General features: G+C 56.1%; 109 protein-coding genes and 2 pseudogenes (2 of these 111 only partly in view). 51 read left to right on the plus strand and 60 right to left on the minus strand.

Features of this window, described 5'->3' with window-relative positions:
- The 9 genes from PSH94_RS12265 to PSH94_RS12305 form a co-directional block, all read left to right on the plus strand.
- Positions 1-452 carry the 3' portion of a hypothetical protein gene (locus PSH94_RS12265; RefSeq protein ID WP_305437611.1) on the plus strand. Its footprint begins 343 nt before the window's first position, so 452 of the gene's 795 nt are visible here — the last part of the coding sequence; its start codon lies off the left edge, out of view; its stop codon occupies positions 450-452.
- Positions 453-460: 8 nt separating this feature from the next.
- Entirely contained in the window at positions 461-1,177 is a 717-nt protein-coding gene (locus PSH94_RS12270) for a hypothetical protein (RefSeq protein WP_305437612.1), read from the plus strand.
- A 582-nt stretch (positions 1,178-1,759) separates the two neighbouring features.
- Positions 1,760-3,355 (plus strand): AAA family ATPase, encoded by a 1,596-nt coding sequence (locus PSH94_RS12275; protein WP_305437613.1) that lies wholly within the window; start codon positions 1,760-1,762, stop codon positions 3,353-3,355.
- Positions 3,352-4,185, plus strand: a complete 834-nt coding sequence (locus tag PSH94_RS12280; RefSeq protein WP_050516218.1) for a hypothetical protein — start codon at positions 3,352-3,354, stop codon at positions 4,183-4,185. Before PSH94_RS12275 ends, PSH94_RS12280 begins: the two co-directional genes overlap by 4 nt.
- Before the next feature lie 202 nt (positions 4,186-4,387).
- On the plus strand, positions 4,388-8,926 hold the full coding sequence (locus PSH94_RS12285; RefSeq protein WP_305437614.1) for an ATP-binding protein: 4,539 nt from the start codon (positions 4,388-4,390) through the stop codon (positions 8,924-8,926).
- Positions 8,927-9,075: 149 nt separating this feature from the next.
- A complete protein-coding gene (locus PSH94_RS12290) occupies positions 9,076-12,357 on the plus strand; it encodes a hypothetical protein (protein ID WP_305437615.1) in 3,282 nt (1,093 codons plus the stop codon).
- Between the two features lie 265 nt (positions 12,358-12,622).
- A complete protein-coding gene (locus PSH94_RS12295) occupies positions 12,623-13,366 on the plus strand; it encodes an abortive infection family protein (protein ID WP_305437616.1) in 744 nt (247 codons plus the stop codon).
- Between the two features lie 169 nt (positions 13,367-13,535).
- Positions 13,536-15,845: an AAA family ATPase gene (locus PSH94_RS12300; protein ID WP_305437617.1), complete on the plus strand. Its 2,310-nt coding sequence runs from the start codon at positions 13,536-13,538 to the stop codon at positions 15,843-15,845.
- A complete protein-coding gene (locus PSH94_RS12305; protein ID WP_305437618.1) occupies positions 15,842-17,791 on the plus strand; it encodes a UvrD-helicase domain-containing protein in 1,950 nt (649 codons plus the stop codon). The genes PSH94_RS12300 and PSH94_RS12305 overlap by 4 nt, the downstream gene beginning before the upstream one ends.
- Positions 17,792-18,268: 477 nt before the next feature.
- On the opposite strand, the gene mobH is transcribed toward PSH94_RS12305, so the two are convergent.
- The gene (gene mobH, locus PSH94_RS12310; protein ID WP_305437730.1) at positions 18,269-19,993 is read right to left on the minus strand and encodes a MobH family relaxase; all 1,725 of its coding nucleotides are present in this window, start codon (positions 19,991-19,993) and stop codon (positions 18,269-18,271) included.
- Positions 19,994-20,224: 231 nt separating this feature from the next.
- Here mobH and PSH94_RS12315 point away from each other — a divergent pair, with 231 nt between their 5' ends.
- Positions 20,225-20,419, plus strand: coding sequence for a hypothetical protein (locus tag PSH94_RS12315; RefSeq protein ID WP_305437619.1), 195 nt, complete (start codon positions 20,225-20,227; stop codon positions 20,417-20,419).
- Between the two features lie 132 nt (positions 20,420-20,551).
- Here the strand turns inward: PSH94_RS12315 and PSH94_RS12320 are convergent, their stop codons facing one another.
- Positions 20,552-21,514 carry an ArdC family protein gene (locus tag PSH94_RS12320; protein WP_305437620.1) on the minus strand — a complete coding sequence of 321 codons (963 nt, stop codon included), beginning with the start codon at positions 21,512-21,514 and terminating at the stop codon, positions 20,552-20,554.
- A 113-nt stretch (positions 21,515-21,627) separates the two neighbouring features.
- Positions 21,628-21,957 carry a hypothetical protein gene (locus tag PSH94_RS12325; RefSeq protein WP_305437621.1) on the minus strand — a complete coding sequence of 110 codons (330 nt, stop codon included), beginning with the start codon at positions 21,955-21,957 and terminating at the stop codon, positions 21,628-21,630.
- A 450-nt stretch (positions 21,958-22,407) separates the two neighbouring features.
- On the opposite strand from PSH94_RS12325, the gene PSH94_RS12330 reads away from it, so the two are divergent.
- Complete coding sequence (locus tag PSH94_RS12330; protein ID WP_305437622.1) at positions 22,408-22,806, plus strand: DUF3742 family protein; 399 nt, start codon at positions 22,408-22,410, stop codon at positions 22,804-22,806.
- Here PSH94_RS12330 and PSH94_RS12335 read toward each other — a convergent pair.
- The 5 genes from PSH94_RS12335 to PSH94_RS12355 all read right to left on the minus strand — a co-directional run bounded on the left by PSH94_RS12335 (position 22,795) and on the right by PSH94_RS12355 (position 27,364).
- Positions 22,795-24,336, minus strand: coding sequence for a conjugal transfer protein TraG N-terminal domain-containing protein (locus PSH94_RS12335; protein ID WP_305437623.1), 1,542 nt, complete (start codon positions 24,334-24,336; stop codon positions 22,795-22,797). The genes PSH94_RS12330 and PSH94_RS12335 overlap by 12 nt on opposite strands.
- 10 nt (positions 24,337-24,346) lie before the next feature.
- Positions 24,347-24,655 (minus strand): hypothetical protein, encoded by a 309-nt coding sequence (locus PSH94_RS12340; protein WP_068934379.1) that lies wholly within the window; start codon positions 24,653-24,655, stop codon positions 24,347-24,349.
- Between the two features lie 3 nt (positions 24,656-24,658).
- Positions 24,659-26,041: an integrating conjugative element protein gene (locus PSH94_RS12345; RefSeq protein WP_305437624.1), complete on the minus strand. Its 1,383-nt coding sequence runs from the start codon at positions 26,039-26,041 to the stop codon at positions 24,659-24,661.
- Positions 26,038-26,994 (minus strand): TIGR03756 family integrating conjugative element protein, encoded by a 957-nt coding sequence (locus PSH94_RS12350; RefSeq protein WP_305437625.1) that lies wholly within the window; start codon positions 26,992-26,994, stop codon positions 26,038-26,040. The genes PSH94_RS12345 and PSH94_RS12350 overlap by 4 nt, the downstream gene beginning before the upstream one ends.
- Positions 26,995-27,109: 115 nt before the next feature.
- On the minus strand, positions 27,110-27,364 hold the full coding sequence (locus PSH94_RS12355; RefSeq protein WP_027603217.1) for a helix-turn-helix domain-containing protein: 255 nt from the start codon (positions 27,362-27,364) through the stop codon (positions 27,110-27,112).
- Positions 27,365-27,522: 158 nt separating this feature from the next.
- On the opposite strand from PSH94_RS12355, the gene PSH94_RS12360 reads away from it, so the two are divergent.
- The 3 genes from PSH94_RS12360 to PSH94_RS12370 all read left to right on the plus strand — a co-directional run bounded on the left by PSH94_RS12360 (position 27,523) and on the right by PSH94_RS12370 (position 28,956).
- Positions 27,523-27,780, plus strand: coding sequence for a LasR-specific antiactivator QslA (locus PSH94_RS12360; protein WP_305437626.1), 258 nt, complete (start codon positions 27,523-27,525; stop codon positions 27,778-27,780).
- Between the two features lie 184 nt (positions 27,781-27,964).
- The gene (locus PSH94_RS12365) at positions 27,965-28,213 is read left to right on the plus strand and encodes a hypothetical protein (protein ID WP_096480578.1); all 249 of its coding nucleotides are present in this window, start codon (positions 27,965-27,967) and stop codon (positions 28,211-28,213) included.
- The gene (locus tag PSH94_RS12370; RefSeq protein WP_305437627.1) at positions 28,210-28,956 is read left to right on the plus strand and encodes a zeta toxin family protein; all 747 of its coding nucleotides are present in this window, start codon (positions 28,210-28,212) and stop codon (positions 28,954-28,956) included. Before PSH94_RS12365 ends, PSH94_RS12370 begins: the two co-directional genes overlap by 4 nt.
- A 24-nt stretch (positions 28,957-28,980) precedes the next feature.
- On the opposite strand, the gene PSH94_RS12375 is transcribed toward PSH94_RS12370, so the two are convergent.
- From PSH94_RS12375 to PSH94_RS12415, 9 genes are read right to left on the minus strand one after another with little or no spacing between them, the layout of a single operon-like run.
- The gene (locus PSH94_RS12375) at positions 28,981-31,728 is read right to left on the minus strand and encodes a conjugative transfer ATPase (RefSeq protein ID WP_305437628.1); all 2,748 of its coding nucleotides are present in this window, start codon (positions 31,726-31,728) and stop codon (positions 28,981-28,983) included.
- The gene (locus PSH94_RS12380; RefSeq protein WP_305437629.1) at positions 31,728-32,144 is read right to left on the minus strand and encodes a TIGR03751 family conjugal transfer lipoprotein; all 417 of its coding nucleotides are present in this window, start codon (positions 32,142-32,144) and stop codon (positions 31,728-31,730) included. The genes PSH94_RS12375 and PSH94_RS12380 overlap by 1 nt, the downstream gene beginning before the upstream one ends.
- On the minus strand, positions 32,107-33,624 hold the full coding sequence (locus PSH94_RS12385; RefSeq protein WP_305437630.1) for a TIGR03752 family integrating conjugative element protein: 1,518 nt from the start codon (positions 33,622-33,624) through the stop codon (positions 32,107-32,109). Before PSH94_RS12385 ends, PSH94_RS12380 begins: the two co-directional genes overlap by 38 nt.
- The gene (locus PSH94_RS12390; protein ID WP_305437631.1) at positions 33,614-34,426 is read right to left on the minus strand and encodes a TIGR03749 family integrating conjugative element protein; all 813 of its coding nucleotides are present in this window, start codon (positions 34,424-34,426) and stop codon (positions 33,614-33,616) included. Before PSH94_RS12390 ends, PSH94_RS12385 begins: the two co-directional genes overlap by 11 nt.
- Positions 34,423-35,064 (minus strand): PFL_4703 family integrating conjugative element protein, encoded by a 642-nt coding sequence (locus PSH94_RS12395; protein WP_305437632.1) that lies wholly within the window; start codon positions 35,062-35,064, stop codon positions 34,423-34,425. The genes PSH94_RS12390 and PSH94_RS12395 overlap by 4 nt, the downstream gene beginning before the upstream one ends.
- Entirely contained in the window at positions 35,061-35,474 is a 414-nt protein-coding gene (locus PSH94_RS12400) for a TIGR03750 family conjugal transfer protein (RefSeq protein ID WP_305437633.1), read from the minus strand. The genes PSH94_RS12395 and PSH94_RS12400 overlap by 4 nt, the downstream gene beginning before the upstream one ends.
- 7 nt (positions 35,475-35,481) lie before the next feature.
- Positions 35,482-35,853: a TIGR03745 family integrating conjugative element membrane protein gene (locus PSH94_RS12405; protein ID WP_305437634.1), complete on the minus strand. Its 372-nt coding sequence runs from the start codon at positions 35,851-35,853 to the stop codon at positions 35,482-35,484.
- Positions 35,854-35,870: 17 nt separating this feature from the next.
- Entirely contained in the window at positions 35,871-36,110 is a 240-nt protein-coding gene (locus PSH94_RS12410; protein WP_305437635.1) for a TIGR03758 family integrating conjugative element protein, read from the minus strand.
- Positions 36,107-36,442, minus strand: a complete 336-nt coding sequence (locus PSH94_RS12415; protein ID WP_305437636.1) for an RAQPRD family integrative conjugative element protein — start codon at positions 36,440-36,442, stop codon at positions 36,107-36,109. The genes PSH94_RS12410 and PSH94_RS12415 overlap by 4 nt, the downstream gene beginning before the upstream one ends.
- Before the next feature lie 158 nt (positions 36,443-36,600).
- Here PSH94_RS12415 and PSH94_RS12420 point away from each other — a divergent pair, with 158 nt between their 5' ends.
- Entirely contained in the window at positions 36,601-37,251 is a 651-nt protein-coding gene (locus tag PSH94_RS12420) for a hypothetical protein (protein ID WP_305437637.1), read from the plus strand.
- A gap of 163 nt (positions 37,252-37,414) precedes the next feature.
- Positions 37,415-38,401 carry a hypothetical protein gene (locus PSH94_RS12425; protein ID WP_305437638.1) on the plus strand — a complete coding sequence of 329 codons (987 nt, stop codon included), beginning with the start codon at positions 37,415-37,417 and terminating at the stop codon, positions 38,399-38,401.
- 49 nt (positions 38,402-38,450) lie between these two features.
- On the opposite strand, the gene PSH94_RS12430 is transcribed toward PSH94_RS12425, so the two are convergent.
- The 12 genes from PSH94_RS12430 to PSH94_RS12485 form a co-directional block, all read right to left on the minus strand.
- Complete coding sequence (locus tag PSH94_RS12430; protein WP_305437639.1) at positions 38,451-39,182, minus strand: TIGR03747 family integrating conjugative element membrane protein; 732 nt, start codon at positions 39,180-39,182, stop codon at positions 38,451-38,453.
- Positions 39,183-39,270: 88 nt separating this feature from the next.
- Positions 39,271-41,376, minus strand: a complete 2,106-nt coding sequence (gene traD / locus PSH94_RS12435; protein WP_305437640.1) for a type IV conjugative transfer system coupling protein TraD — start codon at positions 41,374-41,376, stop codon at positions 39,271-39,273.
- A 9-nt stretch (positions 41,377-41,385) separates the two neighbouring features.
- Positions 41,386-41,901: an integrating conjugative element protein gene (locus tag PSH94_RS12440; RefSeq protein ID WP_212796472.1), complete on the minus strand. Its 516-nt coding sequence runs from the start codon at positions 41,899-41,901 to the stop codon at positions 41,386-41,388.
- On the minus strand, positions 41,898-42,440 hold the full coding sequence (locus tag PSH94_RS12445) for a lytic transglycosylase (RefSeq protein WP_305437641.1): 543 nt from the start codon (positions 42,438-42,440) through the stop codon (positions 41,898-41,900). The genes PSH94_RS12440 and PSH94_RS12445 overlap by 4 nt, the downstream gene beginning before the upstream one ends.
- A complete protein-coding gene (locus tag PSH94_RS12450; RefSeq protein WP_305437642.1) occupies positions 42,422-43,141 on the minus strand; it encodes a TIGR03759 family integrating conjugative element protein in 720 nt (239 codons plus the stop codon). Before PSH94_RS12450 ends, PSH94_RS12445 begins: the two co-directional genes overlap by 19 nt.
- A 9-nt stretch (positions 43,142-43,150) precedes the next feature.
- Positions 43,151-43,825 carry a chemotaxis protein gene (locus PSH94_RS12455; RefSeq protein ID WP_305437643.1) on the minus strand — a complete coding sequence of 225 codons (675 nt, stop codon included), beginning with the start codon at positions 43,823-43,825 and terminating at the stop codon, positions 43,151-43,153.
- Complete coding sequence (locus PSH94_RS12460) at positions 43,822-44,364, minus strand: PilL N-terminal domain-containing protein (protein ID WP_305437644.1); 543 nt, start codon at positions 44,362-44,364, stop codon at positions 43,822-43,824. The genes PSH94_RS12455 and PSH94_RS12460 overlap by 4 nt, the downstream gene beginning before the upstream one ends.
- A gap of 106 nt (positions 44,365-44,470) precedes the next feature.
- Positions 44,471-45,214 carry an ABC transporter substrate-binding protein gene (locus tag PSH94_RS12465; RefSeq protein ID WP_212796467.1) on the minus strand — a complete coding sequence of 248 codons (744 nt, stop codon included), beginning with the start codon at positions 45,212-45,214 and terminating at the stop codon, positions 44,471-44,473.
- 52 nt (positions 45,215-45,266) lie between these two features.
- Positions 45,267-45,761: a DNA repair protein RadC gene (radC, locus tag PSH94_RS12470; RefSeq protein WP_305437645.1), complete on the minus strand. Its 495-nt coding sequence runs from the start codon at positions 45,759-45,761 to the stop codon at positions 45,267-45,269.
- 98 nt (positions 45,762-45,859) lie between these two features.
- On the minus strand, positions 45,860-46,117 hold the full coding sequence (locus tag PSH94_RS12475) for a hypothetical protein (RefSeq protein ID WP_305437646.1): 258 nt from the start codon (positions 46,115-46,117) through the stop codon (positions 45,860-45,862).
- 70 nt (positions 46,118-46,187) lie between these two features.
- Positions 46,188-46,769, minus strand: coding sequence for an STY4534 family ICE replication protein (locus tag PSH94_RS12480; RefSeq protein ID WP_305437647.1), 582 nt, complete (start codon positions 46,767-46,769; stop codon positions 46,188-46,190).
- A gap of 903 nt (positions 46,770-47,672) precedes the next feature.
- Positions 47,673-48,014, minus strand: a complete 342-nt coding sequence (locus PSH94_RS12485) for a helix-turn-helix domain-containing protein (RefSeq protein ID WP_048392839.1) — start codon at positions 48,012-48,014, stop codon at positions 47,673-47,675.
- A 208-nt stretch (positions 48,015-48,222) separates the two neighbouring features.
- On the opposite strand from PSH94_RS12485, the gene PSH94_RS12490 reads away from it, so the two are divergent.
- Entirely contained in the window at positions 48,223-48,480 is a 258-nt protein-coding gene (locus tag PSH94_RS12490) for a hypothetical protein (RefSeq protein WP_048392840.1), read from the plus strand.
- A gap of 43 nt (positions 48,481-48,523) precedes the next feature.
- On the opposite strand, the gene PSH94_RS12495 is transcribed toward PSH94_RS12490, so the two are convergent.
- The 14 genes from PSH94_RS12495 to PSH94_RS12555 all read right to left on the minus strand — a co-directional run bounded on the left by PSH94_RS12495 (position 48,524) and on the right by PSH94_RS12555 (position 61,909).
- Positions 48,524-50,491: a DNA topoisomerase III gene (locus PSH94_RS12495; protein WP_305437648.1), complete on the minus strand. Its 1,968-nt coding sequence runs from the start codon at positions 50,489-50,491 to the stop codon at positions 48,524-48,526.
- Positions 50,492-50,643: 152 nt separating this feature from the next.
- Positions 50,644-51,654, minus strand: a complete 1,011-nt coding sequence (locus PSH94_RS12500; protein WP_305437649.1) for a hypothetical protein — start codon at positions 51,652-51,654, stop codon at positions 50,644-50,646.
- A gap of 207 nt (positions 51,655-51,861) precedes the next feature.
- On the minus strand, positions 51,862-52,329 hold the full coding sequence (locus PSH94_RS12505; RefSeq protein ID WP_305437650.1) for a single-stranded DNA-binding protein: 468 nt from the start codon (positions 52,327-52,329) through the stop codon (positions 51,862-51,864).
- Positions 52,326-52,844: a DUF3158 family protein gene (locus PSH94_RS12510; protein WP_305437651.1), complete on the minus strand. Its 519-nt coding sequence runs from the start codon at positions 52,842-52,844 to the stop codon at positions 52,326-52,328. Before PSH94_RS12510 ends, PSH94_RS12505 begins: the two co-directional genes overlap by 4 nt.
- Positions 52,841-53,596 (minus strand): PFL_4669 family integrating conjugative element protein, encoded by a 756-nt coding sequence (locus PSH94_RS12515; protein WP_305437652.1) that lies wholly within the window; start codon positions 53,594-53,596, stop codon positions 52,841-52,843. Before PSH94_RS12515 ends, PSH94_RS12510 begins: the two co-directional genes overlap by 4 nt.
- A 144-nt stretch (positions 53,597-53,740) precedes the next feature.
- Positions 53,741-54,928, minus strand: a complete 1,188-nt coding sequence (locus tag PSH94_RS12520; RefSeq protein WP_305437653.1) for an STY4528 family pathogenicity island replication protein — start codon at positions 54,926-54,928, stop codon at positions 53,741-53,743.
- The gene (locus tag PSH94_RS12525) at positions 54,925-55,473 is read right to left on the minus strand and encodes a DUF2857 domain-containing protein (protein ID WP_305437654.1); all 549 of its coding nucleotides are present in this window, start codon (positions 55,471-55,473) and stop codon (positions 54,925-54,927) included. Before PSH94_RS12525 ends, PSH94_RS12520 begins: the two co-directional genes overlap by 4 nt.
- Positions 55,470-57,053 (minus strand): ParB family protein, encoded by a 1,584-nt coding sequence (locus tag PSH94_RS12530; protein WP_305437655.1) that lies wholly within the window; start codon positions 57,051-57,053, stop codon positions 55,470-55,472. The genes PSH94_RS12525 and PSH94_RS12530 overlap by 4 nt, the downstream gene beginning before the upstream one ends.
- Before the next feature lie 14 nt (positions 57,054-57,067).
- Positions 57,068-57,277: a hypothetical protein gene (locus PSH94_RS26110; RefSeq protein ID WP_370694749.1), complete on the minus strand. Its 210-nt coding sequence runs from the start codon at positions 57,275-57,277 to the stop codon at positions 57,068-57,070.
- Between the two features lie 85 nt (positions 57,278-57,362).
- Positions 57,363-58,205, minus strand: coding sequence for a ParA family protein (locus PSH94_RS12535; protein WP_305437656.1), 843 nt, complete (start codon positions 58,203-58,205; stop codon positions 57,363-57,365).
- Positions 58,206-58,209: 4 nt separating this feature from the next.
- The gene (locus PSH94_RS12540; protein ID WP_213569617.1) at positions 58,210-58,440 is read right to left on the minus strand and encodes an AlpA family transcriptional regulator; all 231 of its coding nucleotides are present in this window, start codon (positions 58,438-58,440) and stop codon (positions 58,210-58,212) included.
- Between the two features lie 113 nt (positions 58,441-58,553).
- Positions 58,554-59,303: a hypothetical protein gene (locus PSH94_RS12545; RefSeq protein ID WP_305437657.1), complete on the minus strand. Its 750-nt coding sequence runs from the start codon at positions 59,301-59,303 to the stop codon at positions 58,554-58,556.
- Between the two features lie 289 nt (positions 59,304-59,592).
- Positions 59,593-60,228, minus strand: a complete 636-nt coding sequence (locus PSH94_RS12550) for a LysE family translocator (protein WP_305437658.1) — start codon at positions 60,226-60,228, stop codon at positions 59,593-59,595.
- A gap of 67 nt (positions 60,229-60,295) precedes the next feature.
- The gene (locus tag PSH94_RS12555; protein WP_305437659.1) at positions 60,296-61,909 is read right to left on the minus strand and encodes an IclR family transcriptional regulator C-terminal domain-containing protein; all 1,614 of its coding nucleotides are present in this window, start codon (positions 61,907-61,909) and stop codon (positions 60,296-60,298) included.
- 172 nt (positions 61,910-62,081) lie between these two features.
- On the opposite strand from PSH94_RS12555, the gene PSH94_RS12560 reads away from it, so the two are divergent.
- The 10 genes from PSH94_RS12560 (at position 62,082) to PSH94_RS12605 (ending at position 71,683) form a co-directional block, all read left to right on the plus strand.
- The gene (locus PSH94_RS12560) at positions 62,082-62,891 is read left to right on the plus strand and encodes a ribonuclease activity regulator RraA (protein ID WP_305437660.1); all 810 of its coding nucleotides are present in this window, start codon (positions 62,082-62,084) and stop codon (positions 62,889-62,891) included.
- A 2-nt stretch (positions 62,892-62,893) separates the two neighbouring features.
- Positions 62,894-63,340, plus strand: a complete 447-nt coding sequence (locus PSH94_RS12565) for a nuclear transport factor 2 family protein (RefSeq protein ID WP_049708973.1) — start codon at positions 62,894-62,896, stop codon at positions 63,338-63,340.
- A gap of 12 nt (positions 63,341-63,352) precedes the next feature.
- Positions 63,353-64,759 (plus strand): aldehyde dehydrogenase (NADP(+)), encoded by a 1,407-nt coding sequence (locus tag PSH94_RS12570; RefSeq protein WP_305437661.1) that lies wholly within the window; start codon positions 63,353-63,355, stop codon positions 64,757-64,759.
- Positions 64,760-64,773: 14 nt separating this feature from the next.
- Positions 64,774-65,067: a Dabb family protein gene (locus PSH94_RS12575; protein WP_305437662.1), complete on the plus strand. Its 294-nt coding sequence runs from the start codon at positions 64,774-64,776 to the stop codon at positions 65,065-65,067.
- A gap of 82 nt (positions 65,068-65,149) precedes the next feature.
- A complete protein-coding gene (locus PSH94_RS12580; RefSeq protein WP_305437663.1) occupies positions 65,150-66,439 on the plus strand; it encodes an MFS transporter in 1,290 nt (429 codons plus the stop codon).
- Between the two features lie 53 nt (positions 66,440-66,492).
- Complete coding sequence (locus tag PSH94_RS12585) at positions 66,493-67,302, plus strand: NAD(P)-dependent oxidoreductase (protein WP_305437664.1); 810 nt, start codon at positions 66,493-66,495, stop codon at positions 67,300-67,302.
- A complete protein-coding gene (locus PSH94_RS12590; RefSeq protein ID WP_305437665.1) occupies positions 67,299-68,390 on the plus strand; it encodes a mandelate racemase/muconate lactonizing enzyme family protein in 1,092 nt (363 codons plus the stop codon). Before PSH94_RS12585 ends, PSH94_RS12590 begins: the two co-directional genes overlap by 4 nt.
- A gap of 89 nt (positions 68,391-68,479) precedes the next feature.
- Positions 68,480-69,349, plus strand: a complete 870-nt coding sequence (locus PSH94_RS12595) for an aldose 1-epimerase (RefSeq protein ID WP_305437666.1) — start codon at positions 68,480-68,482, stop codon at positions 69,347-69,349.
- Between the two features lie 49 nt (positions 69,350-69,398).
- Complete coding sequence (locus PSH94_RS12600; RefSeq protein ID WP_305437667.1) at positions 69,399-70,679, plus strand: OprD family outer membrane porin; 1,281 nt, start codon at positions 69,399-69,401, stop codon at positions 70,677-70,679.
- A 71-nt stretch (positions 70,680-70,750) separates the two neighbouring features.
- Positions 70,751-71,683, plus strand: coding sequence for an alpha/beta hydrolase (locus tag PSH94_RS12605; protein WP_305437668.1), 933 nt, complete (start codon positions 70,751-70,753; stop codon positions 71,681-71,683).
- 115 nt (positions 71,684-71,798) lie between these two features.
- On the opposite strand, the gene PSH94_RS12610 is transcribed toward PSH94_RS12605, so the two are convergent.
- Positions 71,799-72,662: an SDR family oxidoreductase gene (locus tag PSH94_RS12610; protein ID WP_305437669.1), complete on the minus strand. Its 864-nt coding sequence runs from the start codon at positions 72,660-72,662 to the stop codon at positions 71,799-71,801.
- 89 nt (positions 72,663-72,751) lie between these two features.
- Here PSH94_RS12610 and PSH94_RS12615 point away from each other — a divergent pair, with 89 nt between their 5' ends.
- Together PSH94_RS12615 and PSH94_RS12620 are read left to right on the plus strand one after the other, a co-directional pair.
- Entirely contained in the window at positions 72,752-73,162 is a 411-nt protein-coding gene (locus tag PSH94_RS12615) for a helix-turn-helix domain-containing protein (RefSeq protein ID WP_305437670.1), read from the plus strand.
- 37 nt (positions 73,163-73,199) lie between these two features.
- Positions 73,200-73,736: pseudogene (locus PSH94_RS12620) on the plus strand (LysR substrate-binding domain-containing protein); the annotation flags it as partial.
- Positions 73,737-73,898: 162 nt separating this feature from the next.
- Here the strand turns inward: PSH94_RS12620 and PSH94_RS12625 are convergent.
- The 6 genes from PSH94_RS12625 to PSH94_RS12650 form a co-directional block, all read right to left on the minus strand.
- On the minus strand, positions 73,899-75,365 hold the full coding sequence (locus PSH94_RS12625; protein ID WP_305437671.1) for an aldehyde dehydrogenase family protein: 1,467 nt from the start codon (positions 75,363-75,365) through the stop codon (positions 73,899-73,901).
- Positions 75,366-75,428: 63 nt separating this feature from the next.
- On the minus strand, positions 75,429-76,361 hold the full coding sequence (locus PSH94_RS12630; RefSeq protein WP_305437672.1) for a transporter: 933 nt from the start codon (positions 76,359-76,361) through the stop codon (positions 75,429-75,431).
- A gap of 272 nt (positions 76,362-76,633) precedes the next feature.
- Positions 76,634-77,992: an FAD-binding protein gene (locus tag PSH94_RS12635; protein WP_305437673.1), complete on the minus strand. Its 1,359-nt coding sequence runs from the start codon at positions 77,990-77,992 to the stop codon at positions 76,634-76,636.
- A 225-nt stretch (positions 77,993-78,217) separates the two neighbouring features.
- Positions 78,218-78,988, minus strand: coding sequence for a helix-turn-helix transcriptional regulator (locus tag PSH94_RS12640; RefSeq protein WP_305437674.1), 771 nt, complete (start codon positions 78,986-78,988; stop codon positions 78,218-78,220).
- Positions 78,989-79,161: 173 nt separating this feature from the next.
- Complete coding sequence (locus PSH94_RS12645) at positions 79,162-80,652, minus strand: carotenoid oxygenase family protein (protein WP_305437675.1); 1,491 nt, start codon at positions 80,650-80,652, stop codon at positions 79,162-79,164.
- Between the two features lie 565 nt (positions 80,653-81,217).
- A complete protein-coding gene (locus tag PSH94_RS12650) occupies positions 81,218-81,820 on the minus strand; it encodes a helix-turn-helix domain-containing protein (RefSeq protein ID WP_305437676.1) in 603 nt (200 codons plus the stop codon).
- A gap of 160 nt (positions 81,821-81,980) precedes the next feature.
- Between PSH94_RS12650 and PSH94_RS12655 the strand changes: the two genes are divergently transcribed.
- Together PSH94_RS12655 and PSH94_RS12660 are read left to right on the plus strand one after the other, a co-directional pair.
- Positions 81,981-82,676, plus strand: a complete 696-nt coding sequence (locus PSH94_RS12655; protein ID WP_305437677.1) for a B3/4 domain-containing protein — start codon at positions 81,981-81,983, stop codon at positions 82,674-82,676.
- A 28-nt stretch (positions 82,677-82,704) separates the two neighbouring features.
- Complete coding sequence (locus tag PSH94_RS12660) at positions 82,705-83,601, plus strand: dihydrodipicolinate synthase family protein (RefSeq protein ID WP_305437678.1); 897 nt, start codon at positions 82,705-82,707, stop codon at positions 83,599-83,601.
- 59 nt (positions 83,602-83,660) lie between these two features.
- On the opposite strand, the gene PSH94_RS12665 is transcribed toward PSH94_RS12660, so the two are convergent.
- A complete protein-coding gene (locus tag PSH94_RS12665) occupies positions 83,661-84,146 on the minus strand; it encodes a DinB family protein (protein ID WP_305437679.1) in 486 nt (161 codons plus the stop codon).
- Between the two features lie 237 nt (positions 84,147-84,383).
- On the opposite strand from PSH94_RS12665, the gene PSH94_RS12670 reads away from it, so the two are divergent.
- The 13 genes and pseudogenes from PSH94_RS12670 (at position 84,384) to PSH94_RS26120 (ending at position 96,204) form a co-directional block, all read left to right on the plus strand.
- The gene (locus PSH94_RS12670; protein WP_305437680.1) at positions 84,384-85,745 is read left to right on the plus strand and encodes a pyridoxal-phosphate dependent enzyme; all 1,362 of its coding nucleotides are present in this window, start codon (positions 84,384-84,386) and stop codon (positions 85,743-85,745) included.
- A 14-nt stretch (positions 85,746-85,759) separates the two neighbouring features.
- A complete protein-coding gene (locus tag PSH94_RS12675; RefSeq protein WP_305437681.1) occupies positions 85,760-86,197 on the plus strand; it encodes an Lrp/AsnC family transcriptional regulator in 438 nt (145 codons plus the stop codon).
- A 128-nt stretch (positions 86,198-86,325) separates the two neighbouring features.
- Complete coding sequence (locus PSH94_RS12680) at positions 86,326-87,375, plus strand: homoserine dehydrogenase (protein ID WP_305437682.1); 1,050 nt, start codon at positions 86,326-86,328, stop codon at positions 87,373-87,375.
- 2 nt (positions 87,376-87,377) lie between these two features.
- Positions 87,378-88,796 carry an aldehyde dehydrogenase family protein gene (locus tag PSH94_RS12685; RefSeq protein WP_305437683.1) on the plus strand — a complete coding sequence of 473 codons (1,419 nt, stop codon included), beginning with the start codon at positions 87,378-87,380 and terminating at the stop codon, positions 88,794-88,796.
- Positions 88,797-88,847: 51 nt separating this feature from the next.
- Positions 88,848-90,050, plus strand: coding sequence for a PLP-dependent aspartate aminotransferase family protein (locus tag PSH94_RS12690; protein ID WP_305437684.1), 1,203 nt, complete (start codon positions 88,848-88,850; stop codon positions 90,048-90,050).
- 136 nt (positions 90,051-90,186) lie between these two features.
- Positions 90,187-90,504 carry a multidrug efflux SMR transporter gene (locus PSH94_RS12695; RefSeq protein WP_027603276.1) on the plus strand — a complete coding sequence of 106 codons (318 nt, stop codon included), beginning with the start codon at positions 90,187-90,189 and terminating at the stop codon, positions 90,502-90,504.
- A 174-nt stretch (positions 90,505-90,678) separates the two neighbouring features.
- Positions 90,679-91,461: a transporter substrate-binding domain-containing protein gene (locus PSH94_RS12700; RefSeq protein WP_305437685.1), complete on the plus strand. Its 783-nt coding sequence runs from the start codon at positions 90,679-90,681 to the stop codon at positions 91,459-91,461.
- Between the two features lie 52 nt (positions 91,462-91,513).
- Positions 91,514-92,242, plus strand: a complete 729-nt coding sequence (locus PSH94_RS12705; RefSeq protein WP_305437686.1) for an ABC transporter permease — start codon at positions 91,514-91,516, stop codon at positions 92,240-92,242.
- Positions 92,239-92,949 carry an ABC transporter permease gene (locus tag PSH94_RS12710; protein ID WP_305437687.1) on the plus strand — a complete coding sequence of 237 codons (711 nt, stop codon included), beginning with the start codon at positions 92,239-92,241 and terminating at the stop codon, positions 92,947-92,949. The genes PSH94_RS12705 and PSH94_RS12710 overlap by 4 nt, the downstream gene beginning before the upstream one ends.
- 52 nt (positions 92,950-93,001) lie before the next feature.
- Positions 93,002-93,763, plus strand: coding sequence for an ABC transporter ATP-binding protein (locus tag PSH94_RS12715; protein WP_305437688.1), 762 nt, complete (start codon positions 93,002-93,004; stop codon positions 93,761-93,763).
- Positions 93,764-93,775: 12 nt separating this feature from the next.
- Positions 93,776-94,279, plus strand: coding sequence for an Lrp/AsnC family transcriptional regulator (locus tag PSH94_RS12720; RefSeq protein WP_305437689.1), 504 nt, complete (start codon positions 93,776-93,778; stop codon positions 94,277-94,279).
- Between the two features lie 179 nt (positions 94,280-94,458).
- Positions 94,459-95,298, plus strand: a pseudogene (locus tag PSH94_RS26115) (cache domain-containing protein); the annotation flags it as partial.
- Between the two features lie 141 nt (positions 95,299-95,439).
- The gene (locus PSH94_RS26120; protein ID WP_370694775.1) at positions 95,440-96,204 is read left to right on the plus strand and encodes a methyl-accepting chemotaxis protein; all 765 of its coding nucleotides are present in this window, start codon (positions 95,440-95,442) and stop codon (positions 96,202-96,204) included.
- Positions 96,205-96,210: 6 nt separating this feature from the next.
- On the opposite strand, the gene PSH94_RS26125 is transcribed toward PSH94_RS26120, so the two are convergent.
- From PSH94_RS26125 to PSH94_RS12730, 3 genes are all read right to left on the minus strand, one after another.
- Positions 96,211-96,420, minus strand: coding sequence for a helix-turn-helix domain-containing protein (locus PSH94_RS26125; protein WP_370694750.1), 210 nt, complete (start codon positions 96,418-96,420; stop codon positions 96,211-96,213).
- Positions 96,365-96,646 carry a helix-turn-helix domain-containing protein gene (locus PSH94_RS26130; RefSeq protein ID WP_370694751.1) on the minus strand — a complete coding sequence of 94 codons (282 nt, stop codon included), beginning with the start codon at positions 96,644-96,646 and terminating at the stop codon, positions 96,365-96,367. The genes PSH94_RS26125 and PSH94_RS26130 overlap by 56 nt, the downstream gene beginning before the upstream one ends.
- Before the next feature lie 85 nt (positions 96,647-96,731).
- Positions 96,732-98,219 (minus strand): aldehyde dehydrogenase family protein, encoded by a 1,488-nt coding sequence (locus PSH94_RS12730; RefSeq protein WP_305437690.1) that lies wholly within the window; start codon positions 98,217-98,219, stop codon positions 96,732-96,734.
- Positions 98,220-98,961: 742 nt separating this feature from the next.
- Between PSH94_RS12730 and PSH94_RS12735 the strand changes: the two genes are divergently transcribed.
- A protein-coding gene (locus tag PSH94_RS12735) for an IS3 family transposase (protein ID WP_305437691.1) occupies positions 98,962-100,124 on the plus strand; the annotation gives its coding sequence in 2 pieces (ribosomal slippage) (positions 98,962-99,217 and positions 99,217-100,124; 1,164 coding nt in all).
- Between the two features lie 231 nt (positions 100,125-100,355).
- On the plus strand, positions 100,356-101,267 hold the full coding sequence (locus PSH94_RS12740) for a LysR substrate-binding domain-containing protein (protein WP_065882014.1): 912 nt from the start codon (positions 100,356-100,358) through the stop codon (positions 101,265-101,267).
- 145 nt (positions 101,268-101,412) lie between these two features.
- On the opposite strand, the gene argE is transcribed toward PSH94_RS12740, so the two are convergent.
- From argE to PSH94_RS12760, 4 genes are read right to left on the minus strand one after another with little or no spacing between them, the layout of a single operon-like run.
- The gene (gene argE, locus PSH94_RS12745) at positions 101,413-102,558 is read right to left on the minus strand and encodes an acetylornithine deacetylase (RefSeq protein ID WP_305437692.1); all 1,146 of its coding nucleotides are present in this window, start codon (positions 102,556-102,558) and stop codon (positions 101,413-101,415) included.
- Positions 102,555-103,232 carry a DUF1028 domain-containing protein gene (locus PSH94_RS12750; RefSeq protein WP_305437693.1) on the minus strand — a complete coding sequence of 226 codons (678 nt, stop codon included), beginning with the start codon at positions 103,230-103,232 and terminating at the stop codon, positions 102,555-102,557. The genes argE and PSH94_RS12750 overlap by 4 nt, the downstream gene beginning before the upstream one ends.
- 10 nt (positions 103,233-103,242) lie before the next feature.
- Positions 103,243-103,653 (minus strand): RidA family protein, encoded by a 411-nt coding sequence (locus tag PSH94_RS12755; RefSeq protein ID WP_003207327.1) that lies wholly within the window; start codon positions 103,651-103,653, stop codon positions 103,243-103,245.
- A gap of 25 nt (positions 103,654-103,678) precedes the next feature.
- Positions 103,679-105,010: an NAD(P)/FAD-dependent oxidoreductase gene (locus tag PSH94_RS12760; RefSeq protein WP_305437694.1), complete on the minus strand. Its 1,332-nt coding sequence runs from the start codon at positions 105,008-105,010 to the stop codon at positions 103,679-103,681.
- 194 nt (positions 105,011-105,204) lie between these two features.
- Between PSH94_RS12760 and PSH94_RS12765 the strand changes: the two genes are divergently transcribed.
- From PSH94_RS12765 to PSH94_RS12780, 4 genes are all read left to right on the plus strand, one after another.
- Positions 105,205-106,002, plus strand: coding sequence for a helix-turn-helix transcriptional regulator (locus tag PSH94_RS12765; protein WP_305437732.1), 798 nt, complete (start codon positions 105,205-105,207; stop codon positions 106,000-106,002).
- Positions 106,003-106,048: 46 nt separating this feature from the next.
- A complete protein-coding gene (locus PSH94_RS12770; protein ID WP_305437695.1) occupies positions 106,049-107,431 on the plus strand; it encodes an aspartate aminotransferase family protein in 1,383 nt (460 codons plus the stop codon).
- A gap of 149 nt (positions 107,432-107,580) precedes the next feature.
- Positions 107,581-108,960: an APC family permease gene (locus tag PSH94_RS12775; protein ID WP_305437696.1), complete on the plus strand. Its 1,380-nt coding sequence runs from the start codon at positions 107,581-107,583 to the stop codon at positions 108,958-108,960.
- Positions 108,961-108,987: 27 nt separating this feature from the next.
- Complete coding sequence (locus PSH94_RS12780; RefSeq protein ID WP_305437697.1) at positions 108,988-110,478, plus strand: aldehyde dehydrogenase; 1,491 nt, start codon at positions 108,988-108,990, stop codon at positions 110,476-110,478.
- Between the two features lie 437 nt (positions 110,479-110,915).
- Here PSH94_RS12780 and PSH94_RS12785 read toward each other — a convergent pair whose 3' ends face one another.
- Together PSH94_RS12785 and PSH94_RS12790 are read right to left on the minus strand one after the other, a co-directional pair.
- Positions 110,916-112,184 carry a site-specific integrase gene (locus tag PSH94_RS12785; RefSeq protein WP_305437698.1) on the minus strand — a complete coding sequence of 423 codons (1,269 nt, stop codon included), beginning with the start codon at positions 112,182-112,184 and terminating at the stop codon, positions 110,916-110,918.
- Between the two features lie 153 nt (positions 112,185-112,337).
- On the minus strand, positions 112,338-113,252 hold the full coding sequence (locus tag PSH94_RS12790; RefSeq protein WP_266249312.1) for a LysR substrate-binding domain-containing protein: 915 nt from the start codon (positions 113,250-113,252) through the stop codon (positions 112,338-112,340).
- A gap of 267 nt (positions 113,253-113,519) precedes the next feature.
- Between PSH94_RS12790 and PSH94_RS12795 the strand changes: the two genes are divergently transcribed.
- Positions 113,520-114,198: the 5' portion of a zinc-dependent alcohol dehydrogenase family protein gene (locus PSH94_RS12795; protein WP_181079495.1), read on the plus strand. The gene runs 344 nt beyond the window's last position; the window shows 679 of its 1,023 coding nt (coding positions 1-679); the start codon lies at positions 113,520-113,522; its stop codon lies beyond the right edge, outside the window.

A 114,198-nucleotide genomic window follows, 5' to 3' on the forward strand; every position in this document is an offset into this window, starting at 1 on the left:
CTGTATTGCCTTTGGCTGCGGAAATTCGGAGAGCGACCATTTCCGCAGCTCGACGCCATTGGGCCCATGAACAGAGGGAGGCGGGTAGGGCTAGCTCGATTAACGTCGACGAATCAGCAGTTTTTGGCGAAGACGCGATTGAGGAATTCTTTTGGTACGAGGAAGGCCGACTCATCCAATCTCCGAAATCCATGCTTGGTTTCAGGTTAGCTGCTCCACAGCGCGAAGCGATTGTGAAAATCGTCTCGAATGTCCTAAAGCACGTCCGGCGTGCGGCGACTGAGCAATTGAGTGTCGATGTCACTGAAGCCACTATTGGCAGGCCTGTTGTATTTAGAAGCTCCATGGGGCCAGAGGGAAGTGACGAGGCAGTGGCGCTACTGCGCGAAGCAGCACATCGTGCGGGATTCAAATCAGTGGATTTCCTGGCAGAGCCGCAGCAGCCGCAATAACCTATCACATGGATTTCCCAGAGTCCCAGTTTGCGGTAGTCGTGGATGTAGGAGGTGGTACCACTGATATCGCCGTTGGGCATGTCGGTGGTCAGGAGGGGGCGCCGAAGCTGGACGCCAGTTGGGGCTTAGCTAAGGGCGGCACCGATGTGGACCTTGGACTTTCTCTTCGCGCGGTAATGCCACTATTTGGAAAAAATGACTGTCGCCTGCTCGCACCGTTTTACGTCGACGCTGCCATGGTCAGCGACCAGAACCGGCAAGCGGCCTTTCGAAAAGTAGACGTTGATTCGATCAAAGCTCCTTACAAGAAGCGTTTGCTTGCGCTGCAGCGGTATGGGGTCACTGTCAGGATGAATCGTGACGTAGAAAGGCTCAAGGTCGCTCTCAGTTCAGAAGCTGAAGCAGACGTTTCTCTCGATTACGTGCAGAAAGGGCTTCGAGCCAAGGCGGGGACATCTGATCTGGAGTTTGGATATGAAAGGTACATGCGCTCCTTCAACGAGTTGCTCAGTCAGGTGAGGGGGGCGACCGCTGGCCGAACTCCGATTGTATTGCTTACCGGCGGCATGTCGCGAGCGCCCTATATCGCAGAGGCTGTCAAACGTCACTTTCCAGGTAGTGAGATACACCATGGAGATGCGTCGCTAGGGGTGGTAGGTGGCTTGGCGATGCATGCGGCCACGGTGCATAAGACGCCCTTTGACACTCATGCAAAACTCTGACTGCTTCGGCCACTGCCCAACTCCCGCAATGGCGAGAGCCCCAGGTTTGTGCCAGCACATTGTTCCGTATGCGTAATTGCAAGCCAAGGAGACAAGGATGACCCCCCGATCCACCGGCCAGCGTGCCCAGATTACCTCACCCCCTATCTATCTGATTTCCCGCCTGAGCACTCGGCCAGCATCATCCTGGCCAAGAGCTTAGTTACAACTCGCGCCGGTTATCCGAGCAAAATTTATAACCATCTGAGGTCGCTTCGCGATCTTCTAAGTGAAGTTTTCCAACATCGTTGCTGCTACTGCGAGATATACGCGGATCGTACTTCTGCTGGTGTTATAGAGCGATTTAGGCCTAAATCTTCCCGGTCTGCGTTTGAATCCTTCGATCAGAATTATTGGCATCTGCAGCTTGACTGGCGCAATCTCTATTGGGCTTGTTCTACGTGCAATCGCTACAAGGCTGATCGTTTTCCTCTTTACAACTCCCTCGCAAAAAGCGGCGCTCCATACATCGAAATCGTCGAGTTTGAGAGTCCAGTGCTCCTTGACCCCTGTAGGGACGATCCCGATGAACATTTGATATTCATGTCGGACGGCTCCGTAGAGGCGCACACGGCTCGCGGCTGGGATAACATCAAACTCTTTGACCTGAACCGTCGGCAGTTGGTGCTCGCACGTTCGGAACAGGCAAAACTATTCGAGAGCGCTAGTAATGAGGAGCGGGTCGCACGAGCCGAGGGCCACTCTGCTCACTGTGCTGTTTGGCGACAGTTGCTACGCGCCGGGGATAGACCGCTTACCAGGGATCCGGTCGATGCTGGACCCAGCCGTTTTATGCCTGGTACGGCACAGATTTCCATCGATACTGAATTGGGTATCGGAGTCGAAAGCTATAAAGCCATCTCTCAATACATCACTCGAATCCAGATCAAAAATTATGGCCCCATCCACCACTTGGATCTCGACCTCAGCCAGTCGCTGTCGGAGCAAGCGCCTTGTTTTGCTCTGCTTGGTGAAAACGGGGTGGGTAAGAGCACTGTGTTACGGGCCTTGGCCTTGGCGTTGTCGGGGAAGGCCTACGCGAAACGTCTAAAAATGACCAGCGCCAAGCTACTATCTGCTGACGCCTACGAGGGCGAGGTTAGGGTGTCGGTGGTTGGTGCGGACGAAGACACGGTCGTAACGTTTCGACGATCCAAGCCTCTGAGCTTCAACACTGAGCATTCTAGGTCACTTGTATTGGCTTACGGCGCAACGAGATTACTTCCACGAGGGCGCCATAAGCCAAAGGCGGGGTTAAACCACGCAAAAATCGATAACCTTTTTGACCCGTTTTTGCCACTGACTGCCCCGGAGGAGTGGTTGGCGGAGCTTGCTCACGAGCAGTTGGATGAAGTCAACCGAGTGCTCGCCAGTCTGATGCCTGATGACCATCTTGTGAAGGTAATCCAAGGGGCTGGAGTGGGCGACCTTTCACTGGAGGTAGGTGGTGCACTAGGGCGTCGAATCAGTCATCTGAGCGATGGCTACCAGTCGATGCTAGGCATGGCGGTGGATATCATGCAAGTACTGTATCGGTTTGGCTCAGACATAGAATCAACAGAAGGAGTCGTCCTGATTGATGAGCTGGGCAATCACTTCCACCCGGCCTGGCGCTTGCAATGCTTGTCCGCTCTGCGAAGTGCATTTCCACGCACTCAGTTCATTTATAGCACCCACGATCCGTTGTGCCTGCGGGGCCTTTACGAGGGGGAAGTGGCGGTACTGAAGCGAGACAGGCTCGGTCATATCTATGCCCTGGAAGACCTCCCCCCGGTTTCAAAGCTTCGGGTAGAGCAGTTGCTGTCCTCGGAGCACTTTGGGCTACGCAGTACTGCAGATCCGCAAATGGAAGCGGACATCAAAGAATACGAAACACTGCTGGGAACACCGAATCGTACCGAAGAGGATGAGTCGAGACTCAAGGAGCTCGTCCAGGAATTGACCGATGAACGATATCTGGGGACTACCAAGCGCGAACGGCTGGCTCTCCAGCTACTTGATTCCTCAGGCACCGAAGAACCACCCGCGCTGCAGAATGTGAGCGCCGAGAAGCTCTCGAAGGCAACTGTTGCTCGACTGAGGTTTGTCATGCAGGAGATGTCGCCCAAGACATCGCCAGATGAGGTAACTCCACTATGATCAAGGTCGATCGGCCCAAGGATAGTGCGCCAAAGGGTTTTGCTGCTGCGGGGGGCAAAGAACGGCGAAGGAATCGAATCGCCAAAATCGCGAACGAGAAGCTGAAGTTTGCCGCATATTCCACCAAGAGCGTCCGAGACAAGTTGGATAAGCTTTTTGGTCGCAAGTGCGCATTTTGCGAGTCAATCCTTGCCGGCACTCAGTCGGGTGACATCGAGCATTTCCGTCCCAAAGGAGCCGTGATTGTGGAGTCGGCTGTCCCAGGGGGCGATCCGATAAAAAAGGACGGCTACTACTGGTTGGCTGCAAAATGGCCCAATTTGCTGATCTCTTGCGCCGATTGTAATCGGCCGAGAACCCAACCTGACTATGACAACCGCAAGCGAGTAATCGGCAAGGCCAACTACTTCCCGCTAGTCGACGAGTCTCAGCGGGCGACGGGACCCCGGGGGTTAAGGAATGAGGAACCGTTGCTTTTAAATCCTTGCGTCGATGATCCAGCGGAGCACTTGGTGTTCCTTGATGACGGTAGGATAGAACCCGCCATCATCGCCGGTCAGCTCAGCCCGAAAGGGGTCGCGAGCATCCGATATCTTGGCTTGGCCAGGGCTGAATTACTTCAAATGCGCGCTCGTCATCGTCGAGTAGTCATGTCAGCTATTCGTCATACATTCGCCGCCATGAAGGAAGGGCGCGATCCGGGGACTGATCTTGAAGATCTGGTGAAGTTGCTATCGCCTGATGAAGCCTATGTCGCTTACACCCGGGCGCTAGTGAGGGAACATATGAGCCCTTATCTTGAGGAACTACGGTTTGCCATTGAAGGGTAGGTTGGCGAACCGCTCATACAATTACAAAAGTTGCAAGCGTGATTCGAGCTCGGATAGACACGCCCTCCGTATTACGATCCCAACTGAAAATGTGTTGATGATGTCGGTATCGAGTGCGCTTTCGGAGATCATTGCTACGGCCTCTGAATATGCGTAACTATCGCGGCTTAGTAGAGATCCGTAACTGACTTGAGGACCGCCGATGGCAACACCAATGATTGATTTTCGAGCCATCCGCGCACATCACGGCAGCCAGCACGCCGGTTTCGAGGAGCTCGTCTGCCAATTTGCCGCGCTCGAGTCTCAGGGGGGCGTACCGTTCCACCGCAAGGGGGCGGGTGCCGACGCAGGGCTTGAATGTTATCGAGTCGAGCCCAACGGATCTGAAACTGGATGGCAGGCCAAGTATTTCTTCGAGCTCGGTAGCGGCGAAGCGGGGCAGCTCAAAGACTCCTTTGAAAACGCCGTAGCCAAACACCCCGCACTCGCCACCTTCATCGTATGCATACCTTTCGACTTGTCTGATGGCCGTGTTGAAGGCCGTAAGTCTGAGTGCGATCGCTGGGATGACTGGGTGATTGCGCGTCAAGCTTCCATCGCGCCTCGTATAGTTGAAATCCAACTCTGGGGCGGTTTCCAGCTCACAGAACGACTCTCACGGAATGATCCACTGTATGTGGGGCGTCGTACCTATTGGTTCGATCTCCCTCATTTTGGGTGCGAATGGTTTAAAGACCGGTTTGCGATCAGCCGTGCCGCTCTCGGTCGCCGCTACACGCCAGAACTTAATATCGAACTGCCTATTCGTCAGGCGTTAGTCGCATTCGCACGAGATCCCGATTTCGCGTGCAAGATCATTGGTTGGGCTGATGATCTCGACGAGGCGAGACATCGTTCGCTACGCAGCATCGGCACCGCACTGGGGGGAACATGTGATATAGATTTCACTGCGCTCGGCGACCAAATGGCTGCGATATCTTCAGCAATTCGCGGCGTACCACTTGGCCCAGCGAATCTCATTCCATTCGGGGAATGGAGCGCTTTATTGGCGATTGCAACTGCGGCGCTCAACCGCTGTCGGAGCGGAATCTGGGAGCTACGTCGGCAACCCGGCGCGGGTCAGTACAGTGGTCGCGACGGTCTTCATTTTGCCGAACATTTGCGCGAAGTGATCGATCGCGTTGTCGAGGAAATCAATGCCCCCTCGACCAACTTCGCTAATTCACACCGCCTGCTGCTGAGCGGAGAGGCCGGTGTTGGTAAGTCACACTTGCTGGCCGACGTCGCCGAGCATCATGTTGCGCACGGCTTCCCCGCCGTCCTAACGCTTGGTGGTGCATTCAGTGACGCGGAACCTTGGCGACAGATCGCCGAGCAATTGGGGCTGACAAATGTTCCTCCGGACGCAATTCTCGGTGCACTTGACTCCGCTGCCGAAGCAGCTGGCACCCGTGCGTTAGTGATGGTTGATGCAATAAACGAGCGTAACGGTGTAGCGGTTTGGTCCGAGCGTCTTGCCGCGTTCCTCGCTGTTGCCGACCGTTTTGAACATGTAGCGGTTCTTGTCTCCTGCCGCTCCACCTTCATTCCTTATATTGTGCGCGACCTCGATATGACCGCGTTACCTCGCTTGGAACACCCAGGTTTCGCAGGAAGGGCGGCTGAAGCCGCGCGTCGCTACCTCGACCAGCGTGGCATCGTTCGAATGGCAGCCCCGCATTTCGCGCCAGAGTTTGAGAACCCGCTGTTCCTGCGTACCTGCTGTGACATGCTTGAACGTCGTAATGAAAGCGAACTTCCGCGTGGACTGGCTGGCGTGTCGAAGGTTTTCGATTTTTATTTCAACGCGGTGGTCGAGACGCTCAATTTGCGGATGGGCTTGGCGCCAAGGCTAAAGCGTGTAGAGGCGGTCCTCACGGCGCTCACGGAAGAGATGGTAGTTGCCGGTACCGGCTATCTCTCAATTGACGCCGCGAATTCAATCATCGAATGTCTGCACAACTCAAACGGTCTCGCTGAACAAAGCCTTTTCTTCCAGCTCGAAAGCGAAGGTGTGATCGCAGTTGAGCCAGTCGGTGACGGAGAAGAGATCAACGAGATGGTTCGCTTTACCTTCGAGCGGTTAAGTGACCATCGTATAGCCCAGAGGCTACTCAATACTCATGTAGGCGACGGCGATCCTGAGCCAGCTTTCATCACTGGGGGGGCACTCGCATCTTATGTGGCGGGTCGAGGCTCCTCCAGGTTCGCGGGCATCGCCGAGGCATTGGCTGTACAGCTGCCAGAGCGTTACGGCGTTGAACTCATTGACGTTGTCGACGGCAAGTTTTCCCGCTGGGAACTTGCTCATGCCTTTCAGCTCAGTCTGCTGTGGCGTCGACAGGACGCCTTCACCAAACGGACCCTGGAGCTGGTTGAGGAATGCGCTGACGTAATCGGAGGTGACGCAGTTCTTGAGACGCTGCTTGCGATCGCCACTGAACCTGACAATCTCTTTAATGCCGACCATCTTGACCGTTGGCTGCAACCGTTACCGATGTACGAGCGCGACATTGAATGGTCGATTCGCGCGACGCACATCGCCGTGGATGGCGACGGCGACGGCGCGATAGAAACATTGATCGAGTGGGTGCTAGCCAACGGACTTGAGCCAATCGAGCTGCCGCGCGCTCGACTAGTCGCCATCACGCTCGCATGGCTTACTAGCCTCAGCCATCGTTGGGTCCGTGATATGGCGACCAAAGCGCTTGCGACACTATTAGTAAATCGCCGTGAACTCGCCGCCCAGATGATCGAGAAATTCGCCAATGTTGACGACGCTCATGTTGTCGACCGCGTTCTTGCTGCTGCATATGGTGCAGCAACGCGAAATTCCAGCGATGACGGACTGGCCGAACTCGCGCGAGTTGCCTTTGCGGCTGTGTTTACAAACGACCGGCCACCAACCCACGCGCTCGTTCGCGATCATGCGCGCGGGATCGTCGAGCTTGCCGCCAGCCGCGGCGTTTTGCCGGCGGACATATCGCTAGATTGCGCTCGGCCTCCTTATCCAGGAGGGAGGGTGCTCGAGACGGTGACCGAAGAAACTCTCGGCACGTATGTTCAGAACTATGGCAGCAGTTTATTGCGTGATGAAATTTGCAGTTCCGCGGTCGAGGATGGTGATTTTGCACGCTACAAAATCGATAATCTTGCCGGCGACTTCCTGTTACTTCCACGCTCGGAGCATGGTCGTTCCATGCGTGAGATCTACGACGCTTGGTACTTGGAAGCGATCAAACCCCATCCGGCGCGTACCACGGCGTTTGAGCGGGTACTTGAAATTGCAGCTCGCACCAATTCGATGCCTACGGGGCTCTCGCTTTTTCTTCGTAAAGATCACGGCGAAGCCAAAAAGCTGATGGAGGCGCGGCGTGCGTCCGAAAAAAAGCGTGACGCGACTATCAGCGAGTTCGAGCGTCTTTTGGACGAGGGGGAGATAGAGGAGTTTCATATTCGTGCTGCCGGCTTTGTGCGCGGCCGTATGTGGGACGAGCGAGCCGTAGCTGGGCATCCAACATATGCTGGTGATAGGTCGCGCCATTGGGTCGCTTGGCGCGCGCATGAGCTTGGGTGGACTCCAGAACGCTTCGCCGAATTCGACCGCGAGATGGCGGGCCATGACCGTAATGAGCACCGAATCGAGCGCATTGGTAAAAAATATCAATGGATCGCCTACCATGAAATGACCGGACGTCTTTCTGACACCTCGCTCGTAGGCGGTAACTATCAGGACGATCCCGAGCTCTTTCGCGGTCCTTGGCAAGTCGGGTCACGAGAGATGGATCCGACTATCCTTGTGACTCGTACGAAACAACGCGACTCGGATCGTCAAGGTCCGACCTGGTGGTGCCCTCACTTTTCTCGTTGGCGCGACGATCCGCCCGAATCGCGAGTAGCGTGGATGGAGGATCAATCGCGAGACGTGCCTGATCCAGTGCAGCAGATTGATGTAATCGACCCTGCTGGCCGACGCTGGCTCGTACTCGACACAAATGTTGGCCGTAATCATCTAGCTATGGTAGATGGCGAACGCGTGATTCATCGGATGACCTGGCACAAAGTTAAATCGATATTGGTAGCACGCGATGATGTTGAGCGTTTAACGGAGTTTCTAACCCAATCAGCAGATAATCGGGATCATTTTCCAGCATTCGATATGCCTCGGAATGGCTACCTTGGCGAGTACCCTTGGCATCCGGCATTCGACACCATCGATGGAAGTTTCGAGATGGGTTCGGACGAAGCAATTTACACGCAAGCGGCGGTAGCTGACTGGCGTGTCGAGCGCTCAGGCCATGACTATTCGATTGAGGAAAGCTTCAATCTTACGGTTCCCGCTCCAGCGCTTATGCGCGGCCTTCATTTACGTCTGGCGGAAGGACGCTCCCTTGCATACGCAACAGCAGATGGCAGAATTCTTTTTAAAGATCCGTCCGTTGACGAGCCCGGGTTCAGTGCGGCTGTTGTAGATCGCGGTGTGATGCGGGCGTTTTTGGACGCAGAAGGGTTAGAAATCGTGTGGGTTGTTACTGGTGAAAAAAGTGCCCATGGCGGATCGCGTCATGGCAGGGGGTGGGGTGGAATGCTTAATTATAGGGGGGTCTACCGGTTTAATGGCGATTCTATCCAAGGCCGACTCGAGTTCGAGAAACAGGCTCCTCGGCCTGAGCAGCTAGCGGAGCTTCTGGCCCATCCGTGAAAATGTGCTATCGGCTTCCGAATTAGGTGCGACATCACCGAGGTGATAAGCATTAATAACGGGCTTCGCTTTTAGTCTTCCCATCAACCACAAAGCTGATTCAACCGCATTCGTTTGCACGACCTCACCGCCACGTAAAAGGAATGACAATGAGTGATCAAAGTGGGTATCGGGCATTTCGTACCCATGCCTTAGAGCAAGGGCGAGACGTGGTCAAACGACTGGCCATTTCCGATTACGATGAAAGTGCCGACGTTCACTCCAGATTTACTCAGCGGATTGCCTTAAGAGCTGCGCGGCGTTGGGTTCAGAACAATGTCAGCGAGCTGCTTGCCGAAGACTCTGACCAGGCACTTCATATCCGCCGAATGCTTGGCATACCCGCTTCGCAGTCACTGATTAAACCAGAGGCGTGGCCCTGGTATGGCAAGTTGGGGATATTCTTCGTCCCGCATTGGCTGACATGGCAATACACGCGTAGGCAGTTAGCAAAAACACGCACCTACGAAGGACGCGCCTTTCTTTACGAGACCTTTTACGACCGAGTCGTGACGTGTCGCTTGAACCGCTACACCCCGGCCGTTGATCAGGCCATACAAGGCATGCCGCTGCTCTCCTATGTACGCGCAAGACAGCTCGACAGACTGGATGCTGGCTGGTTCATGGCCGTGCGTAAAGTCGGCGTGGAGTGCTTTGCGAGGATCGAACATTATGCTCGCTATGGCAGCTTCAGATTGAAGGGCCCACTCGCCAATCTGCTGGTGCTGACCAATGTGGTGCAGACAGAATCGGAGCTGGCCTGGCTAGACTATCAAATGAAAGAGCGCTATCACGCGCCCGAGATCACCCCTGAAGCCCTTCGCACCTTCAAACAGGCCATTGATCTATTGCTGGCCAATGGTGTTAAGCGCAAGCAGGTAGCGGGTATCTTTCGTCATGACCTGGATGCTATAGACCCAGATCGGCTGCAGGTAAACTTGCAACTGATTGTTGCTTCTGGCACAGCAGGCGCAGATGCCGTCTACGAGGTCATTGGAGAGTCGCTTTGGCGAGCTGCCAGCGCAAATTGGGCCTTTGTATTGGATGTGGTTAAGGCCCATTCAGCTGATCAGATTCAACACTGCAAGCGTATGCTGGACCATTACTGCGAGCCTTCTTCATTGTTGGTCGAGCACTTGATTGCTCTGGGCGCGAGCGTCGAAGACCTAGCGCATTGCCAGACGCTCATATTGGAGCTCAACAAAAAAGAGGGAGAGGGCGAACCGCTCGCCGAGATCGCGCTGTTGGCCGGTGCTCCATATTGCTTGAGCTTCGAGCAGATAGGGCAGTGTCGCACTTACCTGGCGCGCCCCGGAGCATTGCAGGAATACTTGGCAGTGCTTGAGCGACATGGGTATGGCTACCCTGAGGCAGTTCTGGGTTTTCAGCGTGCGTATACCGTCATCGGTGTCCAGAGCCTTGAGACTTGGCTTGTAATCAAAGGGCACCGTAAACCGCGTAAAGAGCGCGAGTTGGTTGACTGGATCATTCGCTGTGCTGGCACTCTGGCCGCCCAACCGTATCACTATCTGCTCACCGCCGTGCCCATGCCAGAGTTCAGTCATCTGTGCCAAGCGGAGCGCGTGGCACGGTTTGGACTAGGCACTTTGCAGTACTTAGTCGAGAACAAGGGATTGAACTCATTCAAAGCGATCATGGATTGGTACTACAAGGCACGTGGCGTACATACGCTTTGTTGCTGGGACCTGAATTCAATATCTCGTGTACTGCTGGACGATGCCTTCCGTCGTAACCACTTTGCTGCTTTCACTGAGAACCTGAGCTGTGTCATTAGAGCCATTGATGATCGGGTGGTAACGGACATCGGTTATCGCCACCAGCAACCGGACGACGCGGCACGCGAGCGCTACGACGAACGAAGGGAAGTTCTAGCTCAGGCCGAGAGCCTAAAACTTTTGTCTCGTTTACCAGCCATCCTGAACCAAACGGGCGGCGTCCTGCTGCCGAGCATGATTCGCCATGCGTGGTCGTCAGATGAGCAGCTACAAGAACAGATGGACGCATTGGTGCCGTTGGTAGAGAACCTGCTAATGGGGCGCGGACCATCAGGCGCTGAGCTGCAGCCTCAGGAGGTTGAGGCTATATCCATGATCTACAAGGCTGATAGCCACAGCGTCAGGTCACAGTGGAAGAATGTCCTGGGTTTCGAATCGCAAATGGCTGGATTGACATTGTGGGATGGTTACCCGATGCGCTGGGCGCGCTCGATTCGTCGCATGGAAAAGCGCCTTGAGCGCAGTAGTCTGCAAGCGCTGGTTCAGGCAAAGACGATCAGCGCGAAGATCTGTTCAAAAAGGGACTTTACCGACGCGTGTCAGGCCATCCGTTCCAAGCGGCTATACGACAAGTCGCGTGATCCTCAGTCTGTAGCGGCCCATCTAGGTGTACTGTTCGCGGCGAGTCGTGAGGACTCATTGATCGGATCGTGGCTCGAAACCGACCTCGGACAGATAGCTGCCTTGGAGGATTTCAGTGTTGATATCTCGGAGGGGTTGGAGCAGCTCGACACGCTTTTCACCAGCACTTTACCGGACGCTCTTGAGGCGCATATGCCGGCGTTTGTAATGAACTTCAACGATGAGCAGGCTGATAGCCTGGCCAAGCGAATGGTGGGTGAGGCTCATCTGGCTGGGGCGCAAACTGGCCGTGGAAGATTGCAGGCCGCAGTCAGACACACCCAAACAATTGTGCTCGCGACATGTGCATGCTGGTTGAAGCGCGAGCAGGGCAAGTTCACCGCTATGCCTGCTAACGACGAAGTCACTGAATTGCAGGCGTTCGTGTCAAAATATCCGGCAGCGTTTTTCGCTAGGCAAGCCGCGAACCTGTGCACGCGCGATGACACGGACATGTGGAAGGAGGAGCGGCACGCGCATATGGTGGTATTTGACCCTGTGCAACGTCGGCTTGCGGGGATGGCCATGATCTATTTCGAAACAATCCCGGCGCTCCATCCAACCAAGCGTTGCCTGATCGTTCGCGCGATCAACCCGATGGATGAGATGTTGGCTACTCATACGGTACATAGCATCGTCAACGCGTTTTTCGATGTCGCCGTCAGCATCGCTCAAGAAAATGAGCTGGCAGCGGTGCTTTTCCCGAATCCTGGCGGCATGCATCTCCTTTCCAATCAGAGCACTGTTGAGAAGTACTTCAAAAAACGCCTCATTGAGCGCGCCGAGCCTTACCGGCAGATAGAGCCAGGAGCAAGCGCTGCGAACTGGCGTACCAGACCTAGGCGTCTGAACGCACGATTTTATGCTTATGCGCAGGGACAGCAGCAGGTTTCAGAGTTATACGCCGTTTGGGCAAATGGCCAAATCACTCTGACGGCCGAGCACTCCCGATCGGTCGAGTACATGGATATCTGATTGAGGGCTGACGCTTTATTCCCTAGAAAGGGTGAGAACTCACTGGTCGTAGCGAGCAGTTCTCTGCGGGAGGTGAATGTGAGCGGGTGTACCTGACCAGCGTGTTATCCAACGTCCAACGAGATTACCTACCGATTGCGCTGACAGGCTCCGTCATATCCGGCAGCCGGTTGAATCCACAGCAGAGATAAGTGCTTGGGTCACAGACGACCATGGGAGTGCTATAAAGGTTCGGGAGTTACATGCGGAGAGGGTGTGGAAGGCTATGTCTCTCATTAATGACGTTGACAGCTTGCAATCGATCTATATCAATTGTGCCACCGGGAACGGGAACAACGATGATGAGCGGGACTACCCTCTTTACCGGCAGAGCGTGCTTGATGATCCTCGCGTAGCATCATTGGTTCCTGGGTGGGTGCGTCGTCACCGGAACTTGGACCAGTTTTGGGGGTTTATCCAGCCAAAATTTCCAACCTACGCCGAACGTAGGAAATTCATCTGGGATGAGTTCCGGACGCTTGTTGACTTCGCTGAGTCAGAGGGAGGACATCCTTCTGATATCGTTGTTTCAGAGGCGCTGGATCGCGTTGACGCTGAGCACGTTCGGATCGCATGGACCAAAGCTCTAGAAAGGCGTTCTATTGATCCTGAGGGCGCCATCACAATGGCTCGAACCCTCCTGGAGTCAGTATGTAAACACATACTTGACGAAGCTGGGACATGCGACCATGAGGCGACTCCCGACCTGAACAAGCTCTACAAGCAAACAGCTGCGCTTCTAAATCTCACGAAAGCGCAGCATGAAGAGGTTGTGTTTAAGCAAATCCTTGGAGGCTGCACAGCAGTTATAGAGGGTTTAGGTGCGCTTCGTAATCGTCTAAGCGATGCCCATGGAAAGGGAAAGGGCGGAGTGAAGGCTGCCCCACGTCATGCAGAGCTGGCAGTGAATCTAGCGGGGTCAACTGCGCTTTTTCTGCTTGCAACATGGGAAGCGAAGAACACGAATTGAGAGGGGCATCGCCCTACTTATGACGCACTTGGTGAGGGTTGTGTTTTCAGATAATGCCTTCTTCTGACCGATTACTGCCGTTCACGAGCGGCGGCTTTCAGCCAAAAGTGGACGATTAGATATATTGTTTTGAATTGGCGCGCCACCCATGGACTGGAGAGGAATCACAATGTCAGAAGCGATCGTCGCCACGCCGGTAGCCGGAAATATCGCACTTCGATTCCTAGAGCTTTGTCAGTTCCGTCGACTTGGTAAGGTCCAACTCGATGTCGATAAGAAGACTACTATTCTTGTCGGAGCCAACAACAGCGGCAAAACATCGGTTCTTGCAGCGCTACGTCACTTCCTTTCGGATGGCTCTCCCTTTGGCGCTTTCGATATAAGTCTTTCGCAGTGGCCAACGTTACGAGCGCTGGGCAAAGCTTGGGAGGTGCTAAAGGAAGACCCGTCGACAGTGACCGGGTCCGAAAAACAATGGGTGGAGCAGCTCGGAATCATCCACTCGGCTATGCCGACGTTGGACCTCTGGTTCGACGCGGAGGCTGGCATGTTCCACTATGTCGCCCCGTTTCTCTCCAAATTCAGCTGGAAAGGCGGAGCCGTTGGGGTACGGTTGCGTCTCGAGCCCGCTGCAAGCGTTGATGAGTTGAAGCAGTTGGCTTGGGCATATCACACGGCGCGACTGCCGGTGAAGGATATGGGGGCGGACTCGCTTGCCTGGCCCATTGACCTCCTCGACTTTTGGTTGCGCGAGCCGCACAAGTTGGGTCAAGTCCGTGCATACAAACTGGATGCCGATAACAACCCTCTGGAAGGGTTACAGACCTATACGACTCAGACTCTGACAGCAGACTCCAGTCCAATTGAGCGCAAACATCTACAGAAGCTGATATGCGTTGATTTCGTTGCAGCGCAGCGGGGTCTTGGCAGTGAGGAAGCTGACTCACGGTCTGCTTCTGGTCCCCATCGTGTCGGCATGTTCTCCAATCAACTTCTCAAGTTTGCTCGACAGCACCTAAATGTTGCTACAACAGGTCATGGACATCGCGCGGATCTTATTAAAGCTGTCGCTGAGGCGCAGCAGGAGCTGGATAAGAAAATTCACGAGGCGATCGCTCCGTCTGTGGAAGAGGTCAAAGAACTCGGGTATCCAGGGTTGCACGATCCCCAAGAGATTCGCTTCCGCACGCGGATACAGACAGCTGATTTGCTCGACCATGGGACCGCTGTTCAATACAGCATGCAGAAGGACTCACTGGACGAGCTTCTTCCCGAATACTCCATTGGGCTCGGATACCAAAATCTCCAATCGCTCAGCTATCAATTGGTTTCTTTTAAAGCCGCACGACTCAAGCCTGAAAAGGGCTCCCCGGTACCCGTTCATCTGGTATTAATTGAGGAGCCTGAGGCACATCTCCATGTCCAAGTGCAGCGCGTCTTCCCTGAAAAGGCCCACAAGCTGATCAGCCCGAACGACAAAGACGCATCGGGGCTTAAAAGCCAGTTAATTATCAGTACTCATTCCAGCCATCTCGCGCATGCGGAGAGTTTTGACCGATTACGGTACGTCCGCCGGATAGCGAAGAGTGCAGAAAATCTCATGCCAACCACCGAGGTGGTCAATCTTGGGCAGGTTTTCGGTGATGACAAGAAGACCCGTCAATTCGCAGAACGGTATTTCCGCGTTCAGCATACTGACCTTTTGTTTGCCAACGCTGCAATTTTCGTTGAAGGCGTTGCTGAGCGCATGCTGGTGCCGCTTTTCATCGAACGAGATTTCAAAATGCTCAACAGCCGCTATCTGTCCTTCCTGGATATTGGCGGTAGTCACGCCCATCGGCTTAAGCCGCTCGTGGAAAAACTTCGTATTCCCACGGTCATCATCACCGACGTCGACCCCGTTGAAGAGAGAGCTGGCAAGCCAACTAAGGATGGTGAGCCGACCACCACTCTAGTTGCAGTGGCTAATACTGGCCAAGCCGGCCTCCAATGCGGGAATCCGACTCTGCGCGGATGGCACCCGAAACTGCAACAGCTCGAAGATTTCAAGAGCCCGGCAGAGGTACAACTTGTTTGGAAAGAAGTCTCTGAATGCCTAGTGCGTTTCGCTTGGCAACTGCCCGTGGCTGAAGCGGGTGAACATTGGCCTAGCACCTTTGAGGACTCTCTTATTCTCAAGAATATTCCTTGGTTCAAAGGCCTTATGGATGAGAAGGTCGACGGTGATGGCAACAAAATTAAGCCGCCAAAAGGCGCGCTTGGCTCCGTAGCTAGACGGGTTGTCGACCATGAAAATATTTCGGACTTGCTCGCAGCTCTGCACAAACTCATGCACGGCTCCTTCAATAAAGGAGACTTCGCTGCAAGCATCTTTGAGATGGTCGCGACGGACGAACCGATTGCCTGCCCTAAGTACATTTCGGATGCCTTGGAATGGCTTCAAACGCAGCTGGATCCTAACCCGGAATTGATGTCATGACCGCGGTGCCGATCAGTGGCGACAACGACCGCGATGCCGGCGTAGTTGAGGAAATCTGCGGCTATCTCACCGAAGAACCGCCGCGTAGCTATTTCCTTTTTGCGGGTGCCGGTTCCGGTAAAACGCGTACTCTGGTTGAAGTTCTCCGGCGGCTTACCGGTGTCATCGAGCACGATAAAGGCGAACATCTAGCACGACGTCTGCGAATGTACGGGCGTTCGATTAGGGTGGTCACATACACAAAGAATGCTGTCTCGGTCATCAGCGGACGCCTCGGCGACAACGACTTAGTCTGTGTATCGACGATCCATTCGTTTTGCTGGGAACTCATCAACGGGTTCAACAATGACATTCGAGAGGCCCTTATTGCCATAAAAGAAGCTCAACTTGCGAAAGATACCGCCGAGGCACAAGCGAAGCCGAAAGGCATCACGCCAGCTAAACAGCGAGACCTTGACGAAATCAACGATGATATCGAGGCGTTCAGAGCGACCGATGTGTTCATCTACCATCCCGATCGCAACACGTACGGCTCCGGCGCGCTTGCTCACAACTACGTCCTCGACGTGACAGCGTGGCTACTCCGAAATAAACCTACGCTCCAAACCATTCTCAAAGATCGTCACCCCATAGTTCTCATTGACGAGTCGCAGGACACAATGAAAGGCATGCTGGATGCCTTGATGGGGCTTGCAGCACAAGAGGGGAGTTACTTAACTCTTGGGCTGCTCGGTGACCACCGCCAACGCATTTATGCGCACGGGCACGCTGATCTTCCAAGTCTTGTCCCGAAGAACTGGCCAACGCCAGAGCTGCAGATGAACCATCGCAGTCAGCGCCGAATCGTCACGCTCATTAACAAAGTCTGGGAAGCTGAGCTTGAAGGACGGACGCAGCCTACAAACGGTGCGGAGCAGCATCCTAGAACTGAAAAGACCGGAGGCGTGGTCAGGCTCTTTGTGGGTGACACCTCGCGTTCTTCGGAGGAAAAAGTGCTCGGCGAACGTTGGTGCGCAGATAGGATGCACGAAGCCACCGGGGCAGCCGCCTGGGGTCAAAGTCAATACCAATTGCTCGCGCTGGAGCACAAGCTCGTCGCCACCCGCGGTTCGTTTCTCCATGTATATGAGGCTATGGTCCTACTAGATCCTGACGCCGCAGCGCCGTCTGGTAGTGGTGATAACAAGGGGCCTTCTGCAGTACAGGTTCTCCTCAACGAGCTTACTCAATTAGAGGCGTGCGTAGATATCAACGGTGCGGTGGGCGAGTTCAAGGCTACAGAAGTATTTCGTCGGTATGGAAGCCTCGACAACATGCCGGAGGAATGTTCCGCGCGAGCGAGTCGCGTCGAAGAGATGCAGAAGGCTATAACAGCATTTGCCACTGCCTGTGTTGATCCGAAGTCAACTGTTGAGGAAGTGCTCGAACCTATCTTGAGCGCACAATTATTTGAAATCGATCATCGCCTTGCGGAAGCTTATGCCGATAAGTCGCCACGTCTTCCGGCGCCGGGTCGAGGAGAGGAGGAATCCAAGCAAGCCAGAATGCGTCGTGGGTGGTGTGCGCTGTTCGCCGCCCCCTGGAATCAACTCAGGCTGTACCGAACTTACCTCGCAGGGGGGACCGCTCTCGCAACGCATCAGGTGGTCAAAGGTTCCGAGTTCGCACACGTAATGGTTGTGATGGATGACGCGCTTGCCGGCGGGTTTCTTATCTCCTACGACAAGATTTTTGGTGGTGTGGAGCTTAGCAAGCGGGACCAAGAGAACGTTGGGCTGGGCAAAGAGACGACTATCGACCGCACCTTGCGGTTGCTTTACGTAACCTGTAGCCGCGCCCAGGAATCGCTGGCCCTTGTGCTTTGGTCGTCCGACCCTGCAGCGGCATTGGCTAAAATCAAGGTCAGCAACTGGTTTGCCAATGGTGAGTTTCAGGCAATCCCATAGGTGAAAAAAGGTACGATGGACAACGCTGTTCCAGTGAGCCGGTACTGGTTGAACGCGCCCCGTATCGGTGGATAACCGGGCTGGATCCGGATCATCCGTGCTCCCTACAGACGTTTGCAAATGGACGATAGTTGTCATGAGGATTTTCTCGGCAACCCCAACGGTTTCACTACTCAATCGGCCCGAAATGCCCACAATAGCCAACCTGGGTGAGGATCGGGCGATTAGTGCATTCGATGCTGACCTAGCCGCTCTCTACCGGCCTACCAAAAAACGCGAGATTTCGAATGGTATTTGCTTCCACATATTGGTCCCGCTCTGGATGGAGTCGACGAAGCGACAGGCCGTAGGCCGTCTCGAAAGGATGGCGCCGGTGCGAATCAGGCTGAAAAAGAACGGATAGATCACTCGGTCAAAACCAGCCACCTTTGCGGCAAGAGCAACGTCGCGGGCGATGTTTAACGGGGCTATTGAAATTTAATCTTTTTCGATTTTGAGGAAAGGATTATCGAGTGGCATCAATTCAAAAAATAGCTTCGGATCCTCAATCAAGTAGCCCTTCAAGGTTGTTTTCTTCCTAGGGCCATGCACTTGGCATGTCCAGATATTTAGACCGTTGTCTCGCTTCTTGTGAGCCTTCAGTTTTTCGAACTGCTTTTGCACCCAACGCCATTCCTCAACCTCCTGATCTGATCCCTGCGAAACGTCTGGAAATTCCTGCACGTAGCGTTGAAAGAGACCAGGCGTGACCAGAAATACGCTGCCACCCACCGTGTGGATTTTGGCCTTGCTGTCGTTGATGATCAGTTTGTGGCTCAGAATGCCTTCCTTGACCCAAGTTAGGAATGCTTGGCCTGGGGTATCCGATTGAAGCGTTGAAGTTTCGCCAGCACTTTCTGACAGTGCGTCTCTGGCCCCAGGCTCTTCCAATTCGAACATGTCCAGCAGCGTACCGAGGTAATCGGCATCCTCTAGCGACATGTGATCCGGCTGCGGTTGGCTTTGAGCTGGTCCTGCAAGGACTGTCTCGGGTGCTGGTGTTGGCACCTGGGTGTCAGTTGAGTGGTCATGGGCTGCAATGTTCACTGTTCCGCTGAAAGCCTCAGGCCGGTCTTCGTTCCCCCAAATCAACGTGGGTTGAAGGCGCAGAAAAGTGAAACTCTGCTGCCAGTTGCCTTGCGCGACAAGCGCGGTCCAGATGGCTTTGCCTTCCGGCGTGGACTCAACCAATCCATGTGATTGCAGCTCGTCGAACACCGCGAGGTTGGACGAGGGGATGCCTTCAATCGATTGCGACAGCAGATAGGCTCGCAGCTTGTCCGTGACCGTCTTACTGACTAGCCACAGTGCATCCTGAGTCAACCAACCCGCGGCACCCGGCTGGTTGAGTTTCAGTTCGTGTTGAACCAGATGACGCAGTCCACTGATCAAATGATGTTGCAGCGAATGAGTCGGCGCTTGCAGCGCCTTGCTCGGGTTACCCCCGATGTTCTGTGCGGTGGAAACACGATCGGCCTGCATCACCAACTCACCGAGCACGCCGGCACGTTCGTACTGGCCCGCCAGGACATACAGCAGACTGGCCCACAGCGACGGAAATCCACTGAGCCAATCGAGGATTGGGCGGTCGAGAATTTGGATGTAGAGCAAGCCTGCGGCGGCGCCGTGCAGGTGGTAGTCACGACCCTTGATGTAACGAAAACGGTAGGGCTGATCCAGGGAGCCCTGCCAAGGATGCCAAACACGGCCATCCTGACGTTCAATCAGTAGGTCCACAGCGATTTTGCCGATGTCATGCAGCAGGGCACCATAGGCGATGCCGGCCGACCAAGCGTCGGTCTGGGCGGCTTGGTCTTCGGGCGCGGCGCCGGTGGGGAGCAGATACGACTGACGCAGTTTCAAACTACAAGCGACCAGCTCCAACCCATGGTCAAGCATGCCGCCAAGATACGCATGATGGTGCGTCTCGCTGGCCGGGAGTTGTTGGACCAGTTCGGCGTAGCGATGGATCGGATTTAAATAGAGCTGGCTGAACTGCTGATGGGAGAGGGCGGTGTACTGCCAGATGCGATCGAGCAGCTGGCGGCGATGCTCGGCTGCTAACAGGCTCTGGGACGACTCGATGGGCAGGTAACCTTCGGCAACGTTTACGGTTGGTGGCGGAGGGGGCTTCTGCCTTTTGTGGCGAAACAGACTGAGCATCATGGCTTCCCAGAAAATGGCAGGGTCAGTGGCCTTTTAGCCTTTTCGGATAGGGCTCTTACCCTTGAGTCCCCATTCCCCTTCCAACCCTTACCCGTCCTTTTGCCGTGTGTCCCTTTGTGCGGCAATCAGAATATCGATTTGTCCTAGTGCCGTTTTGTTGGATGCGTGTGCTGGTGCGAAAAAGGGAAGTGTCGGTACACTGCGGTGCGAATTTTATCGGGTCTTGCCATGAACCTCACTGACGCCACGCTCGTGCTGCTGCTCGCAGCACGTATCCATGGAACAGACGAAACCGTCAGGGCCTCGGCGAAAAGCGTGGTCAAGAAGCTTCCGCGCAGCAAACGCGATCTGATCTACAAGGTGATCGACAGCCGAAGTCCACTCGAGCTGGTGGATTACCTGGCGGAGAATCTGGATACGTAACGGCGTACTGCGGTTACGGGATTACCTCATGTTCTTTGCGTCAGAGCTCCGCAGTGTGGGGATTTTTCTGGGCATAGAAAAGGGTCCAACTCGTGTTGGACCCTATGAAGGTTTGCATCAGTGAGGCAACAATCAAGCACTATTGTTCTTGAATTGCGTGCGATCCATTCCCGACTGCTTCCGTTGCTGCTCCAGGTTGAGCACATACTCCGAAGCGCATCGGGCCTGGCCACTGGCGCGGAAGATCGCGCGGTTGTCAGACTTCAGCAGGCCGAGCCAGGAGTCGATGTAGCCTTCGTGCCGAAGCTCTCCCTGTATACCGGCGTAGGCACATAAAAAAGCGGCACCCATTTCGGCGATCAACTCTTCAAATGCATAGTCTGGCGAGCCGAATGGGCAAGGTGTGGTCACACCTTCACGCTGCAACCGAGTGTGGTGTCCGGTCCAGTGCGTCAGCTCGTGAAGTGCGGTGGCGTAGTACCCACCTTGATCGTGGAATTGCGCTTTTGTCGGCAGTTGGATGAGATCCCTGATCGGGTGGTAAAAGGCTTCGTCGGCAAATCGATGAATGATATTCGCGCCCGAACTTAGCAACAGGCTTTCGGCAGCACTGTTGGGGAAGAAGGGATCGCTCGATTCCGTGTCGAGCACCGTTTCGTTGAGCGTTTCGAGCCCCTCCGTTTGCTCGATGTTGAACAGAAAATGCGTCCTGAGAATCCCGAAATGAGCAACCTTGGGCTGACCGTTTTCATCGAGTACGGGTTGGCCTGATTCGGTCTGTTCCTCGCGTTCCATCGGTTTGTAGAGCACCGCCAGGGTGCTGTGCTCACCCTTCCGGATGTGCCCGCCGGCTTTTTTGGCTTGATTGAAGGTCAACCAGCGATCTTGAGTGAACCCCTGCAACCTGGCCTCGGCCCAGAGCAGCGGTAAATTGATGCCCGAATAGGGACGCTGGGTGATGGCGTTGATGGGGTAGGGTTGGTGATGACCGACGTCAGCTGAGCCACTTGAGGACCAGGGTTTGATCCAGGGCGCTACGCCTTGGTCTAACGCGTTAACGATCTTGTCTGTCACGTCTTGGTAGATATTGCGCATGGCATTTTCCTCGAGAAAAAACGGAGGAACGCCTTGCCCGTCGGGGAGGGGTTCCCCGGTGGGTGTTGGGTTGGATTGATGCAGGACTGCGCGCAGTCTGAGTGTGTATGCGTTCAGCGTTGATGCTCTTCTGCAAGCGCTATCAATAAGGCGTCAGGCTGGTCCGGTGCCTGAAGCAGGCTGAGGCTCAGTTGCAGCAACGGTTCATGATTCTCATCACGTGCTGAGGCAACTTTGCCTACCTCGAACACCACGTAGGGTGTGTTTGGATCGGCCAGGTGAGCTTTGAAGGCTGCGCGTACCACGTTGCTCAGCCTATCGAGCTGCAGCTTTTCAGGATGACTTGAACCATCGAGCAATACTGCGTGTTGCCACGCGTCTGGAGTGAACACAATGGGTAAGCGCAGAGTGTTCAGTGCTTCGCTTGTGAGTGAGTCGGACATGGTGTGCCTCCGTTGATAGCGCGAAGAAACCTGTCCCATAGGGGAAAGAATTTCCCGCGGTGGGTTGAAGAAAAGCAAGAGGGGTTAGGACGAGCCGAGCTCGAAAGACGCTCGGGAGAGCAGTAGGCGTTCATCACCGTGAAGCGTGACCGTGCGAGCCACCGAACGCTAATCGCACTTGGGGGGAACCATCACCGGAGTGACGTAGCTTTGAAGGCTCTGGCTACCTGGGAAGGTGCTGTCGATAACAGCGATCCGTACCCTCTATGTAGCTGGATGATATGGATGGGTCAACGGCGTTAGAGGCGCTGGTGCACGAGCTGCGTCTTCTGTCTTCCAGTGAAGAGTTTTTCGACCGAGCAAGCTGATAAACGGTTAAGCATGGGCGGTTTTCAGTAGTAGTCTGTAATCTCGATTTCCACAGGAACACGCTCAGAAGAGGGCGCAACCATGTCTGCTCAGCAGCCACTTCAGATCTCCCGCGCACACCGCTGGGCATATGCATGCGGTATGTCCGTAAAACGTGGTTATCGCAGGTTGAAAGGATTTGAATCTCGTGTGGCTAAACGTGCGGTGGCGACAGGTATGCCTGCGGGTGGGCTATTGGTTCGTGGGAGCTTTCTGGTTACGAAGCTGGCACTCATCCTTGGGTTGCTCTTTATCGGTTTCTGGTTGGTAGCTTCTGTGGTGACGATGATCGCTGTGATTGGACTTCTGGTGTCCAAGACTGCCTTTGATGCGGATATTAATGAGGCGGCACCTGGGGCAGACTACCTTGGTGCCGACCTCTACATCGGTGACTTCGACGACAACGGGCATTACATCGGCGACAGCAAATCATCTAATTGAGCGGCTAGCCGCCCCCACTATTTGATCCGTACCTTTGCTTGCTGAATCACTTGCTGCTTTGCTGCCATTCGCCAACATGCCTTGAATCCCGTTTCCTACTGCATATCCTGTCCAGCTCATAGCTCCAAGGAACAGCATAGGCAGTACGATGAACATCGCCCCCATCACATACTCAATCACCTGCGCCGTGACGGTTCCGTCCATAAAGCCGGATGTGGGTAGGGACAACAGCACCTGATTGGACGCCGACACCTGGTTGTACAAGGTATCGAGCATGCTGGAGTCGACCCACCGGGCTAGCTCCCACCAGAAGGTCAGCATGTGCAGCGTGAACAGCGCGAACGTCACCGTCATGACGGTCTTTAGCTGGTAGGTACTGACCAGCAGGATCAGCGGCAAGCTGATGATGACGCCCATGATCAGGAAAGCCTGCACCATCGGCAGAGCGGCGCGTAGCGCGTTCATCGCCGGGAAATTGCTGAAGGAGCCGAGAGCCAGCCCAGTGTTGGTGGCCAGGTTATTAAGTCCCTGATTGATCGACCCGCCGCGAGCACTGGAGCCATAGTCTTGGTACACCTGTCCGGGCGACATGGACATCGATTGTTGGCGCGGGCTGACCAGTTCGCGCAGGGTGGCATCCTCGATCTCGTTGCTTGAGCGGCCAGTCAACCAGCCTTTCAACTGATTCAGCAGCGAAGGATCGACTTGCTCGATCAAGCGCTCTCGCAACCCGACACTGCTGTCATTCCACCACTGTTTGCAAGTGGGGTAGCCCGCCCCACTCTCTAGTCGTGGCAAGGAAACATCGCGGGTTTCATCATAGGGCCAACTGACTCGCGGTGTCCGTGAGCGATCAGTGTCGTAGTAGCCCGGAGTGTCGAGAAAATAGCTTGAGCCGATCCAGGACGCATCACGACTTTGTGCCTTGTCCAGCTGCGGACGATTGGTGAACAGCCGAGAGCGGGAATAGCCGTAGCAGTCGCGAGTGAAGTCGGCGACTTCCTGCAGCAATACCTGGCTATCGATGCGCGAACTGTCGATCTCCATGCGCATCTGTCGGATATCCGGTGCACAGGGGATGGAGGCGGTTGCTGCTGCGGTCACGCCTTTGCTCACGGCGTGTACCAGAAACCACCAGATCGGCACATTGGCAGAGCGTTCGCCGATGGTGTTGAAAGTGATACCCCAGGCGGTTTCCGCTGGCATGGCCACACTGACACCGCAGCGTTGGCTCGCTGCATCATCGAACGCCATTGAAGCGAGGTTTAGCGGAAAGACCGGCGCACAGCCGAACAATACGACGATGTAGGCCAACCAAAGCCGGTTCTCGATTCGAGGTACCGAGAGCAATCCTTTGTTGCCTTCATCCGCGCCTTGCTGACGGGCCGACAACCATTCTTGCAAGATGATTGCACCAAAGGGCGCGGCGAACAGCCCAGTATCGGACAGGACGTTCCAGATACCGTTGTTGATGATCCATGCCAGCAGGGAGAGGTAAAACTCCAGGTAGCTGTTGGTGCTCATGAGCATGGTGGTGACCTCACAATCGAGTGAGCTCGACGCAGGTAAAGAGCAAGAGCCCTAATGTCCCGGCGCGCTTCACGCGCAGTCGGTCCTGTGGTCGATGTCGGTAGCGCCTCAGCAGGTCCCACCAGAGTGCAAAGAGGACGCCGTAGAGCAGGACACGCCACCACCGCAAATAAGGCCGTATCGATTCCAAGGCTTGCTGCCAGCCCCCGAAACTACCCAGCGCAGTGCAGCCTATCCAGGCGATCAGTGCGGCGGTGAGGATCATCCCTGCGGCGATCCCTAGACTTGAAAGCAAAGTGAATAGCAGTGAGCGTTTCATGGCTCACTTGCGCCTGGCATCAGCGTCGTTGAGTCGGCCAGGTTCGGGGTCGCCTTGCTCGACGGTGCGCGACGCATCGGCACCTCCGGCATGTCGATCGAGCACGAGGCTGGCGGTATTGGTTGTGAGCATCTGCCGGACCTGCAACTCGGTTTGTAGCAGGCGTATCTCGCGCTCCAGTGTGTCGATGTTTTTCGTCAAGGCCGTTTGGGCCGGTTCGGCGGAAGCGATGTTCGGTTCGTGGCTGCCTGCCAGCAGCGTGCGCAATAGCAGGAGCGCTTTGTCGAGCACGCTGGACAGGGCCGTCTCACTGGCCAGGCGCCGCGCCAGGAGTTCCTGATCAGGATCGTCGCGCAGGGCTTCGATCACACCACGGGTCACTGGCAGCATCGGGCTGGAGGCTTTGCTCAGATTGTCAGGGTTCGGCGGCAGAGATCCGGACAGTAAGCCTTGCAGGGTCTTGAGATGTTCACCGTAGGCCTCCTGGATCAGCGGCGTCAGTCCGCTGCCAGCGGTAGCCCGCAGAGTCTCGCAGGTGTCGCAGGTTGCGACTTCGGTCTCGCCCAACACTCGAACAGCCCATTCGGATTCCTCTTGGGGTGAGGTCCATGCCTGGCAAATAGCGCCGCCCAGGCAATCACTGCGACTGATCGAGGCGCTGTCATCCACGGATCGGTTATGCAGCAGGTTGTAGCCCGCGCGCACCACATCGGAGGTTGCCCGGATGGGTGTTTGTCCGCTACCTCCAGCCTTCTGCCCGCCGACCCATGACACCCCATTATTGCCGTTACGGGCCTCGGTGTTTTTCACCGCGGCCACCGCATCACCGCCGGTTTTTTCGAGGTTGCCCTGCATCTCCTGGTTCTTGGCCAATGCGCCCCAGCCGGCTTGGCCGACCTTGTCAGCCATCTTCTCGGCCATGGCCTGGCAGGTCAGTTTGGAACGGTCGAAGTCGATGCGCCCTTGCATCACCCCGTTACTCAACAACTCATAAAGCCCGGGGTTGGCGCGCTGGATGATCAACGCAGGCAGCGACATCACCGCTTGGGTCGCGTTCTGCACAATGCTGCCCATGATCTGCTGGAACCCTTCGGTGACGCCGTTCAACTGGTTTTGCAAGGTGTTGGTGAGGCTCATGTTTCCGCACATCATGTTTGCCTGCCAGGATCCGCCAACACCGAGACCGTTGGGGCGATAGAGCGAACTCGGCGAGCCCGCTGCCGAGCCGCCACCAATGGTGTACATCACCCGGTCGTCCAGTACTTCGCCTTGAGTGCCTAGGCGGTAATCGTCCTCGGCGCTGTGGGCATGGTTGGCCACGGCGAGCAGTCCGCAGAGCAACAGACTCATCGTGCCCAACCATGGTCTTGCAATATGCCTACTCATAAAGCACCACCTTCAAAGTCGATGCTGAACAGGAAGGTCTGTCCCTCACGCTTGCAGCAGCTGTAGGGACGCCACAGCGACCAGGCGTAGCCGCCATCCGCGCTCTGCACCGAATCGCTGGGGAAGATGGCACATGTGGGTTGAACCACGGGGGAGAGCAATTGCCATTTGTGGGTTGAAGCGTCGTTTTCAACGATTGGGCCTGGCGGCCAATAACCCTCGCGTGGTACGGGTATGAGCGGGACATACACGTGCGGTTGCCAGTTGCGGGTAATGACGTCACCCGCCCGCTGCGCCATCACCGCAGCGGCTTTGAAATCGTCGGGTTGCACCAAAAATCCTTGCCGGGGATAGACGTTGCCCCACATGTTTCCCGCGAGCTGACGACCGATTTCACGGATCCCGGGCACAAGCGACTCGGGGTAAAGGCTTTCCGGGATGCCATGACGCCAGGCCAGTGAGTCCCAAGTGCTCAGGTAGTAGGGCATGAACCCCGTGGCGCCGCTGGCGCAGGCGTAGCCGGATTGCGAGGCCAGTTGCGTTGCGGCCCAGCCACCTGGATGACCGATGGCATCAACGTTTTTGAACCGAGGCAGATTATCGCGCTGGGTGTTCGGCATGATCAGGTTACCGCCTCCTTCCGCACCACTGATAGGAGAGGAGAGGGCGGCCATCTCGGTCCAAGGATTGGCACCGGTGGTGGCATAGCTCGAGACCACCAGCTCAGGAATGAAGTGACGAACCTTGGTTGAGGTTTTAACCGTGCAGCCGAAGGGGGTGCAGAGCAACCAAAAGCAGATGCCGACGACTCTGTACTCGAGGCAGTCTGGAGAAAGTACGGAGGCGGTAATGTTGCCGGTATCCAGCGCTACGCTTGACCCGGATGCCAGCAGAATGCTCAGCACCAACGGATGTAATTTCTGGGGCGAAATGTGCGGGCAGGCAGCAGACATGATCCAGGCTCTGGGTGTATGGCCTGGACAGGTTCAATAATCGAGAGAGGGGTGTCAGTGAGAAAGCCGAACGCAGGATTGTCGGTTTATAACGATCTTCTAGATCAGCAGAGGGTCATTCAGCGCTCAGCGTACGAGCAAGCGCGTCAGACTCGATGAGCAACTGATCCGTTTTGATCTCGAAAATGTTGGCGAGTTTGCAGAGGACCAATAACGACGGGTTGCCTACCCCTCGTTCGATTTGACTCACGTAGGTACGATCCACCTCGGCCATGAGCGCCAATTGCTCCTGGGTAAGGTTCTTCACGCGTCGCATCGAGCGGATATTTTCCGCGAGTTGCAGACGGAGCTGTTCGAAGTCTTGAGTCATGCGCGCAAACTGCGCCTTGAGGGACTCTCAATCCACGGGATATAGTCTACATTGGCTCTGATTCAGGCTTTTTTGATGCTTAAGCCGAGTGTCAATTTTGTTTCTATGCTGCTTAGAACAGACCGAGCATTAATAAATAATCGAAAGCTAAGGTGTCTATGGACGAAAATTACGTTTCAATTCCGGCGGCGGACGGCTGCCCGAGCCTTTTGACACCGTGGGGCAGCGAATTTGCGCCTGTGATCGAACGTGGCGTGCAATGCGCCCAGGCCTGGCTTAATACACCCGGTGACGTACCACTGTGGTGGGAATTGGCGCAGGCACGGAAGACTTGTCCGGCAGGAGAATCTCAGGATGCTTTCGAAGCAGGATTTTTATTGAGAGTTCAGCAACGGCTTCAAGGCGTTTCACCGTAGCCGTGCGGCTCCAACCCTGACGATATGGCCTACACGGGAAAATTTACTGGAAGGTATGGTTCCAGGCTCCATTCCTCTAGAATGGAGATCGACAGAAGTGGCGTTGGTCTGTGACAAACAGATTTACGTGGCTAGGACTCTGATAAGTGCAGATTCTGCACGCTCTGAGAACGTGGAGCGCGATATGAAAGCCGACCAAGTGTTGAGTGATGATCTGGTGAGTCGACTGGAGGGTAAAATCCCATCCATGGCTGAAGGCGCGATCAATACGGCCTATATCAACGCCCTGGCGGCCGGACGCAGCGTGATGGAAGTCATGGACGGTATGCTCGTTGAGACGACTGCTGATGGTAAGCACAAGGTTATTCGAGCGGCCAAGCCCAAGCATAAAGTGACCTTGGGCGGCATTATCAAGGTGCATCGCTGCTCATGACCGTCCCTCGGCTGAGGGTGTTTGCCGGTCCTAATGGTTCCGGTAAAAGCACAATGAAAAGTGCCGTCCCTTCCCACCTGATCGGTATCTACATCAACCCGGATGAAATCGAAAAGGCTGCCAAAGAGCGCGGACGCCTGGAATTCAGTGATTTTCAACTGGAAGCCGAAGGCGATGAGGTTCTCGGTTTTATCAAGGCGCACCGACTGATTCGGTCGACTCAGCTCGGTGAGGAGGCCGCCAAAATAGGCTTCAGCAATAACGGCCTGAATTTCCAGGCCGTCGCGATGAATTCCTATTTTGCCTCCGTGCTCTCTGATTTCATCCGGCACAAGCTCCTCGAAGCCCAATTGTCTTTCACCTTCGAAACGGTGATGTCTAGCGAAGACAAAGTCGCTTTTATGCTCAAGGCAAGAGCGTCGGGATATCGAACCTACCTCTACTTTGTCGCCACTGAAGACCCGGATATCAACATTAACAGGGTTAAGAACCGTGTCGCGGCGGGTGGGCACCCAGTTCCCACCGAAAAAATTGTCCAGCGCTACGGTCGTTGTCTGAACCTATTACCAACGGCCATCGCGGCCTCGAACCGGGCCTATATCTTTGATAACTCCGGCGCTGATCTGATGCTGCTCGCTGAAATAACAGACGGGACTGACCTTGAATTCAGGGCTGATGAGGTCCCTGACTGGTTTATGCAAGCCTACGTGGAGAAGGTGTTCAAGGATTTGCTACCGGGTTGATCGAAACCTAGGATCAGCTCCATTTCACTCAATTCCTCGCATCCTATCGATCCGTTCAGCTGCCCGGTAAGCTGCCTCCAATTCCGAGCAACCGGTGCTCTGCATCAGTGTCCAGCGCTCGGCCTTTTCCTCGGGCTCCGTCATGGCCAGGGCGAGGTAAAGACTAGGGGGCACGGCCCGAAACAGTGTTTCGAGCTTCTTGGATAGTACGACCCCTTCGGTGTACTTACCCGGCTCCTTGCTGGCGGACAGCAGCAAGGCTTTCTGTGCTGGCGTGAGTTTCTTGAATCGTGCAATCTCTTCGATTTCCGCGGGCGGCATGTTCAAACAAATCCACCATTCGATCATGTTGAGCATGGTCTGCGCAGCAGTGGGGAAGTCGGCAAGATTCTGCGTCGCCAGCCAGAACCAGGCGCCGAGCTTGCGCCACATCTTCGTGCCCTTGACCACGAATGGCGCCAGCAGCGGGTTCTTGGTGATGATATGACCCTCGTCGGTGACCATGATGATTGGCCGACCCAAATACTGATCGCGTTCGGCGAGGTTGTTCACGGTGTTCATCAGGCTGATGTAGCTGATGGACATTTGTGCCTCGTAGCCTTCGCGAGCGTAGGTGGCCAGATCGACAATGGTCACATCGCTCTCGGGCCAAGGCGTGCCTTCACGATCGAACAGTTCACCCTCGAAACCCTGGCAAAACAGGTCGATGGACTCTCCCATTTCCTGGGCACGCTCACGACGCTTCTCCGGCAAGTGCGGGTCGGCGGCGACGCGCAGCAACGCGTCGCGCACGCCGCGGGTCAATACCTGGCGACCCGACGCGACACAGGTCTGCGCTGCATCGAGAATGCACTCGCGGATCAGACTGCGATCGGCTCGACTCAGGCGCGCCTCTTCCTTGGCTTCGCCGCCGGTGATCATCAGCCTGGCGGTGATTTCCAGTTCTCCGAGAACATCACGTTGGTCTTCGCGACTGGTTATTACCTCATCGTCCCACTCATCGATCGACAGACTCGCCACCTGATCCGGCTGCTCGACCAGGCGCCAGGCATCGGCGAACGGGGCGAGATTGATCGCGGTACCAGGTTTCAATTGGACCTTATTGACCGACAGGCCTTGCGTTGCGAAGTAGTCGCCCTGCAAGCCGAATGAGTTGCCGGCCTCCACGATAAACAGGCGAGGGCGGTACACCGCCATGACCTGCATCAGCAGGGTGACCAGGGTGGCCGACTTACCGGCGCCGGTCGGACCGAACAGCAGCAGATGGGCGTTCATAGCCCGGTCTAGTCGAGACAACGGATCAAAGCTCAACGGCGAGCCACCACGATTGAATAGGGTGATGCCCGGGTGGCCGGTGCCGGTGCTGCGACCCCACACCGGGACCAGGTTTGCCAGGTGCTGGGCGAACATCAGGCGTGTGTACCAGTTGCGCGTGTCGCGGGCCGGGTTGTAGGCCATCGGTAACCAACGCAGATAACTGTTACAGGCGGCAACCTCGTCGCCTTCACGTACCGGCTGCAGGCCCGCACCCAGTAGTGCATTGGCCAGACTGACCGAGCGCTGGTGCAGTTGCTGTTCATCGTGACCACGCACGTAGAAGGCCAGGGTTCCCCGGTACAGCTTGTGCTGGCGGCCGATGACCGCGCGAGCCTCTTCGACATCCTGACGGGTCTGGGTCGAGGCCAGGTTTTCACCGATGGCTTTGCGCGCCAGGCGGTTCAACTGCTCCTCAAGTACATCCTGCGGTTTGACCACCAAGGTTAGACTCATGACTGTACCTTCGGGTAACTGGTCGAACAGTGCATTCACCGCGTCACCTTTGCGGGTTTCTCCGGTGAGTTGACCAATCAAGGGCGCTCGGCGCAGCTTGTCCACCACCATGACCCGATGGGGTTGATCATCGAAAAACCAGAGCCCGTGCTGGACATCCGAGCGCGGTTCGTTGAAGAACAGCCGCTCGGCGAAGTCATGATCGAAGGGCAGTTCCAGCGACTCGCCGTCGCCCGACTCCGGATAGGCCACGCGGCGGTAGAATTCCTCGGGGTCTTCGTCGGTGAGCCTGGGTGCCGGATTGAACCAGGGCAATAACCAGGCATACAGACCTCGGCCATCGACTCGCGTCGATTGCACCCCGCATGCCTGCAACGAAGCCACGATACGTTCGCAAGCCTCCTGCAGGGATTGCACTGGACTGAGTCCCATCTCCTCGGCGCCAGACTCAATCCAGCGATAGATCACCAGGCGCACCCGTCGATTATTGCCGCGCCAGTGTAGGCGCGTGACGGCCTTGTCCTCGAACAGACCTCCCGGCTTGGCGATGGTCTTCAAATGGCGACGACTGAGTTCCAAAAACGTCTCGGTGAAGACCGTGCCTCGCGCGCTGTCTTGAATATAATCGGTGAGCCGCGTCAGGTAGGGGGCGAAGTCGTTGTCGTCCTGGCAGAAAAACTGCGCCACCCAAGGTGCTTGATCCAGTTCGTCAAAGCTATCCTGTAGGGCGTCTTCGAGGGCATCGCGGGCGGCCATCAGCCAATCGGGTTCGCGCCCTTCGGTGCCGATGGGCAGCAACTCGAACACCGCACCCACCGAGTGATTGTCGTCCAGTAGAAAGCATTGTTCTGTATCGAGGTATTCGACCCAAGGCAAGTGGTCGGTGAAGCTGGGGTTGTGCGCATAGAGTGCAGCTTCATCGGCCAAGGTGGCGCGCGGGCGCAATGGGTGGCGCCAGGCTTTCCATGCAGAAGTGCGGTTGCCCGCATCGCTGGTACGCACTACAAGTCTTCCTGACGTTCACCGGGTAATGCGTACTGCACACGTTGGTAGAACGGAAAGACTGTCGAGTAACCTGGGATCGGTGCCTGCTCGGTACCACTCAGGTGCGGGTACACGTACAGCACCAGATCGGGATTGGGCAGGCGCGGGAACAGATTGTGGATCTCGTTCGCTGCGGTGCGCGTATACGGTTCCTGGAGAGACGCGGAGACATCTGCCTGAGCCAGCGGGCGGCGTAACTGCTGCCGAGCATCCAGCAGTTGCTGCTGAGTGCCTTGCGAACCGGCGTCGTTCCAGATTTCCAGCATGGTTTGTTCGCCATGGGGCAGCAGCGTCTCCTTGTCGGTGGTACACCCCGCTAGAACCCAGCAGAGCACGCTAATCCAGGTCAGGCATAGAAGCATGGTCTTTTTCATAGCGAACGCTCCGGCCCTTGGGCTCGTAGTCGATGGTGATCTCATGGTCGAGGTGCAGGGAGACTTGGGCGGCCGGTGGCACGTACACGGCAGCAAAGGCCTCGCCATAGAGTTTGTTGACCCACTCGCGGATGTCGCTGACTCCACCGCTGAGGATTGAATTTAGTGCGCTATTGCCACTGCTGTTGGTGATCCCGAGCGTGCTGTCGCCTGAACTGATCACGCTGCTGTTGTTCTGCTCATCCCCGAGCAAGGCAGCGACACCTGCGCCAGCCGCCGTGATCAAGCTCTGGCTGCCGAGGTACTGTTGAGCGTTTGAGCGGCGCTCACCGGCAATGCAAGGAATGCCATACGGATCGGACAGGTAACCGAGTCCGCCACGAATCTTGTCGGTGTTTGAGCTCTGGGTGGTGGAGGCATTGCGACTGGCTACTGCCTTCGGCTGAGGCACCGTGCGAATGGTGCCGTCGGTAAACACAAAGGTAATTGACTCGACCTGTCCGCGTACGCACGACAGGGTCCAGTCGCCGGAGGCTGTGCCGCTCATCACGGCCCCTGCGACGTCCGGCAGATCGATGCCGTTGGCTGTCAGGTTCTCCGGACCAACCAGCACCTTGAAGGGGTAGGGATCATTCACGGTGCCGTCCACCGGGACCCGGCCGATCAGCGCGGTTATGGCGACCGAGCCCATCAATGTCGCGTTTTCTGGAATGGTGTAGGCCGGCTTCGCGCCTTCGGTACGATCAGCGGAGCGTGTCAGGTCACGTTCACCCTTGGTGACCTCGCGTAACTGCTTCTGGCTGCGGTCGATGGCATTGTCCTTCAAACCCTCCAATGAGCTGAAGGCAGTAGGCAAACTCAGAGCGGACGCGGTCTTGGTTTTGCCCTGGGCGTCGGTGGGCGGAGCATCCGAAGGCTCTATCCACTGTAGTGCATCATTAGCAGAATGCTGCCCATCGAACTGAGCACCGTCGCCCGGCTCAAGCCCCAGTCCGATCGGCATATCCTTGCCTTTGCCGGTCAGCCCCGACAACTGTTCCTGCAATTGCGTCAGCAGGCCGCGAGCCTGACGATTGTCCTGTTCTGCTTTAAGTCGGGCCTCGTTGGCTTGTCGGCGACCTTCGTCGACTTGCTGGGTCACACTGCCAAGCGCCGTCTGGATACGCGAATCGACACTGTTTTCCCGCTCGCGCAGGCGATTGTTTTCCGTCTGCAGTGAATCGTTGTGTTTTTTTAGGCCGAGCATGTCGCTGCGCATGGCCTTCACCTGGCCGATCAGGGTGGCGACCGTATCGCGTGGGGTATCGCCCGCAATGCCGAGCGACTTGGCTTGCTCGGCGGATAACTGAAGATTGCCTTGATCAACCGAGCGCTCTGGAGAGGGAGTGCTACTTCCCGCGACCCAGGTTTTCAGGATGATCAGCGCCACGCCCAACAGGGCAGCCGGTACCAGCCATTTGAGCAATGCGTTAGCTTTCATCACCAGCACCTCGCGCGACGGGCGGAAGCAGCACGGCGTGTTCGAGGCCGGCACCGCGAGTGACGAGGTAGGCGATCGTGGTGTCTTCTGCACTGCCGACCTGCCCGAGGAAAGCATGCTGGAAAGCCGTGGCGAACAGCTTGGCCTGAAGTCGACGTGGATCGAGTTGCACCCTCTCTGAACCACGATTGCGCAACTTCACCGCCGTCACCCAGTAATCACCGAATCGCCAGGCGGCGATGGGTGTGCTGGACACGTTTTCGGTCGGCAGCAAGGTTGGCAGTTCGCTGCGCAGCTTGAGCGGGACGCGGCGTACGCCGGGTAGGGACTCCACGGTGCGTAGCGGCGCGTACAGGCTTTGCGCGGCGTAGCGCGTCAAAGCGACTGGGATTGGCGTACGTTCTGGAAGAGGGACGCTTTTAGATTCAGCCTCAGTAGCCTGCACCGAAGCATTCTTGAGAATACGCACGGGCTCCAGCGGTTGATCGCCAGGCGTGGCTGCGATGTCCAAGAGGATGATCTCGCCCGTTGCGACCGATTGCAGTTGCAGGCGGGTCGGAGCAATGGCTTCCGACGCACGTAGGTACAGCGTTCCGCCGGTAGATTGCACGCGCAGCTTGCCGGTCAGAGTTGAGGGTACGCCGACTCGAACATCCTCATCGATAAAGACCACCCGTTCCTGATTGATCACCAGCGGGACCGCGAGAGGGAGGCGTTCCCAGCGCATCAACTCGACGGCCTGCGCTGCAACTCCCCATAGCATCAGTGCGATGGTGAGCCCCAGGGTAGAAATCCGCGTCATGGCTCACCTCCAGGCAGAGCGATTTTTTGCGGCGTGCCCTGATAACAGTCCAGTGCCAGCCCCCACTTATTGCGTTCGGGGTCCAGATCAAAACGCACCACGCGTAATGGATAACGCACCGCCACCCGTTTCACCGGTTCGGCGGCGTAATACTCATCGGCGTTCAGGTCGAGGGTGACCAGCCAGCTGTCGCGATCGAGTTGCTTGACCCTAAGTTCCGGATCTTCGCTATAGCCTCGGCCCAGAATTTCGTAGACGCCACGCACCCGCTGGCGGAGTTCGCCAGCGGCCTTGCGGTACTCATAGTCGCCGTCGAGGAAGGCTTTGCAGGCGGGTGTCAGGTAGGACTGCAAGCTGTAGATAGCGCGGCGGTAATCCTGTTCGCCATCCGAAGGCCAGCGATTAAGTTGACCGAAGATGTACAGGGCGAAGGCATAGACATTCTCTGATGGGATGTCCCACCACTTGCGCGTGCTGCCCGAGCGCAAATCCGGCGGTACATGCACGGTCAGATCGGTCGGCGCCGAGCGCCAGCCATACCAGAGTCCGGCACAGACCAGGGCGAGGATCATTACCGCCAGACGCAGGCTGAAGATATGGGCTTGTTGGGCGTCCACCTTGTTCCGAAATCGGCTCATGGCTGCCACCGGGACAGGGCAGGGCGCAGTCGACGCGAACGACGGACCGTCCAGGCGCCGGAGTGGAGAATCAAACTGCTGCGACCCAGGCGCCAACGGCTGGCGAGTGTCCATTCGAGCTTGCGGTACAACCAGGTCTCGGGGCGAGCCCGTTTGGCCCGACGCAGTAGTGTGCCACCGGCAAATAACACCACCGCCATGCTTGCGATCATGCTGGTCGGCGCCACTGCAATGGAGGCGGTGGCGATCGCTAGAGGAACGCCCAGCAGCAGGCCAATGACGGCGCCGGTGCCGAGCGCTACCCACATCTCATCATTGGTTAAACCACGCAATACGGCGGGATCACGGTTGAGCCGCTCCGGTAGAAAAACCAAGGTGCCGTCGGCAAGGCTTTCGATAGCGTCTTTCATGCCAACCTCACAAAATCGCGGCGGCCTTGGTCAGGAACCAGATGATGATTACCACCAGTAGGGCCCCGATGCCGACCACAGCGCCGAGATCTTTCCAGGTCTTGCGCTGGTTCTGCACGTCGGCATAGACGGTCAGGGAATGCCAAGCCACACCGAGAAAAGCGAGTAGGGCGATTAGCAGACCAAGCAGGATGCCGCCGTCGTAGGCGTAGTTTTTGATCGTCTCGATCAACCCGGATCCTTCGCCGCGCGACGGGGCTTCCATGGTGGGAAGCTCGGCAAAAGCCAGGCTTGGACCGAGTATCAGGAGCAGACCGATCAAGCGTTGGCTCGCTCGATCACGCAGGTTGTTTTTCAGAGGGGTAAAGCACTTGAGCATGGCGGCGATCTCCTGGATTAGGACAGGGTGAAGAACATTAGTACGAGCAGGGCGAGCAAGACGCGCGCGGTGCTGCCGCCGAGGGCCCCAAAGCGCACACTGCCGGCGGCCCAACCCCGGTAAGCCGTCCACATCACCCAGGCACACCAAAGCAAAGCCAGGACGAGAACCAGGGACAGCCACAGTGTCGAACTGCTCTGTGCCGAAAAGCCGGAGGCGTTTTGGAATGCAGCGGTCTGGGTGTCGGTCATGCTCACGGCGAGGGCTCCGCAGGCGGAGTGTCGAGGCGGTAATCGCCGACCAGATCACCAGGATCGCGGGGTTGCGCACGGGAGGGGAACAGATAGCTCTGCACCCCTTGGCGGATGCGCTGGATGTCTTGGATCAGTTGGGGGTAGTCGAAGCGGTAGCGCTCATTCGGTTGAGCGTTGCTGGATCTCTCGGCTTGAGCGGTTAGACGTTCGATAACGTCGAGCTGCTGCCGGACTAGACTGAGTTGTGCCTCTTCATCAGCCGGTGCGGCATCACTGTTTAAATGGATAGTGGCTAGCACAAACAGCAGCGAACAGCGGATCGGTGTCGTTGGCATGATATTGGCTCTAGTAATACCTATCTAAAGAGTCTCGCCAAACAAGCCCGGATTCAGTCGGAAATATGGAATGCTACCAATCAGTTTTTCTGGGTTTGGTGATATTGTGTTTCTGAATTTTTTGGTCGGTGCGGTTTAACCGAATAGGGAGGGCGGTAGTGAATCGAATAGCCGGTGTCACCGAAGAGTATTGGGGCGCTCTTGATGAGGATCATCGTTTTAAATGGAAGCTTTTTAATCGTGCTATTACCTTTGCTGGGGCGTTAATCGTAACAAAAACCGGCTTAAATTATGTGGACTGGATATTGGCTGCTGTCGCGGCATTGCTGCCAATGCTCTTGATAGAAAGTCAACGCAGTTATAGATCATTTAGCTCTCGATTGCGAAAGCATATAGTTCGATTTTTTATATTGCTAGGAACTTGGTGTTTGGTGGTTCTTGGAATGGCTTACTTTATACAGGTGGGGCTAATTTCAATTGTGAATGTTTTTATTCCAATGGTTGGTGCTTATCAAGCTGTAGTCATTAATAATATTTCGCCTCTGGCGCTGGTATTGATATTTGCCGTTTGCGGAATCTTCGCAATGGTTAGGGTTTTTAAGGACCTAGGATTTTGGGATCTAATTTATCACTTGCCACGTCAGCAGCTGAAAAAATTGCTAGTTTACAAGGTCTTTAAGGCGGACTGTTTTGCGTTGTTTGCTTGGTTCGAGATAACGGTGGTTTTGGTGGGGTTTTTATATATAAATACGGTTGCTGAGATATTTAAGTTGTTCGTTATTATGTTTGATGCCACTGTGCGGCAGTAGTGCGAACGGGAAAGCATAGCCGTGAGGGTGTCCTTGGTATGAGGTTGTCTCATACTGTGTATAGGTTTAACTCATACTCTAAGGGGGTAGAAAAAATGAGTCTAAAGTCTGGATTTATGAGGGATGGTGGCAAAAAGTATAAAGAAGACCTTTTTTAAAAGCGGTGCCTTCTTCCGAACGCATAAACGAGGTTTTCTATGCCCATAATTTGACCGGCGCTAGGCTTGAGCTCGTTAAACAGATATGTATTGATTTTGAGAAGGAATTGTCGTATCTGAATGAGCAGCTCGCAATTCATCGGCTAGACCCCGTTGGCTGGTCATTGGTTTGTAGGTTTCTGAGTCAAGATAATTTTTACGCGGAAGTCGGTAAATGTGCGTATGTCCCCAAGAATTATGAAATCCGAATATCTTTAGGGGTACCAGCGACTGTTCTGTCCGTGGCGATAGAATTAATATCTCTACAGGTTGACAGTGAGTCAAGTCATCTTGGAAAACAATACGGTGGTTCGAGTTGCTCTGTAGAAAGTCTTTTTCCAGGTGTGACTTCCGTTTCTGAAATTGGCGGGGCTGCTACCAATTTGGCTCTGGATGTGTGCCTGCTATTATATTTCCATGAAGTGGCGCACATGGTTTTTGGGCATTGTGATTATCGTCCTAGAAACTCCAAAGAAGTGCGCGCGCTTGAATTTGATGCAGACTTTAATGCGGGATCTATTTTCGGCTCTTGGGTTATGGGCTTGCCTAGTGCAATTAGAAGGCCGTCTAGCTCCAGCGAGTTGGTTGTGCGATTAATTCGTGCGGCATTTGTTTTGGGCGTTATTTTTAAGGCTGTTTCGCGGGAGTCTGAGAATTATCATTATCCAAGTGTTAGAGTTGCAAGTTTTATGTCTGGTGGTGTGTTTTCGATGACAAAAAATGGACATGCTCCAGGGTTTAGTGACGATGGTGAGGGCGATAAGTATTGGGAGCAGATTGTGCGTGATGTACAAGCGCCTTTATTGGATGCGTTGAGGCGCTCTTCTCTTTCGCGTTTTTCAGGAACTGAAATCGAAATTCAGCGAGACTGGGATGAGTTGAATTCTGTTACGTACAAAGTGCGTAATGAACTAAAAGATGGTCCTTTGGCTACGCTCAGAGTAACTCCGTAACAGGAGAGAGTCACGACTGGAACGCGCCACTTTTAAAGTGGCGCTGGCGCTATAGGTGTTTTTTGAAGGTCGCCGCGGTGATAGCTGTGGTTATTCCGAGCATCATTGCGCAAGGCAAAAAAACGGCCATAGGATTGAGCGAAAAGGGCAGGGACAGATACATGACCCAGGGCACGAGCAGCAGGGGTATCACTGCTCGTTTAGCGCGGTGATAGACAAAACTGCTTTCACGCCCGGCTCCAAACTTGCGCAGGTCGCGGCGCATCAAGCCATCGACAAAACCGGTGAGCGTGGCCAACAAAAATAGTGGTGTGGACAGGACCAGAATGGTCAGACGCACCACGAAGGTAAAGGTCACATATACCGCCGCCAGCACGAAGTCCTCAATGCTCACGTAGAGCTGATTGGTCCAGCCCCAAGGGCCGTTGCCTTGGCTCGACACCTGCGCCTGCCGGGCAAAATCCGCAAAGCCAGTCTTGACCAGCAGCCACTGATTGAGAAAATCCAGCCACTGGACAATCGTCTGTCCAGGCTGTTGGATGATGAGTGAAGCTTTGAAGTGCTCGCTGAGCCATCCCAATTCGCTATTCAACATGGCCTGGCTGTGTCGCCAACCCTGATCGCCCCAGAACAGCAGCAGGCCGGCGAACTCTATGAAGATCGAGAACAGCAACGAGGCGATCAGCAATCCGATTATGCGCAGGATCAGGCTGATCGCCGAGATGATCAACCCCGGGCGCTGTACCGGTTGTGGCGGCGTGTGCCGGACGGAACTCGCCATCGTTCACTCCATTGCGCGCTGCAGTGTTGATGTCGTCACGACGCCTTCTGGACAGTTTTCTGCTGGATCGAAACCAGGTGGGGTAGGGCTACCCCACCTGATCCAAATCGAAGTTGGTTGTTGGGCCGCCCCCGCTGGCAGTCCACCATTGGCCCGCCTGCTCGTTGTAGGTGGCCCGCATTCGCTGAGTAAGCTCCTGCAGGTCTTTGGGCATAGCATCGTCGTTGGAGGGTTTTGGCAACGGCATGCGGACTTTCCAGAGCTGCCCACCGGCCTGGAAGGAGAACATTTGCCCCTTGGGTAAACTGACGATATGAGCGGGCTCGATCAGCGGCACACTGGTGCTACTGACACGGTCCTGTGAGGACGAGGTGAAGTCGGTGTTGGCCTCAGGATCGGAGGTGTCGGTGGCTCCCGAGACTAGGGTCTTGCTCAGTACGTTGACCTTGGGCAACTGCTGGGTGAGCAGTTCCGCGGTGGCAGTCTCGCGTACGCGGAGCATCTGCAACGTATTGAAGTTACCAATAACCTGGCCGGCCTTGGCGCGATCACCAATGCGCGCTTCGATATCACTGAGGGTCTGGGTGTAAGCCGTCACCTGGATGCCAGCGCCACCGCCCTTGTTGATCAGCGGGATGAATTCGTCGCCCATCAACTCGTTGAACTCATCGGCATGCAGGTTGATCGGCAGCTTGTCACTGCTGCTGCTCGATGCGGGCAGGCCATGGTCAATGCCATGTTTGTAGATGTGGCCCGCGACCGAGACCAAGTCGGCGAACATGGAGTTGCCGACGGCGGCAGCCACCTCGGCATCGGTCAGTGCATCCAGACCGATGTAGACGATGCCGCGTTTACGGATGATCTGCATCCAATCGAAGATTGGCCGCGGATCATCTAAATCGGTGTAGTTGGGAGCCAGTAGTTGGGCGGTCTTGCCGGTGGTAAGTTTCTCCAGCAGCGGCAGTAGCGAAGCCACGATTTTGTCAAAGTAAGTGCGGTCGTAACGCACTGCTGACCGCAGTCCATCCAGCACCGGATCGAACACCCGTTTCGCCGCCAGGTATTGTTCGATGGCCACCACGCGCTTTTCGCGTCCGATCATATGCCGGGGAATGTTTTTCTCGGTGAGTTTGCCTTCGAGCTGGACGATCACCTCCCACGCCTTAGGGTCGGTCTTGGCGAAAAACTGCTGGGCGTACTCGATGAACAGCGCGTCGATATTGACCACATGGCGCTGGATCTGCAGGTAGTCTGGGCGTCGGCCCAACTCGATCAAAGCCCGGGCAATGATATTGACGAAGCGCCAGGCAAACTCACGGAAAGCTGCGGAGTTTCCTTCGCCGCTGAGCTGCCCAGCGATGCGCGACGCCACTTCCGAGATGCGCCCGAAACGTCCCACGGCGTTGTAGCGCGCGGAGATTTCTGGCCAGCCTAGATGGAAAACATAGAACTCATTTTCTCGACCGGCGCGTTTGGCTTCGACGTACATGCGCTTGAGCAGGTCGGCATCGCCCTTCGGATCGAAGACAATCACTACCTCGTGTTCGACGCGGTGTATGTCCTGGGTGATATACACCTCGGCGAGTCGCGTCTTGCCAACACGGGTCGTGCCCAGCACGAGGGTATGTCCGACTCGTTCACCCAGCGGCAGACTGACTTCCGTTTCGTCGGGCTCAACCCCATGCAACAGCGGTGAGCCACCGACTGGGGGTAAAGGGCGCAACGGATTAAAGGCGCTGTCCCAGGCCGTGACACGGGCCAGTGTCGAGAGCGGAAACGGTGCATGTTCTAGGCGACGTTCGAGTCCACGTGCCAGGCGGTAACGGGTCGGTTGGTCGACGTAGTGAGCGACGGCAGGATCCTGGGCCTCAACCAAGCGCTGGGTGTGCAGGCGGGCCCAGCGAAAGCCGCGGCCCATGAACAGACGTTTGCGGCTCACCGGAATCTGCCGGCTGGTCAGCTCGTAGCGAGGCAGCCGGCGGATATTGCGCCGATAGCGCAACACTTCCCAGGCTTGTCGGAGGCGGATCAAACCGAGCAGGGCATAGGCCAGCGCTGCAACCAGACCGATCTCGGGTGACAGGGCCACGGCCCAGGGCGAGTACACGCACAACACCGCGGCGGCGATGCAGATCGCTACGGTGTACAGCTCCACTGCGGGGCGGAGCTTGGACTCCATCGCATGCTCGGCCATGACCTAAACTCACTGTTCCAGTGAGGTGGCGGTGATCAAGACCGGGTAGTGCTCTATCTGCAGGCGGGTGGCGATGTCGTTGCCGTTGACCGGCAGGATGGTGATGCCCGGCGCGGCTGCTCGAATTCGGGCCAGGGCTTCAGTATCGGTCACTTCGACGGCGAGGCCGGCCGCACCCATTTCTTGCAGTTCAGTCGCACGCTGATGCAGCCAAACCAACGATTGGGGATCTTCCCCGACAAGGAAAAATGGCTGCAAGCCCGGCATGTCCAGGGTGCGAGTTGTGATCTGGCCTGGGCTCAAGTGAGAGCTGCGCACGGGCAGTATCCAGGTCTCATCGGCAAATGCAGATTGGTCTGCATGTATGGCCCGAGCAGGCTGAGTCTTGTTGTTTATTGGCGGCCTGGAAGCTTCAAACTGGGGGCGGGTGAAACCGCCAGGCTGAACTTCTGCAAACGACAGTCCCGGCTGGGCGAGCGCAGCCAAGAGCACGGCGAAGTAATACCCACTGGGAAGTCGCTTCATGGTGGTGTGCCCTGTTTGAAGGAAAGCCTGCCGAGTTGGCGGGTAAAGCCGGCGCGGTAACGCGCGGCCGGCGTTCCTCCTGCCGGGCGGTGATAGCGTCCGGCCGCTGACACCCAATCACCGGTGGCGGCGTGATGCCTCTGTAGCAGCGCGGCGGTGACGGCGAGATTTCGGTCGGGGTCGAGGGCTTCACAGGGGCTGGAAAAAAGCTGTCCGTGGTAGCCCAGGTTGGTTTGCCCCAGTCCGGCATCGACCCGCTTGGCGTCATGTTGGGCAAGCGCCTGGAGCAAGGCGTGACAGGCGGCCTGGTGAGTGGCGAAGCGGTAGGGTGTTCCGGCGATGTTCAAGGTCCACGGCCAGGGCAGTAGTCGGCCACGGACGCGGATACCACTCTCCTGCAGCGCAATCGCGAACAGCACCGTAGACGGGATGTCGGCGTCATGCGCCGCCAGTTGATAGGCCGGAGGCGGAAGTTCGTCAGCCTGGACGGCGAGCACTGTCAGCAGGAGCGCAATAGCACTCACTCTAGGCGTTGCCATTGTCCATTCACCTGTTGAAATGTGGCAGGCAGTGGTCCCGGGGCACCCAGGCTAAACCAGCGACCACGGTCATGGTTCAGGGTGATCTGCCGGCGTTGAACCTTGGACGGATCGATGTCTGCTTGCCGAGCCCAGCTACGGACGCGTTCATCCTCGCCTTGGCTGCCCACAAGGTAGATATCGAACTCCGTGTCGCTGCTTTGCAGGCGTTGCGCTTCGGCGGTACACGCCGGGCAGTGGTCCTCCACAAACAAAGCAGGGCGCGGCGCGACCGATGAGCTGGCAGGGGGCGGGGACGCCATGCCCTGGATCGGCAGCAGCCCGGGAAACAGCTTGGCCCAGGCAACGGTGTATGCGTTTTGGTAAGCCAACTCGCGCTCGGCGCGTTTGGCTTCCATCGCTACTTGTAAATCGGCATAGCGCTGGCGTTCTTGGTCGGTCTCTGCCTCGACGCCGAGCGCAGTCAGCGGATCGAGGTTCGGACTCCAGAAACCGCGCGGACCGGCTTGAATCCTTTCGAAGCGTATCCACTCCTGCTCCGTGAGACCCCAGCTTGCAGCTTGTTCAGAGTGCGAGCGTCCCAAGGGAATGGACTGGGTGTCCCGGTCCTGTGACGGTGCCGTGACAGGGTTGCTCATCGCAGCGCCCATGCTAAGCAGTGAAACGAGACAGACGACGGGGGACAGTGGCGTTCGGTTCATGATCGCCTCTCAAGGGAGGTACACGGTCTGGTCTGGCTGAGTGGCCACAGCGAAGATAGCCGCGTTCGGCTCTAGCACCTTCAACTGCCATGTGCCGAGCTGCTCGCCGTTGTGCAGCAACTGGATATCCTTGAGCGAACGACTATCAGGAGGAGCTACCGCCAGAAAGCGCTCGCCACCGCGAGATTCAACACCCAGCATTGAGAATGGCGGTGAGAGCGGGGCAGGCTTGGCGCGAGCGGCTTTATTCGGCTTAGCCGAGGAGGGCGTTGGTGGTGGTGGGAGTGGTGGCTGGGTCTTGATGTCCAGGAGTTGCTGCTCGACGTGCTCAAGTCGCACGCGCAGCGCGATCATGTCGGCTTCGGTGGCGCGGTCTGCCAGACCGTCGCGTAGCTCCTGTATCTCTTGCGCCCATTGATCCAACATCGGATCGAGGGTATTGGCCTGTTGCTCACCGGTATCGACCATTTGCTTCAGGTCTTTCAGTGCGTATTGCAGCTTTTCCTGTGCGTCCATGAGCGTGTTGGAGTCACGTTGCAGGGTATCCAGTGTCTGGAAGCGTTGAACGTTCGCATTTTCCAGCTCGGTCACGCGTTGAGACTGGTTGTACAAACCACCAGTGAGCCCGGAGACCGCCAGGCAAAGTGAGCCGACAATGAGGGTTTGGAACGTCGTGGATTTCATGGGCGTGCCTCCGGCTGATGGGGCGCGCTGGGTGCGACCCGCACGACGGCAGCATCATTTTTTTGCCGTTCGAAGCAGACCGAACGGCCAACCTCATCGATCGTGAGTTGCCAGGCGGGGCCAGCCAGTACTTGTAGCGCGCTGCGCAAAGAAATCGGCCCGAGCCGGTAATGGGCAGCGGGCAGAGGCCGGGTAAACAGTATATTTACTGGTTCGGCAGCAGGGCAGAGCGAATACCCCGAGCGCTGCAGCACGTAGTGCATCGCCTCCTGTACCGAGGGATTCAGGTTGGACGGGATGCTCACGTCAATGATTTGAGCGAGAAGATCACGTTGCTCCGTGGTGGGCTCGGTGCTGACCAGCGTATAGCGGCCATAGCGGAGCTCTGACGGATGGCTTTCGCCGGCCCGGCTCCGCGATAACTGGGGCCGGTTAGAGCCGCCGTCAGTCTCTGGATTAGTCGGCAATAGGGTGGAGATTTGCGCGCTGCAGGCACTCAACAAGCCCAGCAGGCAGACAGGCGTGAAAAAACGCTCCATTGAAAAAACCTCATGTCAGATTCAATGCAGAACCTGACATGAGGTGAAGGAGCGATTCAGTGAGAAAGTTGATTCAAGGCGGCTCGTGTTAACGCTGAATGCGTTGCTATTCAAAAAACGCGAGCCCATCCAAGACGGCGGCGTCGGGGTCGAAGATCAACAATCGCACATCGGCCAATGCAGCCAGATACAGCAGGTTGACCAGGGCCTCCGGTGTGCCAGCGTCGAGCTGCTCCTGCCTCAGCGATGTGTAAGGGCCGCCTTCAATCCTCATCAGATTTTCGTCGGTCCAGGGCGTGCCGATCAGCTTACACCCGAGGCCATTGCAGTCTCTCAGGGCGAAGGGTTCAAACAACAGACCGGTTGGCCCAGCGTTGAAGCTGCTAGCCCGGTGTTCCAAGTAGCGCAATGCCTCTTCAGTGAGGTGTACGGAACTGATCTCCCAGGCTCGACTGTAGTGCCCCGTTTCGAAGTTGAAGCGATGGATCATGGCTTGGGCTTCCTCAAGGGAATACAAGTCGCCGACGTGATGTCGCTCGCCGAGCATCTCGCCAATTACGGAATAAACCACTTGGCGCACCAGCCCGGTGGACGGACAGCACTCATCCAACTCACCTGGAATGAATTGTCCTTCGCTGATCAAGGCGAAATCATCGTTGAACAAGCAGGGGAACGGTTCCAGCGCATCATCGGGTAGATGAGCTTGTGAGTCGTGTATGGAGCGAAAGCAGGGAGGGCAGGCGTTCGCGTAGGTGATCAGCAGCAGCCGTTCGATAAATAGATTGTTATAGGCGCGAACGAATGGGTTCGAGGCTCCCAGCATGGCTGGGGCTTGGGTGGTGCAGTTCATGAGTATTCTCCGGGATGAAAATGAACAAGGCGCCCGAAGGCGCCTGTAAGGGTTAAAGCCAACCGTATTCGGCAAAAGAAAGTGGGCGACCTTCACCCACGATGAAGTGATCCAGTACGTGAACCTCGATCAAGGCCAACGCCTCTTTCAACCGTGCGGTCAAGACGCGATCTGCCTGGCTGGGTTCCGTACATCCCGAAGGGTGGTTATGCACAAAAATGGCAGCTGCTGCGTTATGTGTGAGGGAGCGCTTGACGACTTGGCGGGGGTAAACGCTGGCGCCATTGATGCTTCCCTGAAAGAGGATCTCAAATGCCAGAACGCGATGGCGGGCATCGAGAAAAATCACACCGAAAACTTCATGCTCTTGTGGCGCGATATGCAGTTTTAGGTATGAGGCCACGGCGTCAGGTGACGTCAGATTGGGGCCGCGGGTGAACAGCCAACGATCCAGAATGTTCAGCGCTTCGTCGATCAGCTGATTTTCCTGGGCGATACGATTAGCCTCGACATCCGAGGTTTCAATCAGGGTGAGTTGGGTGCTCATGGGTACCTCCGAAGGGAACAGTCCGGGGGTACACACCCGAGGGAGTGGAGTCCCCGAGGTGGATATAGAGTCACGGGCATTACCCGATGACGCGCTGTTTACAGCCGAGCGAATCGGTGGCGTTGTCCGTGCAGGTGTGAATCACAAGCATCGCAGGGCAACGGGGAGAGGGGTCTTATTCCCCGGCCTGTTTCGGAATCGAAGTCGGCACTGATGGGCATTAATCGAACCAGTCCGCGATGGAGGCCGGCGATGCGTTTCTCGATCTCATCCGTCGTGTAGTAGAGCGATAACGTGCTGTAGTCCTCGTAAGCCGCAGTGAACAGGCAGGCGTCGCAAAGCCAGAAGGATTCCATGTTGGTTCTCCTGTGCTGATTGAAGAAAAGGCGCTCGATTGAGCGCCTTGATGTAAACATCGTGGATTGTTCAGGCGGACTGAACAGTACGTGTGGCGACACGGCTGGCCGTGCGGGGAGTGGGTGTAGATTCAGGCTCAATCCTGGACTCTGTTGGGTTGTCGGTATCCTCAGCTTCGACATCAGCCGACGTTGGGGATGGCTCACTATTTGGCGCTTGCTCAGCAGGTGCTGTTGCCTCCTGCCTGGCAGGCGCTTTGTATTCGAACGTGCCGTTGACCTTGATCCAGTCGATGTACAGCAGACGACCTTTCAGGCTGGCGCCCGGTTGGCCTTGTTTATCGCCTTTCTCATAGAGAAATGGGTCAATCCACAGGTCGCCGATACGGAATGACAGCAAGACCTTTTTCTCGGTTTTGACGGCGTCCATGTAGAGACGAATCAAGCGTTCAGCTTCGCCTCCAGCGACTTTGCAGTCGAAGCGGGTGTACTCGACCGCATCGGTGGCGCCGTGCAGAGCCGCGATATCGCAGGCCATGAACGGCTGGCCGCGACGGACTTGTACTTCGCGGACACGGTTGAGGTAGCCGATACCGACGGTGTGCAGGTTGAAGTAAGTGGTCGCTTCTTGGGATTGGTTGGCGTGGGCCATGGTGGTTCTCCTTTCAAGGGAAAAACGGAGACGCACAGCCCCTGACGGGGAAGTGAGCCCCGTCAGGGTGGGTAAGGTGAAGGCGAGCGATGAACGACACGCCGCCGGCAAGCCGATGACGATCCGAACGATGCGCCTGGGGAATAGCGATGCAGCAGGAGAGGATCCGCAGTAGTGGTCAGCGGATCTGGGGATAGTGGGCATTCATCACCGCTGAGGCGGTAATCGTGCGAGCCTCCGAATGCTGATCGCACTTGGGTAAACCACCACAAGCGTGGCGTAGCCTTGAAGGTTCAAGCTACCTGGGCTGGGCTGTCAACGACAGCGAACCACGCCCTTTGTATAAGCCTGTCACAGGGGGGCGTCAAGACGCCGCAAGCTGATTTTTTATAGTCGGAATACAGTGGACATTATTGGAATGAAAAAAATGAAGAGCGGGCCTGACGGGGTGCCAGGCGAGGAACAGAAAAGCCACCTTAGGCGGTCTGACGCAGTCGACAAGCTCCTCGCAAAACTTGATTTAACTGAGCCATGATTCGCCAACCGACCCTTGTCGTGGCCTGGGTCGGAACATGCTGGCACGCATCCGCGCACAAAGGGTGCCCAGTGTTTCCCCGGCGGGCTCCGGGACTGAATGCGATCGCCGTAGCGGATGACCGCTGATGCCTGGCAGAGGCAACAGTGGTCATCCGCCACATTGATCCGGTCGAGCACAAAACGGGAACGGAATTCCGCAGAAGAGAAGGCTCCGAACTCAAGGAGTTCGACCGAGCTACCCGGAGCGAATCGGTCTTGGGTCGCCGTTGGCGATGATCCTGAGGCACTACAGCAGAGAGGGGGAGATGACGTCAAGGCAGAGAGCCTCCCCTCAAAGGCCCGGATATCGAATACCAGCGCATAAGCTCATTTGTTGGCGAGATGAGCAGCCAGTTGTTCGACAGTAGCCAGGATAAAGGCACGGTCGCTTTCTTTCAGTCCACGCAGCAAACCCGCGATCATCTGGCCTTGGTCATTGGGGCGATTGCTCGACTCCGTCAGCAGTTCATCCATCCGGCAGTCGAAAATATCTGCTAACTGCATCAGCTTGACCACGGAGAGCTCCACCACGCCTCGCTCCAGGCGCGAGATGGCTTCACTGCCAATCCCCAGGCGTTCAGCCACCTCTTCCTGGGTCAGATTACGCTGGGTTCGGTGCTTAGCGATCATGCGCCCGATTTGGGCTTGGGTCGGATGTTTATGTGCCAAGTGATGAGTTCTCCAGTTCAACCCGAATGGTTGAGCAAAGACCCGTTGACATGAACATCCTTAAAGGTTGTGTATAGACTTATAAGGTTGCTATATTGGCTGAAATAGCTGTGTAATGCGACGAGGGTTCTGTTCCTCCAGGGTCAGACTCCAAGATGGCCATTGAGAATGAACGGTCTGATAAGGACAAGCTGAGGATTGGTTGAGCATGGAAGAGGAGAGCAAGGATGTTATGGATCGGATCTGGGAGCGAACACTGGAGCTGTTCATCAAGATTCATGATTGCCCTGAGAATTCCGAGCATTTCGACAGCCTTGTCCATTGGCTCAACGAAGATCCTGCTCACCTGGAAGCGTTCAACGAATTGGGGCAGATATGGATTGCGACAGGTCTCGCCTTGGCCCGTGAAATTGGACAACCACTAAGTGAGTTGGAGAGGGATCAGCCGCCGTTAATGATGCACTGACCCTTACATCGCCCCAACACTCATATTGATCTCCAATGGCGCGTCACGGGCGACGCGTATCTTTTCTGATGGGCACAGTGCCCTTACAGTCCGGATAGTGCGAGCATGACCAGAACGGCCCTGATTTTCCCTTACGCCTGAGCATTGAGACATCGCAAATGGGGCAGACCGGACCGGCTTCGATAGGCATGGCTAAAGTAAGTGAGCCGCAGCTTGCGACCAGCTGCGCTATCCAATTCACTTGCTTGGCGACGAACGCATCCAGGCTCAGACGTCCCGCTTCGATTTCGTCCAGAGCCTGCTCCCAGATCGCGGTCATACCCGGATCAGTGACTGCAACGGGTACCGACTCGATCAGGGTATGGGCCGCCGCCGAGGCTATTAAGGCGCGTTTTTTCTTTAGCAAATAACCACGATCAATCAATCCCTTGATGATGCCGGCTCGTGTGGCTTCGGTACCGATACCGGTGGTTTCCCGAAGTTTCTGTTTCAGGCGTGGATCGTTGACCAACGTGGCCACATTTTTCATGGCCTTGATCAGATCGCCCTCGGTCAGCGCTTTGGGAGCGGCGGTGCGCATGGACTTGAGTTCGACGTCGTCCACGGCGCAATGAGTACCCTGTTGCAAGACTGGTAAAGCTTGGGCCTTTTGATTGGGCTCATCCTCCTCGGTGTTTTCGTAGAGCAAACCTTTCCAACCCTGAACCAGGATCTGTTTGCCAACGGCGGTCAGTCGTTCTTCACCACACTCCAGTTCTACGTGGGTCCGATCAAACTCATGATGTGGAAGAAACTGCACAAGGTAGTGGCTGCGAATCAGTTCGTAGACTTGGCGTTCTTGTTCGGACATCCGCGCAAGGTTCGCCGGCTCGCTGGTGGGGATAATGGCGTGGTGCGCGGTGACCTTGGCATCGTTCCAAACGCGGGAGTGCAATGATTGATCGAGGCTTCCGAGCGCAGGCCGTAGTGCGGGATCCGTTTTGAGCAGGGCATCGAAAACTGTGGGTACCTCGTTAAACATACTCTCTGGCAAATAGCGGCAATCGCTGCGCGGATAGCTGGTGGCTTTGTGCGTTTCATATAGGGCTTGGGCTATGTTCAGGGTTTCTTGAACGCCAAGCCCCAGCTTGCGTGAACAGACTTCTTGCAGTGTGCTCAGGTCGAAGGGTAGGGGTGGCGCTTCGCGGAAATGCTCAGTCTGCAGCGAGAGTACTGTGGCGGTTTTACTGCTGAAGATCGCTTCGACGGTCTGACTGGCAAGCGCCTGCTCTAGGCAACGGCCGGCCTCGTCACTCCCTGAGCTGGGTGGTAACCACGACGCGATGAATGGTTGTCCCATTGAGGACAGGTGCACATCCACTTCCCAGTAGGGCTCCGAGACGAAGCTGGCAATTGCACGATCTCGATCGACCACCAGACGCAAGGTGGGTGTCTGTACGCGTCCAACGGACAATACGCCCTCGTAGCCCGCTCGCCGTCCGAGAAGGGTGAACAAACGACTGAGGTTCATGCCGATCAGCCAGTCAGCCCGGCTGCGGGCGAGGGCTGAGTAGTAGAGTGGAAAAGTCTCCTGACCAGACTTGAGCGAGGACAATGCCTTGCGAATCGACGCCTCATTGAGTGCCGACAACCAGAGGCGTTGAACGGGGCCTCGGTAATTGCAGAGTTCCAGTAGCTCGCGGGCAATCATTTCGCCTTCTCGATCGGCATCGGTGGCGATGACAACGGTGCGAGCTTCGCTGAGCAGACGTTTGATGACGTTGAACTGTGCCGCTGTCTTGGGCTTGACCTCGACCTGCCATTGCTTGGGAATGATCGGGAGGTGGTCCAGTGACCAGGATTTGAGATGCTTGCCATAGGCTTCGGGTGGGGCGGCCTCAAGCAGGTGGCCGACACACCAGGTAACGGTTATTTCGGGTCCGATCAGGCAGCCATCACTGCGCCGGTTGGCTCCGAGAACCTTGGCGATGTCACGACCTTGGGAAGGTTTCTCGCAAAGAAAGAGGCGCATAGAACTGCTCCGGATTGAGTTCGGAGCAGCGTTGTTGGAAACAGTAATGGCGAGATATGGGAAACCGGATTGCTAAGTTACCCATATTAATTTTGACGGGAAGCCAAGAACCGGAAAACTGCCAGGTCAGCAGTCATCAATAAGTACAGATTTTACCAATGGCACCCTTTAAGGTTTTCGCGCAGGATCTCAAGCAATGCGGAGTCGTCGTCAGGCTCTCCTGTGATAAGAAATGCGGCTCCTGGGACCGGAAGCATTTCAAGTTTCGGGTGAGTCTCCCAAGACCAGAACCTTCTGGGTAAAAGACCGGTAGGTCGGGCAATGGCGAGAAACGCCACGTGATCAGCCAATTCAAACCTGTGGTCCAGTTCAGAATAGGATTGCGCAATACCACAGTGTGGGCAGCATGAGACGTGCTCTTTGACTCCTCTTTTTTTGAAGTGAATCAGCTTGATCCTGCACATATCTTGAATGTGCGTGGTCTTGCGATGGATCGTGGAGACGATTTTCGGCATCTGCCGTACTAGATTCTCAGTAAATTCCGGGTCTAGTAAACAGATGTGAATTTTGCAGCTCCAGCACCGCTTTCGATGGATTCTGATGTGGTGAAGGGAGGTATTCACTTCGTGCTCAATGAATCTGAGTTTTCCCGTGAGTGCTCCTTGAATAAATTCAGGGAAGTCGATGTCTTGCTTTTCGATGGATACGAGGTAGGTGCCAGTACTGTCGGGAGACTGACGCTTGCACTCAAATCGAGGAAGTGCTTTGGTTGGCTTGCTGATGTGATGACGATACGCTTTCTTGGAAATGTCGATCCAGATACAGCGAATACCTGCTTCCACGTAGACTCTCTGACGCTCCTCGTAGTCGACATCACGCTGTGTTGATCGTTGTATTTCGACAGCCACCTTGGTCTTGCCATTCGGATGAGTACAAAGAACGTCAGCCCGATAGAATTTGCCGGAAGCTGTTACCCCTGACTGCTCAGGAAGTGCAGACCAACCCGCGGCTGTGGCAGCAAAAAGCGTTTTAATTTTAAGCATGACATGATCATCGCTTTCGCCGCCTGTTTGACTGAGTTTGCGCTCACCTGGCTTGTGGGAAAAGAAACGATGCCCAAGCCGTGAGACCTTGAGCACCGCTCGGCTTTTGGTCTCGGGCATGAAGAGATCCCGGGATTTGTTCAGTGCTTCGGTTTTCCATTCTTCGTCCGTTAGGAATACCGAGACAACGGGTGTCCCATCCCACCTATAGGCAAGCAGTCCCACAGTGCGTATCCATTGCATGATGTCGATGGGGCAATGGTACCTCGTACTGTTGTATCGCGCAGGGGCGCAATTACATACCTAATTACATCATTTATTGACCAATTACTCTTTACGTTTTCTGGGTTTTGAGGTCGCTGACGAACTCTGATTGTTGGTCCGCTCTGCACTTTGCTCGACCTGTTTTGCAGCCGTCGTCTGTTCACTGGATCGTTCCCGCATGACCACGTTCTGCACGCGATGAGGCAGGATGCCGACTCGACGGGCTTCGATTTTGAACGTCACCCGGGCGTTATCTTCGGCGTCCTCCCACTCATCGCGCACTGTCCGGCCTTCGACCAACACACGCATACCTTTCTGGTACAGCGTACTCCAGTGTTTAGCCTCGCGGTGCCAGAGCTCAACTGGCGCCCAATAGCCGCCCCGATCTTCATAGCTACCCTCGCGTGGCACCGGGTTGTCGAAGTACACATTCAGCCGTAGCAAACGCCGTGGCTCGTCATTACCTGATGGAAACTCCTGAAACTCTGGCGCACTGCCAATGTTGCCTTCGCCGACAAAAAAAGTACTCATCCTGATACCTCCACTGCGGTTGTGAGTTGGCGCAGTAGTCGTTCGGCACTGGCCATTTTGATCGCGCAGGTCGATGCCTGGCGGTAGAGCGAATGCACCACGCTCATCTGCAAGTTCAGCGCAATGCGCTCGCATTCGAAACGGTGCAATCCCTCGCGTATGGTTTGCGGCAAGGCCTTGTTGGAGACTTGGCGTTCCCAGACCGCAACGCCCATACGAGAGAAGTCACGGGTGCGCCAACGCAAAAAGGTGCTGCTCGCGCTGGTGTTCTGCAGCACCAATCGAATACCCAGCAGTGAGTAAGGCGGTTGTCCGGCTTGCTGCACCACAGCCTCCATCAGGTGACATAACTTCGCCTCGATTTCCTTCGCCATCTGCGCCAGATGTTCCAACTCCCCCTTACCCTTAAATGGTTTTAAAAGGCCTTTTAGGGAGGCAGCGTGTTCGAGTTGTCGATAGGCATCCGGTGTTAATACTTCGAGGGGCATTGGTTGAGCGGGTGTCATGGGACTCATGCTTCGTCCTCCGGCCCATTCACTGCCGCAGATGGGGCTACCGCGTCCTCTATCAACGCATCAGCGTCATCCACTGCCACAGCACCACGACGAATGATGGGTGGCGCGAACTGGGAGCGGCGATGCCCCTCAAGAATGTCCATAGGAGGTAACCCAAACTTTTCCATGGCCGCCAGAGCACGAGCGTTGTTCGCCGCCATGTCATCACGGGTAACTCCAGCATGCCGATAGCGCTGCGCCTGACCGAACAGGCTGCGCAGCAGATGGGCGCCGTCGTCGATCCAGGCTTCCATGTCCCGACGACCGATCAAGGCGGTGTGATGGGCCAACAGGGTATGCCGCACCAGCGTGTCGTAGTCAGTCAGCAGGTAGACGGCGAGAAATCCCAGTTGACTGCCAATGTACAAGGGTAAGGTGACGGGGTGGATATTGAGGTTATCGCTCATGTCGATCTGCGTCGGCAGGTCTTGTCTGATCCGGTCCAACTGCTGGGTCAGTTCCAGCATCCCAGCTTTGGCCTGCATCAATTTTTCTTCGAGCTGCACGATCGCCCAATCGGCATAGGGGTCGTCCTGGGCCGCAGTTTGTTTGATCAGGTTGGTGACACTGATGTAGCCGGCCATGCCCATGATTGAGTGCACGCCTTCACGTGCGGTCCGGCCCTGCCAGATCCGGGCGGCGTGGTGGGTATGCAGGGTCAGGGTAATGCTGCTGCGCAATGAACCCAGGTTGAGTTGATAGTGATCGGCCACGGTGTTGTCCTCGCATAGGCTTGGACGGGGACGTTGCGACAGATGAGTGTCAAGGACAGCCGGAAAGCTGAATGCGGACTGTTCGTTTTGGTTCGAGACGGTTGATTTTCGGGACGCTCGACACTGATGCCAGTGGCATCAAATCTACTGACGTCCAGTGCGTTTGCCACGCAGCTGGCGCAGTTCATCCAGGCACGCTTGGGCGAGGACAGAGGCGGGTTGGCCCTGTTTTCTAGGTGGGCGTGAAGGGGCGGGTAGCGGTTCTCCCATGGGTAACGATTCAGCCTGACCTGCCCATGGGCGGAAATCGCCTTTCAGCGCTCGCTGAATAAGACCCATCAGATATGCCGCCGGTTTGCGAACGCTGCCTGCCGCACATCGCGCGCCCGCTTCGTTGAGCACTGCCTGCCGATCCGCTGGTTTAAGCTTGTTCAGCGTCATGGTGACGGCCTGCCGCTCGCTCGGACTCAGGTGCAGCGGATCAGGCCAGTGCAGGTTGTCCACCGCTGGGGTCGCGCGCGGTACAGTACAAATACTTTCTTTTAATACAGTACAGGCAGTGTTCGGATTCCGAACGGTGCCGGAAACCTTGGCGTTCAGACCCGGTTCGGAATCCGAACGAGGTTCCACACGATTCCGAACGCGGTGACCGCCACCCAGTTCTGAATCGTGTAACGCTTCATCGGTCGCCTGATCCAATCCTTGTTTTGTCCAATGGTCACTCCAACTGTCGATCCGGGTGGGGAGTCGACCCAAATCGACATCGGTGTCCTGACGAATTTCTTCCAAAACATGCCGAGCGACAATTCGCACAGCCTTGGTTGCATGGGAGAGGGCATGTCCGACCAGCTCCAGGTAGTCCTGATCCAGCTCCATGGCTTCGGCGGGCGTTAACGGTTCATCGTGCAGAACGTACAGAGAACCTTGTAGGCGCCCGTTGAGCTGATCGCGGCCACGACTCACCAAGCTAAGCCAGCGCGTCAACCTGAGCATCGTCAAGACGCGAGCGATGGTCTCACGGGAGGCTGACGCGCCGTAGGGCACGCTTGACAGATAAGGCTGCAGATCTTCATAGCGCGGTGTTACCACGCCCTGACCGTGTAGTATGAGTCGAAACACCTGCCAGGCATTCCGTTCCAATGGCGTTAGCCGACTATCCAGCAGCAAGCGACGCGGCACGACTTCGTGAGATTGGCCGCTGAACAAAAAGCCCGCCTGCAGGGCCTGGTTGGAAGGATATTCAGTGGTGGGGCGTGCGGGCCAACGTTCACTTAGTTGTTGGGTGCATTGCTGCAGAACACGCTGCCAGCGACTGGAAGCGGCAGTGTTCATTTTCCGTTGCTGTAATGGTCGATCTGCTGCCAAACGATGGTCAAGCTGATCTGTTGTTCCTCCGCCAACATCATCATAGCGTCTAGCTGATTCTCAGCACCGTCCTGATCGCGTAGTTGGCACCAACGCTGCCAGAGCGCATGCTCCTGCGCTTCGCTCAAGTTCTGGGGGCGGCCCTTGCGGGTTTCTATCTTGAGCAGACGTCGGCGCAGGGCGGTTTCCGAATGCGCCAAGCCGAAGCACTGATACATGATGGTACTGCTGGCACCGAGCTTTAGCGCTCGGTTGATTAAGTGCTCGTTCTGTTCGTCGCGTTCGGCCTGGTCGATCAACCGATGCAACACCGGAGAATCAATCTTGACCTCAACCCAGGGGACGGTGGCATGGGCCAGACGTGACAGTGTGGTGGGCGGTAAGGATTGCAACAGGTAGATGTCCTCTTCACCCAGTCCGAGTGCTTTGCAGCGTTGCATATTACCCAGGCGCAACTCGTGAAGGACCTGGGCCAGCATGGCCTGGTTGAGCACATTGAAGGACAGGTTCATGGCAGCTCCCTTGGTGAATCGTCTTCAGGGGGAAGCGTTAAGTCGATCAGGCGCCGGGCTAAGCGAATGAGGCGATACAGTTTGATTAGCAGATTGTCCGGCAGTCGCTCTAGCCCTACGTCCACGGCGGGACGATCTGTCAGCGGGAGTTGATAGACCCCCAACAACAGCTGCCCGAACAGCACTGAGGGCAATTGCTTGCGATCCTCCCAGTTCACTTTGTCTTGGGCACGCAGCAGCGCCAAGAGCAATAGGTGAACGCCGGCCGCACGAGGCGCTGCAAGATCAAGTTGCTCGATGCTGAGGTCGAAGCCCAGGCCATGCTTCTGGTCGATGATGCTCTCGGGATGTCCGGCATAGGCCGCCATTTCCCGAGCCAAGCCGGCGATGGCTAAACGCAGTTGTTCGGGGGTATCCAATGTTGGTGCGATGATCCAGATGTCGTCGATCGGGCAGGTTGCAACGGTCTGTCCTGGTTCGGAGGCATTGGCGCGATCAATCTGTTCGCGGATCTGCTGGACACGTGACGGAGGGCTGGCTGCTGATACCAGGGTCGTTTCGGGCAGTGTGAGCTGCTCCTCTCGCTCTGTTCCGGTCTGCGTCCTAGTTTCAGCTGATTTGGAATGCGGCTCGGAAGGGGGAGGCTCGGCCGCGGGCTCATCGACGCTCGGCAGAAGGTTGTTCTGCGGGGACGTGACGACCACGCCGGGCCTCTGGATAACCCGTTGGGTATCGCCCAACTCCAGGGCCAACATGCGGTAGGACTGTCCGAGTAAGCGACTCATGCGTTCGAGCAGTTCATCCTGGACTCGCTCAAGGTCGAAGGACTCTGGGTCGGCATCAAATTGCCCTAAGGTGTCGAGCCAAAACTCGGGAAAAGCGATGGCGTCAGTTGGATAACGATTCCAGGTTCGTTCAGCCTGGCTACGCAGACCGATCAGGCGTTCTATTTTGGGTTTGCCCAACCCGGCGTATAGGGTTTGTGGAATGGCTGGCAGTAAATGTTCAAGGGTGTCCAGCATCCGGCTGATGTGCGACTGCGAAATCGGATAGCCTCCAACGGCAAGACGTCGCGCCAGCTCGCGTTGCGAGAGTGTTGCTCCATCTGATTCAAGCATGGTCTTGAGTTTGGCCACTGCCAGAGCGCGTTCGATGAAGGTGAGCTGACCGTGCAGGTCGCTTTCGGCCAAATGACCGAGTAGGACGGTGATTTCATTGGCCCACGGTCGAAACAGGCAATGGATGCGGAAGAAACGCTCGTCGCGGGTTTCCTGCCACAGCTCGCCGAGAATTGCCAAGCGCGTATTACCTCCGTTGCGGATTATGAAATAGGTTTCACCCGGGCGGCGGGTAATCGGCGGCGGTTGATCCAGCCCGCGCTCACGGATCGAGGCTTTTATATCGTCATAAAGCGGATTGCGGATGAAGCGTGGGTTGTGTTCGTAGGGCCGCAACTGCTCCAGCGTGACTAGCATGGGGGTGTCGATGACTGGATCGGACAGTCGCTCCAATTCTGGCCACCGAGGAAAATGGTCCTGGTGAAGTTTGTCGGTGATCTCCTCCTGGCTGAGTTTCTTCATTTGAATAGCCTCAGTTAACGCCGGCTACGCAAATGGTCACCGACCTCGAACTTAACGATCTCGGCTGTACCCGAGCCTTCGAAATGCCGAGACAGTTCCGCGAGAAACCGACCCATGGCCGAGCGCCCACGCTGCAGGCGAAAGACCACGGTGCAATATTCCTCGCTAGGCGGATGATCTTGTCGAATGGATGGCTGAACGATGATGGGAAACTGATCCAACATCAAAAGACTCCTCGCCAAACGCTGTTGGCCTTGAGGTTGAACAAACAAAATGACCTGGCGAGAAATACCGGTTTCGGTATTCGCCTTATCGAACCTCTGCGTATCTGCTCACCCTAGAAATCGCCTCGCGCCATTCCGGAAACAACTCGATGGCCAGCGCTTGCATGGTTTTCAGCGCTGATTGCGAGCGTCGTTCATGTGACTGGCGAGTCTCGATTCGGTGGGCTGGTAGACCAAGGGAGGCGGCATTGAGGTAAGCCACTCGGTCTGGAACTGCGGTGTCTAGAACAGAAATGTTGGGAGCTCCAGCGAAGGACTCGTGCAGGCCACGGATGATCATTCGCGTGTCTACTCGGACGCTATTTACCTGGTTCAGCAGCAGTCGCAACGGTGGCAGCGTAATACCCAGGTGACGAAATGGTTCGAGTTCACTGAAAAGCCTCAAAGTGCCGCGGCGTAGTTCGCGGGCGGCTAGCATTTCCGGTGTGATGGGGGAGAGGGCGATATCGCAGGCGAGGATGGCCATCTCCAGCAGCACGCTACGTGCGCCTTGGGTGTCGATCAAAAGTAGGTCGTAACGGGGGCGAAAATCGTCGAGCAAATTGCGCAGCCGTAATCGCCCGTCAGGGGCGTGCAGCAGTAATGTACTCAACTGGCCTTGAGCGTCGTTGGAGATGATGAGATCGAGCCCTGCAATCACGGTCCTGGAAAAAATCTGTGCAGGTGCTGTTAAGTTGAGTGCAATGAGCTCGTACGTCCCGGCAACAGCTTTCTGGCTCAACGCGTAATAGCTGGAGAGGGTGGGCTGGCTATCTAAATCGAGCAATAGGACGCGTAGACCGGCATCCGCCAGCAGACCGCCGAGGTTGGCGGCTACTGTCGTTTTGCCCACTCCACCTTTGGTAGACACCACTGATACCACACGCATGGCATCAGGCCTGCTGCGCCAAACGCTGATTGATCCATTGTTCGATCTCCAGCGAGTCCCAGCCGACTGCGCGAAGTCCAATGCGTCTGGCTTGGGGGAATTTTCCTTCCTTCATCAAGCTGTAGATGTGTGCACGCTTGAAGCCGGTTTTACGCTCCACCTCCTCACGCCGCATGATGTGACGCTCGATCTGCGGTTGAGGCATTTCAGCGATGGGGAAGGCTTGGCTGGACATGCTGGTCACTCCTGGCGTTAATTGGCGCGTGAGGGAAGTGACCTGAATTGAATAGCAGAAGTGGCTGGGAGTCATTGCGTTGCAATCTGAGGGATTGCAGCGCAACGCATCGATTACGTGTGTTTTTTGAGGCTACGGTTGGCCGCGGCAAATTTTTCGTCCAGCGTTCGTTTGCTAAGACCGGGCACGTCTCTGTAGCGCGCGAGAATTGCATCGACGATTGCGGCTTGGTTTTTGAACACGGAGAGAGGCTTACCTGCGGGTGAATGGCCCAAGAGCAGGCTGACTAAAACGCCAATGATATTTTGATACGTAATTTCGCTACGCTCACTGACGTGGTCGTGCGTTTTGACCAACGCATTGAGTTCATCCCGCTCTAACCCGATCGCTTGAAGATCTCTCAAGAGGGTTTGATGGTGCTCCTGTAGTGTATTCAGCTCCCGCAGAACAGTGTCTCGATCGGCTTTAAGTGCAAGGAACGCCCCTAGGCTAACTTTTTCATCATGATCTTTGCTGGGCTCAAACAGAAAGCTAGGCTTTTGGTCGGGATAGTGAGTCTGCATCCAGCGACGCAAGTCAGAGTGGCGTATGGTTAATTGGTAGGGCTCCACGTAAGTTCCTATGGGAACGGAAATGCCAAGACACCCATAAGGCAACTCTCCATTACGCACTGCGTCGTAAATTGCTTCAGTGGTCACACGTAAACACGGCCATTGTGGAAAGAGTTTTCCAAGTTTCTCCGGGCAGAACTCATCGGCTTGAACTATCTCTGCTTCGTGATAAATGAGGTTGCACCACCGTAATGCTGCGTCAATAGGTCTATAGAAGATTTTAGTATTACGATCAAACGTATGCTCAGGCATATAGGACGGACCTCCATTCCCGTGGAGAAGGCCTCCCGCGAAGCATCTCTTTATCAACAAGCAGACGGAAGCTGCTGTTCTTTTGGATTCCTCGCTTGGTGAGGTCGTTCCACCTACCAAAAATTCCGATAAGAGCGTAAAAATTCAAGGTCGCTATATTGACTTTATTGGTCGTTAATGGCTAGCAAAAAAATGATTGTGAGCGCTTCTTTTTTTGTCTGCACATCAACGCGAAGCTTGCATCGCATGATTTTGACCGGTGTGCTGCTTCAGCAACCTTTGAGGGAATTCAAGTGCGGGAAAAGAGCAACTTCATTCCAGCAGCTCCAAAAACTATTGCGAGCGTACCCTCAATCCATCGGCGAGCCCTACGATATCCTCGAATCATCGGGGCGGTGGAGAAGACAATTGCGTAGCTACAGAAGATAGTGACGCTCAGCACGGCACAGCCGGCCAGGATGATTGCGACGGTGACAGGTGTCGCTTGCGGTCCCAGGCCGAGTGTCATTGTCGCGATCCAGCCTAATAATGCTTTAGGGTTTGTGAGGTGCATAAGCAGGCCGCGCTGGTAGAGGCTGAAGCTAGAAACAGCGGGAGCTGCTGCCATTTCGTTTTCAAACTGGGCATTGGAGGTAATGGCGGAACGGCCGGCTTTAATAGCGAGGTAAAGTAGGTACATTCCTCCCACTATCTTTAACACAACAAGTGCCTGAGCATATTGCGCCAGGATGGCTGAGACGCCTGTAGCTGCCATAGATCCCCAGAAAAACGAACCGCTGATCACGCCTGCCGCCAGCATAAGTGCAGGCTTACGGCCTTGATGCATTGCCACGCCCATAATCCGCATGTTGCTGGGGCCGGGGCTCGCAGCTCCAACGATGTAGGCCGTGAAGACGAGGAACAAGTGATGAAGATCAAATGACATGAATAACCCCTTGATAGCGTCACATACCGGTCAGCATTCTGAGTGTCGATAATGGGCCGCCAACGTGTTAGCTGTCTAGGCGCCAGCAACTCGCCGTCACTGCCTGTCCTGCAACTTCTGCTTCGAGCTGCAGTAAGCAACCTGAGTCAGGTGCGCCTCCGAGCACTTCCAGCTTTAGCTCTTGGCGGGAACTGGTGATATACAGAGTGGTGCCATTTTTACCTGCGAAGCATAGGTCGGTGGGGCTGGGTACTGGAAGGCCTATCATTCGGTCCAGATTGCCCTCTGCATCAAAGCGCGCGAGACTCCAGCCATCACGCTGTGTTGTCCACACGCCGCCCTGTGCGTCCAAAGCCAAGCCGCTTAGGCTTCCCCCTCCGCGTGGCAAGGTAGCCAGTCGGCGCACGCTGTTGCTGCCAGGCCGCATCCTGAGGATGTCGCCTGTCCCTGGTGCGATGGCGTATAACGCTGTGCCGGTAGCATCCCACCGAAAACTGCTGACTTGTTCGCTCATGGTCCAGCCATGGCGCAGTTCTCCCTCAACACTTACCTCACCAATTACGCAGCCGCTTGACGTTCTGGTACATCCCCACAGCGTGCCTGAAGGGTGGGTGCCCAAGGCCAGGAGGCGGGAGCCCAGGAGATCCTGCATGGGATGCTCCGCGCCTTGCCAATCGATCAATGACCAGCCTCCTGCGTGGGCGACCAACAACCCATCATGGTGCATCTCCATGGCGCGCACGGGGAAGTCCAGTCGGCTCAGAATGCGGCTGCTGCGACCGTCCCAGCAATGTATCGCCGGTGCGAGGGTGTCCGCCCAGTAAAGCCGTTTTTGCTCGGCGTGCCAGCGTGGGAAGGCACCATGGAAAGCCCATGGCCCGGGCACCACGTTCGTAGCGCTGGTCGGGTGGGCTGAGGGCTCACCCCGCAGCTGTTCGCCGACCCGTCGCGCGGCATCTGCCAGCTCCGGACCGAGCAATGTCAAACGCTCCAGGGTGAGTCGATAGGCCGGCCCGGCGACGCTCAGTGCACCGCGCACGCTGCCATGCTTATCGATGATCGGGGCGGCGACGCAACGCACTCCGAGCCGTATCTCTTCATCATCCAGCGCGTAGCCGCGAGTACGGGTGATCTGCAATTCGGCCAGCAAGCGCCGGCGATCGGTGATCGTCAGTGGTGTCAGCGGTTCTAGCACCAGCCCCTTGAGAATGTCGTCACGGGCGCCGGGCGCCAGCGCAGAAAGGATGGCTTTGCCCTGGCCGGTGCAGTACACCGGCTTGCCCTGGCCCAGGCTGGCGGCAGAGCGCAGGGTGTGGGCACCATCGCAACGCTCCAGCGACAACACCTGGTTACCGTCCAGTACAGCCAGGTAAGAGGTTTCGCCTGTGAGGTCACGCAATGCACGAAGCTCGGCGCTGGCGGCGGCCACAAGGTCCGGCTCCAGGTAGGCGTTACGTACCATCTCCAGATAATTGAAGCCCAGCCGGTAGACCTTGCGTGTGGGGTCGCGCCGAATCATGCCGCGCTCTACCAGCGTGGCGAGGATCCGGTACATCGTTGTGCGTGGCAATTGAACCTGAGCGGCCAATTGCGTTTGGCTGATGCCGTTGGGAGTCGCGCCAACAGCTTGCAAGACATCCAGGGCTTTTTCCAGCGCGCCCGTGCCATCTCCAGTCTTCATCGAGTATTCCCACCTTTTGGAACTGCTCTGGTTGGTCACCCATTCTGCTGCTTTTTGATTCGGTTTTCCGCCATAGAATCGAACTCAGCGGGGCAGGTTGCGGGTTGAGTTCCACATGGTGGGAATGCCTGACTGCTCATCAGATGCCGTATCGTTTGGAGAACCTATAAGAATGTCCACCATCCACACCTACGCTGACGCTCATGAAAGCGCTTCTGGCAAGCGGGTTGAAGTCAGTGATGAAGTCCTGGCCAAGCTCGCCACGTGCAGCAGTGGTTCGTTAACGACTCAATTATTCAAGCGTGGTTTTCGCCAGCCTGCGCTGGTCGGCCTGCGCGCCATGACGCGCGACACCAAGCCGTTCGCCGGACGCGCTTTCACCATGCGCTTTATCCCGGCGCGTGAGGATATCGATACCTACGCGACGATGACGACCAAACCCAATGACGACAACCTGCAGTGGCAGGGCGTCGAGCAGATTCAGCCGGGTGATGTATTGGTGATCGATAGCCGCAATGACCCGGCTGCCGCCTCTGCTGGCAATATTCTGGTTACGCGGTTGCTGGCGCGTGGCGCCAAGGCCATCGTGACGGACGGCGCCCTGCGCGACGGCAGCGAAATCGCGGGCATGAACCTGCCTGCCTACGCCCGTGAGATCACGGCAACTACTCGTATTTCTTATCACCACGTTGCCGATCTGCAAGTACCGATCGGCTGCGCCGGTGTCGCGGTTTATCCCGGCGACATCATCGTAGGTGATGCCGATGGCTTGACCTTGGTGCCAGCCCATTTGGCAGAAGAATTGGCCGTGGTCTGCAGCGTGCAGGATGACCTCGAACGTTACCTGGCCATGCGCATTGCCGCAGGTGAAGCCTTGTGGGGCGTTTACCCACCCAGCCCGGCTTCGATCGCTGATTACCACACCTGGGTCGCCAATGGCCGCCCGACCATTCCTTCAATCATTGACCGCAAGGAGGACTGACCGTGGCCGAGCACACTTACGCCCAATTGATTCGTCGCTATTTCGATGCCTGCAACGAGGCTGACTACGACAAATTGGTGTCCTGTTTCACCCCGGATGCAGTGCATTACTTCCCAGCCGGCCTGCCGGATATTCCATGGCGCACTGCTGACGCCATTGCCCGTAAGTGGCAGTGGTGCGTGGAGAATCTCGGTTCACAGTGGACCATCGAGAAAATTCTGGTCAGTCACGACAGCCATGAAGCTGTGATCGAGTGGACCCACTGGAAAAGCAAGCTGAACACCGCCCTGCGCGGAGATGAGTGGTATGTGTTCGACGAGCAGAGCGGCTTGATCAAAGAGATTCGTGCGTACTACGCCTCACCTGCGGATAAGGCAGTAGCGATCAACGAACTGGTGGATTTCGACTACGCAGGTCGTGGTTACAACCTCGGCCCTGCGCCGCACTGAACGGAGATCGACATGAGTAATCAACAAGACTGCGCACTGCTTGGCATCGATGAGGTGGTGGCTAAGGCAGTAGACGCCACGGTTACCTGGGCTGAGTCATCAGTTGCGGTACGCGCTACTTTACTGCGCGGATTTGCTGCTGCCCTTGAGCACAATCAGGCGCAACTGGTCGCCATCGCGGACCGTGAAAGCGGGTTGGGTGAAGCACGGCTCAACGGTGAAGTCGCACGTACCGCGTTCCAACTGCGTGGGTTCGCCAGTGAAGTGGAGGCGGGCGTGCCTTATCGCCGCGTTGTCGATGAGGCCGTTGCCGGCACCCCGCCGGTTGGCCGGCCGAAACTGGTACGAGTACAGCGCCCGCTGGGGCCTGTAGCGATGTTCTCCGCGAGCAATTTCCCGTTCGCTTTCTCGGTACTCGGCGGCGACACCGCCTCTGCGCTGGCTGCCGGTTGTCCTGTGGTAGTTAAGGCACACTCGGGCCATCCTGCGCTGTCCCGTGCCGTATTCGAGGTGGCTACCGCAGTCATTCGCGAGCAAGGGCTACCCGAGGGCGTATTGACCCTGGTTGAGAGTGCGTCACGTGCAGGCGGTACTTACCTGGTGCAGCACCCCGGGATTGCTGCCGTAGCGTTCACAGGCTCTTTCCAAGGGGGCAAGGCACTGTGGCAAGCGGCAAATGAGCGTGCGCGTCCGGTGCCGTTCTTTGGCGAGTTGGGCTCTATCAACCCGCTGGTGGTATTGCCGGCGGCACTGGAGCACGACAGTGAAACGCTCGCTAAGACACTTGCGGCCTCCATCACGCTCGGCTGCGGTCAATTCTGTACCAGCCCAGGCCTGATAGTTGTTTTGGAGTCGTCCCAGTCTCAGCGTTTTGTTGCGCAGTTGGCCGACGCCATTGCACCCATCGGCACGCACCGCATGCTTACAGAAGCCATGCAGAAGGGGTTCGAGGCGGCCGTTGCCATTGTGGCGCAGCATGCAACACCAGTCTTCGACAAGGCGCAGGATGGTGCGGGACCCGCGCCTCGGTTGTTAGCCGCTGATGCAGAAGCATTCATCGCCAACCCGCACTTGCGTGAAGAGATGTTCGGTCCAGCCGCTTTGATCGTCACTGCGCAGTCGTTGGCTCAGGTCATTGAGGTGCTGGACGTGGTGGGTGGGACCTTGACCACAACGTTGTGGGGCGCTGAAGAATCCAGTGAGTCCAATCGGCAATTGGTGCGTGCCGCCGAGCGCGTATCGGGTCGCGTTCTGTTCGGCGGTGTACCGACCGGTGTTGCCGTCTGCCACGCGCAGCAGCACGGCGGACCCTGGCCGTCGTCGACCGCCCCACAAACCACCTCCGTCGGTTATGCCGCGATCGAGCGTTTCTTGCGCCCGGTGGCCTTGCAAGACGCGCCGGCCTGGGCCTTGGGTTAACGGAGGGCATAACGATGATGCGACATATCGTATTGTTCCGGCGCCTGGCGGGTGTTGAGCCGCAGCCCGAGCTGGAAGCTCGCTTGGTCGCACGCATGCGTGGCCTGGAGAGGGAGATCGATTTCATACGCCAGTGGAACGTGGCGGCCAACGAATTGGACCGGCCAATCTGCTGGGACTACATCCTTGAGTCCACCTTTGATGACGGGGCGGCGGTCGAGCGTTACCTGCCGCACCCCGCGCATCAGGCCTTGGTGGCGGACCTCAAGCAGTACTTCGAGTGGGTGGCAGTGGATTACAGCGTATAGACCCCAGCAGCGCCTGGTCTGTTGCTCGGGTCAGGCGCTATAACAACAAGATCCGGCATTGCAATGCCGGGCGGAGAAGTACATGAACAAGAAAAAGAACTACCGTTGGACGATCCTGACGATGCTGTTCCTCGCCATGATCATCAACTATATCGATCGTGCGGCGTTGTCGATTGCAATGCCGTTTATTACCCAGGAATATCACCTCACGCCTTCGGAAAAAGGCATGATCTTCAGCAGCTTTTTCTTTGGCTACGCGCTGTTTTGTTTCATTGGCGGTTACCTCGCCGACCGCTTCGGCCCCAAGCGCGTACTGACTTGGTCCATGAGTTTCTGGTCGGTGCTGTGTGGCTCCACTGCGCTGGCTTTCAATTTCTGGTCGCTCTTGATCGTCCGCGCACTGTTCGGGGTGGGCGAGGGCCCGGTTTCAACCACTGCCAATAAAACCGTAAACAGCTGGTTTCCCATTAAGGAGCGGGCCCGCGCCATTGGTCTCAACCAGGCTGGGGGGCCATTGGGCGGTGCCTTGGCAGGTCCTATCATCGGTTTCCTCGCCCTATGGTTGGGCTGGCGCGTTGCCTTTGTGGTAATTGCTGTAATCGGCTTGGTCTGGGCAGTCGCTTGGTACCGACTGGCTACGTCGACGCCGAACGAGCATCCTAAGGTCTCGCCCGAGGAGCTTGCAGAGATCAACGAGGGCCGTGAGGCGCCGGTTTCTACAGTAGAAAACGCGCCACGTACCCCTGTTTTGGAAATCATTCTGCAGCGTTCGGTATTGGTCACCGGGGTTTCGCTGTTTTGCTACAACTACATACTCTACTTCTTCATGACCTGGTTTCCCAGCTACCTGATCGACGCCAAGGGCATCGACCTCAAGGCCATGAGCATAGTCACGGCGTTGCCTTGGCTGGTGGGTACCGTGGGTTTCGTATGTGGTGGCCTGCTCATTGACTGGGTATTCAAGCGTACTGGGAAGCAACTGTTTTCGCGCAAAGTAGTTCTCGTCACCTGTCTGTTGGTTGCGGCGGTTTGTATCGGGTTGACCGGTCAGGTTGAGAGCGTGACCGCGACTGTGGCGGTAATGACCGTTGCCATCGGTTTCTTGATGCTTACCGCGCCGGCGTATTGGTCGCTAATCCAGGACGCGGTGCCGGATCACCAAGTCGGCACCGCGGGTGGATTTATGCATGGGCTGGCCAACCTGTCGGGCATTGTTGCGCCGACGGTCACCGGCTTCATCATCCAATCCACAGGCACTTACAGCAGTGGTTTTGCCTTGGCAGGTGGCCTTGGCATCCTCGGTGCGCTGATTGTGGCGTTCTTTGTTGGCAAAAAGCCGCAGAAACGCGAAATGGCCATTGCCGCCGCCTGATCCTTTGAAGCGCCGGCTAACGTCGGCGTCCGTAACGAATTTGGGAATTTGTCATGCCTACGCTGCTTATCACCGGCGCTGCCGGTATCGTCGGAACCGCGCTGCGGCCCATTCTTCGTCAGCGCTACACGCTGCGCCTGCTTGATCGTAAACCTGTTGAAGATCTCGTAGCTGGCGAGACGGCGGTAGTCGGTGACCTGACCGATCCGGCGTGTGTGCAACAGGCCGTCGACGGCGTAGATGGGATCTTGCATCTGGCCTGCGCGCACGGTACTGACATTGAGTTTGTCAGGACGGTCGAGCCCAATTATCACGCCACCTTGTACCTGTTGGAGGCTGCGCTGCACCATGGCGTAAAGCGTTTTGTGTTCGCCAGCAGTCATCACGTGCTGGGCCAACACCGCAGTGACGCTGCTGAGTTCTTCGATGACATGCCCGTGGCACCTGACAGTTACTACGCTTTGAGCAAGGTATTTGGCGAAGCGGCGTGCGCCATGATCTCCCAGCGCAGCGACTTGGCCACGTTCATTGTACGTATTGGTAATGCTGACCCTAAGGTGTCCGACGCCCGCCGTCTGCGCATGTGGACCAGCGCCCGCGATTTGGCGCAATTGCTTTTAATTGGCCTGGAGCACCCGGACGTTCGCCAGGAGATCGTCTACGGCGTCTCGGAGAGTCCCAATCCGTTGTTCCACAACAAGCGTGCGCGCGCCTTGGGCTATACGCCGCAAGATAATTCGGGTGAGCACCTTGCCGAGCATTATCTTCCCTATGAGGCCATGGCTCCCGAAGGATCTGGCCGCGACCACGTGGGCGGCGCCTATGCTGGTGTGCCATTGGCCAGTGTCCTGGAGCGCATATGAAGATCGTCCGTGTCGATACGATGGTGGTGGAAATTCCGTTCCAGGATGGTGGCAAAGGGCGGGGCGGTACACCCTCAACCTGGAGCACCCTGGAAAACGTGCTTATTCGTCTTGAAGACGAGCAGGGCAACATTGGCTGGGGTGAAGCCTTCGGTTACTTCGTTGCCGACGCGACCAAGGCGCTGATCGATCGCCTGATTGCACCACTGCTGCTGGACCGAGACATCACTGATATCCCAGCATGGAGCCTGGATCTGCAGCAACGTCTGCACCTGTTTGGCCGTTATGGGTTGACGATGTTTGCCATCTCGGGGGTCGACATCGCCTTGTGGGACTTGGCGGCTAAACGTCAGGGCCTGCCGTTGCATCGACTGTTGGGGGAAACCTGTCGAGACCAGGTTCCGGCCTACGCCAGCCTGGTGCGTTATGGCGATGACAAGATCGCTCCGGCTACCTGCGAGAAAGCCTTGGCGATGGGCTTCACCGACCTCAAGCTGCACGAGGCAACCCTGCACGACATCGCCGCTTGCCGACGTGCCGTGGGCGATTCGGTGCCACTGGCCACCGATGTCAATTGTTCGTGGAGTGTGCAAGACACCCGTGATTGGCTGCCGGCGTTGGCGGACCTCAACCTGGCCTGGCTGGAAGAGCCAATCTTCCCGCCCGAGGACTTCGCCACGCTCGCCAGCCTGCGCGGTCAGGGGGTACCGATTTCCGCCGGGGAAAACTGGTGCACGGCCGTGCAGTTCGAGCAGGCCTTGACGAGTGGCGCGGTCGATTCGATCCAGCCCAGTGTGACCAAGGTCGGCGGCATTTCCGAATGTTTGCGCATTGCCGAATTAGCGCGTGAACACGATGCCGTGGTGCTGCCGCATTGTCCGTACTTTGGTCCTGGGTTGATCGCCACGCTGCACTTGGCGGCGGTCCAGCCTTGGGTTCCCCAGGTGGAGTACCTGTTTGTGGAGCCGGCGGACTGGCTGTACCCGGTGGAGTCGCTACGCCGGGGCAACCAGTTACTGATTCCCCAGGGGGCCGGGCTTGGTGTGGACATTGATCTGCAGGTGATTGAGCGTTTCCGGCGTAGTTGACGTTTCATCCCTTTGTGAATTGATAACCCGTCGTCGCCGCGCAACCGGCGGCCGGGTTTGCCGTGCCTGATCCAGGCGCAGGAGGTCCCATGCAACCTGTCGTACTGAGCAATGCCACTTGGACATTGAGTTTGCTGCCCGCCTGGGGCGGTCGTATCGCCGCCCTGCGCGCGAACGGGCTGGATGTGCTGGTTCCGATCGACAGCGAGGGTTTCGATCCGCTGAACTGGCCCAGGGCGGGCGCGTATCCGCTGATGCCGTACTCCAACCGCCTGCGTAATGCGCAACTGAGTTTCAACGGTCGTGTGCACGGCTTGCCGGCCCATCCAGCAGCGGCCCCGCATACCTTGCACGGCGTGAGTCACACGCTGGCCTGGGACGTGGTCAGCGCAACGGCCGATCAGTTGCTGATTGCCTGTGATTATGAAGGTGAGCATTGGCCGTGGGCTTTTCGTGCCGAGCAGCAATTTGCCTTGTCCGGTAATCGCTTGCGTATCACGTTAGCGTTGACCAACAACGGCGAGCAACCCATGCCCGGCGGACTCGGCTTGCACCCGTATTTCCAACGCCACCCCGGCCTGTGCGCGCACTATACGGTCGGCCGTGATTGGGCCATTGATTGCGACTACCTCGTTACTGGCGAGTACCTCGACCAACCGCGCAACGTGGTGTTCGAGGCGGACGATGCGCGAGCACTGGCCCATTACCAGTCGCGTTGGGATGGGCATTTGCAATTGGCGTATGCCAGCGGCCGGCTCGACCTGCACGCATCGACGCCGCTGAGCCATTTCGTCGCCTTCGCCCCGGCCAATGCCACCTACCTTTGCCTGGAGCCGGTGTCGCACCTTGCCGACGCCTTCAACCTGCCGTGTTCAACCTGGCACGACGTGGGCACACATGAACTGGCACCAGGGCAACGGCTGAGTGCCACCCTTGATTTCACCTGGCAAGACACCTGATGTCATCCACTGACCGCTGAATCGACACCCACCACCGAGAACAACAATAATGAAAAGATCCTCACACGAGGCGGGCTTCGCTCGCGCTGCAAAACCTCTGACACTGCTGCTCAGCCTTGGCCCCTTGGCGGCCCAGGCTGATCTGATCGATGATGCTCACGGCAATCTGACCTTGCGTAATTTCTACTACAACCATGACTTGCGGGATTCAACCAAGCCGGCACAGTCAAAGTTGGAGGAGTGGGCACAAGGTTTCATCTTCAAGGGCGGCTCGGGTTACACCGACGGCACGGTTGGCGTCGGTGTGGATGTCTACGTGGGCCTGGGGCTTAAGCTCGACTCGTCGCCTTCGCGCAGTGGCACCGGATTGCTGCCTGGCGCATACGACCGCGCCGGTGGTCCTCGTAATGCCGACCCGCGTTCGGTCGACAATTTTTCCGAGGCCACCGCCGCGCTCAAACTGAAGTACTCCAAGAGTGAACTTAAGGTGGGTGGCCTGTTTCCGAAAATCCCGCTGGTCACTTCCGGAGATTCACGACTGCTGCCGCAGTTCTTTGAAGGCGCGATGCTCGACATCCGCGAGTTCGATAGTCTCGATATCAGCCTGGGCCAGATGCGCCGCGTCAATCAGCGCGAATTCGCGGGCAGTCGCGAGATTCAGGTGGGCAATTACTACAGCGTGTTCAGCGACCGCTTCAATTACCTGGGCGGTACCTGGCGCATCAACCCGCAATGGACTGCAGGCGCGTGGGGTGGACGTCTGGAAGATGTCTATCAGCAAAACCTGTACACCGTGACTCATACGCACAAGGCCGGTGAGTGGAACCTGTCGGGTACGCTCAATTACCTCGACACAGGTGAGTCCGGCGCTGAACAGGCAGGCAAACTCGACAGCCGCATGACGTCCGGGATGCTCAGCGCCAACCTGCGTGCGCAGACTTTCCGCATCGGCTACCAGTACAACGCCGGCGACAGCGCGTTGCCATTTATTCACGACACCGACCTGCCAGGCGTGGCTAACGCGGTGCAGGTTCTACGTTTCGACCGTGCCCAGGAACGCTCGTGGCAGGCGCGTTATGACCTGGATTTTGCGCCGCTCGGCGTGCCTGGCCTGACGGCTTTTGCTCGTTACGTGAAAGGCGACAATTTCAAGGTTGCAGGTCAGGACGCCAGCGAATGGGAGCGCAACCTGGATATCACTTATGTGATTCAGGACGGCCCACTGAAAAACCTCGCGCTGCGCTGGCGCAATGTCCAGTTGCAAGGGGATGCAACCGGGCGACGGGATGAAAATCGGGTGATTCTGGCCTACAGCTTGCCGCTGTTTTAGTCGCTGCAAATGATCACGTTGCCGCACTGCTTGCAGCGCGGCAGCTTTGTTTTTCGGAGGTGCATTTCATCATGACTCAAACCTACCAACTCGATGTCGCTATGCAAGCCTACGTCGAGGCCAGCCAGCGTTTTTCCCCAGCAGATGACAGCCTTGCTGCTCGGCGCGAAGCGTTCTTACGTGCCTGTCGAGCCTGTACGCCGCCTGCGCCTGACGACATGAGGATTGATGATCTCCAATGGCAGGGATTGCGCTTGCGATGCTACCGACCCGCCGACATCCCCCCCGTGGGAGGCTGGCCAACGCTGCTTTACATTCACGGCGGCGGCTGGGATTTGGGTAGCCTTGATACCCACGACTGGTTTGCATATGCCTTGGGCCAGCGGTTGAAGGTGGCCATTGTTGCGGTCGATTATCGGCTGGCACCTGAGCATTGCTATCCAGCTCCATTGGAGGATTGCCTGGACGTTTGGCATGGACTACGGCAGGGATTCGTCGATCCTGATCTCAGTACCGAACGCTTGATGGTCATCGGCGACAGTGCCGGAGGTACGCTGGCGGCGGGTTTGTGTATGGCCTTACGACGAGATGGGCATCCTCAGCCGTTGGCCCAGGTGTTGATCTATCCGGTCTTGACGACTACTCACCAGTTTCCATCCATGCAAGAACATGCCAATGCACCGATGATGACAGTGACCGGTCTAGGGAAGTCTCTGGAGGGGTTTCTGCCGAGTGCGCAAGACCGACGGGACCCATGCGCCATGCCTTTGGAAGCGAAAGACTTTCGTGGGCTTGCGCCGACGTTCGTCGTCGTAGCGCAAATTGATCCCCTGCGAGATCACGGAGTGTCCTATCACGAACTATTGGCGGCCCATGGTGTGGATACACAATTGCACATCGCACACGGTCTGGTGCACTCAGGATTGAGGGCTTTCGGCGCATCAATGGTGGAAGCTGCTTGGGATTCCATAGCAATGTACGTAGAAAAAAAACTGCAGCCTTAACCTTGCAAACGGTGCATTCCCAGACAGGCCCGTTCAACTTGCGGCCCTGGTGTGAGGCTAGATGCCTGCCTCAGGGCCGCTGTTGATTATTGTAGATTTTTAGCCCCGTTACGAATTACAGAGGGCCAGCCCCACTGTTTTTAAGGGCGGCAGAGACCGCTGTTGAAAGTGAGGTAGTGGCTCTGCCTAACAGCCTCGAGAGCTGGTGGCTGTCGTCGAAAAGTGCACCCTCGGATGCGCTGACATCGTATCCGGCGACGGCGCAGGCCAGTGGTTCCGGTAGACCAAAACCCGCCAGTGCATGGGCATAATCCGCCTCAGGCAAATTTTGGTAAGGGATAGCCTTTCCGGTTTGACGAGAGATTTCTGCAGCAAGCTCAGACAGTGTCCATGCAGTATCGCCAGCCAGTTCGTAAGTTTTACCCTCATGACCTTCACTCGTGAGCACAAATGCAGCAGCTTGCGCGTAGTCTTCGCGGGTTGCCGCCGCAATCTTGCCAGCCCCTGCGCTGCCAATAAAAGCACCGGCAGCAAGCGCCCCGGGGATAAAACCAGTGTGGTTCTCGGCGTACCATCCATGGCGCAAAATGGTGAACTCAATACCCGAGGCTCTAAGTTCAGCCTCTGTTTGACGGTGCTCTTCGGCGAGGCTTAATGGTGAGGTATCTGCACGCAGAAGACTGGTGTAAACGATGCGCTTCACTTTTGCCTGCTTTGCTGCATTGATGACGTTTTGATGCTGTTCCACGCGTTTGCCGATTTCGCTTGATGAAATCAATAGTAGCGTGTCAACTCCAGCGAGGGCTGCGACAAGAGTTTCAGGTTCAGTGTAGTCGGCTGCACGAGCTGTTACGCCTAGGTGGCTCGCCTTTTCTGGGCGGCGAACGAGGGCGACGATATCGGACGCGGGTGTTTTCTGTATGAGTTTTTCAACAACGAGTCGGCCGAGTTGGCCAGTCGCACCGGTGATGGCAATCATGAAGAAGCTCCTTGTACAAAAAATGTGTGTGCAGGCAGAATATTTGGCTGGCAATATTTTTGTAAGTACGCACCTGAAGGTAAGTATGTATGTCTGATTCCATACCTTATGAAGTCTTTGAGCGATCCACTACCGTGGCTAACCAATTACGGAAGGGTCAGCTATTTGACGCAGGTTGCCCTTTAAGGATCGTCCTTCAACATGTCACGAGCCGGTGGGGCGTCTTGATATTAATCGCATTAATTTCAGGCACGCACCGCTTTAGCGACTTGCGTAAAAAAATTGGAGGTGTGAGCGAAAAAATGCTTGCACAAACACTTCAGCTTTTGGAGGTCGATGGATTTGTTGTACGTAAATCATATCCGGTAGTGCCACCTCATGTTGAGTATAGCCTTACTCCTATGGGGCTTGAGGTGGCGAGCCATGTTGAAGTTCTCGCAGATTGGATTGAAGCTAATCTACAAAAAATTATGGATGAACGTAGTTCGCGGGAAGGCTAATAGGAAACTTCCATAAAGTTTTTGCTCTTAAAGCTTGGATGTCCAGATCAATTTGTCATGTTCACACGAGTTGTTGCATTTCAGTCGGGACAAGATTGATGTGGATATCCGCCACGGCACTGCGAGCTGGCCAAGTTACGAAGTCCGCACCGTCCGGAAGGAAACCTTCGCGGTGCTCGCTTCGCCGAAATTGCTCGCGCAATGCCCGATCCACCGGGCGCCAGATCTGTTGGATCTTGACCTGGTGCTTTCAAAAGCCACCCTGCTCAAATGGCCGCAATGGTTCGCACAGCATGGCCTGGCATGCCCGGAAAAGCCTTACGCATTAAGCTTCGACCGATCGTACATGTCGCTGGAAGCCGCCAGTCACGGGTTGGGATTTGCCTTGGAAAGCACCTTGCTCGCGAAGAAATACCTGGCATCCGGCAGCCTGATCGAAGTGGCACCCGAAACGCTCAGCGCGCCAGTGGCTGCTCACCATTTGGTATTTCCCAAAGCCCACTCCAGCTTCCCGCGCGTTCGGCGTTTTCTGAAGTGGATGGAGAGTGAGCTGGGGCAGGGCTTTGCGTATTGAGTGCGCAGCCATTTGCATTCTGCCGTCCAGTTACTGAACTGCTGCAACTGGCTGATCTTTTCAGTGTCCCTCTAGGTAAATTGGGAGTGACCCGAACGTAGCTGCTCGACACTACGTGTAAGTTGGCCGATGCGATGGCTTGGACTTGGGCGAGGTGAGCGATCAGAACGGATAGGTGCGAGGTTCTCCTTGAACCGTCACCCACTGGGTGGTCGTGAATTCGTTGATCGCCCATTCACCGTTGAAGCGGCCGATACCGGAATTTTTTTCACCACCAAAAGGTACGTTAGGCGCATCAGCTACAGGAATGTCGTTGACGTGTGCCATGCCTGATTCAATCTGTCGGGCGAAACGCACACCCCGAGCTAAGTCAGCGGTAAACACTGCGGCTGATAGACCAAACTCTGTATCATTGGCTAACCACAATGCGTGCTCCTCGTTGTCAGCGCGCAGGATGCCAACAATCGGTCCGAAAATCTCTTCCCGCGCCAAGGCCATTTCAGGAGTGACATCTCCGAACACGTGGGGGTGAAATAACTGGCCTTTTGGTTCGTAGCCCAGCAACAGTTTGGCGCCTTCGGCCTTGGCTTGCTCGACCTTGTGCAGGTGGCTTTGTAGCTGTTTGACGTTTATCACTGGGCCGACGGCTGTGTCGTGATCCTTGGGGTCGCCGACCTTGAGGTTACGGACTTGTTCGACGAAGCCTGTGATGAACGCGTCGTAGAGGGGAGCCTCGACAATGATGCGATTGATGGCCATGCAAATCTGCCCTTGATGCAGAAACTTGCCAAATACCGCGGCTTTAACTGCCTGCTCCAAATCCGCGTCGGCAAGCACTACGAATGGGTTGTTACCACCCAACTCAAGGACCACATGCTTCAGATGTGCACAAGCTCCGACCTGCTGAGCAATATTCTGTCCTACAGGGGTCGAGCCAGTAAATGAGATCAGCCCTGGTACCGCATGGCGGACGAAGGGCCCGCCAATTTCGCTCCCAGCGCCTACTAGGACACTCAGCACTCCTGGCGGTAAACCGGCTTCCTCAAACACTTTGGCCAGGAGTAGACCTCCTGATATTGGTGTGTCACTGGCCGGCTTGATGACTACTGCGTTGCCAAGAGCCAAGGCCGGCGCCAGAGATCGTTGGGTAAGGTGGAAGGGGAAGTTCCACGGGCTGATCAGACCAACCACTCCAAGTGGTTTGCGGTAAATCAAGCTCTCTTTGTGAGGAATGTCCGATGCCACTATTTGTCCATGCGCTCGATTGGGAAAGCTTGCAGCTTCCAAGGTGATGGTTCGAGCGGAATGCAGCTCAATTTCGGCTTTGATCCGGGTGCTACCCGATTCGCGAATGATCCAGCCAACCAGCTCCTCATGACGCTCATCAAGAATTTGAGCCGCACGCAACAATACTGCCGAGCGCGCACTTGGTCCCTGTGCTGCCCAATTTCTCTGCGCCTGGCGGGCAGCATCATAAGCTTGGTCCACATCCTTCTCGTTCGCCATAGTGATTTCACACAGCAGTTGCTGGTCGAACGGATCAGTGACACTCAGGATGCTTTTGGCCGAGCCTTCGCGCCATTTACCTGCGATGGGTTGCAGATGGAATTCTGAGTATGCTTGGGGCATGGTACTTTCCTTGCGTGAGTGCAGTGGATAATTTTCAAGTTTCAAACAAGCCGGTCATAGGGTTCAGAATGGCACGCTGAATTTCATCAACGTCTTGTCCCCCCCGAAACGATTTCTAACTTGGTACTCATGGTTCCACTGCAGGCTTACGGAAACTCCCGATTTTGTCTGGTAAGTCACGCTCGGCCCTATAGCGAATACTTGTCCCCTGCGTCCCTCGGAGGTGAATGGGGTGGCGGGTACTGCTGATCCATCGATCTCGTCGTTGTTAATTTGCTTCACCCAATAACCTGAAATACCGACTCCCATGGGACCGAAGCGCTTTCCAATCAGGTAATCGATATGAATCTCGTCACCTGATCGGTAGTCGATTGACTGAGTTCCGGGAGCAGGCTTGTAATCGTGATTCGTGGCATTCAAAAAGTAAGCAAACCTGGTGGAAAACTCCCATCCGGTATCACTCAGGTAGGTGTAAGCGAGAGACGGCTCTACGCTCCAGTATCCAGTTCCTACGCTTTCTTGTGGGCGGCCTGCTCTGTAATAACCTGTAGGGAGGTTTATACCCAGGCCGGCTGCCCAACTTGAGTTATTGTGGCGCCAAGTATTAGCCAGTCCCAGGGTCAAATCAGCGAAGCGGGCTCCAGAGACTTTTCCAGCAGGAGTTTCAGACGCCATGTGCACTGTAGGTTGAATTAGATGCCACGCAAACTTTCCGCCGAGAATTTCCACATTTGTAACGTGCGCTATTCGGAAGGCATTGAACCAGGCGTGGATGGAGCCTGGAGCCTTTCTTCCGTCGCCATCACGCAAATCGGCGGAGTAGTACCCCAGATAATCGATAAAATAAACTCCTGGAGGAGGCGTTACACCTGCCATCCACGTTTCTGAACCGTATGGATACCAATCCGCGCCTTCCTTCGCTTGGACCATTCTTGAACACATTGCTATTGCAGTAAGAGCCAATAGGAGGCAAAGATTATCTTTTGTTTTACTCATTATTATTGTTCTCTTATTATTAGAAAGTGCGCGCCATACGTTAGCTACGACTATCAGTTGGTTAGGGCTGACAGTTACCAACGGAGATCAGAATAGGCATGTGACGGGATTGCATCTGTCATCAGCTCTGCTGACATGTCGTCACACAAGGGGGCAGGTGAGCTCGATTTATTTTGTAAGCCTGGAACAGGGCAGATTTCAGCTGTGGAAGTCTGGAAGAGCTGCATGTGCCTACTTGATATCAGTATGCAGCTCCTCTCGTGCGTCACCTTTCAGAAGACTCTACGCGCCTTGTCCAGTGTACCTAGTGGGTCATATTTGTGTTTTGCGGCCTCAAAAACCGGCCACACATCTCCGAAATGCGCTACCCATTCGCTCTTGGAGTAATCAACGGCACAAACCGGATCTACAGCTCCGTGAGGGTGAGCGGCGGCTGATTGTTCAAACAACTCGCGGTTCTGCTTGAGTGTTTCAGCAATCTGCACATGATCCGCAGCATCGACACATAGAAAATTGGCCACGACGAATAGCCACTCTGCAGCCGGCACCCTCGGCAATGGCGTACGTGAGACCGCAGTCGGCACAGGATAGGTCACGATCAGATCGAACGGGCCGGACTTTGACGCATCCATACTGTTGACCAGTTGGCCAATGAGAGCGGTACTCAAGTTTTGAGAAGTCATGGTTGACCACCAGGGATGAGCATGCGGCCTTTCGGTTGGTTGGCATGGAAGCGTCTTGATGTCGCCCAAGCGGGTGGCGAATTCAGTGTAGTTCGAGTCAATCCGGGTGATTGCGTCCACCGCACCATGTAAGCCGTGCAGCACAAACGCTTCGTCAGGCTCATCCGTGTCATAGAAAATCGAAATCTCCATCAGGTTTTCCCATTTGCCTCGCGGTGCAACGATCAGCCCCTCTGCTGCATCAACACGTTGTTCTTTCACCAGTTTGAGCAGGTCCTCTTGCATGACTGCAATTTCGGAGTAGGGGATTTGAAGGCGACGAACCCGCTTGGGCGCTGCGATTAAGCGAAGAGTGACACGCATCATAACGCCGACAAGTCCCATGCCACCCAGGACAGAATAGAAAAGGTCAGCTTCTTTTTCTGGGGAGCAATGGTGGAGGGCGCCATCTGTAGTTATGACTTCAAGTTCTAGCACGTTGTCGACCTGGAGGCCCTGTCGGAAGGATGTTGCGCCCATGCCCCCCCAAGAAAGCGTTCCTCCGACGCTCAGGTCTACGAAGTCCGTTAGCACGGGAGGGGTCAGCCCATGCGCAATTGTCGCTTCCAGTACAGAGGTCCAATTAGCGCCCGCATCGACAACACACCGGTCTTGTTCGACCTTATGGACTTTATTGAAACCCGACATGTCAATTAGCACACCGCCAGGGCGCACGACGGCATGTCCGTAGACTGATCGTCCCAACCCCCTGATCGTGACCGATAGTCCCAGCTGTCCGGCCGCTATCAGTACAGTGGCGATGTCTTGTCCGGACTGCGGCCGCAGTACCGCGCAGGGGACTTCTGAGAGGATATTGCCAAGGTCTGTGGCCATCCGCTGTCGGGTTTCTAAATCTGTACACAGTCGGCCTTCTAGATCAGGCAATTGCACAGCTATCGTGTCGTTCATAATTGAAACTCTCTGAAAGTGATAGGCAGGGAGGCGCCTTCAAAGAGTAAAGAGAACGGACGATCACTTAAGTACTCAGCTCAGATGGCATGGCTCATTCAGTGAGCCCTGTGCATATATTGACTGACTATTTGAGTTGAGTAGTTCGACTGCGCAATGGAACGATCACCTAGATCCTACCTGTCAAGCCCGCAAAGTCGGCTGTGTGGACGGTATCCAAAGTCACTAGATGAGATGACCAAGCAGTTGCGCAGCGCTATTGATTCCGAGCCGCTCGTAGGCGCGCCGACGATAGGTCAGAACGGTTGCTGGAGTGATGTTGAAGTGCATGGCGATCTCCCGCGAGTTCCTTCCCAGCATTGTGAATGCACACACGCTGCGCTCGCGGGGCGTCAGGGTTGGGAAATGTTCGGCCAGTTTTGTCTCCAAGCGTGCGGCAGAGTTCAGTCCTGGATTTTGTAATTCCCAATCAGGTAGCTGAAAGTGGCGTCGTGCAACAGGAAAAGCTGCGACGGAGAATCGCATCAACTCGGAGAGCGTGCGATCGTCAGGCGTCTCACAGGTAAGAAAGAAATTGATCATCGACCACCCATTCGGGTTGGTGCGCACGAATGACACTCGTGAACGAAATCCGGGCTCATCAAAATGGTTCCAACGCAGCCAGGTGTCTTGGATTCGCGAGGCCTGATCAACCCTGACGAGCATCAATCCGGGTGAGTGTTGGGTGCGTAGCTCCTGAATGAGCGGGTCTTGTTTATGGTGATGCAGAGCATAGCTCTTGGCGCGCTGTAAGCTATCCGCCCTTCGGCCATAAGAGCCAAACGGATTGAGCGATGTATCGACTAAGTAGCCGGAAATTTCTTCCACCGGAACAAGCACATTCACTGCGCTCAGCATCGCAAAATCCATGTTCGGTGTGCCGATGCTGTCGATGAGATGCGCAAGCCATCCCATCTCCACACTGGCTATGTCAGGAACTGTGACCCATACCATCATCGTCTCCCGGCGCCATTTAATTATCTTATTTGGCTTTCTTGCTGAGTCTAGCCTTATCTTGGGCTGTAATGACTGGATTTCTAAGCTAGGGTCACTGACAAAATGACCACCCCGGGTATCGAGGTGGTCATGAGAGAGGGAGTCGCGTCCCAGCGGCCATGGCTAAAAATTGGTCAAGCGTGTGCCGTGCGCTTGGCAACTGCGACGTCGATTTCTTCGGACGTCACCCAGTTTCCGTGAAATGCGGGCCGGAAGTGGAACGGTACGTGAACCGTCGCAATCGGTCCCTGAGCGATGTTCATCGCTTCGAATACCATGTAGGCATTACCTTGTCCCTCGATCCGGAAAACTGGGGCGATGATAAAACCATCCCCCTCGGCGCACCCCGGCTGGCGCGGTACGAACAGCGGCTCACCCAGTGCCCAGCGATCGTCCGTCCAATAGGTATCCAACTCGCCCGTCAGTTCATCGCGTCGTTCGATGCCATTGAAGCTCACAACCGACAACAGGTGTGGAACCGAAGGGCGACGGAAATCCTTGCGCAGCCACCAAACATAGCGGTGCCGAACCGTTTCGAAACGAGCGTCAATGCGCGGAAATTCAATGAACAGATCGTCATCGATCAGATCCGTTTCCTCGATCCGGTCGTCGGTTTCGCTCATGTCCATCGACCAGTTGACGATCTTAATGGTGCCGTTTTTCCACTCTTTGGGCGGCTCTGCAGCATCGGCTGGAGGGAACATCGGTGGTGATTCCGGGGAGGCCATGGCTGCTTGCAATGTGATTCGCCCGTTTTCCTCCCAGGCATTGACGAAATGCATCGCAAAGCGCGCAGGCCCTTTGAACCAACGCGGTTCGCCGCTTCCGTCGCGCGGTAATACGCCGATGTAGCTAGGTTTGGTGCTGTCCCACATATAGTACGGTGCACCCTTTTTTACCCTTTCCGGAAATGTCACGGCGGGCGAAACCGGGAAGAGTGCGTAATGCTCGGTTGCAAACCAATCATGCATCAGACAAGGGTAGGGGGCCTTGAACCAGGTTTCCCTTGGTACTTGGCCATCGGCATTCACTGGCAGGAAAACCACGTCGTTGCTTCCTATTCCCTTGGCTTGATACCCGAACATCAGCAACTCGCCTGTTCGTGCGTCGGGATGTGGGTGAGCGGTGACCACTGGGCTGGTAATTGTACCTTCGGCATTCCATTTTCCGATGGTCTCTAGCGTCAGTGGATCAATTTCAATTGGAAGCGCGTCTTCCTTGAGTGTCAATAGACGGTTAGCGTGGAACACGACATTGGTATTGGCTGTGCCGCGATCCACGCCCGCAACGCTGGGGTCATCGGTGTAAGGATTACGATAGGCGCCGAACAATGATCGACCGGCTTTTTCCTCAGCTAGGAAGCGGTCAGTGCGTACGTATCGGCTGCGAAAACTGGCACGCCCGTTTTGGATACGTAGCATGGTGATCATTCCGTCACCATGCACGATTGTGTCATCGCCAAGCATCGGTGGAAATCGATTGTCTGGCCCAGCACGGTACAGGGAACCGTTCAATTGCGGAGGTAATTCGCCTTCTATCTCTAGATCGAGGATGTCGGCCTCAACACGCGAAGGGCTCATGACTCCGGAGAAGACAGGCGAGTTCTTTGGGAAACCGTGGCTCATGTCAGCTATTCCTGCAATGGTTTATTTTATTTTGTAGGCTGGCCAGGAACAGCGTACAGGTCGAATGATGTAACCCTCTGTCATCAGCTCCGATGACAGAGGGTGTGCCATGAACCTGTAGTTTTTTGAGCTGCGGGCTGATTCTGAAGCTGAGGAATATCAGCGAGAGTTTGCGTTGAACGGTGTGGCTACGTTAGCCGGAAGCTTTTAATAGTCCATGACGGGACTGTATGTGGCTGATGGTTATGGCGCTGTCGCCGATGCCAATCTGGTCAACCTGCGTGGTCCCGCAGATTAGACGCAAGGGCTTGCGCCTCGATCTATCCTGTTGCATCGACATCGCCCAGGTGGCGTTCTGCTAATGCAGGAGCTGTTGCTGGAGATTCTGTCGCTAGAGGCACTTCCGTGAACTTTACAGTGTGCCTAGCCGCGAGCTGGAAACGTTTGCACCTGACCTTGCTGAGCCGGGCGAGCCTCCATGGAGGCTGAGGTGCGAGCTTTCCTCGCACTTTGCCAGAGCGCCCACCAATAGAATACTCACCAGTGCTGATGAGTTTGAGCTCGTTTACTGGTGTATTTCAGTGACCGACATGGTGAAGATCAGCTTGGACCTACCCGCATTGGCGTAGGAGTGCGCAACATCTGTTTTTGCCACAGCAGAGCAGCCTGCCGGGATGACTAATTCTGTTTCCCCGACCACACATTTCAGCGTCCCTTTCTCCACATGAAACAATTCAAGTGTGCCCTGAGGATGCCCTTGGGATGAAAAGGACTCACCCGGAAACATTTCCCAGCGCCATAGTTCAATCATGTTGGGTCCAGTCGTTCCTGCAAGCAGCCGAGCTGTCCCACCCAGATCGCCGGTCCAGAGCGTAGGGATCTCCTGACTGTCGATAATGTGGGCGGCAGGGGCGTCTGTCACATTGACGATGTCTGCAACAGAAAGCCCCAACGCTGCGGCGATTTTGCACAGGATGCCAATGCTCGGGTTAGCCGTACATTTCTCAATTTCGACGACCATGCCTTTACTCACGCCTGAGCGGCGAGATAGCTCATCCAACGTGATCTTTTGATTCTTTCGTGCCTGTTTGAGCGTACGCGCAACGGCCAGGCTCACAGTCTGAGCATCGGCGCCGGGCGTGGTCGATATACTGTTGTTTAGGGTCATTATTGATGGTCATGAGAGAAAGTTGAAAGGATTCTCGACGCTTGCTGCTGGTGTCGTCAATCTGCTCGGTAACTGGATCTGACTGGCAGGGTCGATATATTGACTTTTTTGGTCGCCGATGGCTAGCATGAAACGACATGTAGATCACTGGAGATTTTTGATGCTGTCCGTATTGCCGTTAATTGACCAATCTGTTGCAGATTTGGCACCGGGCTTCCGGGCGCTGAGTATCGTTGTGAAGGCCGCGCCCCTCACCAACCCTGATGTCGCTCAAGCGGCCCTAGACCGCGCTTGCCAGGCAGTGTTGTCAAGCGGACCCACCTGGGGAGACGTGCATCTGGCAGCATGGGCAGAGACCTTTCGAAAGTTTGGGGCCAAGCCACAACGCACGCCTTGCTCAGCTGAGGCATTGCGCAAGCGTGTTCTACGAGACGGCAGCTTACCGAGCCTGGATCCCATCGTTGACCTCTACAATGCCATCAGTATCGAGTATGCGATCCCTGTGGGCGGGGAAAATATAGACGCCTATGTGGGCACGCCGCGGCTCGTCGTCGCAGACGGTACCGAGCCTTTTGACACCATGAAAGAAGGCGCTCCAGCTCACGAGTATCCAGACGTCGGCGAAGTGGTATGGCGGGACGATAAAGGCGTGACATGTCGCCGTTGGAATTGGCGGCAAGGTGTCAGAACCCGCCTGGGTGCTGATGCAAAACACATGTGGTTCATTCTGGAAAGTTTGCCAGCGATGCCTCTTGAAGCGCTGACAGAAGCAGGCGACAAGCTTATTGAAGGCCTGCAACTGATGATGCCAGGTGTTCAAATTGAAAGCGCACTAATTGGCCCTGGATCTAATTGATCCAAAGACGACACCCATGGAGTCATGAATGATATTTACCGGCCTTAGCGCATTTCCCTTGACGCCTATGAATGAGCAAGGTGTGGATGAAAACGCCTTTACTCGTCTTGTTGAGCAGCTGGCAGCCGCCAATGTTGACTCCATCGGTGCACTCGGTTCTACCGGAAGCTATGCGTATCTTTCTCGGGCTGAGCGCACTCGCGTTGCGCAGTTGGCGGTAGAGGCTGCGGGTAATGTGCCTGTTATGGTCAGCATTGGATCGCTACGCACGCGTGACGTGCTACTGCTGGCCGAGGACGCGCAAAAGGTGGGAGTCAAAGCTCTGTTGCTACCACCGGTTTCCTATCAGAGGCTATGTGCGGAAGATGTTTTTTCGTTGTATGAAACGGTCTCGGCTAACGTCTCCTTTCCGCTATGCGTCTATGACAATCCCGGCACCACTCATTTTGAGTTTACTGACGAGCTGCACGGGCGCATTGCCGAGCTGGCGCATGTGAGCTCAATCAAAATCCCGGGTGTTCCCGAGACACCCCATCTTGCCAAGGCACGCGTGGAGCGTCTTCGAGGGCTGATCCCAAGTCACGTTACGATCGGCGTGAGTGGTGATTTCTTTGCAGCTGTGGGCATGAATGCTGGCTGTGAGGCCTGGTACTCCGTCATAGGGGGGCTTTTCCCCAAGACAGCGCTCGCGATTACGCGAGCGGCATTGTCAGGTGATGCCCGCGAGGCTACACGCCTTTCTGAGCGCTTAAAGCCACTCTGGGCTTTATTCAGGCAATTTGGCGGTAGCTTTCGTGTCGTGGCGACTGCCGCAGAGCTTCGTGGGTTTACCCAGCACCCAAGCCTGCCCCTGCCGCTCAGAACGATAAGTGGCGAAGGGCGTAAGCAAATTGCCGCTGTGATCGACGAGCTAGAGCTGAGCTGAGCAGCGCGAGCAGTATTCTGCTGCACCTTTCAGGCTGGGTGCGGCAGAAGGAATTATGCCTACAGTTTCAGTTTCAAAAACGTCGTGAAATGGTCCTTGTGCGCCTGCAGGATCTCGCCTGGCAAGATCGTTGCGACACTCCCCCGATGTTGCAGACCATGGGAAAGCACATGCGCCAGGATTTGCTCCTTCGTCATGTTGCCTGGTTTTCCGTCCTTGAAAGTAAACGTCACGTGATCAGCCAAATCCGCTGGCGTGACGGCTTTTGTGTATCCGACAAACCATTGATTCGCCTTGGAAAACTGCTCTTCAAGCTGAATCAGATCCTGCGGTTGGTCAGTCACGACGGAGTCAAACTCGTCTGGCTCTCCTTTCAGTCTGGCGATGAACAGTTGGTCAACAATGTTGATGTGGCTGAGCCAATAACAGGCCTTTTCCATTTCCGCAGGGAAGGACTTTGCAATGGGCGCTTTCAAGCACCGGAACAGCTCTTCCTCAGACCATGCCTTGTACTGGTAAAGCGAGTGCAAAGGTTCTTGGCACACATGGTGTTCTCCCGGTTTTCTAAATCGACAGGTGCCCTGCGCTGTTTGGCGAGGTGGTGCCAAGGCTTCGTTGCGTGTAGCTGGAATCAAGCCAGTGGACAAATGCAATGGTCACTATATTGACTTTTATAGTCAATGGGTGGAGTCTGGATGACAAGCGTAAAGCGTGATGTTGGATTTCAGAGGGCTCCGCCAGAGAGGCGGCTGGCTCAGGATTGCTAGAGGGTGTCTCAGGTTATGAAATACGTCAGTACGCGGACACCCGGTAAAACATTCTCGTTCAGCAACGTCCTCATGGGGGCATACGCACCGGACGGTGGATTGTTCGTTCCTGCCAAGGTGCCCCATCTTACGGCCCAGGAACTCTCCAGACTGGAATGGCTGCCTTTCCACGAGCTCGCTTGTCACGTGATCGGGCCCTTCCTGGGAGACTGGATGCCTCGGGATCAGTTGGCCCGGATAGTCGAGGAGACATTTTGCGGTTTCAAGAGCAGGGCGGTCGCGCCGCTTTACCAAACAGCCACCAATGAGTGGGTATTGGAGTTGTTTCACGGGCCTGCCGGTGTCTATCAGGATTTCGGTCTTCAGTTGATGTCCCGCCTGGTCGATTACGCTTTGTCGAAGGAAGGGACGGAAGCCCTGATTGTGGGTTGCACCGGCGGCGACACTGGGGCTGCAGCCATTAAGGCTTTCAATGGCATGCGAGGCGTGACAGTGATTGTGCTGCATCCCTCCCGGGGCATGACGCAAGCGCATCGGCGTCGTTTGTTGAGCACGGGGCAGGCCAACGTTATAAACATCGAAGTCGATGGGGATTACGCCGATTGTCATCGGTTATGCGAACGGTTTCTCAAGGGGGGGCACCGGACGAGCAAACCGCTCATTTCCTTCAATTCGGTGAATTGGGTGCGGGTGCTGGCGCACCTGTCCTTCTTTTTCTATTCGGCGCTTCAACTGGGGGCTCCAAAGAGGGAGGTCGCCTTCAGCGTACCCACTGGCAATTTCGGTGCACTCTATGCCGGGTATGTGGCCAGGGAGATGGGCTTGCCGATCAGGCAATTGATCGTAGCGACGAACGCCAATGCGGGCCTGCATGACTTTCTGCAGAGCAACCTGTACTGCAGCAGTGAAATCCGCGCCACCCAAACGCCATGCATGAATGTGTCCGTAGCCTCGAATTTTGAGCGGCTGCAGTGGAGTGTGCTCAATGGATGTGGGACCAAGGTCGCCAGGAATATGGAGCTGTTGGAAGAAGATGGGCGGATCCAACTGGAGCAAAACGAGTGGCTGCAGGCGCGCAAGCTGTTCGATTCCCTTGCCGTGAATGACGCGCAAGCATTCAACAGTATCCATGAGGTATTCGTTCAGAGCGGCTACCGGGTCAGTGCGACTACTGCCATCGGGTTGCGAGCGGCACGTGTCAGCAGGCGCAGCTTGCTGATCCCCATGATTTGCCTGGCAACGACGCATCCGTCGATTAGCGGTGCAGGGCTCCAATGTTTATCTGATGACCGCTGTATTTCAATTCCCAATGATATTGGCGCATTGGTGCAGGTTATTGAAAGTTTGTCCATAGACACGGAGTCTCGCTTGTTATAAATCCGGAGTCAGCGATGAAACGTGTTTTAGATAAAGTTGATGAGAAAATTTTGGAAGAGCTCACGCGTAACGCGCGGCTTGCTCATAATGATATTGCAATGAAAGTTAATCTGTCTAGAAATGCGGTCAGGCTGCGTATTGAAAGATTGGAGCGTGATGGGTATGTCAAAGGTTATACAATTATTAAGGGAATACCCGCCGCCGATGCGGGTCCCATTAACGCATTAATTTTCGTTTATCGTAAAGATAGAATGCATGACGCCGAAGTTGTCCGTTCTGTTGTGGCTATGCCTGAAGTTATCTCATGCAATGTGATGAGCGGCGATCTGGATATTGTATTGACAGTCGAAGCTAAGAGCTCAGATCGTATCCATAGGGTCTGGAGTGAAATCTCAGCACTGCCTGGAGTTTTAAATACGATGACGTCCTTTGTTTTATCCTGCACCAAATAGTGTGTATGGAGCAAAGTGTGCTATCGAACGAGCATTTTGCTCGCAATAACGTTCTGTTTGCCATATTCGTGAAAGTGCGTTGACCATTTACTATTTCAGCACCAAAACATAACAATGAGATCTGTGTCGTGACTGAATATAAAATTGCTCTGCTTGGCTTCGGTGGCGTCAACCGCGCGCTTGCTCAACTTATCGCTGATAAGAATTCGCTCTGGGCAGATGAGCTGGGTTTCGAATTGAAGATCGTTGGCGTCAGTGATCTATTCCTGGGCTCAGTCATAAACAAAGACGGTCTGGACGCTTGTGAGCTGGCCGCGGTGCCTGCTGTCAGAGGCAGCCTCAAATCTTTGCGCGGCGGCAGTGCAGAACCTGCGAATGAATCCGTCATCCGATTTGCTGGTGCAGATATCGTTGCTGAAGCAACTTTTACCAACCCTGTGGACGGTGAGCCAGCCACTACGTTCTGCCGCTGGGCTCTTGAGAAGGGCGTCAGCGTCGTGACTACCAACAAAGGACCTGTGGCGCTACATGCGGAAAGCTTGAAGGCGCTTGCTGAAAGCACCGGTGCTCGGTTTGAGTTCGAAGGTTCTGTCATGAGCGGAACCCCGGTTATCCGTTTGGCCAAGGAGTCATTGGCAGGCTCGGAAATCACCGGTTTCAAGGGAATTCTCAACGGAACTTCGAACTTTGTTCTTTCCAGCATGGAGACAGGGCTGGACTTCTCAAGTGCTGTCGCAAAAGCCCAGGAGTTGGGTTATGCCGAAGCTGATCCAACAGCGGATGTGGAAGGACACGACGTGCGCTTGAAGGTCGTCATCCTCGCTAATGAACTGCTGGGTGCAAAACTCAAACCAAGCGATGTCTTGTGCAAAGGGATCTCTGACATTACGGCCAAGGATATTGCCGAGGCGACGAAAGCCAATGCCCGTTGGAAGCTGATTGGCAGTGCAGAAAAACTAGGCGATGGCTCTATTTCAGCCTCGGTCAGTCCACAGCTATTGCCATCGAGCGACGCGCTCTCAGCCGTGAGCGGAGCTACCAATGCAATCACGTTCAACACCGCCATTCTCGGTCCGGTCACTGTAGTGGGGGCGGGCGCAGGTCGTTTTGAAACCGCCTTCGCATTGCTCGCCGATATTGTGAGCATTCACAACCGCATAACCACGTCAGGTAAGTAATCATGAATAGCTTGAGTCTCTCGCTCGCTGCTGATTATAAGGCCATTACGGTGCTCAGCCCGTTTGACGGTAGCAAGGTAGGTGAGGTGGCAGACATACCTGCATCATCAGCTACCACGATCGTCGACACCGCCATCTTGGGTGCCTCGATTGCCAAGGATCTCGCAAGGTATGAGCGCGCACGCATCCTGGAGACAGCTGCACACTCGGTTGAGCGTGATAAGGATGCCTTTGCCAGGCTGATCGTTGCCGAGTCTGGCAAAACCTTGACGCAGGCGCGAAAGGAGGTGCTGCGCTGCGTCAACACCTTGAAGTTGTCTGCCGAAGAAGCCAAGCGTAATGCCGGTGAAGTCATCCCTTTCGATGCTTATGTCGGCTCTGAATCTCGTCAGGGGTGGTTCACGCGTGAGCCGTTAGGCGTAATCGTCGCCATCACACCCTACAACGACCCGCTTAATCTGGTTGCCCATAAACTGGGACCTGCTATTGCCGGGGGAAATGCGGTTGTTCTCAAACCGTCTGAGCTCACACCGCTATCCGCGATCAAGCTGGTGGAGTGCTTGGTCGACGCGGGTCTGCCTCCGGTTGTCGTCACTGTTGCCACAGGCGGCGCTGCGCTGGGCAAGGCTCTTGTGGCCCACCGTGCGGTGCGCATGGTGTCGTTCACTGGCGGCTTTGTCACCGGTGAGCAGATCGCTCGCACAGCCGGCCTCAAGAAACTGGCGATGGACCTAGGCGGTAATGCACCGGTCATCGTGATGGCGGATTGCGATTTGGATGAAACAGTCGATTCATGCGTGTCGGGGGCTTTCTGGGCGGCCGGACAAAATTGTATCGGTACTCAGCGGATCCTCATCGAGGCCTCTCTCTACGAAGTCTTCAAGAGGCGCTTTGTCGAACAGACCCGGCGGTTGATCGTGGGCAACCCTGCTGATGAGCAGACGGACGTGGGGCCGATGATTACCGAGGCGGCAGCCAAGCATGCCGAAGAGGTGGTCAATGACGCCATTGCCAAAGGCGCCACTTTGTTGTTTGGCCATACACGCAACGGATCGCTCTATTCACCAACCGTGCTGGAAGGTGTCGACCGCCATTGCAAGTTGTGGTGCGAAGAAGTGTTCAGTCCGGTGGTCATCCTACAGAGCGTCGCATCTCTGGATGAAGCATTGACCCTGGCTAATGAGCCTGAATACAGCCTGCATGCTGGCATCTTCACCAGCAACCTGAATGTCGCAATGAAAGCTGCTAAGCGGCTGGAGGCGGGCGGGGTGATGATCAACGACTCTTCCGATTATCGCTTTGATGCAATGCCCTTCGGCGGTTTCAAGTACGGGAGCATGGGCCGTGAGGGCGTACGTTTCGCTTACGAAGATATGACGCAGCCCAAGGTCATTTGCATTAACGGTGCGAGTGGAAGCTAAGCAGCTGACTCGACTCAAGAATGAAACCCACAACAATAACGAGGACTCGACATGCGCCCCGATAAGCACAATCTTTCGACATTATCTGCAGCGACGCTGGCTGTTCACGGCGGGAATGTCGCGGATGTCACCAGTGGCGCTGTCCGTACGCCATTGGTTATGGCTAACTCCTATCTCTTACCAGAAGATCCGGCGACCATGGACTGGTCCAGCCCGGACGGCCTTGTGTACACGCGAAATCAAGGTCACAACCAAGTCTGCCTGGAGAAAAAGCTCGCGGCCCTTGAGGGATGTGAAGACTCGGTGGTATTCGCAACGGGTGTTGCTGCTTTGCACTCGGTGTTTTTTTCATTCTTGAAAAGTGGTGACCACGTCATTGTCAGCGACATCACCTATCAGGCGGTATGGCGGCTTTTCGCAGAACTCCTGCCTGAACGTTACGGTATTGAAGCAACCTTCGTAGACGTCGGTGACTTGGAGTCGGTGCGTAATGTCATTCGGCCCACTACCAAGCTGATCCACACCGAAACGATCGCTAACCCCACCACCAAAGTCGCGGACATTGCCGCACTGGCTGAGATTGCCCATGCGCATGGCGCGCTGATCTCTGTAGACGCGACATTTACTCCTCCTCCGTTTTTCCGTGCAAGCGAGCACGGTGTCGACTTCGTCATTCACTCACTGACCAAGTACATCAACGGGCACGGCGACGCGATGGGCGGTGTGGTGATCGGTTCCAATCACCTGATCAACAAAATCAAGAATGATGCATTGGTTGACCTCGGCGCGACCATTTCTCCGTTCAACGCGTGGATGATCATGCGTGGTTCAGTCACGTTGCCACTGCGCTTGAAGCAATTATTGAGCTCAGCCGAAAAATTGGCTCGGTTTCTGGATGGCGATGATCGTATTGCCTATGTCTACTACCCAGGTTTGCCTTCCCACCCGCAGCACGAGTTGGCGCGCCGGCAATTTGCGGGCAAGGGATACGGGGCGGTGATGGCCTTTGCAGTAGAGGGCGATCCTGATACCCAGAACCGTTTTGTTTCGAATCTGCGCATCATCACATCGGCTGTTTCATTAGGACATGACGAGTCACTGATTGTGCATGTGGGGGCAGAAGGGCGGGGCGGCTTTGACAAGTATCCTGAAGAGTTTCGTCAGTACGGGCATCTGCGTTTTTCCGTTGGGCTGGAAGATCCAGAGGACTTGATCAAGGATATTACGTTCGCGCTGGACGCGACATTCAAGTGATTTAAATACAGGCGTCATGTACCAGGGTTTGGTCAACCCGTTTTTACCCCCGTCCTCGCGGGGGTCTTTTTACAAGTGTTCACAAATAGTCTGCCAACTGCTAATCGTTCACTCGTTCGTATTACAGGAGTACCTTGTGGCTTGGATAAGTTTGATCGTTGCAGGAATACTTGAGGTCGTCTGGGCTTTTTCGATGAAACAATCTGAAGGGTTTACGCGATTAGTACCGACGGTTGTTACATTTATCACTGTGATAGCCAGTTTTGCGTTGTTGTCGTTCTCGATGAGGAGCCTGCCGCTGGGTACGGCTTATACCATCTGGACCGGCATTGGTGCGGTAGGCGCGTTTGCGGCAGGTATTTTCTTCATGGGAGAGCCCGCCACGTTGTTGCGGATCGTGGCTGCTGTTTTGATTGTCAGCGGTTTACTAATGATGAAACTGGTATCTGCTTGAAAGGCGAGCATTTTGCTCGTGATAACGTTCAATTTGCCATATTCGTAAAGTCGCTGTACTCAGGTAACGTTCAATTCAAGGCGCTGGCCTTGGTAAATAATAACAAGTGTCACGTTTTAACGCTGTCAGATGTTTACTGCCCTTAATCCAACTACAATATCTAGGGATGTACTTATGATTTCGCTAAAAAAGCTGTACTTGATTGCGTGCTTGGCGTTGTGCACAAATGCAGTGTCGGCCAAAGAATACTCTAGCTTGCGTTTCGGCGTTGATGCCAACTACGCGCCGTTTGAGTCCAAGGCAGCCGATGGTAGCCTCAAGGGATTCGACATTGATTTGGGCAACGCGATTTGCGCCAAACTTTCGGTCAAATGCATATGGGTAGAAAGCGATTTTGATGGCCTGATTCCGGGGCTCAGAGCCGGCAAGTTCGACGGCATTCTGTCATCCATGACTGTGACGGCCACCCGCGAAAAAGCCATCGACTTTTCAAACGAACTGTTTTCCGGGTTCACGTCCTATGTGTTCAAGAAAGGTTCGGGCCTGAGCGCAGATGTGGCATCACTCAAAGGCAAAACAGTTGGCTACTTCCAGGGCAGCATCCAGGAAGCCTACGCCAAGGCCGTGCTGGACAAAGCCGGTGTAAAAATTCAGTCCTATCAGAACCAGGATCAAGTGTATTACGACTTGGTAGCGGGGCGGTTGGATGCATCCCTGCAGGACACGCTTCAAGCGCAAATGGGTTTTATCAATTCCTCCCAGGGCGCTGATTATGAAATGAGCCCGCCCGTAGAGAGCCCCTATCTTCCCTCCAAAACAGCCATCGGCATCGCCAAGGGCAATACAGAGCTCAAGGCCTTGTTGGATAAAGCGATCCAGGCTCTGCACGATGATGGCACCTATGATTCGATCCAGAAGCAGCACTTTGGCGATCTGAATCTTTACAGCGGCAAATAACCACCTGACGCTCATCCGCTGGGTGGGCGTTTATCGCTATAGGTTGTTGATCATGTTCGAAACACTATTAGGCGCATTAGGGCTCTCTGCATTCAGCCTGCAAGGTTTTGGCCCTCTGCTGCTCGAAGGCGCCTGGATGACCGTCAAGCTTTCCTTGTGCTCCCTGATGCTTAGCGTATTGCTCGGGCTGATAGGGGCCAGCGCCAAGCTTTCCAGCCTTAAGCTGCTGCGTGTGCCGGCGCAGCTTTACACCACGCTGATTCGTGGGGTGCCCGACCTGGTACTGATGCTGTTGATTTTCTACAGCCTGCAAACCTGGTTGACGGTCGTCACGGTAGCGTTGGGCTGGGAGTACATCGAAATCAATCCCTTCGTCGCTGGGATCATTACCCTTGGGTTTATCTACGGTGCCTATTTCACTGAAACTTTCCGCGGGGCCATGCTGGCAGTACCTCGTGGCCAGGTCGAAGCTGCTACCGCCTATGGGTTAAGTCGCACTCAGCGTTTTCGTTTTGTTGTGTTCCCGCAAATGATGCGGTTTGCCCTCCCGGGGCTGGGCAATAACTGGATGGTGATTCTCAAAGCCACCGCATTGGTGTCAATCATCGGCCTGGCCGACTTGGTAAAGGCTGCCCAGGACGCGGGGAAAAGTACCTATCAATTGTTCTTTTTCCTGGTGCTGGCTGCACTGACCTACCTGATCATCACCAGCGTCTCCAATTTCGTCCTGCGCTGCCTCGAAAAGCATTACGCCGCAGGTTCACGGGAGGCAGTGCGATGATCGAACTACTGCAGGAGTACTGGCGGTCATTTGTCTACAGCGATGGCCAGCAAATCACTGGTCTGGCCATGACATTGTGGTTGCTCAGTGCATCGCTTTTCATCGGCTTTATCGTGTCTATCCCATTGTCCATCGCACGCGTGTCGCCGAGGTTTTACGTGCGCTGGCCGGTGCAGTTTTACACCTATCTGTTCAGGGGCACACCGCTCTACATCCAGCTGCTGATTTGCTACACCGGAATCTATAGCCTGGCCGCAATACGTGCTCAACCTGTGTTGGATGCATTCTTTCGCGGCGCAATGAACTGCACCATTCTTGCATTCGCGCTGAACACCTGCGCCTACACCACCGAGATATTTGCCGGGGCCATTCGCAACATCGCCCATGGCGAGGTCGAGGCTGCAAAAGCGTATGGCCTCTCTGGATGGAAGCTCTACGCGTTTGTGATTATGCCGTCAGCCTTGCGTCGCTCGCTGCCGTATTACAGCAACGAAGTGATCTTGATGCTGCACTCGACCACGGTGGCATTTACCGCCACGGTACCGGACATTCTCAAAGTCGCCCGTGACGCGAACTCTGCGACCTTTTTAACCTTTCAATCGTTTGGGATTGCGGCACTGATTTATCTGGCGGTGACCTTTGCGCTGGTCGGTTTGTTTCGAATTGCCGAACGTCATTGGCTGGCATTTTTAGGGCCGACCCACTGAGTCCTGTATCTGGCAGGGCTGCTCCCAATCCGCTTAGAGGATGATTGCGAACATGTACAAATTGACGGTTGACGGGCTACACAAAAGTTACGGTACCCATGAGGTGCTCAAGGGCGTTTCCCTGCAAGCCAAAACGGGCGATGTCATCAGCCTTATCGGTGCCAGTGGCTCGGGAAAGAGCACGTTCTTACGTTGTATCAATTTCCTTGAAACACCTAATGACGGTGCCATGAGCCTGGATGGCAAACCGATCTGCATGGTTAAGAATCATGCGGGATTGCGCGTAGCGGATGATCGCGAACTGCAACGACTGCGTACCCGCTTGGCCATGGTTTTCCAGCATTTCAACCTGTGGGGGCATATGACGGTGCTGGATAACATCACCATCGCCCCAAGACGAGTGCTGGGCGTCAGCAAAAAAGATGCAGAAGATCGTGCCCGGCTGTACTTGGATAAAGTTGGCTTGCCTGCCCGTGTTGCCGATCAGTTCCCTGCATTTCTTTCCGGCGGGCAACAGCAGCGGGTGGCAATTGCCCGTGCGCTGGCAATGGAGCCTGAGGTCATGCTGTTCGATGAGCCCACCTCTGCGCTTGACCCAGAGGTAGTGGGCGAGGTGTTGAAAGTCATACAGGGGCTCGCTGAAGAGGGGCGCACCATGATCATGGTGACCCATGAAATGGGTTTTGCACGCAAGGTGTCTAACCAACTGCTGTTTCTTCATCAAGGACTGGTTGAAGAGCAGGGCGGGCCTGAGATTCTGGATAACCCACGAAGCGAGCGCCTGCAGCAGTTTCTTTCCAACGGGCTGAAGTGAAACGCGTTGGCTATGACGACCGAAAGGAAAAACTACACGGCCTCTGAGTTTTTGGGACGTATCGACGAGGCCATCGTCAAAGTCCTGCGCTGCAACGGGAGCATCACCTACAAAAAACTCGCCTCACTGGTGCACTTGAGCGAGAGCCCTTGTCAGCAACGCGTTCGCAAGCTGGAAAGGCTGGGAGTTATCCGTGGTTACGGTGCGTTTATTGACGAGCGCAAGCTATCACCCGGTTTGTTTCTGGTGGTTCTGGTGACGCTGGCTGAGGGCCGGGGGTGCAACACGCAAAATGTATTTGAAGCCGTTGTCAGTACTTGCCCGCAAGTCATTGAGTGTCACTTGGTGATTGGTGCGCTGGATTACTGCCTGCGAATGCGTTGCCGGGATATGGAGCATTACCGGTCAGTCACTGAATGCTGGCTGGAAAGCACTGAACTGCACATCGAGAAACTGTCGGCCTATCCGCAGTTGGCCGTTATCAAGCCTTTATCGACGCACCTTGGTATCGAATAACAACTACAACACCCCAAGCTTATGGATAAACCATGATGATTGCGAACCTGAAGTTCAGTCATAAGGTATTGCTTGCGGCATCATTCGTTGTTGTCGCAGCGTTTTCGCTATTTACGCTTTACAACGACTTGATTCAGCGCAAAACCATCCGCACGAACCTTGAAAACCACCTTGAGGAAATGAGCAAGATCACGGCTGCAAGCGTTCAGTCCTGGCTCTCCGGACGGATACTTCTGGTTGATCACGTTGCCCAGACGGTTGCCAATGATCCAGCGCCGCAAAACATCACGCGGTTGCTGGAGCAGAGGTCGTTGGTGTCGACGTTTACCTTCACTTATCTAGGCAGTCGTGACGGTAGTTTCGTCATCCGGCCGAAGGACGATTTGCCCGCGGATTACGATCCTCGCACCCGGCCTTGGTATACGGACGCCATGGCAGCTGGAAGAACCACGCTGACCGAGCCGTACCTGGATGTGACGACGGGGCAGTTGATGATGACCATTGCAACTCCGATCAGTTACGACGGCCAAGCACTTGGGGTGGTGGGCGGGGATCTGACATTGGAGACGCTGGCGAAAATCGTCAGCTCGCTTGATCTGGGAGGCATCGGCTATGCCTTTTTGGTTAACGCTGAGGGCAGGGTGCTGGTTCATCCAGACAAAGATCGGGTGATGAAGCAATTGAGCGATATTTACCCGCAAAAAACACCGGCACTCAGCACCCATATCAGTGAGACTGAGCAGGAAGGAAAACCTCAAATTCTGATGTTCTCACCGATCAAAGGACTGCCTTCGGTGAACTGGTATGTCGGTTTGTCTATCGACAAAAGCAAAGCTTACAAGGCACTTGGTGATTTTCGTGCATCTGCCATTTTGGCGATGGTTATTGCCGTGGTGATCACGCTGCTTCTGCTGGGCATACTGATTCGCGTATTGATGCAGCCCCTGAGGCTGATGGGTAAAGCCATGCGTGATATTGCTCAGGGTGAGGGCGACCTTACCCGCCGCTTGAGTGTGCATTCAAAGGATGAGTTCGGAGCGCTCGCCGGTGACTTTAACCTTTTCGTGGAGCGTATCCAGCGCTCAATACGTGAGGTTTCCTCTGCTACCGAGCATGTCAATGAAGTGGCTAGGCGCGTGGTGCAGACCTCCAGCTCTTCTATGGCAAACTCGGACGAGCAGGTCATTCGCACCAACAGTATCGCGGCAGCGATTAATGAGCTGGGAGCGGCGGCTCAGGAAATTGCGCGTAACGCAGGTGATGCTTCCCAGCAGGCGTCAGATGCCCGACTTCAGGCGGAAGGTGGCCGCCAGGTAGTGACGCAAACAATAAACGCGATGGACGAGCTATCAAAAAAGATCCGCATGTCATGCAACAACATAGAGGCACTGAATGGCAAGACGGAGAATATCGGTCGGATTCTTGAAGTGATCAAGGGCATTTCTGAACAGACCAATCTGCTGGCACTCAATGCCGCCATCGAAGCTGCACGGGCGGGGGAGGCCGGTCGTGGTTTTGCCGTGGTGGCAGACGAAGTTCGCAGCCTGGCTTACCGCACCCAAACGTCAGCTCAGGAAATCCATACGATGATTGACGAACTGCAGTTGGGCGCGCGCGAGGCGGTACTCACCATGAGCGAAAGTGAGCGCTACAGTAAGGACGGCGTGATTATCGCCAACCAGGCCGGTGAGCGACTGGGCAGTGTCACTCAGCGCATTGGTGAAATTGACGGTATCAATCAGTCGGTGGCGACTGCCACTGAAGAGCAGACTTCGGTTATTGATTCATTGAACGTGGATATCACCGAAATCAAAACCCTCAACCAGGAAGGGGTGGAAAACCTTCAGGCTACCCTGCTAGCTTGTGACGGTCTTGAAAGACAAGCCAAACGACTCAAGCAGCTAGTGGATGGATTTCGAACCTAGCCCCTACTAGCCGGCGGGCTGCTTCTCATCTTCTGGGATAGGACTGACGGTTTTCGACCGAAATCGAGAGCGGTATTCACCGGGGCTGATAGCCAGCCGCTTAATAAAAACTCGGCGCAAGCCATTGGGATTCTCGAAGCCGCAACCGTGGGAGATTTCTTTAATTGATTGTTCTGTCGTTATCAAGATAACGGCGAGCCGCATCAATACGCGCATCTGTGAGAAATGTCATCGGCGGCATCCCCGCCTCTTTGGTGAACAGTCTCGACAGATTGCGTGGGCTCCTGTGTACCCGAGCTGCCAATGAAGTCAGGCTATGGTTCAACTCCAGATTGTTGAGCAGATACTCCTGAATCCCTTCAACCTCGGAGTTGAGGTCTCCCAATAGGTCCAAAAGTGGGCTGAACTGGGATTGACCACCTGCACGTCGTAGGTAAGCCACCAAATATTTCGCAACATGATGGCCGTTTGTTTGCAGTTAGACCCAGATATATTGCTCGACGACGTAGCTCTCCGGTCTGTATGTATTAATGTCTAATGATGATGGATTTCAGTTCGGTGTAATCATTGATAAAGGCCGAGCCAAACTCACGACCGATACCTGACGATTTGATCCCGCCGAATGGGACGGCGGGGTCAAGGAAAGTGTGCATGTTCACCCATACGATTCCGGCTTCAATGCGTGGTACATAGTTCAGCGTTTTACCCAGGTCATTGGTCCACAAGCTGGCCGAGAGTCCATAGGGCGTATCATTGAAAAGGTTAAGAAGTTCCTCCTCGTCGTCATAGGCCAGGAAAGTACCAATTGGTCCGAAGGTTTCCTCGTTGAGCAAACTGGCCCTTGCTGTGTCCACCCGGATGACGGTTGGCTTGACGAAGTAGCCGGGACGATCAATCGCTTCGCCGCCGTAGATGATTGCGTTGCCTTCGCTACGTGCTTGTTTGAAGAATCCATTGATCTTGTCGAAATGTACCTTGTTAGAGAGCGGCCCGAACTGCGTGGTCTCGTCGAGCGGGTCGCCGATTTTTAATTCGGCCAGCGCGCTGGCCACCTTTTCCAGAACCTCATCGATACGCGAACGGTGCAGGAAAAAGCGCTCCCCGGCCGCGCAGATCTGGCCTTGGTGTATGAAACCTGCCTCAAGAATGCCGGATACTGTCTTGTCTACACTCACGTCCTTGAGAAAACCGACAGAGTTCTTGCCTCCTAGCTCCAGTGTGCTACGGGTGAGTTTGGAGTCGATTGCACTATGGGCTACTGCCAGACCCGTAGGGATCGATCCGGTGAAACTTACCTTGGAAGTATCTGGGTGTGCGATCAATAGACGGCCGGCACTGCCAGCGCCGTTTAGCACATTAAGCGCCCCAGCGGGTGCACCGGCCTCAGTCGCGAGCTCGGCGACTCGTAGCATCGTTAGCGGTGTAAATTCGCTGGGCTTGATGATGCTTGTGCAACCGGTTACGAGGGCCGAGGCAAATTTCCACACAGCAATTACGATGGAAAAGTTCCACGGCACAATACCCGCCACCACACCAACGGGTTCGCGCCGAGTGAACGCGCTGTAGCACTCGCCGTTGAGCGAAGGCAGCGAGGGGCTGATGGTCTCACCATTGATGCGCGTCGCGGCGCCTGCATAGAACCGTAAGAAAACGATAGCTTGGTCTACCTCGAAGCCTCGCGAAAGCTGGATGGTTTTGCCTGACTGCAAGGTCTCGATCTGGGCTAGCTCCTCGCGGTGTTTTTGAAACAGTTCTGCAAGGCGCAGCAGGATGTTTCCGCGTTCCGCAGGTGTCGTGCGGGCCCAGGCTCCGCGGAAAGCAGCCCGACTAGATGCAACTGCGGCGTCTACATCTTCGTTGGTCGCATCGGCAATACTCGCAATCTGCTGTCCGCTGGCAGGGTTGATAACGGCGATTCGAGAACCTTGCCCCTCGATCACGCGTCCATCAATGTAGTGGCCATGTTGGCGCGCAAGAAATGCCTGGACTTCAGGCAGCAAAGAGATTGTGGTCATGGCGTAATCCTTTTAGTTACCGAGAAATGGCTGTGCCCATTTTCTATTTCGGTAGTTGCGTAAGGGCATTTCGAAGCACTAAAGTTAAAATGTTCCGGCGTTGCAACGATGTTTGGGCCCTTCATCATTCTTAGTGTCCAGTGGTGGTGCACACGTATCTATTACCAGTGGCAGAAGGTGCTGTTTTTAAATTGAATGGGGTTTTTCTGAGCCCATTTTAATTTTTCCGTCCTAGCCGATTGCTGCCTTAGCGGAAATGGGGCAGTTCTGCTAATAGAATGGGCGAAAGAGACGTCCGGCGTCTGTCGTCAGGTTTATCGACAACGTGACGGTGGTCGGATGCTGAGCGAGTAACGCCTTCATGAGGGCTAATGACAGCCTGCATATGGATTGCAAGCTTCATCGTCTGGCTCCAAGTCGGCCAGATCTTGCTATGCGCCGGTGGCTATCATATCGCCTGACTATAGAGGCATGAAGCTGAGGTATTTAATCAGCTAGGGACTCTCGAAGCTCATGTCGGAGCCCGCCTGACGGGCACCCTCATGCTATCCAACGATCCTTGGTGCCTACGCTCAAGTTGCTGTAGCTCAGGGTTTGAGCTGTCTGAATTCGTTGAGCAAGCTCAGCAACATCTGCAGTTTTTTCTCGCCAAACTGCTCGAGAATTAGAATGTAGTTGTAGTGGTCTACTAAACCCGGACACCCATTTAAGGCGAGAATGCTCGCCATAGGAGAGGTGTCTGATGACCAAGCAACGTCGTACGTTTACGCCCGAGTTCAAGCGCGAGGCAGCCTGCCTGGTGCTCGACCAAGGCTACAGCCATATCGAAGCAGCCCGTTCGCTTGGGCTCGTTGAGTCGGCCCTGCGCCGATGGGTTAGCCAGCTCCAAGAGGAGCGAAACGGTATTACCCCGGCCAGCAAAGCGCTGACGCCCGAGCAGCAAAAAATTCAGGAACTGGAAGCTCGGATCAATCGCCTGGAACGGGAAAAGTCGATTCTAAAAAAGGCCACCGCGCTCTTGATGGCCGAGGAGCACGAGCGTTCGCGTTGATTGATCAACTCCGTGCCGAAGAGCCGGTGGATCTGTTGTGCTCGGTATTTGAAGTCCCCCGTTCCTGCTACTACGCGCACTGTCGTAAGCGCCAATCTCCGGACGTTAAGCGGTTGTTTCTGCGCAGCCGAGTGAACGAGCTATTTACCCAAAGCCGCAGTGCTGCGGGTAGCCGAAGCATCATGTTCATGATGCGCGAAGACGGGATCGAAATTGGACGATACAAGGTGCGCAAGCTGATGAGTGAGATGAAATTGATCAGCAAACAGCCCGGCTCGCATGCTTACAAAAAGGCGACTGTGGAACGACCGGATATCCCGAACGTGCTGGGTCGCGAGTTCACCGTATCGGCACCGAACGAGGTCTGGTGCGGTGACATCACATACGTGTGGGCCCAAGGTCGTTGGCACTATGTGGCAGTGGTGATCGATTTGTTTGCTCGCCGCGTAGTGGGCTGGGCATTTTCGTCAAAGCCTGATGCCGACCTGGTGATCAAGGCGTTGGACGTGGCCTACGAGCAGCGTGGCCGCCCTCAAAATGTGCTGTTCCACAGTGATCAGGGCAGCCAATACGGCAGCAGAAGTTTCCGCCAGCGACTGTGGCGTTACCGGTTCAAACAGAGCATGAGCCGACGCGGAAATTGCCACGACAATGCGCCAATGGAACGACTATTTCGCAGCTTGAAAACGGAATGGCTGCCGAGCGTGGGTTACATGAGCGCTTCGCTGGCACAGCAGGATATCGGTCGATTTTTGATGCAGAGGTACAACTGGCAAAGGCCACATCAATTCAACGGCGGCCTACCGCCCGCCGTAGCCGAGGAAAAACTTAACGCAGTGTCCGGGATCAGTTGACCACTACATTGACGTACTTCGCTGTGCGGCGCGTGGGCGACGCTTTGTTGTTGGAGTGATCATCTGCAATGGAGGCGGGGAGGTAAATTAGTAAGTTTCTTGCTATAGACCTTAAAAAATATAGCTCGCCCAGGTTTTTGCTCCGGTATGTTGCATGGGCTTGAATGGATCAATAAAGCGGCGTTTTTTCGCACTGGCATGGGGCGAATTCCCGCATTTTCGGAGGCCTCGATGGCTGCCTACAACCTGCGCCAACTCAGATACTTCGTCACCACGGCCGAGTGCGGCAGCGTCGCCGAGGCGTCGCGCAAGCTGTACATCGCGCAGCCGTCGGTGTCGACGGCGATCAAGCAGTTGGAAGACAGCTTTGGCGTGCAGCTGTTTATTCGGCATCACGCCCAGGGCGTGTCGCTGACGCCCAGCGGCGCACGCTTCTACCGCAAGGCCCTTGAGCTGCTGCGGGTGGCCCATGAGTTCGAACAGAACGCCCTGGCGGACAATGACGTGGTGGCGGGGCAAATCGATATCGGCTGCTTTGAAACCGTCGCGCCGCTGTATCTGCCGCGCTTGATCGCGGGCTTCAAGGCGCGTTGGCCAGGGGTTGAAATCCGCATTCGCGATGGCGAACAGCAGGAGTTGGTGCAGGCGCTGACGGCGGGCAGTATCGACGTGGCCATGCTGTTCGAGCACGACCTGGGCGGCACCATCGAGACCACGCCGCTGATGCCGCCGCAGCAGCCGTATGCGCTGTTGCCGGCGGATCACCGTTTTGCGCAGCAGGCCAAGGTGTCGCTGGTGGACCTGGTGCTGGAGCCGATGATTTTGCTGGACGTGCTGCCGAGTCGGACTTACTTCGTGAGCATCTTTGAAGAGCGTGGGCTGACGCCGAATATTGTGTTCAGCTCGCCGTCGATCGAGATGGTGCGAGGAATGGTGGGCAGGGGGTTTGGGTTTTCGATATTGGTGACCAAGCCGTTCACGGAGTACACCTATGACGGCCAGAAAGTCGTGTGCATTCCCTTGGCGGAAACCGTCACGGGGTCTGGCTTGTCGGCGGTGTGGCTACGGCGGGCGCCGCTGACCAAGCCGGTGCAGTTGTTTGTTGATTACTGCCGCGAAGAGCTGGCGCGAATCCTCGGTTGAACCTGAAATGCAATCTGGTAAGCAACAGAGTTCCACTGTGGGAGCGGGCTTGCCCGCGATGGCGGTGGGTCAGTTGCCAAAGGCGTTGGATGATAGACCGCTATCGCAGGCAAGCCAGCTCCCACAGGTTTGGTGTTGTTTCAGTTCACGCGCGAATCGCCTCAAGCATCCGCCACAACATCGCATCACACCCCAGCAACTGCTCCACCCTCACAAACTCATCCGGCTTATGCCCCTGGTCCATGCTTCCCGGCCCGCACACCACCGTAGGAATGCCCACCGCATCAAACAACCCACCCTCAGTCCCAAACGCCACCGTGCCGAAGTCCCGCGAACCGGAAAACGCCGCAATCAACTCGGCGGCCTGGCTGCGTTCGTCAGTGACTAAGCCTGGGTAGGCCGACAACTTGGTAAAGTGAATCGCACTCTGCGCACTCACTGCCTGCATACGCGGCAGCACCTGTTGCTCGGCGTAAGCCTTCAGTTCGTCAGCCACCTTGCTCGGGTCCTGGGATGGCAACGCCCGCACCTCAAAATCAAACCGACAATCTGCCGGCACGATGTTCAATACCTTGCCACCGCTGATCACGCCGGTCTGCACGGTGCTGAACGGCGGATCAAACCGCGCATCCTGCGTCTGCCGTAAGCGCTGGCCGATGCGCCCCAGCTCACCGATCAACTCGGCCGCATGTTCGATGGCATTCACGCCAGACGGCGCGTACGCCGAATGGCAGGCTTCGCCATGCACGTCACAGCGCATGGCCAACTTGCCCTTGTGGCCAAGCACCGGCTTGAGTTCGGTCGGTTCGCCGATGATGCACAGCATCGGCTTCACTGGCCGCTCCTCCAGCACCTTGAGCAGCGAGCGTACGCCAAGGCAGCCCACTTCCTCGTCGTAGGACAGGGCGATGTGCACCGGCACCCGCAACGGTGCCTCAACCAACGCCGGCACCAGCGCCAACATGCAGGCGATATAGCCCTTCATGTCCGCCGTGCCACGCCCGTACAACTTGCCGTCACGCTCGGTCAACTCAAACGGCGGCACGGTCCACGGCTGGCCGTCCACCGGCACCACATCGGTATGCCCCGACAGCACGATGCCCGGCAATTCCACCGGGCCAACACTGGCAAACAGATTGGCCTTGCTGCGATCTCTGTTGTAGACCAGCTCGCTGGCTACGCCGAATCCGGCCAGGTATTCACGCACATACTCGATCAGGTGCAGGTTGGATTCGCGGCTGGTGGTATCAAACCCCACCAGCGTTTGCAGCAGGTTGCGGCTGCTGCTCATCGGTCGTCTCCGGCCACACCGTAACCGGGGGAGCGGTCCGGCGCGAGCGCACGGTCGATGTAGTCCTGCACTTGCGGGCGATAGGCGTCCCAGAGTGTTTGCAGCTCGCCGATCGGGTTTTGATCGGCCCAATCCACCCGCAGGTTGATGATCGGCCAGGTCAGCTCGCCGACTACTACCAGCGCGGCAGAATGCACCGGGCCGGCTTCACCGCCGGCGGCAATGGCGGCGTGCATCGCTGCTAGCAGACGGTCTGCCAACTGGCCTTCGCCTTGCTCGAAGGCCGCGACCATCGCCTCGATCACCTCACGGTCGGCAAGCATATTGCCCGCCGCCACACACTGTTCGCCCGACACGGCGTTGTGGGTGCCGAGGGTTTCGCTGCCGCTGAAATGCACGCTACGGCCCAGGTGATCAATCGCCGTCAGTTGCCGGTACTGGCTGTAGCCGTTGCGGGTCAGGGCCTTGTCGATCGCGTCGGCGGGCGTCAGGCCTTGTTCCAGCAGGTCGAGCACGTCCGGGCCCAGGGCTGGCAGCGTGATGTTCTGGGTCGACACCGCACCCACACCGGGCCGCAGCCACGGGCAACGGGCACCCACGGCGATGCTCGATGAGCTGATGGCGATGCCCAGTTGGCCGGTGTCGGCGCAACGGCCGACGATTGAAAAGGTCATGTGCGGCTCCTTACTCGGGAATAACGGCGATTACATCAATTTCCATCAACCATTGCGGCTGGCCCAGGGCCGAGACCACCAGCCCGGTGGAAATTGGGAACACGCCCTTGAGCCATTTGCCGACTTCCTGGTACACCGGCTCGCGGTAGCGCGGGTCGATCAGGTAGGTGGTGGTCTTGACGATATGGCTGAGGTCGCTGCCGGCTTCTTCCAGCAGTTGCTTGACGTTTTTCATGGCTTGTTCGGCCTGGGCGCGTGGGTCGCCAAGGCCGATCAGGTTACCGTCGAAATCGGTGCCCACCTGGCCGCGGACATACACGGTATTGCCGGCGCGCACGGCCTGGCACAGGTCGTTGTCCAGGCTCTGGTTGGGGTAGGTTTCCTTGGTGTTGAACATGCGGATGCGAGTGTGAGTAGGCATCAAAAAAACTCCGGCAATAAAATGATCAGGCGCTGACAGGGGATTGGCGAACCACCGGGGCGGCTTCGCGGTACTCGAGGTATTGCCGTTGGATGGCGATATGGTCGGCCACGTACTTGGCGTCGTGCCACACGCCCCAGATAAACGACGAGCCCCGGCGTGACTGCCACGGCAAACCGAGGAAGTAGATCCCGGCTTCGCTGCTCACACCGCGCTGGTGCTGCGGTTTGCCGGCGGCGTCGAATGCATCCACCTTCAGCCAGCTGTAATCCACGGCAAACCCGGTGGCCCAGATAATCGAGGTGACGCCGGCCTTGGCCAGATCCAGTTCCAGGATCGGCTGCTTGATGCAGTCCGCATCGGGGAACACGTGGCGTGCTTCAGGTTCCAGCGGCAAGTCCAGGCCGTTGCGCTCGACGTAGGCATCCGCCGCATCCAGCAGGGCCAGGTAGTTATCATCGCCACGCGCCAGGTTTTCCACCAGGTTAGGTTGGAAGGTTGCGACGCTGCCGTTGAAGGCTTGAGTGAGGCCGACCAGGGTCATGCCTTGCTGGGCCAGTTCGCGGAAGTTGATGGTCTTGCCGCCGTGTGCGCCGCTGACCGCAATGGTCACGTGTTCACGGCCAGGTTTCATGGCTGCCTGGTCCCACTCGCCCAGCACCCCTAGCCACCAGCAGAAGTCGCGGTTGCGATAGGCGCGCGGCGGGCGGTCATGGGCGCCGACGGAGAGGTACACCTGGCGGCCGGCGCGTTGCAACTCATCGGCGATCTGCACACCGGAAGAGCCTGCGCCCACCACCAGCACGGCGCCCGCTGGTAGTTGAGAAGGGTTGCGATAGTCGGCGGAGTGGATCTGGTGCAGCGCCGTGTCTTTGGGCGCGATGGCCGGAATCACTGGCTTCTGGAACGGACCGGTCGCCGCCACCACGCGGTTGGCTTCGATCACGCCGTCGCTGGTGTGCACGGTGAAACCGGGGCGGCCGACATTGCGTACAACGGAGGTTACGTCCACGCCGGTGCGGATCGGCGCATTGAACTGGCGTGCATAAGCCTCAAAGTAATCCGCTACGCGTTCTTTCGGCGCGAAGCCATCCGGGGCGACATCATCGAATGCCAGGCCTGGAAACCGGTCATGCCAGGCTGGCCCGTTGGCCACCAGTGAATCCCAACGCCCCGTGCGCCAGCGCTCGGCAATGCGGCTGCGCTCCAGCACCAGGTGGGGCACGCCTTGCTTGCTCAGATGCTCGCTCATGGCCACGCCAGCTTGACCGGCGCCTACCACCAGCGTGTCTGTTTTTGTTATTGCTTCAGTCATGTTTTTATCCTTGCGTAATGCAGTTGGATTCAGCTCGGGCATGACTTCAGGCTAGGGGGAGGGGGGTTATAAATAAAATATTATTAAGTTAGGAAGTGAGCATAAATTTCGGATGCAAGCTCACCCTATAGGGTGATTTCGGTGACTTCCCGGCTGTGGGACGATCATTACCGTTCTTTCAACGAGTCTTTGAAGTGGAAAACGACCAGCTTTCTTCTGCGCAATGGTTCGAACAGATGGCCCAGGTCACCGAGAGCATCGGTCAAGCGAGCTTCGCCGCCACCTTGTTCGAGGCTCTCGGTTGTATCTGGCCAATCCAGGCCACGACGCTGTACCTGTATCCCCACGGCGGCATGCCCAGCGCATTGTTCGAGTTGGAAGGGCCTTGGTTGCCCCAGGGCAATGTGCGTCAGTACCTGTCTGGCTTCTACTTGCTCGATCCGTTTTATGGCGCGTGCGTAGAGGGGGTTGGTTCGGGGTGTTACGACCTTGCGGATGTCGCTCCTGATCACTTCGAACTCAGCGAATACTTCCAGTCGTTCTACCGGCATTCGCACCTGGAAGATGAACTGAATTACATCCTGCAGTCGGGCAGCGGGTTGAGCCTGTCAGTGTCACTGGCGTTTACGCAGAAGCTGGACGCGGCCACCACCCAACAATTCAAGCGGATTGCGCCCTGGGTGCTGGCGGTGCTCGGCAAGCATTTTGTCGGTTTGGATGCGCGGGGTGCGCGCTTTGAAAACCTGCTGGAACAGCGCATCCACTCGGCGCTGAACAACTTTGGCTCGTCGATCCTGACCGAGCGCGAATGCCGGATCGCCCAGCTGATCCTGCGTGGCCACTCCACCCGCTCGCTGGCCGAACGGCTGGGCGTCTCGGAAGACACCATCAAGTCCCACCGTAAACACATCTACAGCAAGCTCGATATCGGCGCGCAATCAGAACTGTTTTCGCTGTTCATTGATTCGTTGGCCGAAGCCCAGGGCGTGCTGAGCAAAGACCCCCTTGAAAGTTACATGAACAAGATCCGCTGAGCGGATCTGCGACCCCTTGCGCGACTACTAACAAGAGAGAAAAGCCATGAACTTACCCTTCGAACCGAAACGCCAGACTCAGGACTATCAGAAGTCCGACGCGGCCCACCATATCCACGCGTTTCTGGATCAAAAGGCACTGAATGCCGAAGGCCCGCGCGTCATGGTCCGTGGTGAAGGTCTGTATCTATGGGACAGCGAAGGCAAGCGCTACCTGGATGGCATGTCGGGCCTGTGGTGCACCCAGCTCGGTTATGGTCGCAAGGATCTGACCGCTGCTGCCGCCGCGCAAATGGACCAGTTGGCGTACTACAACATGTTTTTTCACACCACCCACCCGGCGGTGATCGAGCTGTCCGAGTTGCTGTTCAGTCTGCTGCCGGGCCACTACAGCCACGTGATCTACACCAACTCCGGCTCCGAAGCCAACGAGGTGTTGATCCGAACTGTACGCCGCTATTGGCAAGTGGTCGGTCAACCACAGAAAAAGATCATGATCGGCCGTTGGAACGGTTATCACGGCTCCACCCTGGCGGCTTCTGCGCTGGGCGGAATGAAGTTTATGCACGAAATGGGTGGGCTGATTCCGGACGTTGCACATATCGATGAACCCTACTGGTACGCCCAGGGCGGCGAACTGACCCCGGCTGAGTTCGGCCGTCGTTGTGCGCTGCAACTGGAGGAAAAAATCCTCGAACTGGGCGCTGAAAACGTCGCGGGCTTTATCGCCGAACCGTTCCAGGGCGCTGGCGGGATGATTTTCCCGCCGGAAAGCTACTGGCCCGAAGTCCAGCGCATCTGCCGTCAATACAATGTGCTGCTATGCGCGGATGAGGTAATTGGTGGTTTTGGCCGCACGGGCGAGTGGTTTGCCCACGAGTACTTCGGTTTCGAGCCCGACACGCTGTCAATCGCCAAAGGCCTGACCTCCGGCTACATACCCATGGGCGGCCTAGTGCTGAGCAAGCGCATCGCGGATGCACTGGTGGAGCGAGGCGGAGTGTTCGCCCACGGCCTGACCTATTCCGGGCACCCAGTCGCGGCGGCGGTGGCGCTGGCCAATCTCCAGGCCCTGCGCGATGAAGGTATCGTGCGCCAGGTGAAGGAAGACACCGGGCCATACTTGCAGAAAATCCTGCGCGAAGTGTTCGGCAACCATCCAATGATCGGCGAGATTCAGGGTACGGGCCTGCTCGCAGCCTTGCAGTTCGCCGAGGACAAAGCTACGCGCAAACGCTTCGACAATGAAAACGATCTCGCCTGGCAGTGCCGCACATTTGGTTTTGAAGAAGGCGTGATCATTCGCTCAACCCTCGGCCGCATGATCATGGCGCCGGCCCTGGTGGCAACGCGCTCGGAGCTGGACGAGCTGGTGGAAAAGACCCGCATCGCGGTCGATCGCACCGCACGGATCGCGGGAAAGCTGTGAAGTGAGCTGTTCACCCTCTCAGGTTGAGGGGGTGGACGAAATCGCTACATCGCCCTGCGTGCGCATGGGCAATTCACTCTAAAACGGAAAACGGCATCGATCTCATCGAATGCCGCGGCGCCCTGCATTCCAATTTCCAGGAGTCAGCAATGAATACAATAAAAAATGTGGCCGACACTCCCTCCCATCACGCTTCCTCCAAAGCCACTTCTTCGCGCAGGTTCCGACAACCTCTGGGACTGGTCGGGCTGGTGCTCTTCGGCCTCGCGTATATGGTCCCGCTGGCGGTGTTTACCACCTATGGGCTGGTCACCCAGATGACCAAGGGTCATCTGCCCACGGCCTACCTGCTGACCCTGGCGGCCATGCTACTGACCGCCTACAGTTATGGCCGCATGGTCCAGGCGCATCCTTATTCAGGGTCGGTCTATACCTACACGCGCAAGGCCTTTGGCGCGTATTTCGGCTTCATCGCCGGATGGACCTTGTTGCTGGATTACATCTTCTTGCCGCTGCTCAGTTATTTGCTGATCGGCATTTACATGTCGGAGTACTTTCCTGGCGTGCCCACCGCCGTGTGGGTGCTCGGCTCCATCGCCTTGGTGACGGTGCTTAACCTGGTCGGTATCGAGTCCATCACCCGGGTCAACTGGGTGCTGATTGTTGCCCAACTGGTGTTCATTGTGGTGTTTGTGGTGTTGTCGATTCACAACCTGAGTGGGCAATCCGAACCGGTTTCGCTGCTTGCCCCGTTCCACCATGAAGGCTTCAGCATGCCGTTGATCATGACCGGCGCCGCGATACTCAGCCTGTCCTTTCTCGGTTTTGATGCGGTGTCGACCATGGCCGAGGAAACGCCCAACCCGCGTCGTACGATCCCGCTCGCCATCATGGTGGTGTCGCTATTGGGCGGGCTGTTGTTTCTTGTCGTTTCGTATTTTGCCCAATTGGTTTTCCCGGAATGGGGCAGCTTCGCTGACCCCGATTCGGCGTCCGTTGACGTGATGCGTCGTGTCGGTGGCGAACTGTTGGTGACCGGATTCACCGCAACCTATGTGGCGGGGTGTTTCGCCTCGGCGATGGTCTCCCAGGCCAGTGTCTCGCGTGTGTTGTTCGCCATGGGGCGCGACGGCGCACTGCCTCGCGTGCTTGGCAAGCTGGTCTCGAAAAAACGCGTACCGGCCTCCGCGATCATGCTGGTCAGCCTGTTCTCGCTTATAGCCCTGTTCATCACCCTGGACACCGTCGCCAACATGATCAGCTTCGGTGCACTGTTCGCCTTCTCGGCGGTGAACCTGGCGGTGATCAAACACTACATGGTCGATCAGAAGCTGCGTGGCTCGCGCAACTACCTGATGTATGCAGCGCTGCCGTCCCTGGGCTTCCTCAGCACCATTTGGCTGTGGACCAGCCTGTCCGGCATGTCCTTCACGATCGGCTTGTGCTGGATGGGGTTGGGGCTCGTTTGTTTGCTGGGTGTCACGCGTGGGTTCCGACTGAAGATGCCGGAATTGCAAATCGCGGAATGAAACACGTCATCTATTTCGGAGTACACCATGCTTGACCTTAACTACTGGCAACAGCGCGTTGCCCGCCAAATGTTCATCGACAAAGCCCAGATCGACGGGAAGGCAGTGGCCTCGGTGTCCGGGGCGACCTTCGATGCCACCAACCCCGCGACCAACCAGCTGCTTGCGCGTGTCGCCGCGTGCGGTAGCGAGGAGGTCAATCTGGCCGTGCGCTCCGCTCGCCGCGCCTTTGAGACCGGCACCTGGCGGCGTATGGCCCCTGGGGAGCGCAAGAAAATCCTGATCAAGCTCGCCGAATTGCTGATGACTCACCGCGAAGAGCTGGCCTTGCTCGATTCGCTGAGCATGGGCAAGCCGGTGATGGACGCCTACAACGTGGATGTCCCCGGCGCCGCGCATGTTTTCGCCTGGTACGGCGAAGCCCTCGACAAGGTTTACGATCAAGTCGCGCCCACCGCCCGCAACGCGTTGGCCACCATCACCCGTGAGGCCTTGGGGGTGATTGCTGCGGTGGTGCCGTGGAATTTCCCACTGGATATGGCGGCCTGGAAGTTGGCGCCTGCGCTGGCAGCCGGCAACAGCGTGGTGCTCAAGCCGGCTGAGCAATCACCGTTCTCGGCCTTGCGCCTGGCCCAACTGGCCCTGGAAGCCGGTATCCCGGAAGGCGTGCTGAATGTGGTGCCTGGCCTGGGCGAAAGCGCCGGCAAGGCCTTGGGATTGCATCCCGACGTGGATTGCCTGGTGTTCACCGGCTCCACTCAGGTTGGCAAGTACTTCATGCAGTACTCGGCTCAGTCCAACCTCAAACAGGTGTGGCTGGAGTGTGGCGGCAAGAGCCCGAACCTGGTGTTCGACGACTGCCAGGATCTGGACCTGGCTGCGGAGAAGGCCGCCTTTGGCATTTTCTTCAACCAGGGCGAGGTGTGTTCGGCCAACTCCCGTCTGTACGTGCAGCGCTCAATTCACGACGAATTTGTCGAGCGTCTGGTCAATAAATCACGCGCCTGGATGCCCGGTGATCCCCTGGACCCCGGCAGTGCTGCTGGCGCTATTGTCGACAGTGAGCAAACCGCTCGCATCATGAAGGCCATCGGTCAGGCGCGCGCTGAAGGAGCCACGCTTGTGTCGGGTGGTGAGCAGTTGATCATCAATGGCGCTTCAAATTTCATTCAGCCGACTATTTTTGGCAATGTGACCGGCAACATGCGTATTTCTCGGGAGGAAGTGTTTGGTCCGGTCCTGGCGATCAGTGCTTTTGACACGGAAGAAGAGGCGGTGCAGCAAGCCAATGACAGCATCTACGGCCTGGCGGCCTCGGTATGGAGCGATGACCTCAATCGTGCCCATCGTGTGGCGCGCGCTCTGAATGCCGGTACGGTGTCTGTAAACACCATCGACGCGTTGGATGTCTCGGTTCCATTTGGTGGTGGTAAGCAATCGGGGTTCGGCCGCGATCTGTCGCTGCATTCCTTTGATAAGTACACGCAGCTGAAAACTACATGGTTTCAGTTACGTTGAATCAAAATGCGAGGGGCGGCGAGAAGCAATTACGAATGTCGAGAATTTGGGTTGCAGATACAGCCGAGGGTTCAGGTCGAGAGAGGAGGCAGATTATCCATTTCTTGCAGCGTGCGACGTCGTGGCTGAGGGTGTGTTTCCTGGCCGGTAAGTTGCGAGATGTGGACATAAGTAACTTGGCGCAGGGTTTTGATAAAAAATCCACGGCAGGGCTTTTTAGTCGTCTCTAGTGTCTGTTCAAAATGGCTCGTAGTGGGACTTAGTGGTCGTTCTCGGAATCACTCCCTTTTGGCCCTTGATACACCTCAAAAACAAGTCCAGAATTGAGTCTTTTCCTGCTTCGGCAAGAAAGGAAACCCCTTGGATTTCAATAGGTCGGACGCCAGATGCGAGTCTCGTTTCCCGCTCCAATCTCCTGATTTGTATTCGCTGTATCCTCAATCTGTGGTTATTCGCGCCGCGTTTTGACGCAACTGATCTAGGTAGTTTGCCCATTGTTGGGCAGCCTCTCGGCGTTGCGCCAGCAATTGAGCCCTTGCATACACTGCCCCGAGCGCACCCGGCATTCGGTGAGATAAAGACAGTTCAAGCACGATAGGATCTATACCCAAATGCTCGTGGGCTATGGTCCGGTAGGTCGCGCGAAAGCCGTGAGCAGTGATGTTGTACTCCGGCCAAATACGCTGAAAGGACTTGAGCATGGAGGTCGGGTTTATGGGACGTCCCGGATAGACCGGCGAGACGAACACCCAGCCTTTGCCTTCTTCATCCACCACGCGGGTTTTATGTAGCTCGCGTAACAGAACCAAGGCTTGTTCAGGCAACGGCACGATGTGTTTGCTCTTGTCCAGATGCTTGGTCTTGCTCACCACATAACGCCAATCGGCGCCCACCAAGTCGACATCTTCCCAGCGCATCTGCACCAGTTCGCCTGGGCGGACCGGCAACATGACCAGCAGGCGCATTGCGGTGGCAACGCTGCCGTCGTTGCAGTCATCAAGGCGTAGAAGAAACCTGCCCAGGTCGGATGGCCTTTCGATCGCCGGGTTGCTGGTCACGATGTGGCGAATCTTCAACTCCTCAATGTTGCTGAGCGCCACGTTGCGCTCCACCCAGCCGCGACCTTCGGCAAAACCCAGAACGGCACGTATGATGGTGCGCACGCGCTGGGCCATGGCCATGGTGCGCTGGCGGCGCAACTCAGTGATGATCGTAGTGATGTGCTCCAACTTGATCTCGCTGATCGGTTTTTTGCCAATGGCAGGCAAGATGTGGTTGTTCAGCGCTCCGGTAAAGCCCGAGATGGATTTTGTCACCAGTTCGGCAGACTTGAATGCCAACCATTGCTCGGCCACGTAAGCGAAGGTGCGCTCTTCATTGAGCAACTGTGCCTCGATTTTGGCGGTCTTGGCCTTGAGCGGAGCGGTGTGGTTAGCCACGTCGCGGCGTGCGCCGCGGGCAATGTCGCGCGCCTCCTTGAGGCTAATGTCGGGGTAAGCGCCGATGGAGAAGCGGTTTTCCTTCCCATGCAGCCGATACTTCAATCGCCAAACCTTGGAAGGGGATTTGCCGACCTTACTCGACGCCCTCACCTCCAAGTAGAGGCCAGGAACTTCGCCATCGGCGTGTTTGCCAGGTTCGGTCAGTGAGCGGATCAAGGCATCGCTGAGTTTTCGTTTGAAAACAACCGCATTATCTGGGGGCATCGGTGGGGGCATCCTTTTTAAGGAACCGAAATTTGCCCCCAATTATGCCCCCATGAGTCGTGGAATCCATTGGATTTAGACAGACGGCTATGGACTTAAACAACCAATAACTTGTTGTTATAAAACGGTTTTATAGAATTTAGTGGAATTCCATTACAGGCTATCGGGATCCCCAAAAAACATCTGTATCCGCGACCGTAACCACCGTTCACCCGGATCGTTATCCTGCGAACCGCGCCACGCCATGTGCAGTTCAAAACTGCGCACCGGCAACGGCGGGTCTTCCGCGCGCAGCCCACCGGCAGAGGTCAGCGCCTCGGCCGCGTAGTCCGGCACGGTGGCGAGGATGTCGGTGCCGGCGAGCAAGGTGCCCAGGCCGTTGAATTGCGGCACGGCGAGTACGACGTGACGCTTGCGACCGAGTTTTTCCAGCTCTTCATCGATAAAGCCGCTCAGGTCGCCGGCGAAGGATACGAGCGCGTGGGGGCGGGCGCAGAAGTCGTCGAGGCTCAGGGAGCCGGGCACACTGTCGGCGCGCAACAGTTTGGGCAGACTGCGGCGCAGCACTTTGCGCTTGGCGTTGGCCGGCAGGTCAGCGGTGTAGCTCACGCCGATGGAGATTTCGCCGGAGGCCAGCAGGCCGGGCATCAGGATGTAGTTGACGCGGCGCACCACCAGTACGATCCCGGGAGCTTCGGCGCGCAGGCGTTTGAGCAGTTGCGGCAGCAGGGCGAATTCGACGTCGTCGGACAGGCCGATACGGAACACCGCAGTGCTGGTGGCCGGGTCGAACTCGGCGGCGCGGCTGACCGCGGTGGAAATCGAGTCCAGGGCCGGGGAGAGCAGGGCGAAGATTTCCACCGCGCGGGCGGACGGTTCCATGCTGCGCCCGGTGCGCACGAACAGTGGGTCGTCGAACAAACTGCGCAGGCGCGACAATGCCGCGCTGATGGCCGGCTGGCCGAGGAACAATTTCTCGGCGGCGCGGGTCACACTGCGCTCATGCATCAAGGTTTCGAATACGATCAAGAGGTTCAGGTCGACACGACGCAGGTCGTTACGGTTCATCTTGTGTCCTGGCAGAGTCAGCAAACTTGACGAGATCAGTCATAGGCAAGCCCTTGGGTTGCGTCTGGAAGCATGACCGGCATGAATCTTACGGGGAAAGGCTGGTACTCTGCACCGGCTAATTGAGTTTTCCTACGATACTTAAGGTCTATTCATCAGACGCGGAATCAATGACAGGCATGTCGACTATTAATGGTGACCAATGGCCTTGCCTGGAAAGCCCAGATAGAGTTCATGGCATTAGAGGTTAATTTGGCGAGGTTTGCGATGTCCCGCACGATTCGTTTTCACAAGTTTGGTCCGGCCGAGGTGCTCAAATGCGAAGAGCATGCGGCCGCGCTGCCCGCACCGGGCGAAGTGCAGGTGCGTGTCGAAGCGATCGGGATCAGTTGGTATGACATTTTGTGGCGCCAGAACCTGGCGTCTTCCCACGCACGCTTGCCCTCCGGCCTCGGTCACGAGATGGCGGGGGTGGTTGTCGCCGTCGGCGAAGGCGTGGATGACTTGGCGGTGGGCGACAAGGTTGCCAGTTTTCCGGCCGAGAGCCCCAACGATTATCCGGTGTATGGCGAAATGATCGTCCTGCCCCGTTCGGCCTTGACCCGCTATCCGGACGTCTTGAACCCGGTCCAGGCCAGCGTGCACTACACGCCGCTGTTGATTGCCTACTTTGCCTACGTGGATCTGGCACGGGTCAAGCCTGGCCAATTCGCCTTGGTGACCGATGCCAGCCACTGTGCCGGACCGTCCTTCGTACAACTGGGCAAGGCGCTGGGTGTGCGGGTAATCGCCGCGACCAAGGACAGCGCGGAACGCGAGTACCTGCTGTCCCTTGGCGCGGAGAAGGTGATCGTCACCGAAGAGCAGGATTTGCTCATGCAGATCAACAAGTTCACCGACAATCGCGGCGTAGACGTAGTGTTCGATGGCCTGGGTGGTCCGCAGA

The sequence above is a fragment of the Pseudomonas sp. FP2254 genome (assembly GCF_030687695.1).
Lineage (GTDB): Bacteria > Pseudomonadota > Gammaproteobacteria > Pseudomonadales > Pseudomonadaceae > Aquipseudomonas > Aquipseudomonas quebecensis.

What these genes read in the sequence shown, in the direction of transcription:
- PSH94_RS12460 (WP_305437644.1), bottom strand. Translation starts at nt 44,364, where the DNA reads ATGGAGCGTTTTTTCACGCCTGTCTGCCTGCTGGGCTTGTTGAGTGCC.
- PSH94_RS12475 (WP_305437646.1), bottom strand. Translation starts at nt 46,117, where the DNA reads ATGGAATCCTTCTGGCTTTGCGACGCCTGCCTGTTCACTGCGGCTTAC.
- PSH94_RS12480 (WP_305437647.1), bottom strand. Translation starts at nt 46,769, where the DNA reads ATGGCCCACGCCAACCAATCCCAAGAAGCGACCACTTACTTCAACCTG.
- PSH94_RS12525 (WP_305437654.1), bottom strand. Translation starts at nt 55,473, where the DNA reads ATGAACCTGTCCTTCAATGTGCTCAACCAGGCCATGCTGGCCCAGGTC.
- PSH94_RS12395 (WP_305437632.1), bottom strand. Translation starts at nt 35,064, where the DNA reads ATGAGCCGATTTCGGAACAAGGTGGACGCCCAACAAGCCCATATCTTC.
- PSH94_RS12430 (WP_305437639.1), bottom strand. Translation starts at nt 39,182, where the DNA reads ATGGCGAGTTCCGTCCGGCACACGCCGCCACAACCGGTACAGCGCCCG.
- PSH94_RS12705 (WP_305437686.1), top strand. Translation starts at nt 91,514, where the DNA reads ATGTTCGAAACACTATTAGGCGCATTAGGGCTCTCTGCATTCAGCCTG.
- PSH94_RS12730 (WP_305437690.1), bottom strand. Translation starts at nt 98,219, where the DNA reads ATGACCACAATCTCTTTGCTGCCTGAAGTCCAGGCATTTCTTGCGCGC.
- PSH94_RS12625 (WP_305437671.1), bottom strand. Translation starts at nt 75,365, where the DNA reads ATGCCCCAAGCATACTCAGAATTCCATCTGCAACCCATCGCAGGTAAA.
- PSH94_RS12360 (WP_305437626.1), top strand. Translation starts at nt 27,523, where the DNA reads ATGGACGAAAATTACGTTTCAATTCCGGCGGCGGACGGCTGCCCGAGC.
- PSH94_RS12540 (WP_213569617.1), bottom strand. Translation starts at nt 58,440, where the DNA reads ATGTCCAGCCAAGCCTTCCCCATCGCTGAAATGCCTCAACCGCAGATC.
- PSH94_RS12550 (WP_305437658.1), bottom strand. Translation starts at nt 60,228, where the DNA reads ATGTCATTTGATCTTCATCACTTGTTCCTCGTCTTCACGGCCTACATC.
- PSH94_RS12340 (WP_068934379.1), bottom strand. Translation starts at nt 24,655, where the DNA reads ATGAAACGCTCACTGCTATTCACTTTGCTTTCAAGTCTAGGGATCGCC.
- PSH94_RS12595 (WP_305437666.1), top strand. Translation starts at nt 68,480, where the DNA reads ATGCAACCTGTCGTACTGAGCAATGCCACTTGGACATTGAGTTTGCTG.
- PSH94_RS12330 (WP_305437622.1), top strand. Translation starts at nt 22,408, where the DNA reads ATGTCTGCTCAGCAGCCACTTCAGATCTCCCGCGCACACCGCTGGGCA.
- PSH94_RS12300 (WP_305437617.1), top strand. Translation starts at nt 13,536, where the DNA reads ATGTCAGAAGCGATCGTCGCCACGCCGGTAGCCGGAAATATCGCACTT.
- PSH94_RS12785 (WP_305437698.1), bottom strand. Translation starts at nt 112,184, where the DNA reads ATGCCCCCAGATAATGCGGTTGTTTTCAAACGAAAACTCAGCGATGCC.
- PSH94_RS12710 (WP_305437687.1), top strand. Translation starts at nt 92,239, where the DNA reads ATGATCGAACTACTGCAGGAGTACTGGCGGTCATTTGTCTACAGCGAT.
- PSH94_RS12505 (WP_305437650.1), bottom strand. Translation starts at nt 52,329, where the DNA reads ATGAGTACTTTTTTTGTCGGCGAAGGCAACATTGGCAGTGCGCCAGAG.
- PSH94_RS12510 (WP_305437651.1), bottom strand. Translation starts at nt 52,844, where the DNA reads ATGAGTCCCATGACACCCGCTCAACCAATGCCCCTCGAAGTATTAACA.
- PSH94_RS12355 (WP_027603217.1), bottom strand. Translation starts at nt 27,364, where the DNA reads ATGACTCAAGACTTCGAACAGCTCCGTCTGCAACTCGCGGAAAATATC.
- PSH94_RS12555 (WP_305437659.1), bottom strand. Translation starts at nt 61,909, where the DNA reads ATGAAGACTGGAGATGGCACGGGCGCGCTGGAAAAAGCCCTGGATGTC.
- PSH94_RS12560 (WP_305437660.1), top strand. Translation starts at nt 62,082, where the DNA reads ATGTCCACCATCCACACCTACGCTGACGCTCATGAAAGCGCTTCTGGC.
- PSH94_RS12775 (WP_305437696.1), top strand. Translation starts at nt 107,581, where the DNA reads ATGAATACAATAAAAAATGTGGCCGACACTCCCTCCCATCACGCTTCC.
- PSH94_RS12400 (WP_305437633.1), bottom strand. Translation starts at nt 35,474, where the DNA reads ATGAAAGACGCTATCGAAAGCCTTGCCGACGGCACCTTGGTTTTTCTA.
- PSH94_RS12675 (WP_305437681.1), top strand. Translation starts at nt 85,760, where the DNA reads ATGAAACGTGTTTTAGATAAAGTTGATGAGAAAATTTTGGAAGAGCTC.
- PSH94_RS12590 (WP_305437665.1), top strand. Translation starts at nt 67,299, where the DNA reads ATGAAGATCGTCCGTGTCGATACGATGGTGGTGGAAATTCCGTTCCAG.
- PSH94_RS12335 (WP_305437623.1), bottom strand. Translation starts at nt 24,336, where the DNA reads ATGCTCATGAGCACCAACAGCTACCTGGAGTTTTACCTCTCCCTGCTG.
- PSH94_RS12580 (WP_305437663.1), top strand. Translation starts at nt 65,150, where the DNA reads ATGAACAAGAAAAAGAACTACCGTTGGACGATCCTGACGATGCTGTTC.
- PSH94_RS26120 (WP_370694775.1), top strand. Translation starts at nt 95,440, where the DNA reads ATGGCAAACTCGGACGAGCAGGTCATTCGCACCAACAGTATCGCGGCA.
- PSH94_RS12345 (WP_305437624.1), bottom strand. Translation starts at nt 26,041, where the DNA reads ATGAGTAGGCATATTGCAAGACCATGGTTGGGCACGATGAGTCTGTTG.
- PSH94_RS12285 (WP_305437614.1), top strand. Translation starts at nt 4,388, where the DNA reads ATGGCAACACCAATGATTGATTTTCGAGCCATCCGCGCACATCACGGC.
- PSH94_RS12390 (WP_305437631.1), bottom strand. Translation starts at nt 34,426, where the DNA reads ATGACGCGGATTTCTACCCTGGGGCTCACCATCGCACTGATGCTATGG.
- PSH94_RS12415 (WP_305437636.1), bottom strand. Translation starts at nt 36,442, where the DNA reads ATGCCAACGACACCGATCCGCTGTTCGCTGCTGTTTGTGCTAGCCACT.
- PSH94_RS12295 (WP_305437616.1), top strand. Translation starts at nt 12,623, where the DNA reads ATGTCTCTCATTAATGACGTTGACAGCTTGCAATCGATCTATATCAAT.
- mobH (WP_305437730.1), bottom strand. Translation starts at nt 19,993, where the DNA reads ATGCTCAGTCTGTTTCGCCACAAAAGGCAGAAGCCCCCTCCGCCACCA.
- PSH94_RS12630 (WP_305437672.1), bottom strand. Translation starts at nt 76,361, where the DNA reads ATGAGTAAAACAAAAGATAATCTTTGCCTCCTATTGGCTCTTACTGCA.
- PSH94_RS12685 (WP_305437683.1), top strand. Translation starts at nt 87,378, where the DNA reads ATGAATAGCTTGAGTCTCTCGCTCGCTGCTGATTATAAGGCCATTACG.
- PSH94_RS12600 (WP_305437667.1), top strand. Translation starts at nt 69,399, where the DNA reads ATGAAAAGATCCTCACACGAGGCGGGCTTCGCTCGCGCTGCAAAACCT.
- PSH94_RS12585 (WP_305437664.1), top strand. Translation starts at nt 66,493, where the DNA reads ATGCCTACGCTGCTTATCACCGGCGCTGCCGGTATCGTCGGAACCGCG.
- PSH94_RS12720 (WP_305437689.1), top strand. Translation starts at nt 93,776, where the DNA reads ATGACGACCGAAAGGAAAAACTACACGGCCTCTGAGTTTTTGGGACGT.
- PSH94_RS12445 (WP_305437641.1), bottom strand. Translation starts at nt 42,440, where the DNA reads ATGGCAACGCCTAGAGTGAGTGCTATTGCGCTCCTGCTGACAGTGCTC.
- PSH94_RS12320 (WP_305437620.1), bottom strand. Translation starts at nt 21,514, where the DNA reads ATGCGCAATATCTACCAAGACGTGACAGACAAGATCGTTAACGCGTTA.
- PSH94_RS12405 (WP_305437634.1), bottom strand. Translation starts at nt 35,853, where the DNA reads ATGCTCAAGTGCTTTACCCCTCTGAAAAACAACCTGCGTGATCGAGCG.
- PSH94_RS12350 (WP_305437625.1), bottom strand. Translation starts at nt 26,994, where the DNA reads ATGTCTGCTGCCTGCCCGCACATTTCGCCCCAGAAATTACATCCGTTG.
- PSH94_RS12755 (WP_003207327.1), bottom strand. Translation starts at nt 103,653, where the DNA reads ATGCCTACTCACACTCGCATCCGCATGTTCAACACCAAGGAAACCTAC.
- PSH94_RS12450 (WP_305437642.1), bottom strand. Translation starts at nt 43,141, where the DNA reads ATGAACCGAACGCCACTGTCCCCCGTCGTCTGTCTCGTTTCACTGCTT.
- PSH94_RS12465 (WP_212796467.1), bottom strand. Translation starts at nt 45,214, where the DNA reads ATGAACTGCACCACCCAAGCCCCAGCCATGCTGGGAGCCTCGAACCCA.
- PSH94_RS12770 (WP_305437695.1), top strand. Translation starts at nt 106,049, where the DNA reads ATGAACTTACCCTTCGAACCGAAACGCCAGACTCAGGACTATCAGAAG.
- argE (WP_305437692.1), bottom strand. Translation starts at nt 102,558, where the DNA reads ATGAGCAGCAGCCGCAACCTGCTGCAAACGCTGGTGGGGTTTGATACC.
- PSH94_RS12455 (WP_305437643.1), bottom strand. Translation starts at nt 43,825, where the DNA reads ATGAAATCCACGACGTTCCAAACCCTCATTGTCGGCTCACTTTGCCTG.
- PSH94_RS12280 (WP_050516218.1), top strand. Translation starts at nt 3,352, where the DNA reads ATGATCAAGGTCGATCGGCCCAAGGATAGTGCGCCAAAGGGTTTTGCT.
- PSH94_RS12610 (WP_305437669.1), bottom strand. Translation starts at nt 72,662, where the DNA reads ATGATTGCCATCACCGGTGCGACTGGCCAACTCGGCCGACTCGTTGTT.
- PSH94_RS12315 (WP_305437619.1), top strand. Translation starts at nt 20,225, where the DNA reads ATGAACCTCACTGACGCCACGCTCGTGCTGCTGCTCGCAGCACGTATC.
- PSH94_RS12545 (WP_305437657.1), bottom strand. Translation starts at nt 59,303, where the DNA reads ATGCCTGAGCATACGTTTGATCGTAATACTAAAATCTTCTATAGACCT.
- PSH94_RS12490 (WP_048392840.1), top strand. Translation starts at nt 48,223, where the DNA reads ATGGAAGAGGAGAGCAAGGATGTTATGGATCGGATCTGGGAGCGAACA.
- PSH94_RS12305 (WP_305437618.1), top strand. Translation starts at nt 15,842, where the DNA reads ATGACCGCGGTGCCGATCAGTGGCGACAACGACCGCGATGCCGGCGTA.
- PSH94_RS12290 (WP_305437615.1), top strand. Translation starts at nt 9,076, where the DNA reads ATGAGTGATCAAAGTGGGTATCGGGCATTTCGTACCCATGCCTTAGAG.
- PSH94_RS12535 (WP_305437656.1), bottom strand. Translation starts at nt 58,205, where the DNA reads ATGCGTGTGGTATCAGTGGTGTCTACCAAAGGTGGAGTGGGCAAAACG.
- PSH94_RS12275 (WP_305437613.1), top strand. Translation starts at nt 1,760, where the DNA reads ATGTCGGACGGCTCCGTAGAGGCGCACACGGCTCGCGGCTGGGATAAC.
- PSH94_RS12700 (WP_305437685.1), top strand. Translation starts at nt 90,679, where the DNA reads ATGATTTCGCTAAAAAAGCTGTACTTGATTGCGTGCTTGGCGTTGTGC.
- PSH94_RS12645 (WP_305437675.1), bottom strand. Translation starts at nt 80,652, where the DNA reads ATGAGCCACGGTTTCCCAAAGAACTCGCCTGTCTTCTCCGGAGTCATG.
- PSH94_RS12365 (WP_096480578.1), top strand. Translation starts at nt 27,965, where the DNA reads ATGAAAGCCGACCAAGTGTTGAGTGATGATCTGGTGAGTCGACTGGAG.
- PSH94_RS12750 (WP_305437693.1), bottom strand. Translation starts at nt 103,232, where the DNA reads ATGACCTTTTCAATCGTCGGCCGTTGCGCCGACACCGGCCAACTGGGC.
- PSH94_RS12495 (WP_305437648.1), bottom strand. Translation starts at nt 50,491, where the DNA reads ATGCGCCTCTTTCTTTGCGAGAAACCTTCCCAAGGTCGTGACATCGCC.
- PSH94_RS12440 (WP_212796472.1), bottom strand. Translation starts at nt 41,901, where the DNA reads ATGAAGCGACTTCCCAGTGGGTATTACTTCGCCGTGCTCTTGGCTGCG.
- PSH94_RS12640 (WP_305437674.1), bottom strand. Translation starts at nt 78,988, where the DNA reads ATGATGGTATGGGTCACAGTTCCTGACATAGCCAGTGTGGAGATGGGA.
- PSH94_RS26125 (WP_370694750.1), bottom strand. Translation starts at nt 96,420, where the DNA reads ATGCGCGTATTGATGCGGCTCGCCGTTATCTTGATAACGACAGAACAA.
- traD (WP_305437640.1), bottom strand. Translation starts at nt 41,376, where the DNA reads ATGGCCGAGCATGCGATGGAGTCCAAGCTCCGCCCCGCAGTGGAGCTG.
- PSH94_RS12635 (WP_305437673.1), bottom strand. Translation starts at nt 77,992, where the DNA reads ATGAACGACACGATAGCTGTGCAATTGCCTGATCTAGAAGGCCGACTG.
- PSH94_RS12575 (WP_305437662.1), top strand. Translation starts at nt 64,774, where the DNA reads ATGATGCGACATATCGTATTGTTCCGGCGCCTGGCGGGTGTTGAGCCG.
- radC (WP_305437645.1), bottom strand. Translation starts at nt 45,761, where the DNA reads ATGAGCACCCAACTCACCCTGATTGAAACCTCGGATGTCGAGGCTAAT.
- PSH94_RS12270 (WP_305437612.1), top strand. Translation starts at nt 461, where the DNA reads ATGGATTTCCCAGAGTCCCAGTTTGCGGTAGTCGTGGATGTAGGAGGT.
- PSH94_RS12655 (WP_305437677.1), top strand. Translation starts at nt 81,981, where the DNA reads ATGCTGTCCGTATTGCCGTTAATTGACCAATCTGTTGCAGATTTGGCA.
- PSH94_RS12530 (WP_305437655.1), bottom strand. Translation starts at nt 57,053, where the DNA reads ATGAAGAAACTCAGCCAGGAGGAGATCACCGACAAACTTCACCAGGAC.
- PSH94_RS12660 (WP_305437678.1), top strand. Translation starts at nt 82,705, where the DNA reads ATGATATTTACCGGCCTTAGCGCATTTCCCTTGACGCCTATGAATGAG.
- PSH94_RS12765 (WP_305437732.1), top strand. Translation starts at nt 105,205, where the DNA reads ATGGCCCAGGTCACCGAGAGCATCGGTCAAGCGAGCTTCGCCGCCACC.
- PSH94_RS12760 (WP_305437694.1), bottom strand. Translation starts at nt 105,010, where the DNA reads ATGCCCGAGCTGAATCCAACTGCATTACGCAAGGATAAAAACATGACT.
- PSH94_RS12740 (WP_065882014.1), top strand. Translation starts at nt 100,356, where the DNA reads ATGGCTGCCTACAACCTGCGCCAACTCAGATACTTCGTCACCACGGCC.
- PSH94_RS12370 (WP_305437627.1), top strand. Translation starts at nt 28,210, where the DNA reads ATGACCGTCCCTCGGCTGAGGGTGTTTGCCGGTCCTAATGGTTCCGGT.
- PSH94_RS12520 (WP_305437653.1), bottom strand. Translation starts at nt 54,928, where the DNA reads ATGAACACTGCCGCTTCCAGTCGCTGGCAGCGTGTTCTGCAGCAATGC.
- PSH94_RS12715 (WP_305437688.1), top strand. Translation starts at nt 93,002, where the DNA reads ATGTACAAATTGACGGTTGACGGGCTACACAAAAGTTACGGTACCCAT.
- PSH94_RS12670 (WP_305437680.1), top strand. Translation starts at nt 84,384, where the DNA reads ATGAAATACGTCAGTACGCGGACACCCGGTAAAACATTCTCGTTCAGC.
- PSH94_RS12650 (WP_305437676.1), bottom strand. Translation starts at nt 81,820, where the DNA reads ATGACCCTAAACAACAGTATATCGACCACGCCCGGCGCCGATGCTCAG.
- PSH94_RS12605 (WP_305437668.1), top strand. Translation starts at nt 70,751, where the DNA reads ATGACTCAAACCTACCAACTCGATGTCGCTATGCAAGCCTACGTCGAG.
- PSH94_RS12500 (WP_305437649.1), bottom strand. Translation starts at nt 51,654, where the DNA reads ATGCCCGAGACCAAAAGCCGAGCGGTGCTCAAGGTCTCACGGCTTGGG.
- PSH94_RS12385 (WP_305437630.1), bottom strand. Translation starts at nt 33,624, where the DNA reads ATGAAAGCTAACGCATTGCTCAAATGGCTGGTACCGGCTGCCCTGTTG.
- PSH94_RS12790 (WP_266249312.1), bottom strand. Translation starts at nt 113,252, where the DNA reads ATGAACCGTAACGACCTGCGTCGTGTCGACCTGAACCTCTTGATCGTA.
- PSH94_RS12615 (WP_305437670.1), top strand. Translation starts at nt 72,752, where the DNA reads ATGTCTGATTCCATACCTTATGAAGTCTTTGAGCGATCCACTACCGTG.
- PSH94_RS12690 (WP_305437684.1), top strand. Translation starts at nt 88,848, where the DNA reads ATGCGCCCCGATAAGCACAATCTTTCGACATTATCTGCAGCGACGCTG.
- PSH94_RS12570 (WP_305437661.1), top strand. Translation starts at nt 63,353, where the DNA reads ATGAGTAATCAACAAGACTGCGCACTGCTTGGCATCGATGAGGTGGTG.
- PSH94_RS12325 (WP_305437621.1), bottom strand. Translation starts at nt 21,957, where the DNA reads ATGTCCGACTCACTCACAAGCGAAGCACTGAACACTCTGCGCTTACCC.
- PSH94_RS12780 (WP_305437697.1), top strand. Translation starts at nt 108,988, where the DNA reads ATGCTTGACCTTAACTACTGGCAACAGCGCGTTGCCCGCCAAATGTTC.
- PSH94_RS26110 (WP_370694749.1), bottom strand. Translation starts at nt 57,277, where the DNA reads ATGTTGGATCAGTTTCCCATCATCGTTCAGCCATCCATTCGACAAGAT.
- PSH94_RS12380 (WP_305437629.1), bottom strand. Translation starts at nt 32,144, where the DNA reads ATGAAAAAGACCATGCTTCTATGCCTGACCTGGATTAGCGTGCTCTGC.